96 protein-coding genes are annotated in these 102,487 nt (G+C 66.1%); 45 read left to right on the top strand and 51 right to left on the bottom strand.

The window, feature by feature from the left end; all coding sequences use genetic code 11:
- The 3 genes from mutL to A9975_RS25650 all read left to right on the top strand — a co-directional run.
- Nucleotides 1-1,993 (top strand): DNA mismatch repair endonuclease MutL (mutL, locus tag A9975_RS25640; protein WP_183035221.1); only part of this gene is annotated, 1,993 nt, incomplete at its 5' end.
- A gap of 20 nt (nucleotides 1,994-2,013) precedes the next feature.
- Nucleotides 2,014-3,000 (top strand): tRNA (adenosine(37)-N6)-dimethylallyltransferase MiaA, encoded by a 987-nt coding sequence (gene miaA / locus A9975_RS25645; protein ID WP_183035222.1) that lies wholly within the window; start codon nucleotides 2,014-2,016, stop codon nucleotides 2,998-3,000.
- Nucleotides 3,001-3,079: 79 nt separating this feature from the next.
- A complete protein-coding gene (locus tag A9975_RS25650) occupies nucleotides 3,080-3,583 on the top strand; it encodes a GNAT family N-acetyltransferase (protein WP_183035223.1) in 504 nt (167 codons plus the stop codon).
- Nucleotides 3,584-3,677: 94 nt separating this feature from the next.
- Here the strand turns inward: A9975_RS25650 and purM are convergent, their stop codons facing one another.
- The gene (purM, locus tag A9975_RS25655) at nucleotides 3,678-4,730 is read right to left on the bottom strand and encodes a phosphoribosylformylglycinamidine cyclo-ligase (protein ID WP_183035224.1); all 1,053 of its coding nucleotides are present in this window, start codon (nucleotides 4,728-4,730) and stop codon (nucleotides 3,678-3,680) included.
- Between the two features lie 278 nt (nucleotides 4,731-5,008).
- Between purM and hda the strand changes: the two genes are divergently transcribed.
- From hda to A9975_RS25695, 8 genes are all read left to right on the top strand, one after another.
- On the top strand, nucleotides 5,009-5,716 hold the full coding sequence (gene hda, locus A9975_RS25660) for a DnaA regulatory inactivator Hda (protein WP_043349383.1): 708 nt from the start codon (nucleotides 5,009-5,011) through the stop codon (nucleotides 5,714-5,716).
- A gap of 115 nt (nucleotides 5,717-5,831) precedes the next feature.
- The gene (locus tag A9975_RS25665) at nucleotides 5,832-6,506 is read left to right on the top strand and encodes an HAD family phosphatase (protein WP_183035225.1); all 675 of its coding nucleotides are present in this window, start codon (nucleotides 5,832-5,834) and stop codon (nucleotides 6,504-6,506) included.
- A gap of 1 nt (nucleotide 6,507) precedes the next feature.
- Nucleotides 6,508-8,121, top strand: a complete 1,614-nt coding sequence (gene pcnB, locus A9975_RS25670; RefSeq protein WP_183035226.1) for a polynucleotide adenylyltransferase PcnB — start codon at nucleotides 6,508-6,510, stop codon at nucleotides 8,119-8,121.
- On the top strand, nucleotides 8,121-8,639 hold the full coding sequence (folK, locus tag A9975_RS25675) for a 2-amino-4-hydroxy-6-hydroxymethyldihydropteridine diphosphokinase (RefSeq protein WP_183035227.1): 519 nt from the start codon (nucleotides 8,121-8,123) through the stop codon (nucleotides 8,637-8,639). Before pcnB ends, folK begins: the two co-directional genes overlap by 1 nt.
- Nucleotides 8,640-8,721: 82 nt before the next feature.
- Complete coding sequence (locus A9975_RS25680; RefSeq protein WP_150985982.1) at nucleotides 8,722-9,363, top strand: deoxynucleoside kinase; 642 nt, start codon at nucleotides 8,722-8,724, stop codon at nucleotides 9,361-9,363.
- A 211-nt stretch (nucleotides 9,364-9,574) separates the two neighbouring features.
- Nucleotides 9,575-10,396, top strand: coding sequence for a 3-methyl-2-oxobutanoate hydroxymethyltransferase (gene panB, locus A9975_RS25685; RefSeq protein WP_183035228.1), 822 nt, complete (start codon nucleotides 9,575-9,577; stop codon nucleotides 10,394-10,396).
- A gap of 13 nt (nucleotides 10,397-10,409) precedes the next feature.
- Nucleotides 10,410-11,108 carry an ABC transporter permease gene (locus A9975_RS25690; protein WP_183035229.1) on the top strand — a complete coding sequence of 233 codons (699 nt, stop codon included), beginning with the start codon at nucleotides 10,410-10,412 and terminating at the stop codon, nucleotides 11,106-11,108.
- Nucleotides 11,105-11,836 (top strand): energy-coupling factor ABC transporter ATP-binding protein, encoded by a 732-nt coding sequence (locus A9975_RS25695; RefSeq protein WP_255503450.1) that lies wholly within the window; start codon nucleotides 11,105-11,107, stop codon nucleotides 11,834-11,836. The genes A9975_RS25690 and A9975_RS25695 overlap by 4 nt, the downstream gene beginning before the upstream one ends.
- Before the next feature lie 15 nt (nucleotides 11,837-11,851).
- On the opposite strand, the gene A9975_RS25700 is transcribed toward A9975_RS25695, so the two are convergent.
- From A9975_RS25700 to A9975_RS25715, 4 genes are all read right to left on the bottom strand, one after another.
- Nucleotides 11,852-13,744: a chorismate-binding protein gene (locus tag A9975_RS25700; protein WP_370565496.1), complete on the bottom strand. Its 1,893-nt coding sequence runs from the start codon at nucleotides 13,742-13,744 to the stop codon at nucleotides 11,852-11,854.
- Nucleotides 13,745-14,049: 305 nt separating this feature from the next.
- A complete protein-coding gene (gene dnaJ, locus A9975_RS25705; protein ID WP_150985979.1) occupies nucleotides 14,050-15,198 on the bottom strand; it encodes a molecular chaperone DnaJ in 1,149 nt (382 codons plus the stop codon).
- Nucleotides 15,199-15,373: 175 nt separating this feature from the next.
- Nucleotides 15,374-17,380, bottom strand: coding sequence for a molecular chaperone DnaK (gene dnaK, locus A9975_RS25710; RefSeq protein WP_367651384.1), 2,007 nt, complete (start codon nucleotides 17,378-17,380; stop codon nucleotides 15,374-15,376).
- 185 nt (nucleotides 17,381-17,565) lie between these two features.
- Nucleotides 17,566-18,111 carry a cob(I)yrinic acid a,c-diamide adenosyltransferase gene (locus A9975_RS25715; protein ID WP_150985977.1) on the bottom strand — a complete coding sequence of 182 codons (546 nt, stop codon included), beginning with the start codon at nucleotides 18,109-18,111 and terminating at the stop codon, nucleotides 17,566-17,568.
- A gap of 242 nt (nucleotides 18,112-18,353) precedes the next feature.
- On the opposite strand from A9975_RS25715, the gene A9975_RS25720 reads away from it, so the two are divergent.
- The 12 genes from A9975_RS25720 (at nucleotide 18,354) to A9975_RS25775 (ending at nucleotide 29,601) form a co-directional block, all read left to right on the top strand.
- A complete protein-coding gene (locus tag A9975_RS25720) occupies nucleotides 18,354-19,772 on the top strand; it encodes an FAD-binding oxidoreductase (protein ID WP_183035230.1) in 1,419 nt (472 codons plus the stop codon).
- Nucleotides 19,773-19,785: 13 nt separating this feature from the next.
- Nucleotides 19,786-20,676: a LysR substrate-binding domain-containing protein gene (locus A9975_RS25725; protein ID WP_183035231.1), complete on the top strand. Its 891-nt coding sequence runs from the start codon at nucleotides 19,786-19,788 to the stop codon at nucleotides 20,674-20,676.
- A gap of 46 nt (nucleotides 20,677-20,722) precedes the next feature.
- Nucleotides 20,723-21,517, top strand: a complete 795-nt coding sequence (locus tag A9975_RS25730; RefSeq protein WP_183035232.1) for a hypothetical protein — start codon at nucleotides 20,723-20,725, stop codon at nucleotides 21,515-21,517.
- Nucleotides 21,517-22,050: a GNAT family N-acetyltransferase gene (locus tag A9975_RS25735; RefSeq protein WP_255503451.1), complete on the top strand. Its 534-nt coding sequence runs from the start codon at nucleotides 21,517-21,519 to the stop codon at nucleotides 22,048-22,050. Before A9975_RS25730 ends, A9975_RS25735 begins: the two co-directional genes overlap by 1 nt.
- A 252-nt stretch (nucleotides 22,051-22,302) precedes the next feature.
- Nucleotides 22,303-23,796 carry an FAD-linked oxidase C-terminal domain-containing protein gene (locus A9975_RS25740; protein ID WP_183035233.1) on the top strand — a complete coding sequence of 498 codons (1,494 nt, stop codon included), beginning with the start codon at nucleotides 22,303-22,305 and terminating at the stop codon, nucleotides 23,794-23,796.
- A gap of 2 nt (nucleotides 23,797-23,798) precedes the next feature.
- Nucleotides 23,799-24,758 (top strand): ion transporter, encoded by a 960-nt coding sequence (locus A9975_RS25745; protein WP_183035234.1) that lies wholly within the window; start codon nucleotides 23,799-23,801, stop codon nucleotides 24,756-24,758.
- Nucleotides 24,759-24,788: 30 nt separating this feature from the next.
- Nucleotides 24,789-25,904, top strand: a complete 1,116-nt coding sequence (gene glcE / locus A9975_RS25750; RefSeq protein WP_183035235.1) for a glycolate oxidase subunit GlcE — start codon at nucleotides 24,789-24,791, stop codon at nucleotides 25,902-25,904.
- 65 nt (nucleotides 25,905-25,969) lie between these two features.
- Nucleotides 25,970-27,235 carry a glycolate oxidase subunit GlcF gene (glcF, locus tag A9975_RS25755; RefSeq protein ID WP_183035236.1) on the top strand — a complete coding sequence of 422 codons (1,266 nt, stop codon included), beginning with the start codon at nucleotides 25,970-25,972 and terminating at the stop codon, nucleotides 27,233-27,235.
- 77 nt (nucleotides 27,236-27,312) lie between these two features.
- Nucleotides 27,313-27,699 (top strand): CidA/LrgA family protein, encoded by a 387-nt coding sequence (locus A9975_RS25760; RefSeq protein WP_150985969.1) that lies wholly within the window; start codon nucleotides 27,313-27,315, stop codon nucleotides 27,697-27,699.
- Nucleotides 27,696-28,418: an LrgB family protein gene (locus A9975_RS25765; protein ID WP_150985968.1), complete on the top strand. Its 723-nt coding sequence runs from the start codon at nucleotides 27,696-27,698 to the stop codon at nucleotides 28,416-28,418. The genes A9975_RS25760 and A9975_RS25765 overlap by 4 nt, the downstream gene beginning before the upstream one ends.
- 73 nt (nucleotides 28,419-28,491) lie before the next feature.
- Nucleotides 28,492-28,857: a VOC family protein gene (locus tag A9975_RS25770; protein WP_183035237.1), complete on the top strand. Its 366-nt coding sequence runs from the start codon at nucleotides 28,492-28,494 to the stop codon at nucleotides 28,855-28,857.
- A gap of 54 nt (nucleotides 28,858-28,911) precedes the next feature.
- Nucleotides 28,912-29,601 (top strand): YafY family protein, encoded by a 690-nt coding sequence (locus tag A9975_RS25775; RefSeq protein WP_183035238.1) that lies wholly within the window; start codon nucleotides 28,912-28,914, stop codon nucleotides 29,599-29,601.
- 53 nt (nucleotides 29,602-29,654) lie between these two features.
- Here A9975_RS25775 and A9975_RS25780 read toward each other — a convergent pair whose 3' ends face one another.
- The 3 genes from A9975_RS25780 to A9975_RS25790 form a co-directional block, all read right to left on the bottom strand.
- Nucleotides 29,655-30,146, bottom strand: a complete 492-nt coding sequence (locus A9975_RS25780) for a glutathione peroxidase (RefSeq protein WP_150985965.1) — start codon at nucleotides 30,144-30,146, stop codon at nucleotides 29,655-29,657.
- Between the two features lie 84 nt (nucleotides 30,147-30,230).
- Nucleotides 30,231-31,370: a PilT/PilU family type 4a pilus ATPase gene (locus A9975_RS25785; RefSeq protein WP_043349449.1), complete on the bottom strand. Its 1,140-nt coding sequence runs from the start codon at nucleotides 31,368-31,370 to the stop codon at nucleotides 30,231-30,233.
- Between the two features lie 34 nt (nucleotides 31,371-31,404).
- Nucleotides 31,405-32,448, bottom strand: coding sequence for a type IV pilus twitching motility protein PilT (locus tag A9975_RS25790; RefSeq protein ID WP_150985964.1), 1,044 nt, complete (start codon nucleotides 32,446-32,448; stop codon nucleotides 31,405-31,407).
- A gap of 63 nt (nucleotides 32,449-32,511) precedes the next feature.
- Here A9975_RS25790 and A9975_RS25795 point away from each other — a divergent pair, with 63 nt between their 5' ends.
- Both A9975_RS25795 and proC read left to right on the top strand, forming a co-directional pair.
- Nucleotides 32,512-33,240 (top strand): YggS family pyridoxal phosphate-dependent enzyme, encoded by a 729-nt coding sequence (locus tag A9975_RS25795; RefSeq protein ID WP_183035239.1) that lies wholly within the window; start codon nucleotides 32,512-32,514, stop codon nucleotides 33,238-33,240.
- A 46-nt stretch (nucleotides 33,241-33,286) separates the two neighbouring features.
- Entirely contained in the window at nucleotides 33,287-34,111 is an 825-nt protein-coding gene (gene proC, locus A9975_RS25800) for a pyrroline-5-carboxylate reductase (protein ID WP_183035240.1), read from the top strand.
- 65 nt (nucleotides 34,112-34,176) lie between these two features.
- On the opposite strand, the gene ubiA is transcribed toward proC, so the two are convergent.
- From ubiA to recG, 6 genes are all read right to left on the bottom strand, one after another.
- On the bottom strand, nucleotides 34,177-35,034 hold the full coding sequence (ubiA, locus tag A9975_RS25805; protein WP_183035241.1) for a 4-hydroxybenzoate octaprenyltransferase: 858 nt from the start codon (nucleotides 35,032-35,034) through the stop codon (nucleotides 34,177-34,179).
- Between the two features lie 128 nt (nucleotides 35,035-35,162).
- Nucleotides 35,163-35,648: a Dps family protein gene (locus tag A9975_RS25810; RefSeq protein WP_035867478.1), complete on the bottom strand. Its 486-nt coding sequence runs from the start codon at nucleotides 35,646-35,648 to the stop codon at nucleotides 35,163-35,165.
- Nucleotides 35,649-35,725: 77 nt separating this feature from the next.
- Nucleotides 35,726-35,920, bottom strand: a complete 195-nt coding sequence (locus A9975_RS25815) for a hypothetical protein (RefSeq protein WP_183035242.1) — start codon at nucleotides 35,918-35,920, stop codon at nucleotides 35,726-35,728.
- Nucleotides 35,921-35,997: 77 nt separating this feature from the next.
- Nucleotides 35,998-37,443, bottom strand: a complete 1,446-nt coding sequence (locus A9975_RS25820; RefSeq protein ID WP_183035243.1) for a catalase — start codon at nucleotides 37,441-37,443, stop codon at nucleotides 35,998-36,000.
- A gap of 416 nt (nucleotides 37,444-37,859) precedes the next feature.
- Complete coding sequence (locus A9975_RS25825; protein WP_150985958.1) at nucleotides 37,860-38,813, bottom strand: LysR substrate-binding domain-containing protein; 954 nt, start codon at nucleotides 38,811-38,813, stop codon at nucleotides 37,860-37,862.
- A 122-nt stretch (nucleotides 38,814-38,935) separates the two neighbouring features.
- Nucleotides 38,936-41,137 carry an ATP-dependent DNA helicase RecG gene (gene recG, locus A9975_RS25830; protein ID WP_183035244.1) on the bottom strand — a complete coding sequence of 734 codons (2,202 nt, stop codon included), beginning with the start codon at nucleotides 41,135-41,137 and terminating at the stop codon, nucleotides 38,936-38,938.
- A gap of 184 nt (nucleotides 41,138-41,321) precedes the next feature.
- Here recG and queA point away from each other — a divergent pair, with 184 nt between their 5' ends.
- From queA to secF, 5 genes are all read left to right on the top strand, one after another.
- Nucleotides 41,322-42,368, top strand: coding sequence for a tRNA preQ1(34) S-adenosylmethionine ribosyltransferase-isomerase QueA (queA, locus tag A9975_RS25835; protein ID WP_183035274.1), 1,047 nt, complete (start codon nucleotides 41,322-41,324; stop codon nucleotides 42,366-42,368).
- Between the two features lie 40 nt (nucleotides 42,369-42,408).
- Nucleotides 42,409-43,560, top strand: coding sequence for a tRNA guanosine(34) transglycosylase Tgt (gene tgt / locus A9975_RS25840; RefSeq protein ID WP_183035245.1), 1,152 nt, complete (start codon nucleotides 42,409-42,411; stop codon nucleotides 43,558-43,560).
- Between the two features lie 173 nt (nucleotides 43,561-43,733).
- Entirely contained in the window at nucleotides 43,734-44,063 is a 330-nt protein-coding gene (yajC, locus tag A9975_RS25845; protein ID WP_043349487.1) for a preprotein translocase subunit YajC, read from the top strand.
- A gap of 237 nt (nucleotides 44,064-44,300) precedes the next feature.
- Nucleotides 44,301-46,172, top strand: a complete 1,872-nt coding sequence (gene secD, locus A9975_RS25850; RefSeq protein ID WP_183035246.1) for a protein translocase subunit SecD — start codon at nucleotides 44,301-44,303, stop codon at nucleotides 46,170-46,172.
- A 91-nt stretch (nucleotides 46,173-46,263) separates the two neighbouring features.
- Nucleotides 46,264-47,235: a protein translocase subunit SecF gene (gene secF, locus A9975_RS25855; protein ID WP_183035247.1), complete on the top strand. Its 972-nt coding sequence runs from the start codon at nucleotides 46,264-46,266 to the stop codon at nucleotides 47,233-47,235.
- Nucleotides 47,236-47,322: 87 nt separating this feature from the next.
- On the opposite strand, the gene A9975_RS25860 is transcribed toward secF, so the two are convergent.
- The 8 genes from A9975_RS25860 to purB all read right to left on the bottom strand — a co-directional run bounded on the left by A9975_RS25860 (nucleotide 47,323) and on the right by purB (nucleotide 56,161).
- A complete protein-coding gene (locus A9975_RS25860) occupies nucleotides 47,323-48,330 on the bottom strand; it encodes a response regulator (protein WP_183035248.1) in 1,008 nt (335 codons plus the stop codon).
- Nucleotides 48,327-49,460 (bottom strand): hybrid sensor histidine kinase/response regulator, encoded by a 1,134-nt coding sequence (locus tag A9975_RS25865; protein WP_174422957.1) that lies wholly within the window; start codon nucleotides 49,458-49,460, stop codon nucleotides 48,327-48,329. The genes A9975_RS25860 and A9975_RS25865 overlap by 4 nt, the downstream gene beginning before the upstream one ends.
- A 7-nt stretch (nucleotides 49,461-49,467) precedes the next feature.
- Nucleotides 49,468-50,799, bottom strand: a complete 1,332-nt coding sequence (locus A9975_RS25870; RefSeq protein ID WP_150985951.1) for a sensor histidine kinase — start codon at nucleotides 50,797-50,799, stop codon at nucleotides 49,468-49,470.
- A gap of 22 nt (nucleotides 50,800-50,821) precedes the next feature.
- A complete protein-coding gene (locus A9975_RS25875) occupies nucleotides 50,822-52,213 on the bottom strand; it encodes a class I SAM-dependent methyltransferase (RefSeq protein ID WP_183035249.1) in 1,392 nt (463 codons plus the stop codon).
- Between the two features lie 428 nt (nucleotides 52,214-52,641).
- The gene (locus A9975_RS25880; RefSeq protein WP_183035250.1) at nucleotides 52,642-53,223 is read right to left on the bottom strand and encodes a YceI family protein; all 582 of its coding nucleotides are present in this window, start codon (nucleotides 53,221-53,223) and stop codon (nucleotides 52,642-52,644) included.
- A 67-nt stretch (nucleotides 53,224-53,290) separates the two neighbouring features.
- The gene (locus A9975_RS25885; RefSeq protein ID WP_043349502.1) at nucleotides 53,291-53,863 is read right to left on the bottom strand and encodes a YceI family protein; all 573 of its coding nucleotides are present in this window, start codon (nucleotides 53,861-53,863) and stop codon (nucleotides 53,291-53,293) included.
- 75 nt (nucleotides 53,864-53,938) lie between these two features.
- Nucleotides 53,939-54,529: a cytochrome b gene (locus A9975_RS25890; RefSeq protein WP_183035251.1), complete on the bottom strand. Its 591-nt coding sequence runs from the start codon at nucleotides 54,527-54,529 to the stop codon at nucleotides 53,939-53,941.
- A gap of 255 nt (nucleotides 54,530-54,784) precedes the next feature.
- Nucleotides 54,785-56,161 (bottom strand): adenylosuccinate lyase, encoded by a 1,377-nt coding sequence (gene purB, locus A9975_RS25895; protein ID WP_183035252.1) that lies wholly within the window; start codon nucleotides 56,159-56,161, stop codon nucleotides 54,785-54,787.
- 449 nt (nucleotides 56,162-56,610) lie between these two features.
- On the opposite strand from purB, the gene A9975_RS25900 reads away from it, so the two are divergent.
- The gene (locus tag A9975_RS25900; protein ID WP_174422964.1) at nucleotides 56,611-57,225 is read left to right on the top strand and encodes a glutathione S-transferase family protein; all 615 of its coding nucleotides are present in this window, start codon (nucleotides 56,611-56,613) and stop codon (nucleotides 57,223-57,225) included.
- Nucleotides 57,226-57,308: 83 nt separating this feature from the next.
- Here A9975_RS25900 and mnmA read toward each other — a convergent pair whose 3' ends face one another.
- The 5 genes from mnmA to A9975_RS25925 all read right to left on the bottom strand — a co-directional run bounded on the left by mnmA (nucleotide 57,309) and on the right by A9975_RS25925 (nucleotide 61,250).
- The gene (mnmA, locus tag A9975_RS25905) at nucleotides 57,309-58,409 is read right to left on the bottom strand and encodes a tRNA 2-thiouridine(34) synthase MnmA (protein WP_150985946.1); all 1,101 of its coding nucleotides are present in this window, start codon (nucleotides 58,407-58,409) and stop codon (nucleotides 57,309-57,311) included.
- Nucleotides 58,406-58,909, bottom strand: coding sequence for an NUDIX hydrolase (locus A9975_RS25910; RefSeq protein WP_183035253.1), 504 nt, complete (start codon nucleotides 58,907-58,909; stop codon nucleotides 58,406-58,408). Before A9975_RS25910 ends, mnmA begins: the two co-directional genes overlap by 4 nt.
- A 96-nt stretch (nucleotides 58,910-59,005) precedes the next feature.
- On the bottom strand, nucleotides 59,006-59,935 hold the full coding sequence (gene dapA / locus A9975_RS25915; protein ID WP_183035254.1) for a 4-hydroxy-tetrahydrodipicolinate synthase: 930 nt from the start codon (nucleotides 59,933-59,935) through the stop codon (nucleotides 59,006-59,008).
- A complete protein-coding gene (locus A9975_RS25920; protein WP_183035255.1) occupies nucleotides 59,922-60,320 on the bottom strand; it encodes a hypothetical protein in 399 nt (132 codons plus the stop codon). Before A9975_RS25920 ends, dapA begins: the two co-directional genes overlap by 14 nt.
- Nucleotides 60,321-60,446: 126 nt before the next feature.
- Nucleotides 60,447-61,250, bottom strand: coding sequence for a TorF family putative porin (locus tag A9975_RS25925; protein WP_150985942.1), 804 nt, complete (start codon nucleotides 61,248-61,250; stop codon nucleotides 60,447-60,449).
- A gap of 530 nt (nucleotides 61,251-61,780) precedes the next feature.
- Here A9975_RS25925 and A9975_RS25930 point away from each other — a divergent pair.
- From A9975_RS25930 to A9975_RS25950, 5 genes are all read left to right on the top strand, one after another.
- Nucleotides 61,781-62,902 (top strand): Re/Si-specific NAD(P)(+) transhydrogenase subunit alpha, encoded by a 1,122-nt coding sequence (locus tag A9975_RS25930; protein WP_174422970.1) that lies wholly within the window; start codon nucleotides 61,781-61,783, stop codon nucleotides 62,900-62,902.
- Nucleotides 62,903-63,115: 213 nt separating this feature from the next.
- Nucleotides 63,116-63,478: an aspartate 1-decarboxylase gene (gene panD / locus A9975_RS25935; protein ID WP_006157598.1), complete on the top strand. Its 363-nt coding sequence runs from the start codon at nucleotides 63,116-63,118 to the stop codon at nucleotides 63,476-63,478.
- Between the two features lie 230 nt (nucleotides 63,479-63,708).
- Entirely contained in the window at nucleotides 63,709-64,041 is a 333-nt protein-coding gene (locus A9975_RS25940; RefSeq protein ID WP_045240719.1) for an NAD(P) transhydrogenase subunit alpha, read from the top strand.
- A 2-nt stretch (nucleotides 64,042-64,043) separates the two neighbouring features.
- Entirely contained in the window at nucleotides 64,044-65,498 is a 1,455-nt protein-coding gene (locus A9975_RS25945) for an NAD(P)(+) transhydrogenase (Re/Si-specific) subunit beta (protein ID WP_183035275.1), read from the top strand.
- A 294-nt stretch (nucleotides 65,499-65,792) separates the two neighbouring features.
- Entirely contained in the window at nucleotides 65,793-66,839 is a 1,047-nt protein-coding gene (locus A9975_RS25950; protein WP_043349537.1) for a two-component system response regulator, read from the top strand.
- Between the two features lie 43 nt (nucleotides 66,840-66,882).
- Here the strand turns inward: A9975_RS25950 and A9975_RS25955 are convergent, their stop codons facing one another.
- The 9 genes from A9975_RS25955 to A9975_RS25995 all read right to left on the bottom strand — a co-directional run bounded on the left by A9975_RS25955 (nucleotide 66,883) and on the right by A9975_RS25995 (nucleotide 76,836).
- The gene (locus tag A9975_RS25955; protein WP_174422972.1) at nucleotides 66,883-68,157 is read right to left on the bottom strand and encodes a class I SAM-dependent RNA methyltransferase; all 1,275 of its coding nucleotides are present in this window, start codon (nucleotides 68,155-68,157) and stop codon (nucleotides 66,883-66,885) included.
- A gap of 81 nt (nucleotides 68,158-68,238) precedes the next feature.
- Entirely contained in the window at nucleotides 68,239-68,844 is a 606-nt protein-coding gene (locus tag A9975_RS25960) for a 2-hydroxychromene-2-carboxylate isomerase (RefSeq protein ID WP_043349543.1), read from the bottom strand.
- Between the two features lie 142 nt (nucleotides 68,845-68,986).
- Nucleotides 68,987-69,409, bottom strand: a complete 423-nt coding sequence (locus A9975_RS25965; RefSeq protein WP_183035256.1) for a CopD family protein — start codon at nucleotides 69,407-69,409, stop codon at nucleotides 68,987-68,989.
- A 102-nt stretch (nucleotides 69,410-69,511) separates the two neighbouring features.
- Nucleotides 69,512-70,792, bottom strand: coding sequence for a glutamate-5-semialdehyde dehydrogenase (locus A9975_RS25970; protein WP_183035257.1), 1,281 nt, complete (start codon nucleotides 70,790-70,792; stop codon nucleotides 69,512-69,514).
- Nucleotides 70,793-70,909: 117 nt separating this feature from the next.
- Nucleotides 70,910-71,950, bottom strand: coding sequence for a DNA polymerase III subunit delta (holA, locus tag A9975_RS25975; RefSeq protein ID WP_174422974.1), 1,041 nt, complete (start codon nucleotides 71,948-71,950; stop codon nucleotides 70,910-70,912).
- Nucleotides 71,951-72,015: 65 nt separating this feature from the next.
- On the bottom strand, nucleotides 72,016-72,537 hold the full coding sequence (lptE, locus tag A9975_RS25980) for an LPS assembly lipoprotein LptE (protein ID WP_052494686.1): 522 nt from the start codon (nucleotides 72,535-72,537) through the stop codon (nucleotides 72,016-72,018).
- A gap of 48 nt (nucleotides 72,538-72,585) precedes the next feature.
- On the bottom strand, nucleotides 72,586-75,222 hold the full coding sequence (leuS, locus tag A9975_RS25985) for a leucine--tRNA ligase (RefSeq protein ID WP_183035258.1): 2,637 nt from the start codon (nucleotides 75,220-75,222) through the stop codon (nucleotides 72,586-72,588).
- 147 nt (nucleotides 75,223-75,369) lie between these two features.
- Nucleotides 75,370-76,167, bottom strand: coding sequence for a 4-hydroxy-tetrahydrodipicolinate reductase (gene dapB, locus A9975_RS25990; protein ID WP_183035259.1), 798 nt, complete (start codon nucleotides 76,165-76,167; stop codon nucleotides 75,370-75,372).
- Between the two features lie 63 nt (nucleotides 76,168-76,230).
- On the bottom strand, nucleotides 76,231-76,836 hold the full coding sequence (locus tag A9975_RS25995; RefSeq protein ID WP_183035260.1) for an outer membrane protein assembly factor BamE: 606 nt from the start codon (nucleotides 76,834-76,836) through the stop codon (nucleotides 76,231-76,233).
- A gap of 199 nt (nucleotides 76,837-77,035) precedes the next feature.
- Between A9975_RS25995 and fur the strand changes: the two genes are divergently transcribed.
- Nucleotides 77,036-77,467, top strand: coding sequence for a ferric iron uptake transcriptional regulator (gene fur / locus A9975_RS26000; protein WP_043349559.1), 432 nt, complete (start codon nucleotides 77,036-77,038; stop codon nucleotides 77,465-77,467).
- Between the two features lie 72 nt (nucleotides 77,468-77,539).
- Here the strand turns inward: fur and A9975_RS26005 are convergent, their stop codons facing one another.
- From A9975_RS26005 to tkt, 3 genes are all read right to left on the bottom strand, one after another.
- A complete protein-coding gene (locus tag A9975_RS26005) occupies nucleotides 77,540-78,529 on the bottom strand; it encodes a LysR family transcriptional regulator (RefSeq protein ID WP_150985932.1) in 990 nt (329 codons plus the stop codon).
- Between the two features lie 283 nt (nucleotides 78,530-78,812).
- The gene (gene gap / locus A9975_RS26010; RefSeq protein WP_043349563.1) at nucleotides 78,813-79,811 is read right to left on the bottom strand and encodes a type I glyceraldehyde-3-phosphate dehydrogenase; all 999 of its coding nucleotides are present in this window, start codon (nucleotides 79,809-79,811) and stop codon (nucleotides 78,813-78,815) included.
- A gap of 97 nt (nucleotides 79,812-79,908) precedes the next feature.
- The gene (gene tkt / locus A9975_RS26015) at nucleotides 79,909-81,945 is read right to left on the bottom strand and encodes a transketolase (RefSeq protein ID WP_183035261.1); all 2,037 of its coding nucleotides are present in this window, start codon (nucleotides 81,943-81,945) and stop codon (nucleotides 79,909-79,911) included.
- A gap of 130 nt (nucleotides 81,946-82,075) precedes the next feature.
- On the opposite strand from tkt, the gene A9975_RS26020 reads away from it, so the two are divergent.
- From A9975_RS26020 to A9975_RS26035, 4 genes are all read left to right on the top strand, one after another.
- Complete coding sequence (locus tag A9975_RS26020; protein ID WP_183035262.1) at nucleotides 82,076-82,912, top strand: spermidine synthase; 837 nt, start codon at nucleotides 82,076-82,078, stop codon at nucleotides 82,910-82,912.
- A 72-nt stretch (nucleotides 82,913-82,984) separates the two neighbouring features.
- Nucleotides 82,985-83,425 (top strand): glyoxalase/bleomycin resistance/extradiol dioxygenase family protein, encoded by a 441-nt coding sequence (locus A9975_RS26025; protein WP_174422983.1) that lies wholly within the window; start codon nucleotides 82,985-82,987, stop codon nucleotides 83,423-83,425.
- Nucleotides 83,425-84,183: a 16S rRNA (uracil(1498)-N(3))-methyltransferase gene (locus A9975_RS26030; protein ID WP_183035263.1), complete on the top strand. Its 759-nt coding sequence runs from the start codon at nucleotides 83,425-83,427 to the stop codon at nucleotides 84,181-84,183. The genes A9975_RS26025 and A9975_RS26030 overlap by 1 nt, the downstream gene beginning before the upstream one ends.
- A gap of 52 nt (nucleotides 84,184-84,235) precedes the next feature.
- Nucleotides 84,236-84,829 (top strand): YidB family protein, encoded by a 594-nt coding sequence (locus A9975_RS26035; RefSeq protein ID WP_183035264.1) that lies wholly within the window; start codon nucleotides 84,236-84,238, stop codon nucleotides 84,827-84,829.
- 83 nt (nucleotides 84,830-84,912) lie between these two features.
- On the opposite strand, the gene A9975_RS26040 is transcribed toward A9975_RS26035, so the two are convergent.
- The 3 genes from A9975_RS26040 to A9975_RS26050 form a co-directional block, all read right to left on the bottom strand.
- On the bottom strand, nucleotides 84,913-85,512 hold the full coding sequence (locus A9975_RS26040) for a barstar family protein (RefSeq protein ID WP_150986883.1): 600 nt from the start codon (nucleotides 85,510-85,512) through the stop codon (nucleotides 84,913-84,915).
- Nucleotides 85,509-85,865 carry a ribonuclease gene (locus A9975_RS26045; RefSeq protein ID WP_318230911.1) on the bottom strand — a complete coding sequence of 119 codons (357 nt, stop codon included), beginning with the start codon at nucleotides 85,863-85,865 and terminating at the stop codon, nucleotides 85,509-85,511. Before A9975_RS26045 ends, A9975_RS26040 begins: the two co-directional genes overlap by 4 nt.
- A 407-nt stretch (nucleotides 85,866-86,272) precedes the next feature.
- Nucleotides 86,273-88,597 carry an NADP-dependent malic enzyme gene (locus A9975_RS26050; RefSeq protein WP_150986882.1) on the bottom strand — a complete coding sequence of 775 codons (2,325 nt, stop codon included), beginning with the start codon at nucleotides 88,595-88,597 and terminating at the stop codon, nucleotides 86,273-86,275.
- Between the two features lie 274 nt (nucleotides 88,598-88,871).
- Here A9975_RS26050 and thiL point away from each other — a divergent pair, with 274 nt between their 5' ends.
- From thiL to A9975_RS26065, 3 genes are all read left to right on the top strand, one after another.
- Nucleotides 88,872-89,852: a thiamine-phosphate kinase gene (gene thiL, locus A9975_RS26055; RefSeq protein ID WP_183035265.1), complete on the top strand. Its 981-nt coding sequence runs from the start codon at nucleotides 88,872-88,874 to the stop codon at nucleotides 89,850-89,852.
- A gap of 105 nt (nucleotides 89,853-89,957) precedes the next feature.
- Entirely contained in the window at nucleotides 89,958-90,524 is a 567-nt protein-coding gene (locus A9975_RS26060; RefSeq protein WP_150986880.1) for a phosphatidylglycerophosphatase A, read from the top strand.
- A 39-nt stretch (nucleotides 90,525-90,563) separates the two neighbouring features.
- On the top strand, nucleotides 90,564-91,061 hold the full coding sequence (locus tag A9975_RS26065; protein WP_174422990.1) for a CinA family protein: 498 nt from the start codon (nucleotides 90,564-90,566) through the stop codon (nucleotides 91,059-91,061).
- Nucleotides 91,062-91,108: 47 nt separating this feature from the next.
- On the opposite strand, the gene pyrF is transcribed toward A9975_RS26065, so the two are convergent.
- Nucleotides 91,109-91,927, bottom strand: a complete 819-nt coding sequence (gene pyrF / locus A9975_RS26070) for an orotidine-5'-phosphate decarboxylase (RefSeq protein WP_150986878.1) — start codon at nucleotides 91,925-91,927, stop codon at nucleotides 91,109-91,111.
- Nucleotides 91,928-92,710: 783 nt separating this feature from the next.
- Here pyrF and corA point away from each other — a divergent pair.
- Nucleotides 92,711-93,673, top strand: coding sequence for a magnesium/cobalt transporter CorA (gene corA, locus A9975_RS26075; protein WP_043349592.1), 963 nt, complete (start codon nucleotides 92,711-92,713; stop codon nucleotides 93,671-93,673).
- A 31-nt stretch (nucleotides 93,674-93,704) separates the two neighbouring features.
- Here corA and mtgA read toward each other — a convergent pair whose 3' ends face one another.
- The 8 genes from mtgA to mpl all read right to left on the bottom strand — a co-directional run bounded on the left by mtgA (nucleotide 93,705) and on the right by mpl (nucleotide 102,242).
- A complete protein-coding gene (gene mtgA, locus A9975_RS26080; RefSeq protein ID WP_183035276.1) occupies nucleotides 93,705-94,406 on the bottom strand; it encodes a monofunctional biosynthetic peptidoglycan transglycosylase in 702 nt (233 codons plus the stop codon).
- A 92-nt stretch (nucleotides 94,407-94,498) separates the two neighbouring features.
- Nucleotides 94,499-95,374, bottom strand: coding sequence for a shikimate dehydrogenase (gene aroE, locus A9975_RS26085; protein ID WP_150986877.1), 876 nt, complete (start codon nucleotides 95,372-95,374; stop codon nucleotides 94,499-94,501).
- A gap of 17 nt (nucleotides 95,375-95,391) precedes the next feature.
- Nucleotides 95,392-96,261 (bottom strand): energy transducer TonB, encoded by an 870-nt coding sequence (locus A9975_RS26090; protein ID WP_150986893.1) that lies wholly within the window; start codon nucleotides 96,259-96,261, stop codon nucleotides 95,392-95,394.
- Between the two features lie 162 nt (nucleotides 96,262-96,423).
- On the bottom strand, nucleotides 96,424-98,592 hold the full coding sequence (locus A9975_RS26095) for a ribonuclease catalytic domain-containing protein (protein WP_183035266.1): 2,169 nt from the start codon (nucleotides 98,590-98,592) through the stop codon (nucleotides 96,424-96,426).
- Nucleotides 98,593-98,775: 183 nt separating this feature from the next.
- Nucleotides 98,776-99,516 carry a 3-oxoacyl-ACP reductase FabG gene (gene fabG, locus A9975_RS26100; protein WP_183035267.1) on the bottom strand — a complete coding sequence of 247 codons (741 nt, stop codon included), beginning with the start codon at nucleotides 99,514-99,516 and terminating at the stop codon, nucleotides 98,776-98,778.
- 28 nt (nucleotides 99,517-99,544) lie between these two features.
- Nucleotides 99,545-100,186 carry a chorismate lyase gene (locus A9975_RS26105; protein WP_183035268.1) on the bottom strand — a complete coding sequence of 214 codons (642 nt, stop codon included), beginning with the start codon at nucleotides 100,184-100,186 and terminating at the stop codon, nucleotides 99,545-99,547.
- Nucleotides 100,187-100,193: 7 nt separating this feature from the next.
- The gene (locus A9975_RS26110) at nucleotides 100,194-100,832 is read right to left on the bottom strand and encodes a YqiA/YcfP family alpha/beta fold hydrolase (protein ID WP_183035269.1); all 639 of its coding nucleotides are present in this window, start codon (nucleotides 100,830-100,832) and stop codon (nucleotides 100,194-100,196) included.
- A gap of 12 nt (nucleotides 100,833-100,844) precedes the next feature.
- Nucleotides 100,845-102,242 (bottom strand): UDP-N-acetylmuramate:L-alanyl-gamma-D-glutamyl-meso-diaminopimelate ligase, encoded by a 1,398-nt coding sequence (gene mpl / locus A9975_RS26115; protein ID WP_183035270.1) that lies wholly within the window; start codon nucleotides 102,240-102,242, stop codon nucleotides 100,845-100,847.
- Between the last annotated feature and the right edge of the window lie 245 nt (nucleotides 102,243-102,487).

Here is a 102,487-nt window from a genome sequence, read left to right on the forward strand (position 1 = left end):
CCCCCTGCCCGACCAGCTGATCAGCCAGATCGCGGCCGGCGAGGTGGTGGAGCGCCCCGCCTCCGTGGTCAAGGAACTGCTGGAGAACGCGCTGGACGCCGGCGCCACCCAGCTCAACCTCCGCCTGGAGGAAGGTGGCGTGCGCCGCATCGTGATTGCCGACAACGGCTGTGGCATTCCCGCCGATGAACTGCCGGTCGCGCTCAAGCGCCACGCCACCAGCAAGATCGCCTCGCTGGACGAGCTTGAAGCGGTGCTGACGCTTGGCTTTCGCGGCGAAGCACTGGCCTCGATCGCCTCGGTGTCCGAGCTGACCCTGACCAGCCGCACGGCCAGCGATACCCACGCGATGCAGGTGATCGCCGACACCGGCGTGGTACAGCCCGCATCCGGCGGCGTGGGCACCACCGTCGACGTGCAGCACCTTTACTTCAACACGCCAGCGCGCAGAAAGTTCCTGAAATCCGAACAAACCGAGTTTGGCCACTGCCTGGAGATGGTGCGGCGCGCGGCGCTGGCGCGCCCGGACGTGGCCATCTCGGTCCATCACAATGGCCGTCCGATGGAGCACTGGAACGCCGGCGACGTCGCCACGCGCACCGCCCAGGTGCTGGGCGCCGACTTCGCCAACGCCCGGCTGCCGCTGGATGAAGAGGCCGGCAGCTTGCACCTGTACGGCTTTGCCGGGCTGCCCACCGCCTCGCGCGGGCGCCCGGACCAGCAGTTCTTCTTCGTCAACGGCCGCTACGTGCGTGACAAGCTGCTGACCCACGCCGTGCGCAGTGCTTACCAGGACGTGCTGCACGGCGACCGCTTCCCCTCCTATGTGCTGTGCATGGACCTGCCGCCCGAGATGGTGGACGTGAACGTGCACCCGTCCAAGATCGAAGTGCGTTTCCGCGAATCGCGTTCGGTGCACCAGTTTGTCTACCACGCCGTGCAGCGTTGCCTGGCGCGGCAGGCCGGCGAGCAGGGCGACAGCCTGCATACGCCGGTCGACGCGGCCGATCCGGCGGCGGCTGAGCCGATTGGCGGCGCCGGCGGATTCCCGGGCGCGCGTAGCTTTGGTGGCAGCTCCGGCGGCTCCGGCGGCTCCGGTGGCTTCGGCGGATCGGGCAGAAGCGGCGGCATGGGCGGCGGCGCCAGCCCGCGCCCATGGGTCGACTACACTGCCGCCGCACGGCAGACCGAGCTCGGCGTGGCCCAGCCCCGGCAGGCCTACCTCGGCATGGTGCGCGACGCGATCCAGCCGGGCGGCGGGTTTTCACGCGGCCCCGCCGCCTATGTCCCGCCGGCCGGCCCGGGCGCCACGCCCCCGGCCTGGCTGGCCGATGCGCAAGCCGCCCGCGAGAACGAACCGCCCGGCCTGCTGGACCAGCTGGCCCGCCAGGAACTTCCCGAAGACGAGGCCAGCCCGCTGGGCTATGCCATCGCGCAGTTGCACGGCATCTATGTGCTGGCGCAAAACGCGCGCGGCCTGGTGCTGGTGGATATGCACGCCGCCCACGAGCGCATCCTCTACGAGCAGATCAAGACCGCGCTCGAAGCGCGCGAGCTCGCGGTGCAGTCGCTGCTGATCCCGGTCACGCTTACAGCCAGCCCGGTGGAAATCGGCACGGCCGAGGAGCACCAGGAAACCCTCACCCTGCTCGGCTTCGACATCGCGCAGGTCTCGCCCACCACGCTGGCAATCCGCGCGATTCCCGCCCTGCTCAAGCAGGCCGACACCGAAGCCCTGGCGCGCGACGTGCTGCGCGACCTGCAAGCCTTCGGCGGCTCGCGCGTGCTGGTCGAGCGCCAGAACGAACTGCTGGCCACGCTGGCTTGCCACAGCGCGGTGCGCGCCAACCGCAAGCTCACGCTGGAAGAAATGAACGCGCTGCTGCGCCAGATGGAGCAGACCGAGCGCGCCGACCAGTGCAACCACGGCCGGCCCACCTGGGTGCAGCTGACCGTGGCGGAACTCGATCGCCTGTTCCTGCGCGGGCAGTAAGCCGCGTGCCCAACGACTTGATGACAACAGCCTCACCCAGCGGCACCGCCGCGCCCGCACCAGGCCACGCGCCGGTGGTCTGCCTGCTCGGTCCCACCGCCTCCGGCAAGACCGCCGCGGCACTGGCGCTGGCCGCACAGACGCCGATCGAGATCATCAGCCTGGACTCGGCCCTGGTCTACCGCGAGATGGACATCGGCACCGCCAAGCCCTCGCCCGCCGAGCTGGCCGCGGTGCCGCACCACCTGATCGACATCATCGATCCGGCCGATAGCTACTCGGCCGCCCAGTTCGTCACCGACGCCGAGCGGCTGATCGTGGAGATCCGCGCGCGCGGCCGCGAGCCGCTGATCGTCGGCGGCACCATGCTGTACTACAAGGCGCTGACACAGGGCCTGAACGACCTCCCACAAGCCGATCCTGCCCTGCGTGCCGAGCTGGACGCGCTGGCCGCCGAGCGCGGCTGGCCGGCGCTGCATGCCATGCTGGGCGAGGTCGACCCGGTCACCGCGGCCCGCCTCGCGCCCAACGATGCCCAGCGCATCCAGCGCGCACTGGAGATCCACCGCCTGTCCGGCCAGCCCATGTCGGCGCTGCTGGCGCGCCAAGCCGACGAGCGCACCTTTGCCGGCGCAGCCGACCGACGCTACCGCGTGATCGCGCTGGAGCCGTCGGACCGCGCCGTACTGCACACGCGTATCGCCACCCGCTACGACGCCATGCTGGCGGGCGGCTTTATCGAGGAAGTGCAACGGCTGCGCGCGCGCGGCGACCTGCAGCCCACGCTGCCCTCGATCCGCTGCGTCGGCTACCGGCAGGTGTGGGAATACCTCGATGGCGAGACCGATTTCGACACCATGCGCGAGCGCGGCCTGGCCGCCACCCGCCAGCTCTGCAAGCGCCAGCTGACCTGGCTGCGCAGCACGCCCGAGCGGGAGGTCGTGGACTGCCTGGCGCCGGACTACGTCGCGCAGGTGGCGCGGCTGGCGCGGATCGGGCAAGCGTAGCGTCACTGCCGGGAGGGGACGGTGCGACGGATCAGCGATAATCGTCGTCCATATCTTGCCGATAACGTCAAATCCCAACATGTCTGCCACCGATTTCGTACTGCGCCCCGCCACTCCCGACGATTGCGAAAACTTGCTCGCGCTGATCACTGGACTGGCCGAATACGAGAAACTCACCCACCTGGTCGAAGCCACGCCGGAAAAACTGCGCGAGGCGCTATTTGGCCCGCGCCCGCATGCCGAGGCTGTGCTGGTGGAGGTCCCCGGCACTCAGGGTCCGCAGGCCGTCGGGTTCGCCTTGTTCTTCCACAATTTCTCGACCTTCCTGGCCAAGCCCGGGCTGTATCTGGAAGACCTGTATGTCGACCCCGCCTGGCGCGGCCATGGGCTGGGCAAGGTCCTGCTCAAGCATCTTGCGGCGCTGGCGGTGGAGCGCGGCTGCGGCCGCTTTGAATGGAGCGTGCTGGACTGGAACACGCCTTCCATTGATTTCTACCGGGCAATGGGTGCGGACGTGATGCCGGACTGGCGAATTTGCCGGGTGACTGGGGATGCGCTGGCGAAGCTGGGCGCGACGGAGTGACTCGGCAGGCCGTCGATCGGCGGTCTGCGCCCGGCGGGCAAAAAAAACGGCGCATGCCTGAGCATGCGCCGTTTTTTTATTGGAGCGGGACCGCTCAGACCACGATGGTCTGCGCCTGGCCTTCTTCACGCTCGCGGATCTCGCCGATCTGCCACACGGCTTCGCCAGCGGCTTGCAGATGACGAATGGCGCGGTCAGCGTCTTCCTTGGCGACGATCACCACCATGCCGATGCCGCAGTTGAACACGCGGTGCATTTCGTCATCGGCGACGTTGCCCTGGGCTTGCAGCCACTGGAACAGCGGCGGCAGGGTCCAGGCGTCGCGCTGCAGCACGGCGGTCACGTTCTGCGCCAGTACGCGCGGCACGTTCTCGGTCAAGCCGCCGCCGGTGATGTGGGCCATGCCCTTGACCGGCAGGGTCTCGATCAGCGACAGCAGCGGCTTCACGTAGATGCGGGTGGGCGCCATGATGGCGTCCTGCAGGCGCTGGCCGTGGAAGTCTGCGTTCAGGTCCGGCTTGGCCACTTCGATGATCTTGCGCACCAGCGAGTAGCCGTTGGAGTGCGCGCCCGACGAAGCCAGGCCCAGCACCACGTCGCCCGGCACGATGGTGGTACCGTCGATGATGCGGCTCTTCTCCACGGCGCCAACCGCGAAACCAGCCAGGTCGTACTCGCCATCGGGGTACATGCTGGGCATTTCGGCGGTTTCGCCACCGATCAGCGCGCAGCCGGACAGCTCGCAGCCGTGGGCGATGCCCTTGATCACGGTCGCCGCGGTTTCCACGTCGAGCTTGCCGCAGGCAAAGTAGTCGAGGAAGAACAGCGGCTCGGCGCCCTGCACCAGGATGTCGTTGACGCTCATGGCGACCAGGTCCTGGCCCACGGTGTCGTGGCGGTTCAGCTGGAAGGCCAGCTTGAGCTTGGTGCCCACGCCGTCCGTGCCGGAGACCAGCACCGGCTCCTTGTATTTCTTGGACAGCTCGAACAGCGCGCCGAAGCCCCCGATGCCGGCCATCACGCCTTCGCGCATGGTGCGCTTGGCGAACGGCTTGATGCGGTCGACGAGCGCGTCGCCCGCGTCGATATCGACGCCGGCATCGCGGTAGGAGAGGCCTGCCTGGCCGGAAGTGGGGGATGCGCTCATGGGAACCTGCTTTTCCTGGAGTATGAAGTGAGGAATGCGGCGCTCACGACGGCGATTTGCGGCCGCGAGTCCAGTAGAATTGCAATTTTAACGGATACGGGCTTCCGGCTTCCAGTTTCCGGTGTTCCGTGTCATGAAGTATTGTCCGCAGCCATTCCCGATGAAGATGATTCCGGCAGCGACCGGCCGTTCTGCCCGCGCCCTACAGGCGGTCAGCGCATGCCAGCCGCGACGCGTTTACCTGACAGATGATCCGTACCCAAAGTAACCGATAAGTCATGTTTCAGCGTCCCAAGCAGCTATCGCTTGAACTTGGCAGTCCGCCGCCCTCGACCTTCGAGAATTTTTTCGTTGCGGTCAACCGCGAGCCGGTGCAGCGCCTGCGCGACCTGGCCACGGCGGTGGCGCAGGAGCGGGCCGCCGACCGCCTGATCTACCTGTGGGGCGAAGTGGGCTCGGGCCGCACCCACCTGCTGCATGCGGTCTGCGACAGCGGCTACCAGGCCGGCATCCGTTGCCGCTACCTGAGCCCGCATCACGCCTTGTCGGACTTCATCTTCGACCCGAGCTGCCAGCTCTACACCGTGGACGATGTGGAGCTGCTCGACGAAGCGCGCCAGATCGCCGTGTTCTCGCTGTATAACGAGGTCCGGGCTCACGTGCGCACCGCCATCGTGGTGGCCGGCAGCCAGGCGCCGCTGGCCATGCCGGTGCGCGAGGACCTGCGCACGCGGCTGGGCTGGGGCCTGGTCTATCAGTTGGCACCGCTGTCGGACGAGGACAAGATGGCGGCCCTGGTGCAGGCCGCGCGCGAGCGCGGGCTTCAGCTTTCGCCGGAAATCCCGCACTGGCTGGTCACGCGCAAATACCGCGACATGCCCAGCCTGATGGCGCTGCTGGACGCGCTGGACACCTATTCGCTGGAGCGCAAGCGCGCCGTGACGCTGCCCCTGCTGCGGGAAATGTTTGCCGAGTTGCGCGAGTGAGCCAGGGCCTGCGCGCCAGCGCGCGTGACCCATGGCATGCACCGTGCTTGCCTTTGTTGGCATCCAGAGACGTTAAGAAAGCTCTCACAGTCACGTTAATGTAAAATCGCCGCCCATGAATCTGGCATTGTTCGACCTCGACCACACCTTGCTCCCGACCGACAGCGACCACGAATGGGGCCGCTTCCTGGTACGCCTGGGCGTTGTCGACGAGGAATTCTACCGCCGCAGGAACGACGAGTTCTTCGGCCATTACAAGGCTGGCACCCTGGATATCCAGGCTTTCCTGCGTTTCGCGCTGGCGCCGCTGGCGGCCAATCCGCGCGACCGCCTGGAAGCGTTGCGCAGCCAGTTCATGCGTGAAGTGATCGATCCGGTCATCACGCCGCAGGCGCGCGCACTGGTCTACAAGCACCTCGACGCCGGCGACCTGTGCGCCGTGGTCACCGCTACCAATAGTTTCGTCACCGCCCCGATCACGGCGGCCTTCGGCATCAAGCACCTGATCGCCACCGAGCCGGCCACCGCCAACGGCAAGCCCGACGGCGCCTTCACCGGCGAAGTGGATGGCATTCCCAGCTTCCGCGAGGGCAAGATAACCCGGGTGGAAGCCTGGCTAAAGAGCATGGGCACCCAATGGGATGCCTTCGAAAACACCACCTTCTACAGCGATTCGGCCAACGACCTGCCGCTGCTGGAGAAGGTCAGCGAGCCGATCGCCGCCAACCCGGACGATCGCCTGCGTCACCACGCCGCCGCGTCAGGCTGGCGCATCATGGACCTGTTCTGACGTGATCAAAAAGCTAATCAACCGGCTGCTAGGCAAGCCGGGCACCCAGCAGCGCCCCGTCAAACGCCGCGGTCAGCGCGCCCATACGCCGAATATCGTTACGCATGCCGAGCACCAGATCGACCAGTCGCTGATCTCGCGCAATGCCATCAAGGTCACCTCCACGCTGCAGCAGGCAGGCTACGACGCGTTTATCGTCGGCGGCGCGGTGCGCGACCTGTTGCTAGGCATCAAGCCCAAGGACTTCGACGTCGCCACCAACGCCACGCCTGACCAGGTGCAGGCGCTGTTCCGCCGCTCGCGCATCATCGGCCGGCGCTTCCAGATCGTGCACGTGACGTTCTATGGCGGGCGCGAGCAGGAAATCATTGAAGTCTCCACCTTCCGCGCGCTGGTCGACGCGGTCGCCAGCGAGACCTTGCCCGAAGGGCGCCGCCTCAAGCGCTCCGAGCTCGACAGCAAGACCCACGCGATCGATGCCTCGGGCCGCGTGCTGCGCGACAACGTGTGGGGCTCGCAGGCCGAAGACGCGGAACGCCGCGACTTCACCATCAATGCGATGTACTACGACCCCGCCCAGCAACTGGTGTACGACTACCACCAGGGCATGGAGGACATCCGCGCGCGCACGCTGCGCATGATCGGCGATCCGGTCACGCGCTACCGCGAGGACCCCATCCGCATGCTGCGCGTGGTGCGCTTCGCCGCCAAGACCGGGTTCACGATCGACGAGGACACCCGCCAGCCGATCGCCGACTTGGCCTCGCTGATCCACAATGTGCCCAGCGCGCGCCTGTTCGACGAGATGCTCAAGCTGCTGATGTCAGGCCATGCCTGGGCATCGCTGCAGGAGCTGCGCAAGGCCGGCCTGCACCGCGGCCTGCTGCCGCTGCTGGATGTCGCGCTGGAGCAGCCGATGGGCCAGCGCTTCGTGCAGCTGGCGCTGGACAACACGGACCAGCGCGTGCAGGTTGGCAAGCCGGTCTCGCCGGGCTTCCTGTTCGCCGCGCTGCTATGGCACCACGTGCTGCAGCGTTGGACCACGCTGCGCGAGGAAGGCGAACACGCCATCGCCGCGCTCAATATCGCCATGGACGACGTGCTGGAGCGCCAGACCGGCCAGCTCGCCATCCAGCGCCGCTTTGTCACCGACATGCGGGACATCTGGGGCATGCAGCCGCGCTTCGAGAAGCGCGTGGGCCGCATGCCGTTCCGCCTGATCGAGTCGCCGCGCTTCCGTGCCGGCTTCGATTTCCTTTACCTGCGCTGCGAATCCGGCGAGCAGCCGGCCGAACTGGCGAAATGGTGGCAGGACTTCCAGGATGCCGATAGCCACGGCCGCGAGGACCTGATCGAAGCAGTGCGCCCGGTGCGCGGTGCCGGCAAGCAAGGCGGCGGCGGCAGCGGCGGCGCGGGCGATGCCGATGGCTTTGAGCCCGCCGGAGATGGCGATAGCGGCGACAGCGGCGGCCCGGCACGGAAGAAGCGCCGTCGGCGCAGTCCGCGGAAATCGGATAAAGTTTCTCCGCGGAGTGATATGGACGCGAGCCAGGAATCCGGCTCCACTGCAGACCGGAAAGCCGGCAAGGTACGCGTCCAGCCGGAGGAATCGTAATGACACTTGCCTTTATCGGCATCGGAGCCAACCTGGGTGATGCCCGGCAGGCTCTGAAAGATGCCATCGTGTGCCTGGCCCAACAGGTTGGCATCACGGTGCTGGCGAGATCGTCGCTCTATCGCACGGCCCCGGTCGATGCGACGGGCGACGACTACTACAACGCGGTGGTCAAGGTAGAGACCTCGTTCACCGCCGCCCAGCTATTGCGCATCTGTCACCACATCGAGGATCAGTTTGGCCGCGAGCGGCCTTTCCGCAACGCACCACGCACCCTGGACCTGGACCTGCTGGTCTTTGGCGACGAAATCCACCAGGACGAAAAGCTGGTGGTGCCGCATCCACGCCTGGCCGAACGCGCCTTCACGCTGGTGCCGCTGCTTGAGCTGGATGCCGAACTGGTTATCCCCGGCCTTGGCCCCGCGGCGGATTACCTGGCCGCGGTCAGCGCCCAGCGCGTCGAGAAGGTCTCCTTTTGCAAGTGCACGCGGCAACTGGACGCGCGCAGCGATTCCTGAAGCCATGGCCGGCAGCGGCAAGCCGGCCCCGCTTTATCCGCCCTGTACTGTGTAGTTCCTCCCTAGCCGACCGGACCCGCCCATGCTCGAACACTTGCGCCGCATTGTGGTGGAAGGCCCCATCGGAGCCGGCAAGACCGCGCTCGCACAACGCCTGGCGCAAACCCTGCGCACCGGCGAATTGCTCGATGCGGCACGTGAAAACCCCTTCCTGGAACGCTACTACCGCGAGCCCGCGCGATACGCGCTGCCGCTGCAGCTGTCGCTGCTGAACCAGCGCGCGCAGCAGCTCAAGGCCTGGCAGGCGGCACTGCTGGCGGGCCAGCGCATGGTGGGCGATTTCCTGCACACCAGGGACCGCCTCTACGCCGGGCTGACACTGCCCGAGGACGAACTGGCGCTGTACGACGCCCTCGCCGCGCGCCTGCCGGCCCAAGGCCAGCGCGTGGACCTCGTCATCGTGCTGCAGGCCTCACCCGCCCTGCTGCGCGAGCGCATCGCCCGGCGCAACGCACCTGGCGAGTCCAGCATCGACGATGCCTATCTGGAGCGGTTGTCGGATGCCTACGGCGAGCTGTTCCATCGCTACGACGAGGCACCGGTCATGATCGTCGACACCGCCCACTTCAGCCCGGTAGACAACGACGCCGATTTCCGTACACTACTGTCGCGCATCGAAAACATGCGTGGCCGCAAGGCCTTTCTCAATCTCGCTGCGCCCTGACAGGCTCTCTGGCCTGCCAGCCTTCACCATAACGACAGCAGTCGCTGCCGCGAATCCCGTGGCCCCATCCTGGGGCCGAGCGCCTCGCGCAGTACGAACTGAAAGGGGCAAAGGCCTTGCCGCACGGATGCAGATGCGTTGATGCACCGATCATGAATGCACTGCGGCATCGCGGCCGGCCCGGCTCCCGTCTCTCTACCGGCCCAACGTCATGAGTTACCTCCTCGACCCCTCCCGCAAGACCGTCACCATCCCCAAGCTGCAAGCGATGCGCGCCGCCGGCGAGAAAATCGCCATGCTGACCGCCTACGACTCCAGCTTCGCCGCGCTGCTCGACTACTGCGGGGTCGAGGTGCTGCTGGTCGGCGACTCCCTTGGCAATGTCATGCAAGGCCAGCAGACCACGCTGCCCGTGACGCTGGAACAAGTTGTCTATCACACCGAATGCGTGGCACGCGGCAACCAGAGCGCGCTGCTGGTGGCGGACCTGCCATTCGGCACCTATCCCACCCCGGAGGCCACCTTCACCAGCGCCGTGGCGTTAATGCGGGCCGGCGCGCATATGGTCAAGCTGGAGGGCGGCGACTGGCTCGCGCCCACCGTCAAGTTCCTGGTCGAGCGCAGCATTCCGGTGTGCGCCCACATTGGCCTGACGCCGCAGTCGGTGCACGCGCTGGGCGGCTTCAAGGTGCAGGGCAAGACCGACGAAAGCGCGGCGCAGCTCAAGCGCGACGCGCTCGCGCTGCAAGCGGCGGGCGCCCAGTTGATCGTGATGGAAGCGGTGCCGGCGGCCGTGGCCGGCGTGGTCACCGGCCTGCTGAACATCCCGACCATCGGCATCGGCGCCGGCGCGGATTGCTCCGGCCAGGTCCTGGTGCTGCAGGACATGATCAACGTCTACCCGGGCCGCAAGGCCAAGTTCGTGCGCAACTTCATGGAAGGCGCCGGCTCGATCGAGGCCGCAGTGCGCGCCTACGTGGCGGCCGTGAAGGACGGCAGCTTCCCGGCCGTCGAGCACACCTTCTCGGCCTGAGCGCGCGCCGGCAATGGAGATCGGTGCCGCCACCGCCGCGGCCTTCGCGCTTCTGGCCAGCGGTGACGGCGCCATCTGGTTCATCGTCTGGACCTCGCTGGTGGTAGCCGTGCTCGGGCTGGCGCTTGCCGCCGTGCCGGCCATCGGCGCGGCCTACCTGATCGCCACCCACGATTTTCCCGGGCGGCGCGTGGTGGTCGTGATGGCGCAGGCCTTCCTCTCCTTCCCGACCGTGCTGGTCGGGCTGATCCTCTACCTGCTGTTCACCCGCCACGGGCCGCTGGGCAATTTCTCCTTGCTGTTCACACGCAGCGGCATGGTGCTCGGGCAGGCGGTGATCGGCTTCCCGGTGGTGCTGGCGTTTGCCCTGTCCACCTTGCAGGGGGCGGATGCGCGGCTGCGTGAAACCGCCTGGGTACTGGGTGCCGGGCGCTGGCGGACCTTTTTCACCGTCCTGCGCGAGATGCGCTTCGGCCTGATGGCCGCGCTGGTGGCGGGCTTTGGGCGGGTCATTGCCGAAGTCGGCTCGGCGTTGATGATCGGCGGCAATATCGAAGGCGCCACCCGGACCATCACCACGGCCATCGCGCTGGAAACCAGCAAGGGGGAATTCGCCCAGGGTATCGCGCTGGGCGTTGTGCTGATCGCACTGGCGGTGCTCGTCAATGTGATGCTGGCGTGGCTGCAGGGCGCGGGAGGATTTCGCCGATGAGCACCCTGCCCGCGCGCCGCACGCCTGACGGGCAGGCGTTGCCGCCTTCCCAGCTGCCGCCGCTGCTGACGGTGCGCGGCTTGCTGCGCCAGGTAGGCGCGCGGCGGCTGTTCGATATTGCCGAGCTGGCCTTCCCACGCGCCGCTGTGGTGGTGCTGACCGGTGTCAATGGCGCGGGCAAGAGCACGCTGCTGCGCATGGTGGCGGGGCTGGAGCGCGCACCCGGCGCGACGGTGGCCTGGACCAGCGCGGACGGCACGCCGCGCAATGCCGCACTCGATCCGCTGCCCGCCGCGCTGCGCCAGCGCATTGCCTACCTGCACCAGCATCCCTACCTGTTTCGCACCTCAGTGCGCGAGAACATCGCCTATGGCCTGAAGGCGCGCGGCATGCCCGACGACGAAGTCAGGCGGCGCGTGGGAGCCGCGCTGGGCTGGGCCGGCATCACGCACGTGCAGGACACCGCCCCCGAATGCCTGTCCGGCGGCGAGGTGCAGCGCGTGGCACTGGCCCGCGCCAAGGTGCTGGAGCCCGATTTGCTGCTGCTGGACGAGCCCACCTCCAGCCTGGACGGCCACGCACGCGAACAGGTGATCGGCCTGGTGAAGGAGCTGGCCGCCGAAGGCCGCAGCGTGGTGATGGTCTGCCACGATCGCGAGCTGATCAACCTGCCGGGCGTGGTGCGCTGGAAGCTTGGCGACGGGCGCCTGGATACGCGCCACCCCTGAACGCCTGGCTCAGGCTCAGGCTCTTGCCGGCAACTGCGCCGATAGCACGCCCCGCAGCGAGTTCGCCAGCGCTAGTGCCTCCGCGCTCAGCAGCATGGCCCGCGTGACAACCGCCTCACGCACCGTCCCGCCGAGATAGCATGCACCATCGCCCAGCACCGCGGCGCGCATCACGCCGGGCAGGATATCAGCGGCCAGCGGCGGCGTCAGCCACTCGCCTTGCACCTTGACGAACACGGAGCTGCGGCCGCCTTCGAGCAGCTCGCCGCGGGCGTTGAAGAACAGGCTGTCGAAGGCGCCGGCGCGCTCGGCCGCTTGCCAGCCGGCGTCATAGACGGCACGCGCACTGGTCTTGTGGCGGCGCAACGCGTCCGCGACCGGCAGCGCCTGCGCGGCCAGCACCACACGCACCGGGACCGCGGCGAGCGGCGCCACCGGGCCGTGGGCAACGGTGAAGCTGCCTGCCTTGTCCAGCGCCAGCCGCAGGCGCCAGGTGCCGGCACCGAGATCCGCCACGGCCGCCTGCACTAACGCCAACGCGCGAGCGCGCTCAAACCCAAAGCCGAAGCACGCAGCGGACGCCGCCAGCCGCGCCAGATGCTGATCCAGGCGCTGGCACGTGCCGTCTTCCACCCGCATCGTTTCGAACAAGGTAAAGCCCGGATCGTGCGCGGTCAGGAAGCGCGCCTTCCAGCCGCACTCGGCAAATTCGCCCGCGGCGTCGCTGTCATGCACGATGCCACCGCCCACGCCCATCTCGCCCGCGCGCAGCCCGTCGGCGCCCTGCGCGCCCAATACCAGCGTGCGGATGGCGACCGACAGCGCAAAGGTGCCCGGCCACGCCTGCGCTTGCCCTTCGCCGGGCGCATCGATCCAGCCGAGCGAGCCGGTGTAGAGGCCACGCGGCGCACTCTCCAGCTCGCCGATGATCTCCATGGTGCGCCGCTTGGGCGCGCCGGTGATGGAGCCGCAGGGAAACAGCGCGCGCATCAGATCCGCCAGGCTGGTGCCGGCGCGTGCCTTGGCAGTCACGGTGGAGGTCATCTGCAGCACCTGGCCGAAGGGCTGCACCACGAAGCGATCGGGCACGGCCACCGTACCCGGCACCGCGACGCGGCCCAGGTCGTTGCGCAGCAGGTCGACGATCATCACGTTCTCGGCGCGGTTCTTGGCGTCGGCCGCCAGCGCCAGCGCGGCCTCGGCATCGCGCGCGTCGTCGCCCGTGCGCGGCGCCGTGCCCTTCATCGGGCGGGTGAGCAACTGGCCCTGGCCGTCATGCCGGACGAACAATTCCGGCGACAGCGACAGCACCCAGCCATCGCCCGGCAACCGCGCCAGCGCGCCGTAGGGCACAGGCTGGGCGGCACGCAAGGCCGCATAGAGCGCCAGCGGATCGCCAAACTCGGCAAAGCGCAGGCGCTGCGTGAAGTTGACCTGATAGGTGTCGCCAGCTTCGATCCACTGGTGGATGCGAGCAATGGCGGCATGGAAGGCCGGTTCCGGCGTGTCGGCCAGGACATCCATCAAGCCGGCCTGCTGACCCGGGGACTGCGCCAGCCATTGCTCGACCTGCGCCTTGTCAAGGCGGTGCATTTCGCTGAACCACAGTAGGCGCAGCGCGCCATCGTGGAAGGGCAATGCGCAATCGACGTGGACCGGCACGCCAATCAGCGGGCCGCCGAATTCGTAAGGCGCGAACAACGTGGCGTGCCAGCCCTGGCGCCAGCCATCGGCCAGCAAGGCATCGAGCGTGCCGAGCGCGGAGGCATCCGGCAGCACGTCTTCACGGGCAAAGCCGGTGTACAGGCGCGATGCCGCCTCGCCCGGCGCGGCGGTGGCGTTGTCGAGCAGGACGAAAGGCTCGGCATTGGCCGGAAAGGGGAACGTGAGGATCGGGGAAACTGCCACGGGAAATCACCAGCGTAAATTGAGGTCGCCGGGAGGCGGGCGACATCGCATTATCGCGCGCCCGCCCTCTCCCCCGGCCCCTCTCCCACAAGTGGGAGAGGGGAGCAAACCAGCGACACTGAACGAAGCCGGCAGGATGCGCCAAAACCATTCGGAATGACGACGGCTGTCGCTCCCTCTCCCCTCAGGGGGAGAGGGGTGGCTTAGCTAGGAGCCAATCGAATCGAAGCCAACGGTTTTATCGCCCCAAAACAAAAAAGCCGGCCACGCATTAAAGCGTGGCCGGCCGCATGCCGCAAGCCAGATCAGCTGAAGAAGCTCTTCACCTTATCCAGCCAGGATTGCTCCTGCGGGCTGTGGCGCGAGCCACCTTCATGCACCGAGCGGTCGAACTGGCGCAGAATGTCCTTCTGCGCCTCGGTCAGCTTGACCGGCGTTTCCACGTTCACGTGCACGTAGAGGTCGCCGGGGTAGCCCGAGCGCACACCCTTGATGCCCTTGCCGCGCAGGCGGAAGGTCTTGCCGGGCTGGGTGCCTTCCGGCACCGGGAAGCTGGCCTTGCCGCCCAGCGTGGGCACTTCCAGGTCGCCGCCCAGCGCCGCGGTGGCGAAGGAAATCGGCATCTGGCAGTGCAGGTCGTCGCCGTCGCGCTCGAACACCGCGTGCTGCTTGATGTGGACTTCCACATACAGGTCACCCGGGGGGCCGCCGTTGATGCCCGGCTCGCCATTGCCCGAGGAGCGGATGCGCATGCCCTCGTCGATGCCGGCGGGAATCTTCACTTCCAGCGTCTTCTGCGACTTCAGCTTGCCCTGACCGTGGCACTTGGTGCACGGCTTGGGGATGTGCTTGCCGGTGCCGTGGCACTTGGGGCAAGTCTGCTGCATCGAGAAGAAGCCTTGCGACACGCGCACCTGGCCCGCGCCATGGCAGGTCGGGCAGGTTTCGACATTGGTGCCGGGCTCGGCGCCATTGCCGTGGCAATGCTCGCACTCGTCCCAGTGGGGCACCCGGATCTGCGCGTCGTGGCCGTGGGCGGCCTGCTCCAGCGTGATTTCCATGCTGTAGCGCAGGTCGGCGCCGCGGTATACCTGCGGGCCGCCGCCACGGCGTCCGCCGCCAGCCTGGCCGCCTTGCTGGCCGAAAATATCGCCGAAGATGTCGCCGAAGGCTTCGGCGAAACCGCCGTAGGCCTGGCCGCCGCCACCGAAGCCGCCCGCCATGTTGGGGTCGACGCCGGCGTGGCCGTACTGGTCGTAGGCTGCCTTCTTCTCAGGATCCGAAAGCATTTCGTAGGCCTCTTTGACCTCCTTGAACTTCTCTTCGGAATCCTTGCTGTCCGGATTGCGGTCCGGGTGGTGCTTCATCGCCAGCTTGCGATAGGCCTTCTTGATCTCGTCGTCGCCGGCGTTCTTGCCCACCCCGAGCACTTCGTAAAAGTCACGTTTTGCCATGGTGGCTGCTTACCTGATGGGCCCGGAAGCGTCCAAAGCCCGCCCGGGCGAAATAGCAAAAAAGCCGAGCGAGGCATTCGACGGCGGTAACCCGCTTGGTCCAATGTCCGTCGCCCGGCGTCGGGATGGGGGCTGGCGCAGGTGTTGCGCACCGCGCCCCCGCCCCGCTCTTCCATTACTTCTTGTCGTTGACTTCCTTGAACTCGGCGTCCACGACGTTATCGTCCTGCGGATGGGCTTGCTGATGGCCCGCGCCGGCAGCACCGGCACCGGCTGCGCCCGCGGCGCCCGCCGCACCCGCTTCGCCGGCCTGGGCCTGCATGTCCGCATAGACACGCTCGCCCAGCTTCTGGCTGGCTTCGGACAGCGCGCTGACCTTGGCATCGATCTCGGCCTTGTCGCCGCCGCGTGCGGCGTCTTCCAGTTCCTTGATCGCGGCTTCGATCTTTTCCTTCTCGCCCGCTTCCAGCTTGTCGCCGTATTCGGTGACAGCCTTCTTGGTCGAGTGGATCAGCGCGTCGGCCTGGTTGCGGGCATCCGCCAGCTCACGGGCCTTCTTGTCTTCCTCGGCGTTGGCCTCGGCGTCCTTCACCATGCGCTGGATCTCGTCTTCCGACAGGCCCGAGTTCGCCTTGATGGTGATGCGGTTTTCCTTGCCGGTCGCCTTGTCCTTGGCGCCCACGTGCAGGATGCCGTTGGCGTCGATGTCGAACGAGACTTCGATCTGCGGCGTGCCGCGTGCGGCCGGCGCGATGCCTTCGAGGTTGAACTCGCCCAGCAGCTTGTTGCCGGTGGCCATTTCACGCTCGCCCTGGAACACCTTGATGGTCACGGCCGGCTGGTTGTCGTCAGCGGTCGAGAACACCTGCGCATGCTTGGTCGGGATGGTGGTGTTCTTGGTGATCATCTTGGTCATCACGCCACCCAGGGTTTCGATACCCAGCGACAGCGGCGTCACGTCCAGCAGCAGCAGGTCCTTGCGGTCGCCCGACAGCACGGAGCCCTGGATCGCGGCGCCAACGGCGACGGCTTCGTCCGGGTTCACGTCCTTGCGCGCTTCCTTGCCGAAGAACTCCTTGACCTGTTCCTGCACCTTGGGCATGCGGGTCATGCCGCCGACCAGGATCACGTCGTCGATTTCGCTGACCTTGACGCCGGCGTCCTTGATGGCGATGCGGCACGGCTCGATGGTGCGCAGGATCAGTTCCTCGACCAGCGATTCCAGCTTGGCGCGGGTCATCTTCAGGTTCAAGTGCTTCGGACCGGAGGCATCCGCCGTGATGTACGGCAGGTTGATTTCGGTCTGCTGCGAGCTCGACAGTTCGATCTTGGCCTTTTCAGCGGCTTCCTTCAGGCGTTGCAGCGCGAGTACGTCCTTGGACAGGTCGACGCCCTGGTCCTTCTTGAACTCACCGATGATGTAGTCGATGATGCGCTGGTCGAAGTCTTCGCCGCCCAGGAAGGTGTCGCCATTGGTCGACAGCACTTCGAACTGCTTCTCGCCGTCAACGTCGGCGATCTCGATGATCGAGATGTCGAACGTGCCGCCACCCAGGTCATACACGGCGATCTTGCGGTCGCCCTTTTCGTTCTTGTCCAGGCCAAAGGCCAGCGCGGCCGCGGTCGGCTCGTTGATGATGCGCTTGACGTCCAGGCCCGCGATGCGGCCAGCGTCCTTGGTGGCCTGGCGCTGCGAGTCGTTGAAGTAAGCCGGCACGGTGATCACGGCTTCGGTCACCGGCTCGCCGAGGTAGTCTTCAGCGGTCTTCTTCATCTTGCGCAGCACTTCGGCGGACACCTGCGGCGGTGCCAGCTTCTGGTCGCGCACGGACACCCATGCGTCGCCGTTGTCGGCCTTGACGATGGTGTACGGCATCAGGCCGATGTCCTTCTGCACTTCTTTTTCTTCGAACTTGCGGCCGATCAGGCGCTTCACCGCATACAGGGTGTTGCGCGGATTGGTCACCGCCTGGCGCTTGGCAGGCGCGCCCACCAGGATCTCGCCGTCTTCCATGTAGGCGATGATCGAAGGGGTGGTACGCGTGCCTTCGGCATTTTCGATCACCTTGGGCGTATTGCCTTCCATGATCGCGACGCAGCTATTGGTGGTACCGAGGTCGATACCGATGATCTTACCCATTATTCTCTCCTCTTGAGCCCCGCTATCCGCGGGGACTGCAATTCATCCTGAGGCCGAAATGTGGCCGTCCGGGGCCATTTCAAGGGCTGGAAGTGCAATTCCGACTAAATTTCTCGGCTTCTCCCTCTGATCAACGGCAGACTGGCTGGCCAAGTTGAAGGGTGTTAGGAGACGTTGCGCGCCAAGCGTGGTTTTTGTGCTTCTTGCGTCATTTAAAACAGAGGCGGCTAACGGCCTCGCTGCCACAGGACGTCGCTGCCCCCGCCGGCCCGGTTGAGCACGCGCGACAGCACGAACAGCAGGTCGGACAAGCGGTTCAGGTACTGGCGGGGCGCCTCGTTCAGGGCTTCCTGCGCGCCCAGCGCCACCAGCGCGCGCTCGGCGCGCCGGCACACCGTGCGGCACACATGCGCCACCGCCGCGGCCCGGCTGCCGCCCGGCAGGATGAACTCGGCCAGGCGTGGCAGGTTGGCATTGTAGTGATCCAGCCATGCGTCCAGCTGCAGCACCTGCTCGGGCTTGACCAGCACGTAGCCCGGGATGGAGAGCTCGCCGCCAAGGTCGAACAGGTCGTGCTGGATATGCAGCAAGGCCGAGCGGACGTCATCGGGCAGCGTCTCGGTGAGCAGCACGCCAAGGTTCGAGTTGAGCTCGTCCACATCGCCGATGGCGGCAATGCGCAGGCTGTCCTTGCTGGTGCGGCTGCCGTCGCCAAGCCCGGTGGTACCGGCATCTCCGGTGCGGGTGGCGATCTTGGAGAGGCGATGGCCCATGCGGGTCTCCTGCGTTGGCGAATAATCCAGCATTATGGCGCGCATCCGGCCCTTCGCGTTAGCGCGCTGCCCGGCGCCGGGTGGCGGTTGCGGCGCCCGCCCAGCGAGCCGCCCCGGGCGCGGCGTAGAATAACGGGATTCGCTTGATACGCTACCGGGTGCGATAGCCGGCGCCGTTCAGCGCGGCCTTGCCATGGCCGGCGCTGCGCGTCCCCGGCCCCCACAGACCCGCCGGAGACGCCATGAACCAACCCCTTCCCCACGCCGCGCTGGTGCGCCAACCCCTGCCCGCCACCGTGCGCGACGCCCTGCAGGCCCGCTTCGGCGAACGCTTCTCCACCTCCCCCGGTGTCTGCGACCACCACGGCCGCGACGAATCCCCCTTCCCGCCGGCGGCGCCGGACGGCGTGGTCTTCGCCCACACCACCGAGGAAGTGGCCGAAGTAGCCCGCCTGTGCAACGCGCACCGTGTGCCGCTGATCGCCTACGGCGCCGGCTCCTCGCTCGAAGGCCACCTGCTGGCGGTGGCCGGCGGCATCAGCCTGGACCTGTCGCAGATGAACAAGGTGCTGTCGGTGCAACCCGAAGACCTGAACGTGACGGTGCAACCGGGCGTGACCCGCAAGCAGCTGAACCAGGAAATCAAGGACTCCGGCCTGTTCTTCCCGATCGACCCGGGCGCCGATGCCTCGCTGGGCGGCATGTGCGCCACGCGCGCCTCCGGGACCAACGCGGTGCGCTACGGCACCATGCGCGAGAACGTGCTGGCGCTGACGGTGGTCACCGCCGACGGCCGCATCATCAAGACCGGCACCCACGCCTGCAAGTCCTCCGCCGGCTACGACCTGACCCGCCTGATGATCGGCAGCGAAGGCACGCTGGGCATCATCACCGAGGTGACGGTGCGGCTGTACCCGCAGCCCGAAGCCATCTCGGCGGCCATCTGCAGCTTCCCCAGCATGGGCAGCGCGGTGCGGGCAACCATCGAGACCATCCAGCTGGGCGTGCCTGTCGCGCGCGTGGAGTTCGTCGACGCGCTGGCCATCCGCGCCATCAACCGGCACGACAACCTGTCCATGCCGGAGGCACCGCACCTGTTCTTCGAATTCCATGGCACCGAGGCCGGCGTCAAGGAGCAGGCCGAGACCGTGCAGCAGATCGCCGCCGACAATGGTGGCCAGGGCTTCGAGTGGGCCACACGCCCGGAAGACCGCAGCCGCCTGTGGAACGCGCGCCATACCGCTTACTTCGCCATGCTGCAGCTCAAGCCGGGCTGCAAGGCGGTCACCACCGACGTGTGCGTGCCGATCTCCCGCCTGGCCGATTGCGTGACCGAGACCGAGCGTGACCTCAACGCGTCCAGCCTGCCTTGCCCCATCGTGGGCCACGTGGGCGACGGCAATTTCCACGTCGCGATCCTCACCGACCCTGAAAAGCCCGAGGAGCTCGCCGAGGCCGAGACCATCAACCGGCGCATCGTGGAGCGCGCGCTGGCCATGGGCGGCACCTGCACCGGCGAGCACGGCGTGGGCCTGCACAAGATGGACTTCCTGGTCAGCGAGCACGGCGAAGACGCGCTCGACCTGATGCGCGCCATCAAGAACGCGCTCGATCCCAACCACATCCTCAACCCGGGCAAGATCTTCCGCCCGGTACGTTAAGGGCGCGCGCGGCATGGCATCCATGTTCAACCGCGTCCCGCCGCTGCACCTGCTGATCGCGTTCGAAGCCGCCGCCCGGCTGGGCAGCTTCGCGCGCGCGGCCGAGGAGCTGTCGGTCACGCCCAGCGCGGTGTCGCACCGCATCAAGAACCTGGAGGAGCTGTGGGGCGAGGACCTCTTCGTGCGCGCCAACGCCGCGCTGCGGCTGACGGCCGCTGGCACGCGCTACCTGCGCAATGTGCAGGATGCCCTCAAGGCGCTCAACGAACTGGCCCGGCCCGAATACAACAAGCTGCGCACCCGCCTGCGCGTGGCGATCCCGCCCACCTTCGGCCGCCAGCACCTGGTGCCGCGCCTGCCCGAGTTCACGGCGCTGTACCCGCACATCGACACCGAGCTGCACCTGGCCATCCCCTTCCTGGACGTGAAGGCGGAAGACACCGATGTGGAGATCCGCTACGGCACGGGGCGCTACCCCGACCTGAAGACCACCAAGCTGCTGGTCGAGCCCGTGTTCCCGGCCTGCGGGCGCGAGTACTACGAGCGCATCGACGGCCGCGCCATCACCAAACCCGAGCACCTGCACAACCTGGTGCTGCTGCGCAGCCCGCTGGAACCCTGGAAGCCCTGGTTCGAGACCGCCGGCCTGGACTGGCCCGAGCCCCAGACCGGTCCGCAATTCAACGACATCGGCCTGATGCTCGAAGCCATCGCCTCCAACCAGGGCGTGGCGCTGGTGCGCCAACGCATGGCCCGGCACTGGCTGTCACTGGGCCAGATGGTGCGGCTGCTGGACATCGAATCGGTGTCGCCGCACGGCTACTACATCGTCGAGCGCGAACAGGCGCCGCTCAAGCCCGAGGCGCGGTATTTCGTCGACTGGCTGCTCAGCCTGGACTGGTAGCACCGCCAAACCCAAACCAGAAAATCAACGAAGAGGAATCCTGCCAATGCTCGCCCTGAAGCTGTTACTGGTACCCGGCTTCATCGCATGCATCTCCATGGCAGGCAAACGCTGGGGCCCCAGCGTGGCCGGCCTGCTGGCCGGCATGCCCGTGGTGGTTGGTCCGATCCTGTTCTTGATCGCGCTGGAACGTGGCGCGCCGTTTGCCGCATCGGCGGCTACCAGCGCCCTCTGCGCCGTGTTCGCGTCGGTCGCGTTCAGCTTGGCCTATGCATGGAGTTGCCGCCGGCACGGCTGGCCGCTGGCGCTGACGGCTGCCTTGGGTGCCTGGCTAGCCGCGGCGGCGTTGCTTGGCGGGCTGCCCTTCTCGCCCTTCACCGCTCTGGCCTTGGCGCTGCTCACGCTGGGCATCTGCCCGTCGCTCTTTCCCCTGCCGGGTCCCACCGGGCGGGCGTCTCGCGTATCGCGCGCGGGGCTGCTGATGCGCATGCTAGCCGGTGCGGCCCTGACGCTTGCGGTAACGACTCTGTCGGCGTCGATCGGCTCTACCTGGAGCGGGCTGCTGGCCGTATTCCCCGTGCTTGGCATCGTGCTGTCGGTGTTCTCGCACCGGGCAGCCGGCCCGGACTTCGTAGTCGCCATGCTGACGTCGATGGCGGCAGGCTTGTTTTCCTTTGTCGCGTTCTGTTTCACCTTGGCCGTACTCTTGCCGCAAAGCACCATCGCGATCGCCTTTCCCATGGCAATCCTGACGACCGCCGTTACCCAATGGGCAGTCAAGGCATATCGGGAACGACGCGCCAGACAGCAGCCCGTGATTGCCGATCAGGAGCGCACATAATGCCCATGCAGATCCGCCTGCTCACCGCCGCCGATGCAGGAGCCTTCCAGGCGCTGCGCCTCGAAGGCTTGCTGGAGGCCCCCGCCGCCTTCGGTTCCAGCTTCGAGGAGGAGCGTGACCTGCCGCTGGCCACCATCGCCGGCCGCCTTGGGGCAACGCCCGAAAAGGCCGTGCTCGGCGCCTTCGACGCCACCGGGGACGGCACCGCGCTGGCCGGCGTGGTCGGGGTGATGCGCGAGGACAAGGCCAAGCAGCGCCATAAGGCGTTTATCTGGGGCATGTATGTGGCGCCGGGCTATCGCGATCGGCGCGTCGGGCGGCAACTGATGGAACAGGCGTTGGCGGTGGCCACCGCCATGCCCGGGCTGCGCCAGGTCACGCTCAGCGTCAACGTCATCAATGCGCCAGCGATTGCGCTCTATGAGGTCATGGGCTTCGTGCGCTACGGCGTGGAGCCGCAGGCGCTCTATGTGGCACCGGACTATCACGACAAGCTGGAAATGGTGCACATGCTGGCACCGCGCGCACCATAAAGCGCCCTATTGGCGCCCTGCGCCACGCCGGTGCTAAGCTGGATTGGTACCGGCCAGCCCGCGAGGATCGTCCCTGCCACCGCCCGCATGGCACGTTCCGGGAATATGGCGTCATGAGCGATTTTGATCGGCTTGCCATGCGGAATTCACGTCGCCACGGGCTGCGCAGCCACCTGGCTGCGCTATAGTCCTTGCTCCCCACCCGCGCCCGCCCTGCCATGGCGGGCGCCGGCGGCCATCACAGGAGTTGCCATGAACGCCCCGCACGAAGTCTCACTGGTCGCCGACGAGGCACGCCGCAGCGCGTTGCTCGCCGGCCTGGCGAAAATCCTGCCCGATGCAGCGTTGTTGTGGAAACCCGAAGACACCGTGCCCTACGAGTGCGACGGCCTGGCAGCCTACCGCCAGGTGCCGATGGCCGTCGCGCTGCCCGACCACGAGGACCAGGTCTGCGCCATCCTGCGCCTGTGCCACTCGCTGCAGGTGCCCGTGGTGCCGCGCGGCGCCGGCACCAGCCTGTCCGGCGGGGCCATGCCGATCGCCACCGGCCTGGTGCTGTCGCTGGCCAAGTTCAAGCGCATTGTCAGCGTGGACGTGCGCTCGCGCACCGCGGTGGTCCAGCCCGGCGTGCGCAATCTCGCCATTTCCGAGGCCGCCGCGCAGTACAACCTCTATTACGCCCCCGATCCTTCCTCGCAGATCGCTTGCACCATCGGCGGCAATGTCAGCGAGAACTCGGGCGGCGTGCATTGCCTGAAGTACGGCCTGACGGTGCACAACGTGCTGCGCGTGCGCGCCGTCACCATGGAGGGCGAAGTGGTGGAGTTCGGCTCGGAAGCGCCGGACGCGCCGGGGCTGGACCTGCTCGCCACCGTGATCGGCTCCGAAGGCATGCTGGCGGTGGTCACCGAGGTGACCGTCAAGCTGATCCCCAAGCCGCAACTGGCGCAAGTGATCATGGCCAGCTTCGATGACGTGGCCAAGGGCGGCAACGCGGTGGCCGATGTGATCGGCGCCGGCATCATCCCGGCCGGGCTGGAGATGATGGACAAGCCCGCCACCGCCGCGGTCGAGGAATTCGTGCGCGCCGGCTACGACCTGGACGCCGCCGCCATCCTGCTGTGCGAGTCCGACGGCACGCCGGAAGAAGTGGCCGAGGAAGTGGAGCGCATGAGCGAGGTGCTGCGCGCTTCCGGCGCCAGCCGCATCCAGGTGTCGCAAAGCGAGCCCGAACGGCTGCGCTTCTGGAGCGGGCGCAAGAACGCCTTCCCCGCCGCCGGGCGCATCTCGCCAGACTACTACTGCATGGACGGCACCATCCCGCGCAAGCATATCGGCACGCTGCTCAAGCGCATCGAGGAGATGGAGCGCAAGTACGGCCTGCGCTGCATGAACGTGTTCCATGCGGGCGACGGCAATATGCACCCGCTGATCCTGTTCGATGGTGCGGACCAGGACGAATGGCACCGCGCCGAGTTGTTCGGCTCCGACATCCTGGAGAGCTGCGTGGAGCTGGGCGGCACGGTGACCGGCGAGCACGGCGTGGGCGTGGAGAAGCTCAATTCCATGTGCGTGCAGTTCTCCGCGCAAGAGCGCGAGCTGTTCTTTGGCGTCAAGGCGGCCTTCGACCCGGCGCGCCTGCTCAACCCTGACAAGGCCATCCCCACGCTGGCGCGCTGCGCCGAGTACGGTCGCATGCATGTGAAGCGCGGCCTGCTGCCGCACCCCGAACTGCCGCGCTTCTGAACATGCCAGGTCAAAACGCAACGCAGCGCGCCAACAGCAGCGCGCAGACCCGCCAGCGCCTGGGCAAGCCCGAATCGGGCTGGCGCGAGCGCTGGTACACCATCATCTTCGAGGCCGACACGCGCAACGGCCGGCTGTTTGATATCACCCTGTTGCTGGCCATCGTCGCCAGCGTGCTGATCGTCATATTCGACAGCCTGCCGGCGGTCAACCTGCGACTGGGCCGGATATTCACCGTGCTGGAATGGCTGTTCACGCTGCTGTTTACCGGCGAGTACGTGATGCGCATCCTGGTGGTGCGGCGTCCCTTGCGCTATGTGTTCAGCTTCTTCGGCGTGGTCGACTTCCTGTCGATCATCCCGACCTGGCTCGCCTTCTTCGTGCCGGAGCTGGCCTTCCTGATCGACGTGCGGCTGCTGCGGCTGCTGCGCGTGTTCCGGATCCTCAAGCTGACGGTGTATTTCGAGGAAGCGCAGATCCTGTACCGCGCGCTCGCCAACAGCCGGCGCAAGATCTTCGTTTTCCTTGGCACGGTGTTCATCATCACCGTGATCCTCGGCACCGTGATGTATGTGGTGGAAGGCCCGCAGCACGGCTTTACCAGCATCCCCGTGAGCATGTACTGGGCGGTGGTGACACTCACCACCACCGGCTTCGGCGACATGGTGCCCAAGACGCCGCTGGGCCAGTTCATCACCTCGCTGACCATCCTGCTGGGCTACGGCATCATCGCCTTCCCCACCGGCATCGTGGGCGCCGAGCTCGCCGCCAGCATCATGAAGCGGCCGCTGACCACGCGCACCTGCAACCATTGCCTGACCGAAGGCCACGACCCGGACGCCGGCTACTGCAAGCACTGCGGCAGCGAGCTGCCGCCTTACCAGGGCGAGAGCGAACGCGAGCCGGCAGGCTCCCGAGCAAGCGCCGAGACGCCACCTCACCGTCCCACTTCCTCCGCCTGACTTAGTTCACGCCGACACCCGCCCGCCACCATGCCAGCAGATCCGCAAGCCACCCTCACCGCCTTTCGCGATGCCATCCGGCATGCCACCGACACGCGTGCGCCGCTGCGCCTGCGCGGCGGCGGCAGCAAGGATTTCTACGGCCAGCACGCACAAGGGACCCTGCTCGACACGCGCGCCTACAGCGGCATCGTCGACTACGACCCGCCCGAGCTGGTGATCACCGCGCGCTGCGGCACGCCGCTGGCGCAGATCGAGGCGGCGCTGGCCGAACGGCGCCAGATGCTGGCGTTCGAGCCGCCGCACTTCAGCACCGGCGCCAATGCCAGCGACGTGGCCACGATCGGCGGCGCCGTGGCCGCTGGCCTGTCCGGCCCGCGCCGGCAGGCGGTGGGCGCGTTGCGTGACTTTGTGCTGGGCACACGCGTGATGGATGGCCGTGGCGACATCCTGAGCTTTGGCGGCCAGGTCATGAAGAACGTAGCCGGCTATGACGTCTCGCGGCTGATGTCCGGATCGCTCGGCACGCTGGGGCTGATCCTGGAAGTCTCGCTCAAGGTGCTGCCGGTGCCCTTCGACGACGCCACGCTGCGATTTGCGCTGGACGAGGCCGCGGCGCTCGATCGCCTCAACGACTGGGGCGGCCAGCCCCTGCCGATTGCCGCTTCGGCCTGGCACGACGGCGTGCTGCACCTGCGCCTGGCGGGCGCGGCGGCGGCGCTGCGCGCCGCGCGCGAGCGGCTTGGCGGCGAAGCCGTGGACGCCGCGCAAGCCGATGCATTGTGGCGCGCGCTGCGCGAGCAGAGCCACGCCTTCTTTGCCCCGGTGCAAGCTGGCCGGGCACTGTGGCGCATTGCCGTGCCAACCACCGCCGCACCGCTGGCGCTGCCCGGCGGGCAGCTGATCGAATGGGGCGGCGGCCAGCGCTGGTGGCTGGGCGGCAGCGACAGCGCGGCCGACAGCGCCATCGTGCGCGCCGCGGCCAAGGCGGCCGGCGGCCACGCCACGCTGTTCCGCAACGGCGACAAAGCCGTGGGCGTGTTCACGCCGCTGTCCGCGCCGGTGGCTGCCATCCATCAGCGGCTCAAGGCGACGTTCGACCCCGCCGGCATCTTCAACCCGCAGCGCATGTACGCCGGCTTCTGAGCCACGGGCCGCGCCGCGCCACACCGCATCGATCCCCAGCCAAGGCACCGGAGAGTCCCCGAACCATGCAAACCACACTGGCCGAATTCCTGCGCGACACGCCCGACGGCGAAGAAGCCAAGTCCATCGTCGGCAAATGCGTGCATTGCGGCTTCTGTACCGCGACCTGCCCCACCTACCAGTTGCTCGGCGACGAGCTGGACGGCCCGCGTGGGCGCATCTACCTGATGAAGCAGGTGCTGGAAGGCCAGCCCGTCACGCAAAGCACACGCCTGCACCTGGACCGCTGCCTGACCTGCCGCAACTGCGAATCCACCTGCCCCTCGGGCGTGAAGTACGGCCGTCTGGTCGACATCGGCCGCAAGGTGGTGGACGACCGCCTTGCGGCCGAAGGCGTCCAGCGCCCGGCGCGCGAGCGCCTCGCGCGGTGGGCGCTGCGCGAGAGCATGACGCGCCCGGCGCTGTTCGGCACGGCCATGCGCATGGGGCAGCGCGTGCGAGCGCTGTTGCCGCAGGCGCTGCGCAACAAGGTGCCGCAGGCAGTCGACGCCGGCGCATGGCCGCGCACCACGCATGCGCGCAAGATGTTGTTGCTCGACGGCTGCGTGCAGCCCTCGATGTCGCCCAACATCAATGCCGCCACGGCACGCGTGTTCGACCGCCTTGGCGTGCAGCTGGTGGTGGCGCGCGAGGCCGGTTGTTGCGGCGCCGTGCGCTATCACACCGGCGACCACGACGGCGGCCTCGACAATATGCGGCGCAATATCGACGCCTGGTGGCCAGCGGTGCAAGCCGGCGCGGAGGCCATCGTGATGACGGCGTCGGGCTGCGGCGTGATGGTCAAGGAATACGGGCACCTGCTGCGAAACGATGCCCGCTATGCGGATCGCGCGCGCCAGATCTCGGCGCTGACCAAGGATCTGTCAGAGCTGCTGCCGAACTTCGCCGACGCCCTGCAAGATGCGGCCGCCGAGGCAAGAAGCAGCAATGGCACCGACGGCACCGATGGCCGGCGCGTGGCCTACCATCCGCCCTGCACGCTGCAGCACGGCCAGCAGATCCGTGGCAAGGTGGAAGCCCTGCTGACAGGCCTGGGCGTGGACGTCAAGCTCTGTGCCGACAGCCACCTGTGCTGTGGCTCCGCAGGCACGTATTCGGTGCTGCAGCCCGCTTTGTCCTATCGGCTGCGTGACGACAAGCTCGCCAATCTGCAGGCCTCGAAGCCTGAGGCCATCGTCTCGGCGAATATTGGCTGCATCACGCACCTGCAAAGCGGCACCGGCACGCCGGTGATGCACTGGATCGAGCTGGTGGACCGCATGCTGGGGTAGGCTGGACGCGTGGTGCCGGGTTACCATGCGATGGCATTCACCCTTGCCGCCTTTCGCTCCTTTCGCCCCGCACCCGCATGCTCCAGACCTTCGCCATCCTGCTGGTTTTCCAATCCGTCGGGGAAGCGCTCAGTTATTCCCTGAGCCTGCCCGTGCCCGGGCCGGTGATCGGCATGATCCTGCTGTTCGGCTGGCTCACGTTCGACGACCGGCTGCTGCCGGTGATCCAGGGGACCACCTCCGAGCTGCTCAAGCACTTGTCGCTGCTGTTCGTGCCGGCTGGCGTCGGCATCATGGTGCACGCGCACCGCATCGGCGGGGAGTGGCTGCCGATCGTGGTGGCGCTGGTGGTGTCCACCTGGCTGGCGATCGCCACCACCGCGCTGGTGGCGCGCGCGCTGATGGGCAAGCCCAGGCCGCCCGAGGATGCCGGCGCGCAAGCCGGTTCGGGAGAACAAGCATGACGCCGCGCCTGAACGAGATCTGGGTCTATCTGGCGGCCAGCCCGCTGCTCGGCCTGACCGCTACCTTGCTGGCCTATGTCTTCGCGTTCCGCGTCTATGAGCGCGCGCGCTTCTCGCCGCTAGCCAATCCCGTGATGATCGCGGTCGCCATCCTGGTCACGCTGCTGACGGTAACCGGCACGCCGTACAAGACCTATTTCGATGGCGCGCAGTTCGTCCACTTCCTGCTCGGACCCGCTACCGTCGCGCTGGCAGTGCCGCTCTACATGCAGCTGCCCAAGTTGCGCAAGCACGTGTTCCCGCTGCTGGGCGGGCTGCTGGCGGGATCGCTGGTGGCGGTGGTATCGGCCGTGGGCATCGCCTGGCTGCTGGGCGCTTCGCCCGAGACCATGCGCTCGCTCGCGCCCAAGTCGGTCACCATCCCGATCGCCATGGGCGTGGCCGAGAAGATCGGTGGCCTGCCCTCGCTGACCGCCGTGCTGGTGATGGCCACCGGCATCATCGGCGCGGTCAGCGCCACCAAGCTGCTGAACCTGCTGCGCGTTTCCGACTACACCGTGCGCGGTTTCGCCACCGGCGTGGCAGCACATGGCATCGGCACCGCGCGCGCCTTCCAGGTCAACCAGGAGGCCGGCGCCTTCGCCGCGCTCGGCATGGGCCTGAACGGCGTGCTGACCGCCGTGATGGTGCCGATGCTGGCGGCATGGATACCGCGCTGATCCCTGCTGACAGGACGTTGTCAGGAGCCCTCGCGCATGATCCGTCTCTCCATCACCCCTGAGAGAGACCATCATGAGCGGACTGATCAACTGGCTTGAAATTCCTGTCGAGGACATGGCCCGTGCCATCCGGTTCTACGAGCAGGCCTTCGAGACCACCCTCAAGCGCGAAACCATGGCGCAGATCGACATGGCTGTCTTTGCCAACCATGAGCCTGGCGGCGCACTGGTAGCCGGCGAGGGCTTCCGCCCTTCGGCCGACGGTTGCCTGCCTTACCTGCACACGCCGCAGCTCACGGCGCTGCTGGCGCGTGTCACCGCGGCCGGTGGCAAGACCGTGTTCGGCCCGCTGCAGTTGCCTGGCGATATCGGCCATATCGCGCATATCATCGACAGCGAAGGCAATCGCGTCGGCCTGCACCAGCCGCTGGCAGGATAGCCGGCCGCCGCGATCGTGTTACCCAACCCCGCATAGCACCAAGATGAAACCTCGATGAGCCGCCGCGCCGACCGCCTTTTCCAGATCGTCCAGGTACTGCGCGGACGCCGCCTCACCACGGCGGCGCTGCTGGCGCAGCGGCTCGGGGTGTCCGAGCGCACGGTGTACCGGGATATCCAGGCGCTGTCGCTGTCGGGCGTGCCGGTCGAGGGCGAAGCGGGCATCGGCTACCGGTTGCGGGCTGACTATGACGTCCCTCCGCTGATGTTCACCGCGATCGAAGTCGAAGCGCTGGTGGCCGGGCTGCGGCTGCTCAAGGCCTGGGGCGGCGGGGCGCTGGCCGCCGCGGCCGATCCCGCGCTGGAGAAGCTGGTGGCGGCACTACCGCCCGCGCGGCGTCATGCGGCGCAGCAAAGCCGCGTGTTCGCCCCCGAATTCGTCAACCTGCCGCAGGTGCGCGACGCCTTTGACGTGGTGCATGGCGCCATGAACGCGCAACGCCTGCTGCGCCTGGACTACACCGACGCGCAGCAGCGCGCCACCGACCGCATCGTGCAGCCGCTGGGCCTGTTCTTCTGGGGTAATAGCTGGCTGCTGGCCGCGTGGTGCACCACGCGCACCGACTATCGCAGCTTCCGCCTGGACCGCTGCCGCGGCATCATCATGCTGGACGACCGCTTCCATGAAACCCCTGACCGATCGCTCAACGGCTTCCTGCGTGCGGTGCAGCACACCAGCGGCTAGCCGGCTGATCGGCTGGTCGGCTGGTCGGCTGCTCAGGTGATTGGAGATACGTCCTACGCCGGCTCGGCCAGCAGTGTCTCGATGTCGCGCTTGATATCCTCGGGCTTGGTGGTGGGCGCGTAGCGCTTGAACACCGTCCCGTTGCGGCGCAGCAGGAACTTGGTGAAATTCCACTTGATCGCCTCCAGGCCAAGCACGCCCGGCTTCTCCGAGGTCAGCCAGCGATACAGCGGATGCGCGTTATCGCCCTTGACGTCGATCTTGCCGAACATCGGGAAGGTGACATGGAAGCGCGACTCGCAAAACTGGCCGATCTGCGCGGCGTCGCCCGGCTCCTGCTTGCCGAACTGGTTGCAGGGAAAACCCAGCACTTCAAGGCCGCTGGCCGCGTACTGGTCCTGCAGCGCCTGCAGGCCGGCATATTGCGGCGTAAAGCCGCACTCGCTGGCCGTGTTCACGATCAGCAGCACCTTGCCGCTGAATTGCGACAGCGGCACCGGCTGGCCGGCCAGGGAGCTGGCTTCGAACTGGTAGACATTGCTCATGACGGAATCCTCGGGTGACACGGTGGTGGTCGGCGATGCGCGCCGGCCGCCGGACAGTGTACTTTGCAACGCGGCCGTGGGTGCTCAGATCACATTCAGGTGTTCGGTGCCGGCGCCCAAGTCGGTCTCGCGGTCCATGGTGCCGTGCAGCTTGATCATCAAGCGCAGGTCGTTGAGGGAGTCGGCATTGCGCAGCGCGTCTTCGTAGGTGATCTTGCCGGCCTCGTAGAGATCGAACAGCGCCTGGTCGAACGACACCATGCCCTGCTCGCGCGATTTCTTGATGACTTCCTTGAGCGCATGGATCTCGCCCTTGAAGATCAGGTCGGCCACCAGCGGCGTGCCGAGCATGATCTCCACGGCCGGCACCCGGCCCTTCTGCCCCTTGCGCGGCAACAGGCGCTGCGACACCATCGCCTTCAGGTTGAGCGACAGGTCGATCAGCAACTGCTGGCGCTTTTCCTCGGGGAAGAAGTTGACCACGCGGTCGATGGCCTGGTTGGCATTGTTGGCGTGCAGCGTGGCCAGGCACAGGTGGCCCGTTTCGGCGTACTGCATCGCGTACTCCATGGTTTCCCGATCGCGGATTTCGCCGATCAGGATCACATCGGGCGCCTGGCGCAGCGTGTTCTTCAACGCCACGTGCCAGGAGTCGGTATCGATGCCGACCTCGCGCTGCGTGACGATGCAGTTCTGGTGCGCGTGCACGTATTCGATCGGGTCCTCGATGGTGATGATGTGCCCGTACGAATGCGCGTTGCGGTGATCGAGCATGGCCGCGAGCGAGGTCGACTTGCCCGAGCCGGTGGCGCCGGTGACGATCACCAGTCCGCGCTTTGACATCACGATGTCATGCAGCGCGGGCGGCAGGTCGAGGTCTTCCACCGAAGGAATGCGCGTATTGATGGTACGCACCACCATGCCCGCCTTGCCCTGCTGGATGAACGCGGAGACGCGAAAGCGCCCGGCGTTGGGCACGGAGATGGCGAAGTTGCACTCGCGGCTGCCGTCGAACTCGCCCGCCTGCCGCTCGTTCATGATGGAGCGCACCAGGCCGAGCGCCTGGGTGGGGTTGAGCGGCTGCTGCGAGACTGGCGTGATCTTGCCATCGACCTTGATGGCCGGCGGAAAATCCGCGGTGATGAACAGGTCCGAGCCGCGGTTGCCCACCATCAGCTCGAGCAGGTCGTTGATGTACTTGGCAGCGGATTCTCGATCGAGCATGGCGGTGTCCTGGTTCGGATGCGGCGGACTCGCCTCAGCCCGTGAATGAGTCGGGGTTCTTGGCAATGGCGCGCGCATCGTTGTAGTTGATGATGCCGCGCTTGATCAGGTCCGACAGGCACTGGTCCAGCGTCTGCATGCCAAGGCCGCTGCTGGTCTGCATCATCGAGTACATCTGCGCGATCTTGTTCTCGCGGATCAGGTGGCGGATCGCCGGCGTGGCGATCATGATCTCGTGGGCCGCCGTACGGCCGTTGCCATCGCGCGTCTTGAGCAGCGTTTGCGAAATCACCGCTTCCAGCGATTCCGACAACATGGTGCGCACCATGTCTTTTTCTTCGGGCGGGAACACGTCGACAACCCGGTCGATGGTCTTGGCCGCCGAGCTCGTGTGCAGCGTGGCGAACACCAGGTGGCCGGTTTCGGCCGCGGTCAGCGCCAGGCGGATGGTTTCCAGGTCGCGCAGCTCCCCCACCAGCACCACGTCGGGATCCTCACGCAGCGCGGAGCGCAGCGCGTTGGCGAAGGAATGCGTGTGCGGCCCCAGCTCGCGCTGGTTGATCAGGCTCTTCTTGGACGTGTGCACGAACTCGATCGGGTCCTCCACCGTGAGGATGTGGCCCATGTCGTGATCATTGCGGTGGTCCACCATCGCCGCCAGCGTGGTGGACTTGCCCGAGCCGGTCGGGCCGGTCACCAGCACCAGGCCGCGCGGCTTCATGCACAGGTCAGCGAATACCGCCGGCGCGCGCAGGTCTTCCAGCGTCAGCACCTTGGAAGGAATGGTCCGGAACACGGCGGCGGCACCGCGCTGCGTGTTGTAGGCATTGACCCGGAAACGCGAGAGGCTGGCGATTTCGAAAGAAAAGTCGATTTCCAGCCGTTCCTCATATTGCTTGCGCTGGGTGTCGCTCATGATGTCGTACACCATGGCGTGGACATCCTTGTGGCCCATCGCGGCCACATTGATGCGGCGCATGTCGCCGTGGATACGCACCATCGGCGGCATGTCTGCCGAGAGATGGAGATCGGACGCCTTGTTCTTGACGGCGAAAGCTAATAGCTGCGCGATGTCCATCTATAATGACCCCACCCTTTTTGTCGTACTTATTGTTGTACTTCTTGATATGTTCGCCGGATTATGTCTGTAATCGCCGCCAACTTGCAAGCCGTCAACCGGCGCGTCGCGGCAGCCGCACAACAGGCCGGGCGACCGGCCGGTGAAGTCACACTTCTGGCGGTTTCGAAGACCTTCCCCGCCGCCGCGGTGCGGGCTGCGTTCGACGCCGGCCAGCGCGCCTTTGGCGAGAACTACGTGCAGGAAGGCGTGGACAAGATTGCGCAGCTTGGCGATTTGCGCGACCAGATAAGCTGGCACTTTATCGGCCCCCTGCAAAGCAACAAGACGCGTGCCGTGGCCGAGCAGTTCGACTGGGTCCATGCCATCGACCGCCTGCGCATCGCCGAGCGGCTGTCGGCGCAGCGGCCCGCCAGCATGGCGCCGTTGCAGGTCTGCCTGCAGGTCAATATCAGCGGCGAAGCCAGCAAGAGCGGTGTCGCTCCAGACGAAGTGCCCGCGCTGGCACGCGCCGTGGCGGCGCTGCCCGGGCTGCGGCTGCGTGGCCTGATGGCCATTCCGGAACCGCAGAGCGAGTTGGAGGCCCAGCGCCGGCCGTTTGCCGCGCTGCGCACCCTGGCCGACACCTTGCGCGCCGCCGGGCTGGATGTGGACACGCTCTCGATGGGCATGTCCGCCGACATGGAGGCCGCCATTGCCGAGGGCGCTACCGTGGTGCGCATAGGCACCGCCATATTCGGCGCGCGCGGCCATGCCACGGCACCCGAGGCGACACAGGCCAGGCTGGCCTGAACGCCGACCCCCCTTCTTCCCAGACGATTCCCAGCAAGAGACCGATATGCTCAAGACTCTCACCTTTGGTTTCCTCGGCGGCGGCAATATGGCCACCGCCCTGATCGGCGGCCTGATCGCCCGGGGCGTGCCAGCCACCTCGATCCGCGTGGTCGATCCGTTCGATGAAGCGCAGGCGCGCCTGCGGCGCGACCTTGGGGTCCATGCGGCAGGCGCGCCCGACGCCGCCTTTGGCAAGAGCGATGTGCTTGTGCTGGCGGTCAAGCCGCAGCAGTTCCGCGAAGCGGCGGCATCGCTGCTGCCGCACCTGGGCGACAGCCTGATCGTGAGCGTGGCCGCCGGCATCCGTCTGGCCGACATGCAGCGCTGGTTCGGCGGGCGCACCCGCCTGGTGCGCGCCATGCCCAACACCCCGGCGCTGGCCGGCATGGGCATGACCGGCCTGGCGGCGGTAGCCGGGCTGGCGCAGCAGGACCGCGACATCGCCAGCGCGCTGGCCGAAGCCGTGGGCAAGTGCGAGTGGGTGGAAGGCGACGCGCAGATCGACGCAGTCACCGCCATCTCCGGCAGCGGCCCGGCCTACGTCTTCTACTTCATCGAAGCCATGGAGAAAGCGGCCGTGGAGCTCGGCCTGAACGCCCAGCAAGGGCGCGCGCTGGCAGTGGAGACCTTCCGCGGCGCCGCGGCCCTGGCGGCACAGTCGGAGGAGCCGGTCAGCTTGCTGCGCGAGCGCGTGACCTCAAAGGGCGGCACCACCTACGCCGCGCTCACCGCCATGCAAGCCGCCGGTATCGGCGAAGCCTTCGCCAGGGCCATGCACGCCGCCGCTGAACGCGCGACGGAAATGGGCGCGGAGTTTGGCAAGGACTGAGTTGGGTTAGTCCTTTCCCGCGCGGCGGGAGAGGACGCAAACCGTCAGGACGCTTGAGCGCAGCCTCAGCGCAACGCGTAGGCCGCAGCCACCCCGGCAAACACGCAAGCGCCCAGCCAGTTGTTGTGCCGGAACGCGGCAAAGCACTTCATGCGATCCCGCTCGCGGATCAACGTGTAGTGATACACCACGCATCCCCCCGCCGCCGCCAGCCCGATCCAGTACGGCCAGCCCAGCCCGAACTGCGTACCGGCCCAGGCCATCAGCCCCAGGAACACCGCATAGCAGATCATGATGGCGGCGACATCGAACCGCCCGAACGTGATGGCCGAAGTCTTCATGCCGAGCAGCAAGTCATCGTCGCGGTCCACCATGGCGTAGGCGGTATCGTAGGCCACCGCCCAGAACACATTGGCCAGCAGCATCACCCACGCCACCACCGGCACATGGTCCTGCACCGCGGCGAACGTCATCGGGATGCCAAAGCCGAAAGCAATGCCAAGGTAGGCCTGCGGGATGGCAAAGAACCGCTTGAAGAACGGATAGGTGGCGGCAAGCACGGCGCCGACCACCGCCAGCCACTTGGTAAACCCATTGAGCGGCGTGATCAGCGCGAAGGCCGCCAGCGCCAGCACCACCGCCACCGCCACCGCCTCCCACGCGGCGATCTTGCCCGCGGTCAGCGGCCGCTCCTTGGTGCGCTTGACGTGTTTGTCGAAATCGCGGTCGGCCCAGTCGTTCATGGCGCAGCCGGCAGAGCGCATCAGGAAGGTGCCGATGACGAAGATCCAGAACAGGCTCCACACCGGCTGGCCGCCCGAGGCCATCCACAGAGCCCACAGCGTGGGCCACAACAGGAGCAGCGTGCCGATGGGCTTGTCGATGCGCACCAGGCGCGCGTACAGGGCTAAGCGTTCAAACATGGCGAGGGGCCGCGGCACGGGGTCGGGCAAGGCAATGGCATTCAACGAAAAACGCGCCGCGACCCGGTCAGGGCGCGGCGCGCATGGCCGGCAGCACACCAAGGCCGCCGGTGATGTCGATCAAGGCATCAGGCCAGCATCGAGCGCAGCATCCACGCGGTTTTTTCGTGCGTCTGCATGCGCTGGGTCAGCAGGTCGGCGGAGGGTTCGTCGCCGGCGGCGTCGATGACCGGGAACAGCGAGCGCGCGGTGCGCACCACGGCTTCCTGGCCTTCGACCAGCTTGCGGATCATCTCGGTGGCTTCGGGCACGCCCTCTTCCTCGGGGATCGACGACAAGCGGGCGTATTCCTTGTAGGTGCCCGGCGCCGGGTAGCCCAGCGCGCGGATACGCTCGGCGATCGAGTCCACGGCGAGCGCCAGCTCCGTGTATTGCGTCTCGAACATCAGGTGCAAGGTGTTGAACATCGGACCCGTGACGTTCCAGTGGAAGTTATGGGTCTTGAGATAGAGCGTGTAGGTATCCGCCAGCAACTTGGACAGGCCTTCCGCGATCTTCTTGCGTTCTTTGTCGGAAATGCCGATGTTCACGCTCATCTCATTCTTCTTTGCCATGATAGGTACGCTCCAGTCTGGGGTGGCTCTGACAACTGCCGCGCCACGGGACGCGGCACAACCCGCACATTATGGCATCACCCGGTAAAGGCAGACAAACCCTTGGCCGCGTCCAGGAACGTCGCGACCGCGCCCAGCGCGACCGCCGCCAGCCCGATCTCCGTGCGCCACAGCTTGCGCTGCAGGCGCGCCGCATCTGCGCGGCGAGGGCGGTCGTGGGCAACTTGCTGCAACTGCTGAAACTCGCTGACGAACAGTCTGAACATGGCCATGATGGTTCTCCGTGCCGGGCTTTCAAGGTGGCCCCGGCTCGGGGCCACCCGCAATGCCCTGCTTCATTGCTTGCGCATTACTTCAGGTTGAGCGCGCGCTTGACGCCCTCGCCATAAGCCGGATCGGCCTTGGTGAAGTGCTCCAGCTGCACCCGCACGATGTTTTCCGGCACACCCTGCATGGCCGCCGCAATATTCGAGTAAAGACGCTGGCGCTGGGCCTCGTCGAACAGGCGGAACAGCGCGCCGGGCTGGCTGTAGTAATCGCTGTCGACACGGTGGTCGAAGCGGTCGGCCGCGCCATCCAGGGCCAGGGGCGGCTCGATGGCGCGCTCGCTGGCGGCGTAGGCGCCCTCGCGGTTCGGCTCGTAGTTGAGCTTGCCGCCCTGGTTGCCGTCCACGCGCATCGCGCCATCGCGGTGGAAGGTATTGTGGAACGGGCACTTGGGCGCGTTCACCGGGATCTGGTTGTGGTTCACGCCCAGGCGGTAGCGCTGCGTGTCGCCGTACGAGAACAGCCGGCCCTGCAGCATCTTGTCGGGCGAGAAGCCGATGCCCGGCACGATGTTGGAGGGGTTCATCGCCACCTGCTCCACCTCGGCGAAGTAGTTGTCCGGGTTGCGGTTGAGCTCCAGCACGCCCACGTCGATCAGCGGATAGTCCTTGTGCGGCCACACCTTGGTGAGGTCGAACGGGTTGATGTGGTACTTGGCCGCATCGGCTTCGGGCATGACCTGCACGCGCACGTTCCAGCGAGGGAAGTTGCCGCGCTCGATGTTCTCGAACAGGTCGCGCTGCGCGCTCTCGCGGTCGCCCGCCACCACCTTGGCCGCTTCCTCGTTGGTCCAGTTGGCGATGCCCTGCTGCGACTTGAAGTGGAACTTCACCCAGAAACGCTCGTTGGCCGCATTGATGAACGAGAAGGTATGGGAGCCAAAGCCGTGGATCTGGCGATAGTTCTGCGGCAGGCCACGGTCGCTCATCAGGATGGTGACCTGGTGCAGCGATTCCGGATGGCGCGACCAGAAATCCCACACGGCAATCGGGTCGCGCAGGTTGGTGCGCGGATTGCGTTTTTGCGTGTGGATGAAATCCGGGAATTTCAGCGGGTCGCGCACGAAGAACACCGGCGTGTTGTTGCCCACCACGTCCCAGTTGCCTTCATCGGTATAGAACTTGACCGAGAACCCGCGCACGTCGCGCTCGGCGTCGGCGGCGCCACGCTCGCCCGCCACCGTGGAGAAGCGCATGAACATCGGCGTCTCCTTGCCAACGCTGGCGAAGACCGAGGCCTTGGTGAAACGCGAGATGTCATGGGTCACCGTGAACTTGCCGTGGGCGCCCGAGCCCTTGGCGTGCACGCGCCGCTCGGGGATGACTTCCCGGTCGAAGTGAGCGAGCTTCTCCAGGAACCACACGTCTTGCAGCAGCATCGGGCCGCGCGCGCCGGCGGTCTGCGAATTCTGGTTGTCGGCTACCGGCGCGCCAGCGGCGGTGGTGAGAGTGTCCTTGTTCTTGCTCATCTTGGCCTCATTTTTCTTTGGGGGTGGAACGGGGAGTCTGGCTGGGGCGGGCTGCGGCAAAGCCGCCGGGAGATTTCAGTACACGGTGGCGTAACAGGCCAGGCAGTCGGCCATGCGGCCGGCCAGTGCGCTCAGGAGCTCGCGGGCGGCGGTCAAGCTGGGTTTTTCGCCTTTCATGTGCGACTCCTTGTGGATGACAGCGCGCAATGCGTCGATGCAGGAAGTGTACGGAAAGGCTATTGAATATGAAATTCAATTATTTCTAACTATGAAATAGAGCATGCCTATGCCATGCCTGCGCGCCAGCATCGCATAGGAAAAAGACGCAGCGAAGTTAGAAAAATCGAGGGGGGGGAGAAAAAACAAGGCAGGGGAAAACGTGCCGCCGGCGCGCAGCGCCGGCCGGCAGGGCGCCCTCAGGCGGCTTCAGCCAGTTCCTTGGCGGCTAGCATGCTGACGCCGGGCAAGTCGCAGGCGGCCACCGCGCGGCGCAGCGCCTCCATGGCCGGCAGGCGGGTAAAGCTCTTGCGCCAGGCCAGCACCACGCGCCGGTCGGGCACGGGATCGGTAAAGGGCACGTAGGCCAGCAGGTCGTTCTTGTTGGACTTCAGGTCCGGCACCGAAGTCCGCGGCAGCACCGTGATGCCAACGCCACTTGCCACCATATGGCGGATGGTTTCCAGCGAGGAGCCTTCGAAGGTCTTCTGGATGCCGTCGGCCGCCTGCGAGAAGCGTGACAGCTCCGGGCATACGCCCAGCACCTGGTCGCGGAAGCAATGCCCGCTGCCCAGCAGCAGCATGGTTTGCTGCTTGAGTTCGTCGGGATCCACCTTCCCGGCATGCTCCAGATGGTGGCCACGCGGCACCGCCACGACGAAGGGCTCGTCATACAGCGGCTGCACGGTCAGCCCGGAATCGGCAAAGGGCTCGGCCATGATGGCGCAATCGATCTCGCCCTGCTTGAGCAACTCGATCAGCTTGACCGTGTAGTTCTCCTGCAGCATCAGCGGCATCTGCGGCACGGTGTGGATCATTTCCTTGACCAGCGTGGGCAGCAGGTAGGGCCCGATGGTGTAGATCACGCCAAGCCGCAACGGCCCGGCCAGCGGGTCCTTGCCCTGCTTGGCGATCTCGCGGATGGCCATGGTCTGCTCCAGCACGCGCTGGGCCTGCGCCACGATCTGCTCGCCGATCGGCGTCACCGAGACTTCGGACGTGCCGCGCTCGAAGATCTGCACGTTGAGTTCGTCTTCCAGCTTCTTGATCGCCACCGACAGCGTCGGCTGCGACACGAAGCAGGCTTCGGCCGCCCGGCCGAAATGGCGCTCGCGCGCTACGGCGACGATGTACTTGAGTTCGGTGAGCGTCATGACTTATCAATTTCCGTTAAGCGATAGATTTTACCTTCGATTCGACGTTCTGTCAGAGATGACAGGCAAAGCGATGCAGGCGATACCTGAGCGCCCGCACCAGGTGAGTCCGCAGGGTCACATCAGGCCTTCAGGTAATGCTCCCTGCCACCCAGCCAGCGCAGCAGGTGCGCTTCAACCGCCTCCGGAAAGCGCGCCAGCATCAGCTCGGCAGCCTCCTGGGCATAGTCGACCAGCCAGGCGTCGGTGTTGAGATCGGCGAAACGCAGCATGGCCTCGCCGGACTGGCGCGCGCCGAGGAACTCGCCGGGACCGCGTATCTGCAGGTCGCGCCGGGCGATCTCGAAGCCGTCGGTGGTCTCGCGCATGGTTGCCAGGCGCTCGCGCCCGGTGGGCGACAGCGGTGCCTGGTACAGCAGCAGGCAGACCGATTCGGCGCTGCCTCGCCCTACCCGGCCGCGCAACTGGTGCAACTGCGCCAGGCCGAAGCGCTCGGCATGCTCGATCACCATCAACGAGGCGTTGGGCACGTCCACCCCCACCTCGATCACTGTGGTGGCCACCAACACCTGCAGCCGGTTGGCGGTAAAGTCTTCCATCACCGCGGCTTTTTCTGCCGGTGGCAGGCGCCCGTGCACCAATCCCACCTTGAGCTCGGGCAAGGCGGCGACCAGCGTTTCATAGGTTTCCACCGCCGTCTGCAGTTGCAGCGCCTCGCTCTCTTCGATCAGCGGGCAGACCCAGTAGACCTGGCGGCCATCGGCGGCGGCGTGGTGCACGCGCTCGATCACCTCGTCGCGACGCGCGTCGTTGACCAGCCGGGTCACCACCGGAGTGCGCCCGGGTGGCAATTCGTCGATCACCGAGACGTCGAGGTCGGCGTAGTAGGTCATGGCCAGCGTGCGCGGGATCGGCGTGGCCGACATCATCAACTGGTGCGGCACGGTTTCCGCGACCTTGCCAGCCTTGCCCCGCACGGCGGCGGCATCGGGGTCCGCCTTGCCGCGCAGCGCCAGCCGCTGGGCCACGCCGAAACGATGCTGCTCATCGACCACGGACAAACCCAGGCGGGCAAACTTGACGCTGTCCTGGATCAGCGCGTGGGTGCCGATGGCCAGCTTGGCCTCGCCGGACTCGACCTTGGCCGCGGCCTCGCGCTTGGCGCGCGTCTTCAGGCTGCCGGCCAGCCACACCACCGGCACGCCCAGGGGCTCCAGCCAGGCGGAGAGCTTGCGGTAATGCTGCTCGGCCAGGATTTCGGTGGGGGCCATCAGCGCGGCCTGGTAGCCGGCATCGATAGCCTGGCAGGCGGCCAGCGCCGCCACGATGGTCTTGCCGCTGCCGACGTCGCCCTGCAGCAGGCGGTGCATCGGATGGGGCGCGCCCATGTCCTTGGCAATCTCTTCCACCACGCGCTGCTGCGCGCCAGTCAGCTTGAACGGCAGCGCGGCCAGGAAGGCTGTCAGCAGGCCGCCCGCGCGGCGCGGCATGGGCGGCGCGCTCTTGTCGCGCCGCGCCGCCTGGGAGCGCTTGAGGGAGAGCTGCTGCGCCAGCAGCTCATCGAGCTTGATGCGCTGCCAGGCCGGGTGCGAGCGCTCGACCAGCGCGTGCTCGTCCACATCCTGCGGCGGTGTGTGCAGCAGGCGCAGGCACTCGGGCAAGGCTTGCAGCTTGAGCTGGGCTAGCGGGCCTTGCAGCACGGGCGCGGGCAGGGTCTCGGGCAGCGGCGTGCGTGACAGCGCGCCGCCGATGGCCTTGCGCAGGTAGCTCTGCGGGATGCCGGCGGTGCTCGGGTAGACCGGGGTCAGCCGCTCGGGCAGCGCCTCGCCGGGCGTCACCGCGCGCACCGTGGGATGGACCATTTCCGCGCCGAAGAAGCCGCCGCGCAGCTCGCCGCGCACCCGCAGGCAGGCGCCTTCGGCCATCAGCTGGGTCTGGCTGCCGTAGAAATTAATGAACCGCAGCGTCAGCTCGCCGGTATCGTCGGCGATCTTGACCACCATCTGGCGGCGCGGGCGCAGGCTGACCTCGTTGGAGGTGACCACGCCCTCGACCTGCACCGTCAGCCCCATGCCCGCGCGCCCGATGGCATCGGCGATCGGCAGCAGCGTGGTCTCGTCCTCATAGCGCATCGGCAAGTGCAGCACCAGGTCGACATCGCGCTTGAGGCCGAGCTTATGCAGCCGGGCCATGGCCGAGGACGGCTTGCCGGCGGCCGCGCCCTTGGCCGCTGCCTTGCCCGCACGGCCCGGCTTGTCCCCGGCGCGCGCCGCGGGCGGGCTGTCGTTGGTTTCCGGGGTTCGGTCGGGAGCGGTTCCTGGCATCTGGGGCGTGGCTGGCGATTCGGGTCGGGGCGCGCGCCTGGTGGCACGCGCTGGTTGGCGCAAATAGGCGATATCACGCGCGCCCGGGCGGAGCAGCCGCCCCAAGCCTTACAATATCGGATTCGCCGATTGTACCTATGCCGGCCGCGCCACCGCGCGGTCTGCGGCCGTTTTTGCCCCCATGATGCTGACGCTGTCCGATTTTGACTTTGCCCTCCCGCCCGAACTGATCGCCCAGACCGCCTTGCCGGAGCGCGGCGCGAGCCGGCTGCTGGTGGTGGATACGGACGCCCGGGAAGGCACCACCCGCCTCACAGACCGCGCGTTTACCGACATCGTCGACTACCTGCGCCCCAACGATTTGCTGGTGTTCAATGACACCCGCGTCATCAAGGCGCGCTTCTTCGGGCAAAAGGGCAGCGGCGGCAAGGTCGAGGTGCTGGTCGAGCGGGTACTGGACAGCCATACCGTGCTGGCCCAGGTGCGCGCCTCCAAGACGCCGCCCGAGGGCAGCCTGCTGCGCCTGGCGGATGCCTTCGACGTCACTGTGGGCCCGCGCGTGGACCAGTTCTTCACGCTCACCTTCCCCGAGCCGGCGCTGGACCTGATCGAGCGCCACGGCCGCCTGCCGCTGCCGCCATACATCACCCACGATCCCGACGCCTACGACGAATCCCGCTACCAGACGGTCTACGCCCGCGCCCCCGGCGCGGTGGCCGCGCCGACTGCCGGCCTGCATTTCGACGAGGCCCTGTTCGCCCGGCTCGACGCGCTGGGCGTGCGCCGCGGCTTCCTGACCCTGCACGTGGGCGCCGGCACCTTCCAGCCGGTGCGCACCGAGAACCTGGCCGAGCACAAGATGCACGCCGAGTGGTACGAGGTGTCGGATGCGCTGGCCCAGGCCGTGCGCGACACGCGCGCCGCCGCAGGCCGCGTGATCGCGGTCGGCACCACCTCGCTGCGCGCGCTGGAGTCTGCCGGCGTTGCCGATGGCATGCTGGCCGCCGGCCGTGGCGACACCGAGATCTTCATCACGCCCGGCTACCGTTTCCGCGTGGTCGATGCGCTGATCACCAATTTCCACCTGCCCAAGTCGACCTTGCTGATGCTGGTGTCGGCGCTGGCCGGGGTGGAGCCCATCCGCTGCGCCTACCGCCATGCGGTGGCCGAGCGCTACCGTTTCTTCAGCTACGGCGACGCCATGCTGCTGACGCGCCAGCCCCAGCCCTGAGCGCGCCGCGCCAGCCCGACCCTGAATCCCGAATCCCGTCATGCTCAACTTCGAACTGCTCACCACCGACGGCAACGCCCGCCGCGGCCGCGTCACCCTCAACCACGGCGTGGTCGAGACCCCGATCTTCATGCCGGTCGGCACCTATGGCTCGGTCAAGGCGATGTCGCCACTCGAGCTCGGTGAGATCAACGCCCAGATCATCCTGGGCAATACCTTCCACCTGTGGCTGCGTCCCGGGCTGGAAGTGGTGGAAAAGCACGGTGGCCTGCACCGCTTCATGGGCTGGGACAAGCCGATCCTGACCGATTCGGGCGGTTTCCAGGTGTTTTCGCTGGGCGCGCTGCGCAAGATCACCGAGGATGGCGTGACCTTTGCCTCGCCGGTCAATGGCGACAAGCTGTTCCTGTCGCCCGAGATCTCGATGCAGATCCAGCGCACGCTGAATTCGGACATCGTGATGCAGTTCGACGAATGCACGCCGTACGAAATCGACGGCCGCCCCGCCACCCACGCGGAAGCAGCCGCCTCCATGCGCATGAGCCTGCGCTGGGCCAAGCGCTCGATCGACGAGTTCAACAGCCTGGGCAACCCCAACGCGCTGTTCGGCATTGTCCAGGGCGGCATGTTCGAGGACCTGCGCGATGAGTCGCTGGCCGGCCTGTCGGAGCTGGACTTCCACGGCTACGCCATCGGCGGCCTGTCGGTCGGCGAGCCCAAGGAAGACATGATGCGCGTGCTGGAGCACGTGGGCCCGCGCCTGCCCGCGCACAAGCCGCACTACCTGATGGGCGTGGGCACGCCCGAAGACCTGGTGGCCGGCGTGGCGTCGGGCGTGGACATGTTCGACTGCGTGATGCCGACCCGCAATGCCCGCAACGGCTGGCTGTTCACGCGCTTTGGCGACGTCAAGATCAAGAATGCCGTCCACCGCAACGACACCCGCCCGCTGGACGAGTCCTGCGGCTGCTATACCTGCCGCAACTTCTCGCGCTCCTACCTGCACCACCTGCACCGGGTCGGCGAAATTCTGGGCGCGCGCCTGAACACCATCCATAACCTGCATTACTACCTGGAACTGATGAGCGAGATGCGCGAAGCCATCGAGGAACACCGCTTCGAGGCCTTCCGCCTGCGGTTTGCCGCCGATCGCGCGCGCGGGGCGCAGCCGGCCACGCCCGCCCCGGCGTGAACTTTCCGCACGGCTTCGGTCGAATAGCGGTGCCTGCAGCTGCCAAGCGGCTCGCAAGGCGCCCCGAACAAACCCGTACTACACCGTAAATGCCCGGATCGGGCATGGAATGCGGCTGCAAGCGGGTGGTAGAATGACCGACTAACTGATTGACTTTGTGACGGAGAAGCAACGTGCTGATTTCTAACGCATTTGCCCAGACTGCCGGCGTGACCGGTGGCGCGGCGGGTGGCCTGATGAGTTTCCTGCCTATCATCCTGATGTTCGCTGTGCTGTGGTTCATCATGATCCGCCCGCAGATGAAGCGCCAGAAAGAATCGAAGGCAATGCTGGAAGCGCTGGCCAAGAACGACGAAGTCGTCACTGCCGGCGGCATCCTGGGCCGTGTCACCAAGGTCAACGAACAATACGTGACCATCGAAATCGCCACGGGCACCGAAATCACGGTGCAAAAGAGCGCGGTTACCACGGTGCTGCCCAAGGGCTCGCTGAAGTCGCTCTGAGCACCGCGGACGCGGGCGGGGCGTCGCTTGACTCAGGCGCCGCCCAGCTTCTCCCGCACCGCCTGCCTGCTTTTTCGCCCTTCCCGGCACGCCTTTAGCGCGCGTGCCCCTGCAGCCGCCTGATCCAGCACGGGTTATCCGTGGATGCCAGGCGGCTGTTTGCCAACCGGTGCGGTGGTGCCAACTGCCCGCTGACGGTCTCGTCGGCACCACCAACCGAAGAACGACTGGCCAAAGATGAATCGTTATCCGCTTTGGAAATACCTCGTGATCCTGGTGGCCCTGGCCATCGGCATCACCTACACGCTGCCGAACTTCTTCGGCGAGGCGCCTGCCGTGCAGGTCTCCTCCGCCAAGGCCACGGTCAAGGTCGACCTGGCCATGCAAAAGCAGATCGAGCAGGTGCTGGCGCAGAACAACCTGCAGCCCGACGGCATGTTCTTCGACCTGAACGGGCAGTCCGGCTCGGTCAAGGCGCGCTTCAAGACGCCCGACGAGCAGCTCAAGGCCAAGGACGTGCTGACCCGCGCGCTCAACCCCGACCCCAATGACGCCACCTACGTGGTCGCGCTGAACCTGCTGTCGGGCTCGCCGCGCTGGCTCACCGCCATGCACGCGCTGCCGATGTACCTGGGGCTGGACTTGCGCGGTGGCGTGCACTTCCTGCTGCAAGTGGACATGAAGGGCGCGGTCGACAAGAAGCTCGACAGCCTGGCCGGCGACGCCCGCACCCTGCTGCGCGACAAGGGCATCCGCCATGGCGGCATCGACCGCGACGGCGACCGCCTGACGGTGCGCTTCAACAATGCCGACGACGCCACCAAGGCGCGCGGCATCCTGGCCGACAACCTGCGCGAACTGGCGTTCACCCCGGATGGCAACAACATCTCCGGCGTGTTCACCGATGCGGCCCGCAAGGCGGTGCAGGATGCGGCGGTCAAGCAGAACATCACCACCCTGCACAACCGGGTCAACGAGCTCGGCGTGGCCGAGCCGGTGATCCAGCAGCAAGGCGCCGACCGCATCGTGGTGCAGTTGCCTGGCGTGCAGGACACCGCAAAGGCCAAGGACATCATCGGCCGCACCGCCACGCTGGAAGCCCGCCTGGCCGACCCCGACGCGCCGCGCAACCCGCGCCCGGGCGACCCGATCCCCTTCGGCAGCGAGCTGTTCACGCAAGGCAACGGCGCCCCGGTGGTGCTCAAGAAGCAAGTGATCTTCACCGGCGACCGCATTGAAAGCGCTTCGGCCGGCTTCGACCAGAACCAGCGCGCCTCGGTCAACATCAAGCTCGACGCCCAGGGTGGCCGCGTGCTGCGCGACGTCTCGCGCGAGAACATCGGCAAGCCGATGGGCATCGTGCTGTTCGAGAAGGGCAAGGGCGAAGTACTGACGGTGGCAACGATCCAGTCCGAACTGGGTTCCAGCTTCCAGATCACCGGCTCGTACTCCACCGAAGCCGCCAACGACCTGGCCCTGCTGCTGCGCGCCGGCTCGCTGGCCGCGCCGATGGAAATCATCGAAGAACGCACCATCGGCCCGTCGCTGGGCGCGGACAACATCAAGAAGGGCTTTGACTCGGTGGCCTACGGCTTTGGCGCCATCGCCGTCTTCATGATGCTGTACTACATGCTGTTCGGCGTGTTCTCGGTGGCCGCGCTGGCCATCAACCTGCTGCTGCTGGTGGCGGTACTGTCGATGCTGCAGGCTACGCTGACGCTGCCCGGCATCGCCGCTATCGCGCTGGTGCTCGGCATGGCCATTGACGCCAACGTGCTGATCAACGAGCGGATCCGCGAGGAACTGCGCGCGGGCGCATCGCCGCAGATGGCGATCGCCGTCGGTTTCGACCGCGCCTGGGCCACCATCCTGGACTCCAACGTGACCACCCTGATCGCGGGCCTGGCGCTGCTAGCCTTCGGCTCCGGCCCGGTGCGCGGCTTTGCCGTGGTGCACTGCCTGGGCATCATGACCTCGATGTTCTCGGCGGTGTTTTTCAACCGCGGCCTGGTGAACCTCTGGTACGGCCGCAAGAAGAAGCTGCAAAGCGTGGCGATCGGCCAGATCTGGAAGCCGGGCTCGGACAACCAGGGCACCGTCGCCAAGTAAGCATCATGGATGTCCGCGCGCACAGAACGCGCACGGACATCCAACCAGCATAGAACGGCAGCAGGCGCTGCCGTACAAAACAGGATTCAACATGGAATTCTTCCGCATCCGGCGCGATATTCCGTTCATGAAGCACGCGTTGATCTTCAACGTGATTTCCTTCCTGACGTTTGCCGCCGCCGTATTCTTCCTGGCACACAAGGGCCTGCACCTGTCGATCGAGTTCACCGGCGGCACGGTGATGGAGGTCAACTACCAGCAGACGGCCGACCTGGAGCGCATCCGCGGCCAGGTCAGCAAGCTCGGCTACACCGACGTGCAGGTGCAGAACTTTGGCACCTCGCGCGACGTGATGATCCGCCTGCCGCTGCAAAAGGGCCCGGACGGCAAGCCCGTCACCTCGGCCCAGCAGAGCGAGCAGGTCATGACCGCCCTGCAGACGGCCGCGCCTGACGTAAAGCTCCAGCGTGTCGAGTTCGTCGGCCCGCAGGTGGGCAAGGAACTGGCCACCGACGGGCTGCTGGCGCTGCTGTGCGTGGTGGCCGGCATCGTGATCTACCTGTCGTTCCGCTTCGAGTGGAAGTTCGCAGTGGCCGGCATCATCGCCAACCTGCACGACGTGGTGATCATCCTGGGCTTCTTCGCCTTCTTCCAGTGGGAATTCTCGCTGTCGGTGCTGGCGGCAATCCTGGCGGTGCTGGGTTACTCGGTGAACGAATCGGTGGTTATTTTCGACCGGATTCGCGAGAACTTCCGCAAATACCGCAAGATGACCACGCACGAGATCATCGATAACGCGATCACCAGCACCATCTCGCGGACCATCATCACCCACGGCTCGACCCAAATGATGGTGCTGTCGATGTTCTTCTTCGGCGGCCCCACCCTGCACTACTTCGCGCTGGCGCTGACCGTCGGCATCTTGTTCGGCATCTACTCCTCGGTGTTCGTCGCCGCGGCGCTGGCCATGTGGCTGGGCGTCAAGCGCGAGGACCTGGTCAAGGGCGAGAAGAAGCCGGGCGACGTCGACCGCGAAGACCCGAACTTCGGCGCGCAAGCCTGACGGGCCTGCCGCGGATAGTTTCAAGGCAACAAAAAAGGGCACCTTCGGGTGCCCTTTTTTGTTATGCCGTTGCTACTCGGAACGCGCTCAGAACTGCTCGATCCACACCGCCAGGCGATCCGCGGCGAACTCTGCGGTGCGATCGGTGGGGCGGTAGACGATGGAATCGCCCTCCCGCACGGCCTTGAGCGCGCCGCCGGCTTCATCCAGCCACAGCAGCCCGGCCAGCCAGGTGGCGTGCTGCGCGGACACTTCCTTATCCACCGGCTCGCCCAGGTACTCGGCCAGCGCGGCCCCCTGGATCCACACCAGGGCATCGCCATCGCGGCGCACGTTGGCTGCGCCTTGCGTCGCGGCCAGCGTCTCGGCCAGTGCCGCCACCGCATCGCCCGCTCCACGGCCGGCGAGCTGCGTGCGCAGCGCGGCGAGCTTGGCCGCCACCGCGTGGCCAAAGGTGCCGCTGCGGCGGCTTTCCGCCGCCACCAGGTCGGCGTAGTCCATCAACAGCCAGTCCGGCTCGGGATTCTGCACGCCGACCAGCGCGGCCGAGGCCAGGTAGGTGTCCACCGGCTGGAAGCGCTCCGGGCCGATCAGGCTGGCCGACAGCGTGCGGATCAGGCCGATGCGCGCGGCAATGGTCTGCCGCTGCAGCACACTCAGCTTCTCGCGCAGCAACTGGTCGCGCTCCTTGCGCAGGCCGGCCATCTCAAGCGCCTGCTTGAGCTCCATGCGCAGCGAGGTGATGTCCCACGGCTTCTTGATATAGCGATGGATCTGCCCCTCGTTGACGGCCGCGACCGTATGCTCGATCTCCGAGTAAGCGGTGGTCAGGATCCGCACGATGTGCGGATAGCGCTCGCGCGCGTAGCGCAGCAGCTCGTTGCCGTACTCGCCCGGCATGCGCTGGTCGGAGACCAGGACCGCAAGGCTGTCCGCGTGCGCATCCAGCAGCGCCTTGCCCTCTTCGACCGAGCCACCGGTCACGACCGGCGCCAGTGCTCCGATGGCACGCTGGAAATACTTGACGGCCGTCGCCTCGTCATCGACGAACAGAATCGCCGGTGATGGTGCCTGCGTGGCATTCGGTTCGTTCATCGATCACTCCTATGCATTCGACTCTTGGTATTGGGGAAATCCAGCGTCACTGTGGTACCCGCACCGGACGTAGACTCGATCCGGATGCCGCCACCGAAAGACTGCATGACACGGTTGCAAAAAATCATGCCCAGTCCGTTTCCGCCGGTACTCGCATGGGTGGTGACCGGATCCACCAGAAGGCGCCCCATCACCTCAGGTGGTATGCCCGGGCCGTTGTCGCAGATGCGGATCGCGGCATCGGGCTCGGCCGCCACCACAAAGCGCAGCGAAGGCGAGTCGACGCCGTCGAGCGCCCGCAGCGCATTGGACAACAGCGACGACAGCACCAGCGCCACGCAATTGGGCAGCGTGCGCACGGCAAAGTCGTCATGCATTTCGATCTTTACCCACTCGCGCTGCGGCCCGGCAAAGGGGTAGGTGTCGAGCAGCGCGGCGATCAGGCCGCCGGCGGTCACTTCCCGGCTGGCGCCCGCTTGCGTGCTCGGCCGGCTGCCGCTGCTGCGCACCGACTGCAGGAACGACGAAATCACGGCCAGGCAATACTGCGCGTTGTCGTGCATCGACGTGGCCGCCTGGCCAATCTCGCTCTGGCGCAGCGGATTGTATTCCGCCGCGATACGGCTTTCGATACCCCGCGCAAAATTTGCAATCGCCGCCAGCGGCGTGTTCAGTTCATGCGCCAGGAAGGCCAGCGTCTCGTCGATCGCCATCAGGCGTTGATGGCGGATCGAGCGTTCGCGATAGCGCTCGGCAGCCAGCCGCAGCGCTTCGCGCACTTGGCCCAGCTCGATCGGCTTTTCCAGGATGCGAAAGACTTCGCCAGTGTTGACCGTCTGCAGCAGCATGTCCTTGTCCGCGTAGGCGGTCACCAGGATGCGCACGATCTGCGGGTACTCGAGCGCAACCTGGCGCAGCAGGTCGCCGCCATCGCGCCCCGGCATGCGGAAATCCGTCACCAGCACGGCGATGCGCGCGCTCTCCCGGCGCAGGATGCGTACCGCTTCGTCGGCACCGCTGGCGACCAGCACCTCGTACTCCGTGCCGACCGCGCGGGCGAAGTACTTGCATGCCATTTCCTCATCATCGACGTAGAGCACGGTAAGCCGTGGTTGACGGGCGTCGCTCATGGCATTCTCAGTCGGCTCGGGGCAGGTCGAAGCTGAACGAGGCCCACTTGCCCAGTTCACTCTCGGCAAACAGCACGCCGCCGTGACGCTCGATCACCGCGTAGCTGATCGACAGGCCAAGGCCCAGGCCCTGGCCGACTTCGCGCGTGGTGAAGAACGGCTCGAACACGCGCGCCAGGTGCTCTTGCGCAATGCCCGGCCCGTTGTCCTTCACGGTCACATGCAGCCGGCGCTCAACCCACTTCACGGTGGTATGGATGGCCGGGGCCTGCGTGCCGGCCTTGCGCATGGCCAGCGCGGCATTGGAGAACAGGTTGATCAGCACGCCGATCACCGCGGCTTCGTCGCCCAGCACCAGCGTGTCGGTCGGCAGTTCGCGCGTGACCGCCACTCCGCGCAGCTCATGGGCGGTCAGCCGGATCGAGGAATCGAGCGCCTTCTCGAACAGGAACGGCGTGCCCTCCGCTTCAGCACCGGGCTTGCGATACGCGAAGGTCTTCAGGTCCGACACGATATGCTGGATGCGTTGCATTCCCTGCTTGGCGTCGACCAGGCACTCCTGCAGCATCGGTTCGTTCTTGGCCACCGGCTCTTCCAGCGCGACTTCGATCGCCATCAGGCAGAAGTTGACCGGGTTGTTGACCTCGTGCAGCAGGCCCGCGGCCAGCGTACCGATGGCGGCCATCTTTTCCTGCTGCAGCATCTGGCCCTTGATGTCGACCAGCTTGCGGTTGATCACTTCGAGCTCGCCGTTCTTCTCCGCCACTTCGGCCTTCAGGCGGAACAGCATGAAGCGCGCCCGCTCATTGAAGAAGGTATAGACCGCGCTGGCCGCGGCGGCAAACAGCAGGAACAGCGAATTGACGATAAAGGTGCCGGCCGGCTCGATGCCGCCGGGATGCAGCACGCAGGCAAGCAGGTAGAACAGGTAGGACAGGATCCCGAAGACCAGGTTCTGCCACAAGCCGAACGGCAGCGCGATGCCCGACGCGAAGATGGCGAGATTCAGCCCGACGTAATACGGCGACTCCACGCCATCGGTATGCCAGATCATCCACGAGATCATGATCTGCGGCAGCAGCAGCCACGACAACGTCAGCCACGGCGCAAAACGGCGCCCGGCCGTGCTGTACAACAGCATCACGATGCCGGCGATCAGCAGCGACACCAGCACGCGCGCCACGGCGAAGGGCGCCTGCAACTGCGGATACTGGCCGTAGTCCAGCCCCACGCCGAGCAGCACCAGCACGATGGCGGTATAGGCGCCGCCGCGGCTGAAGGCCAGGCGGAAATCCGCCAGCTCGGTCTGGTAACCCGCGTAAAGTTGATTGGTGCTCATGGCTGGGCCGGCTACTGGCGTTTCAGAGGATGATCGCTTCCGCGAACACATTAACCCCAGTCTGGTCGACATAGAGCTTGTGATCGCGGGATTGTTCGGGCAGCAGCATACTCATCCTGGCCTCGTCGCGATAGATCAGGTACCACTCCAGCAGGTGTTCCATCCCGAATTTCTCCGGATTGTCCGAATGGACGTTGGTTACCAGCAACTGGCCGCCCGGCCGCGTACGCGCGGCAAAATAGCTCAGCAGGCGGGAACACACCTTATCGGACAGGTAGTCGAACAACCCGGCGCAGTACACCGCATCGAACTCGCGCAGCCCGGCGTCGTCCGGCGCGATCTTGCGCTTGAGCAGTTCATGTACCGATTGATGCACCATCTCCACCGACACCTTGTGCCCCGCCGAGGCGGCCGAGTCCTCGATGGAAGACTTGGTGTAAGCCAGGGTCTCCTCGCTGAAGTCGACCAGCTGGAACGACAGTAGCTCGGGCTGCGGATACTCGCGCACGAAGCGCTGGATCTCGAAGGCCGGGCCGCAGCCGACATTCAGGATGCGAAACGGCCTGCCGGCCGCGCGGGCGGCATCGGCCTGGCGCGACAGGAAATCGACAAGCAGGTCGATCCGGTTGCGGTGGGCGGTCGCCACGGCCGCCTTGAGGAAGGCCGTATTGACGATCTGGAAGTAGGTGGTCGGGCCCTGCTGCGGATCGTTCAGGATCTGGTTGACCATCTCATAGTCGCCCGCATAGCCCAGCGGCTTGGTGAAGGTGCGGTAGACAAAGGGGGCGCGCAGCAGCAGCGGATGCAGGGCCGATTGCGCGTATGTGCGGTGCACCGGCGCGATCTCCGCGTCCACCTGCTCGGCCTCGCCTTCGAGCCGGTCAAGGTAAGTCTTGACCTTGAGCATGATTGGCGTGGCGAGCTCGTAGAACACGTCCTCGCGCAGCCGTCCGTCGGTCTTGGGCAGGTTCTCGGTCAGGTCGACCTGCTCGACCCAGCGCGAGACTTCCGAGAGAAACGCGCGCATTTCGTTGACCACGATCTGGTAATCGCGCCGGATATTGAAGCGCGCATCCCAGTCGTTGATGAACAGTTCGGCCTCGCGCCCAACCGATTTGGGCTCATTGGGCAGGTCGCTCAGCTCGCGCCATTCATCGATCAGCGTCAGCGATACCACCGCGGTGAGGCCGGTGTTCACCAGGCTCATCACCACCGCCTTGCCCAGGTAGGCGTTCTTGCTGCCCATGCGCACACTCAGCTCGCTCAGCACCTCGCTGACCTGGACGATCGAGTATGGATTGTAGATTTCCATCACCAGAGCTTTTCTCTGGAGATTGATAATTGTGCCCCGCACCTGCTCGCCCTGCGAGTTGCGGAAACTAACCACCGGATCGATTTGCGTTTGGGAGTACACGGTATTGCGCCAGAGAAATCCGAAAAACGCTGCCGGCCGCCCAGTTCAACAATGCATCATTGACTGGCCGGGTACAGCTCGTAGGGCGATGGATCGCTACGCTAGGCCAGTATCAGGGGGTACTGCTGGGATACATGTCGGTAATCGGTTGCGGGCATGGGCGTCCTGATGATGGCACGCGCGCGACTACACCCTGGTAACTGTGACTGAGACTGTGAAACTGAGTGAGACTGATCGAGACTGTACTGAGTAGGACTGTAACTGAATCTTAGCGGATCATTGTACTGTGGGCGTCAAGTGCAGACAACACAACCTGCGCAAGCCCGCCCGCCGAGCCGGGAACGACTGGAAACCACCGAAAATAATGCAAAAGGCCGGGAATGCTCCCGGCCTTTTTAGTCGACGCTTGGTTGGCACTTGGCCGGGCTTTAGTCCGCCTTTACGCCTTCGACCTGGATCGCCAGCTTGACCTCGGGCTTGAAGCCCATCTTCACGCCGTAGTCGATACCGAAATCGGCACGGTTGAAGGTGCCCACCGCGTCAGCACCGCAGGCTTCGCGCTTGAGCATCGGATGCTGGATGCACTTGAACTCGCGGATCTCCAGCTTGACCGGCTTGGACACGCCGTGCAGGGTCAGCACGCCATCGACTTCGGTCGGCACATCGCCGTTGAACTTGGAGAACTTGCCCTTGTAGGTGGCTTCGGGGAAGGCTTCGACGTTGAACATGTCAGGGCCCTTCACGTGCTGGTTCAGCTTGCTGTTGCCGAAGTCGACCGAGGCGGGATCGATCTTGATATCCACCGAACCGGTCTTCGTAGTACGGTCCAGCGTCACCACGCCGCTCGACTTTTCGAACTTGCCGCGCCAGGTCGACAGGCCGCCCAGGTGGTCGGCTTCGAAGCTCGGGTACGTGTGAGTGGGATCGAGGTTGTAGGTCACCGTGTTGGCGGATGCGACGCCGACGGCGGACAGGGCCGCGACAGCGGCGAGGATGGTGCGCAATTTCATAAGAGCTCCCGGCAAAAAGTTGGGGATGAACAGCAAAGGAATGGCAGGGAAGATGGGCGCGGCGCGCTTACTTCTTAGCCAAGGTCACGATACGGAATTTGATCTGGACATCGTCGGCCACTACGGAAGTGTCCTTCCATTCGCCGTCGCCGATGTTGTACACGGTGCGCTTGATGGGCAGCACGCCTTCAAACACCTGGCCACCGGCATCCTGGCGATAGCTCGCCGGAATCACGACGTCCTGGGTCTTGCCCTTGATGGTGAGCTTGCCCGCCACCTCATACTTGCCGGCTGCGCCGGCCTTGATGCTGGTCGACTGGAACACCGCCTTGGGGTACTTGGCCGCGTCGAACCAGTCGCGCCCCTTGACCTCCTTGGTGGTCTCGGCGTCGCCGATCTCGAAGCTGGACACGTCGATCTCGACCTTGGCCGAGGATGTTGCCAGCTTGGCGGGATCGAACGCGACTGTGGCGTCGAATTTCTTGAACTTGCCCTCCATCGGCACGCCGATCTGGCGGGCCGTCGCGGTGACCGAGCTCTTGGCCGCGTCGACCTGGGCCCAGGCGTAGTTGGCTGCGATGCCGGCAGTGGCCAGCGTGGCTGCCATCAGAAGCGCGCTCGGGCGGGGAATGCGTTTCATTAAAAACTCCTGTCGCTAAGAGGGCCTTGCGGCCCTCGGTCATTTGCCGGTTTGCCGGCATGTCGGTATATCGGCTTACTTGAGGAACGGCAGCATGCGCGCCAGCGTGCCATCGCGCTCGATGAACTGATGCTTGATGGCCGCCGCCGCATGCACTACGACGATCACGGCCATCAGGTAGTTCAGCCAGATGTGAACCAGCTTGAGGATTTCCTTGAGCGCATCGCTCTTCTCGATCAGCGCGGGCAGCTGCCAGATGCCGAGGTAGACCACGGGAACCCCTGAAGCCGAGCTGTACAGGTAGCCCGTGATGGGCACCACCACGATCAGCGCGTAGAGCAGCAGGTGCGCCGCGTGCGCGGCCTTGGCCTGCCAGGCCGGAGTGCCCGCGGCCGGTTCCGGCGCGCGGTGGGTGGCGCGCCACAGCACGCGCAGCACGGCAATGGCAAAGACGGTCACGCCGATCCACTTGTGCCAGGAAAACAGCTTGAGCTTGAGCATCGACAAGCCCGGGATGCTGGTCATGTACAGGCCCAGCCCGAAGGCGGCGAAGATCAGCAGCGCGATGATCCAGTGCAAGCCGATCGCCGTGGCTCCATAGGCGGACGTCGGCTGCGGCGCTGCGGCAGCGCCGGCGTGGGCGCCGGCTTTGGCTTGGGAATGCATGGATAAGGACCCCTGCCCTTGCGGGCGTTTCACAATCTTTTACTGAACGGCAATTACTGCTGCTCTTTGAATTCTCGCATTATTGTGCGGCAGGCAGGTTGCGGAACGGTCTGAAATTCATGGAATCATTCAAACCATTTGAAGTGACATTACGCCGCAGCCGGCAAGCCGTGCCCGCGCTGGCCGCCCATCAACAAAAAAAGCCATCCCCAGGGATGGCTTTTTTTCTACGCGCCGGCCGGCAGGCCGGGAGAATCACACGCGCTCGGCGAGGCTGACGGCACGGCCGATATAGGTGGCCGGGGTCATTTCCAGCAGCAGCTTCTTGGCATCGTCTGGGATCGCCAGGCCGCTGATGAAGGTCTGCAGCGCCTCGCGCGAGATGCCCTTGCCGCGCGTCAGTTCCTTGAGCTGCTCGTAGGGATTGGGCACGCCAAAACGGCGCATGACGGTCTGCACCGGCTCGGCCAGCACTTCCCAGCAGTTGTCGAGGTCTTCGTCCAGGCGCTCGGGGTTGGTTTCCAGCTTGCCCAGGCCGCGCAGGCAGGCCTCATAGGCCAGCAGGCTGTAGCCGAAGGCCACGCCCATGTTGCGCAGCACGGTGGAATCCGTCAGGTCACGCTGCCAGCGCGACAGCGGCAGCTTTTCCGACAAGTGGCGCAGCACCGCGTTGGCCAGGCCCAGGTTGCCTTCCGAGTTCTCGAAGTCGATCGGGTTGACCTTGTGCGGCATGGTCGACGAGCCGATTTCGCCGGCCTTGGTGCGCTGCTTGAAGTAGCCCAGCGAGATATAGCCCCAGATGTCGCGGTTCAGGTCGAGCAGGATGGTGTTGGCGCGGGCGATGGCGTCGAACAGCTCGGCCATGTAATCGTGCGGCTCGATCTGGATGGTGTAGGGGTTGAAGGTCAGGCCCAGGCGCGTTTCGATCACCTGCTTGGAGAAGGCTTCCCAGTCGAAGCTGGGGTACGCCGACAGGTGGGCGTTGTAGTTGCCGACCGCGCCGTTCATCTTGCCCAGCAGCTCCACGCGCTGGATGCGCTCGATGGCGCGCGCCAGGCGTGCCGCCACGTTGGCCATTTCCTTGCCCAGCGTGGTCGGGCTGGCCGGCTGGCCGTGGGTGCGCGACAGCATCGGCTGGCGGGCATTGGCATGGGCCAGCTCCACCAGGCGCGCGTGCACGCGTTGCAGCGTGGGCAGGATCACGCCTTCGCGGGCGCCCTTGAGCATCATGCCGTGCGAAGTGTTGTTGATGTCTTCCGAGGTGCAGGCGAAATGGATGAACTCGCTCGCGGCTTCCAGCTCGGCGTTGCCCTTGACCTGTTCCTTGAGCCAGTACTCCACGGCCTTCACGTCATGGTTGGTGACTGCCTCGATCTCCTTGATGCGCGATGCGTGGGCTTCGGTGAAGTTGTCCACCAGCGCCAGCAGGGCCGCTTCCGAGGCCGGCGAGAACTTCGGCATGTCGGGCAGGCCGGCTTGCGACAGCGCGATCAGCCAGTGCACTTCCACCTTGACGCGGTTGCGCATGAAGGCTGCTTCCGAGAGCCACTCGCGCAGCGCATCGGCCTTGGAGGCGTAGCGGCCATCGATGGGAGACAGGGCGGTGAGCGGGGAGAGCGAGGAAGAAGACATGCTGGGAGACCGGAGGGATAGAGGGAGTGGTTACGCAAGCGTGGCCGGGCGGGCAGATTGCGCGGGCAAAATGGCCGGGCGAGGCCCTCGCGGGCCGAAGTGGCCGGCGACAAGGCCGAACCGGTCTAAAGAGGGGAAAAGACACAAAAACAGGTCCAATTCACCTCAAGAAGAGAACAATTCGGCGCAAAAACCGACTGACGGCACGACGGAAAGCGGGCATTTTACCATCGCGGCCTGCCTTCTGTGGACGCGTTCGCGGGGCCGGGCAGCTCGCGCGTCTCGGCATGACGACACGGCAGGCAGGCGCCACGCACGCCCGGCACATCCCGGACGGGGCACGGGTATACTCGCGCTCGCCGATCCGCTAGCCTGTTATGAAGTGCATCGGGCATGCCGGGCGCGCGAGGCGCGGCCGATGCACTTCATAACAAGCTCGAGGGGAGTCCATGAAGCTGTATGCATCGCAAACCAGCCCTTACGCGCGCAAAGTGCGCGTCGTGATGGCGGAAAAGAAGATCGATTACCAGATGGTCGAGGTTGACGTGTGGTCGCCGGACACCACCATCTCCCAGTTCAACCCGCTGGGCAAGGTACCGTGCCTGGTCATGGAAGACGGCGGCGCGATTTTCGACTCGCGCGTGATCGTCGAATACGTCGACACCCTGACGCCCGTCAGCCGCATGATCCCGCAAGGCGCCCGCGAACGCGTCGAGGTACGTTGCTGGGAAGCGCTGGCCGACGGCCTGCTCGATGCCGCCCTGCTGGCGCGCCTGGAACACACGCAGCGCGAGCCCGGGCAGCGCAGCGAGCGCTGGGTCCAGCGCCAGCTCGGCAAGATCGACGCCGCGGTGGCCGCCATCGCCGACGGCCTGGCCGACCGGCCCTGGTGCTCGGGCAACCATTACTCGCTGGCCGACGTGGCCGTGGGCTGCGCGTTGTCGTACCTCGACTTCCGCTTCCCGGACATCGCCTGGCGTGAGCGCCACCCGCGCCTCGCCGTGTACCAGGACAAGCTTGCCAAGCGCCAGTCGTTCATCGACACGGAACCGCCACGCGCCTGAGCCTTGCCTGCGCCTCCTGCCGCGCGAAGATGAAAAAACCGGCCATCGAGCCGGTTTTTTCATGCGATCGCACTCGGCACGCGTCACCGGATGATGCCGCCGCCCAGGCAGACATCGCCGTCGTACAGCACCGCGGACTGGCCGGGCGTGACCGCCCACTGCGCCTGCGCGAACGTCAGTTGCAGGGCATCGTCGCCGGCCCCCGTCACCGTGCAGGGCGCATCGCTCTGCCGATACCGCGTCTTGGCCGACAGCGTGGTGCCCACCGCCGGGCCGGTGCCCGCCACCCACGACAGGTCGGCAGCGTCGAGCGTGGGCGTCAGCAGCCACGGATGCTCATGGCCCTGCACCACATACAGCGTGTTGCTGGCCATGTCCTTGCGCGCCACGTACCAGGCGTCGCCATTGCCCGCGCGGCTGCCGCCCAGGCCGATGCCCTTGCGTTGCCCCAGCGTGTAGAACGCCAGACCGATGTGCTGGCCGACTTCCTTGCCGTCCGGCGTCTTCATCGGTCCCGGCTTGGTCGGCAGGTAGCGGTTGAGAAAATCGCGGAACGGCCGCTCGCCGATAAAACAGATGCCGGTGGAATCCTTCTTCTTGGCATTGGGCAGGCCGATCTCGGCAGCGATCTCGCGCACGCGCGTCTTGGGCATCTCGCCCAGCGGAAACAGCGTGCGCGACAGCTGCGCCTGGTTCAGCCGGTGCAGAAAGTAGCTCTGGTCCTTGGTGTGGTCAAAGGCCTTGAGCAGCTCGAAGCGGCCCGTGCCGGCCCCCACATCCGCCCCCGCTTCGCGCACGCGCGCGTAGTGGCCGGTGGCGATGGTGTCCGCGCCCAGCGACATGGCGTGGTCCAGGAAGGCCTTGAACTTGATCTCGGCATTGCACAACACGTCGGGGTTGGGCGTGCGGCCGGCCGAGTATTCGCGCAGGAAGTCCGCAAAGACGCGGTCCTTGTACTCGGCGGCGAAATTGACCGCTTCCACGTCGACGCCGATGAGGTCGGCCACCGAGACCACGTCCAGCCAGTCCTGCCGGGTCGAGCAGTACTCGCTGTCGTCGTCGTCTTCCCAGTTCTTCATGAACAGGCCGATCACCTCGTAGCCTTGCTGCTTGAGCAGCCACGCTGTCACCGACGAATCCACGCCACCCGACATGCCCACCACCACGCGCTTGCCCTGGCTCATGACTGCACTCCGCCGCCCACCACGGAAGGATGGGTGTAGAGCGCGTCGAGCGCGAAGCGCTTGCCCGCCAGATAGTCCTCGATGCAGGCCAGCAGCAGCGGCGTGCGATGGCGCTCGGGGCAGGCGCGGATTTCGTCGGCGCTCATCCACACGGTGCGCACGATGCCCACATCGAGCTGGCGCCCGGCATCGAGCGCGCCCAGCTCGCCGGTAAAGGCGAAGCGCACATAGGTGATGTCGCCACCCGGGCGCGCCGCCGTGCCGGCCGATTGCGGGCGGGCCATATAGCAGCCCAGCAGCGCGCGCGGCTCGAACGTGTGCGCGGTTTCTTCCAGCGTTTCGCGGATGACGGCGTGAATCAGGCTCTCGCCCGGGTCAAGATGGCCGGCAGGCTGGTTCAGCCGCAGGCCGTCGGGGGTTTCTTCTTCCACCAGCAGGAAGCGGCCGCCGCGCTCAATTACCGCGGCAACCGTGACGCTGGCCTTCCAGTCGTGTGACATGATGCACAAATTTTAGGCAATCCGGCATTCTACCGGTTGCCGCCCTTTCACGCATCCTGCGCATCCGACGCATCCGGCGCCGCGCCCGCGCCAACGCTAAGCCGGCAACAAAGTGCGCTCCACGTCCTCCACCGCCGGCAGCGAAGCGATCACCTGGTCCAGCCGTTCGCGCAGCGCGCGGCTCGCCGGCACCAGTGGCCGCCTGACCTCGGAACCTGCCAGCCCGCACAATGCCAGCGCGGTCTTGACCGGGGCCGGATTGGGCTCGGAGAATAGCAGCGAGATCAATGGCGAAAGGCTCGCGAACAGCGCACGCGCTTCGGCAACACGGCCCTGCGCCACCAGTTGCAACAGCCGCACGAACAGATCCGGGCGGATGTGCGCGCAAGCCGGAACCACGCCGTCGCCACCCGCTAGCAGGTGGTCCAGCATGGCCGCGTCCTCGCCGCAGAAGACCGCGAGCCGGTCGTTGCCGGCCAGGGCACGAAGCCCGGCAGCGTCGCACTCCTTGACCGCGACGACGCGCGGATGCGCGGCCAGCCGCTGCACCAATGCCGGTGACATGTTGCAGCCAGTACGCTTGGGCACGTTGTAGAGCATCAGCGGGCGCCAGGTGGCATCCGCCACGCGCTCGACATGCCAGGCAATGCCCTCATCGCCGGGCCGCAGGTAGTACGGCGGCGGCACCAGGTAGCCCGCCAGATCGAAGCGGTCGAGCTGGCGCACCTGTTCGCAAACCACGCGGGTATCCACGCCGCCAACGCCAGCCAGCACCGGCAGCGCACCGTCCACCGCCTCCAGCACCGCGGCGGTAAACATCAGCCGCTCATCCCGCGTGAGCAAGCCGCCCTCCCCGGTCGTGCCCAGGATGACCAGCCCATCCACGCCGCTGGCCACATAGTGCGCGGCCAGCCGCTGCGCGCAGGCCAGGTCCAGCTCGCCGCCCTGCATCGGTGTCACCAGTGGCAGCCACAACGTCGCGCGGCTGTCTTCGCGCAAGCCCGCCATCATCTCAGTGCGCGGCATGGTCTTGTCCTAGCACCGTGGTGACGCCGAACTCGGCGGCCGGCAGGGCCATCATGATGGCGTGCATGGCAGCGTCGCGGCCGCCGCGCTCGACTTCCACATGCAGCGTGGTCTCGCCATGGCGGTGGTCCACCTCGACCACGTAAATGCGCGCCAGTTGCCCGATCGCGCGGTGCAGCGACTGGCGCAGTGCGAAGACCTGGCTCGACGCCACCGCCAGGCGCAGGCGGATCCAGCTGTGCGCGGTGTCCACGCCAAGCGCGGGCGCGGCGGCCTGCGCGGCTTCGATGCCAGATGCGTCAAGGCGCGCGGTGCGGGATTCGGTGCGGGTAAGACGGCGTCGTGGCACGCAAGCAAAGGCCACGGCAAGGCTCGACTGTCGCATTTGAGCGGGACCCGCGCTGGGCGGGTCGTCTGTTGAAGATGCAACCATGCTATGCATGGCCGCCTCAAGTTGATGCAGTAATCGCCGCCGCCGCCATCAAAATGTCATCAAGATGGCGCGGCATGCTCAGAACGTCTTGGTGAGCGACGCGAAGGCGGCTGCCTTGCCGATATAACGGCCAGGCACATTGGTGTAGACCGACTTGTTGGCATTGGTGTCGATATAAGCGATCGCCAGCGCAAAGCCTTTGCCCAGGTCCTTGGTCAACCCCAGCTTCCAGTCCGTGTACGAGGCGTCCGTGACATTCCTCACCTTCTGGTAGCCGACGTGCGCATTGAGCGTCAGGTCCCAGACGTTCAGCGGCACATTGGCCGACAGGTCTACGTAGTAGCTGTTCTTGCTGTCGTTGAAGCCGAACAGGTTGGTCACTGCGTGCGAGTATTTCAGGAACACCGGGCCGTAGCCGATGCCGCCGTACAGCTCCGTCGTGTACGGGCGTGTGTAGCCGGCCGGATAGTCGCCGGGATAGTAGTATTCCAGCACGCCCACGTCGTAGTTCCATTCGAGCCCGCCCAGCGTGACGGTGTTCTTGAAGCCGCCATAGAAATCCATCTCGATCGGCGCCGACACCTTGGCGTTGCTGTCGCCAAGCCAGCTGATGCTGGAGTTCCAGTTGCCCACGTAGAAGCCGCTCGAATGCGTGTAGTCGAAGCCGCCCTGGATCGCCGGGCGACGGTTGGACTGCATCAGGCCCCGGTAGCGATATTCGCTGGCCAGCGTGACGTTGGCCGTGAAGGTGTGCGGCGACGCGTCGGCCGCCGCGGCTGCATCGGGCGCGCCCTGCGCGAAGGCGGCCGGCGTGGCGAGAAGCGTGGCGCAAGACAGGGTAGCGAGACAGGCGTGCGAAACGTTGAAGCGAAGAGCAGTCATGGATAACTTGGCAATTGGAAGAACTTCGATCGGTGGACAGCCACGCATCAGGCGATGGCTGAAGCCACGGCGAGCGTCAGGATGACAGTGGCCGCGGCGCGACCGGAACAGTACGGGCACGCGCCTAAAATCGGTGTCAAGAAAATACCGGCCCGCCAAGGGATGGCGTAAAAATCGTAAAGGGAACGTCCCGGCATGCCCTGGGATGAACCGGCAGGTCCCGCGAGGGGGTGATACGGTTGCGCAAAAGCCGACCAGCCGGTCACCACATATCGTCAGATTCCTGTAAGCTGCGAAAAAATTGTGCGCTGCGTTCGGCCTGGCCGGGCGCATGGCAGACACAAAGGGCAGACACAAAAGGGCCAAAGACGTCCGCCCGCCTAGCAGATCAGTGGCATTGTCAGAATGAGCCGAATCGGTTCTGGCCAGGCGCGTTGCCATGTCGTGGCAGTCGTACGACAAGCTCGCGTGCCAGCGCCAGAATCATTTTGACAGCGCCTCAAAGACGCCAGCAAAAGGAGAAATTGACGATGCACATCGGCATCCCGCAGGAGACGCGGGCAGGTGAGACTCGTGTCGCCGCCACCCCGGAGACGGTCAAGAAGTACGTGACCCAGGGCCATCAGGTCATCGTCCAGTCGGGAGCCGGCGTACGCGCCAGCGTGCCGGACTCGGCGTATGAGGCCGTCGGCGCCACCATTGGCACCGCGGCGCAAGCCTTCGGCGCGCAGTTGGTGCTCAAGGTCCGCGCCCCCGTCGATGCCGAGCTCGCGCTGATGAAGCCGGGCGCCGTGCTGGTCGGCATGCTCAATCCCTTCGACGCAGAGAACAACGCGCGCATGGCGAGCGCCACGCTGACCGCCTTCGCGCTGGAAGCCGCGCCGCGCACCACGCGCGCGCAGAGCATGGACGTGCTCTCTTCCCAGGCCAATATCGCCGGCTACAAGGCCGTGCTGGTCGCCGCGCATCATTACCAGCGTTTCATGCCCATGCTGATGACCGCCGCCGGCACCGTCAAGGCGGCCCGCGTGCTGATTCTCGGCGCCGGCGTGGCGGGCCTGCAGGCCATCGCCACCGCCAAGCGGCTGGGCGCGGTCATCGAAGCCTCCGACGTGCGTCCCGCCGTCAAGGAACAGATCGAATCGCTGGGCGCCAAATTCCTCGATGTGCCCTTCGTCACCGACGAAGAGCGCGAGATCGCGCAGGGCGTGGGCGGCTATGCCCGCCCCATGCCACCCGACTGGATGCGGCGCCAGGCCGAACTGGTGCACGAGCGCGCCAAGGCCGCCGACATCGTCATCACTACCGCGCTGATCCCGGGCCGCCAGGCGCCGGTGCTGCTCAAGGAAGAAACGGTGCAGGCGATGAAGCCGGGCTCGGTGGTGGTCGACCTCGCCGCGGCGCAGGGCGGCAACTGCCCGCTGACGGTGGCTGACGAAGTGGTGGAACGCCACGGCGTCACGCTGATCGGGCACACCAACCTGGCCAGCATGGTGGCGGCCGACGCGTCGGCGCTATATGCGCGCAACGTGCTCGACTTCCTCAAGCTCGTCATCGACAAGGAAGGCCAGTTCACGCTGAACCTGGAAGACGATATCGTCGCCGCCTGCCTGATGTGCAAGGACGGTCAGGTGGTCCGCGGCGCTTCCTGAAGCGGCAGCGGGCCCGCCGCGGCCCGGTCGCTTTAGAATGGGGCCAGGCGGTTCCGGCCAGGTGCACGGTAGCGCGCCTGCCGCTATCGGGCTGTACAACCGGTACGGCTGGCCGATACCCAGGCCCCGGAACCATTCCAAGTGGCCCGTCAGGACTCAACCCCAGGGGCTTCCCTACAAGCTCATCCAGCATCAAACAAGGACGTATCACCCATGCAACGCATCATGCTCCGCGCCAAGCTCCATCGTGTCACCGTGACACAGGCGGACCTCAACTATGAGGGATCATGCGGCATCGACGAGAATCTGCTCGAAGCGGCCGACATGAAGGAGTTCGAGAAAATCGAGCTATACAACGTCAACAATGGCGAGCGCTTCTCCACCTACATCATCAAGGGCGTGCGCGGCAGCGGCGAGATCTCGCTCAACGGTGCGGCCGCACGGCGCGCGCACCTGGGCGACCATCTCATCATCTGCACCTACGCGCCGATGAGCGATGAAGAGATCGCCACCTACAAGCCGAAGATCATCCTGGTGGACGACAACAACGCCATCAAGGAAATCAAGAAGGTGTAAGCGGATGAGGACATCGCGCCGGGAGCCAACGCCGGTGCGATGCCCGCATCCGGCGTGCCATTTTCGGATTCAGCCGTACCGTCACCCCCGGGGTGAGGGTACCTACGCGACAGACGACAACGCGGCACCAGGCGGGGCATCGATGCAGTAGGCGCTCACAGGCGCCTGGCCAGGCAAAAGAACACGGGACAACCGCGCAGCAAGGCATTCAAGCAACGGAGGAGAAGTCGATGGAAATGGTGAACCACACGGTGATCAACCTGATCATCTTCGTGCTAGCGATCTACGTGGGCTACCACGTGGTCTGGACGGTGACGCCCGCCCTGCACACCCCGCTGATGGCCGTGACCAATGCGATCTCGGCCATCATCATCGTCGGCGCCATGCTGGCTGCCGGCCTGACCGAGGGCCCCGTGGGCCGCACCATGGGCACGCTGGCGGTCGCGCTCGCCGCGGTCAACGTGTTCGGCGGCTTCCTGGTGACACAGCGCATGCTGGAGATGTTCAAGAAGAAGGAACCCAAGGCCAAGGCCGGCAAGGGTCATGAGGAGGGCGCCAAGTGAGCATGAACCTCGTCACCCTGCTCTACCTGCTCGCCTCGGTCTGCTTCATCCAGGCGCTCAAGGGCCTGTCCCATCCCAGCTCCGCGCGGCGCGGCAATGCCTTCGGCATGATCGGCATGGCCATCGCCGCGGTGACCACGCTGGTGCTGATCGCCAAGCTCAAAAGCGAGTTCCTGGCCATCGGCGCGGGCCAGTCGTCGGTCGGCGAAGGCATGGCGCTGATCTTCGGCGCGCTGGTGGTTGGCGGCGGCATCGGCGCCTACGTGGCAAGAAAGGTCGAGATGACCAAGATGCCCGAACTGGTGGCCGCCATGCACTCGCTGATCGGTATGGCCGCGGTCTGCATCGCGGTGGCCGTGGTGGCCGAGCCGTCGGCATTCAGCATCACGCCGCCGGGCTCGCACGATATCCCGTTTGGCAACCGCATCGAGCTGTTCATCGGCTGCTTTGTCGGCGCCATCACCTTCTCCGGTTCGGTGATCGCCTTCGGCAAGCTGTCGGGCAAGTACAAGTTCCGCCTGTTCCAGGGCGCGCCGGTGTCCTTCGCCGGGCAGCATCTGCTGAACCTGCTGCTGGCGGTGGCCATGATCGGCTTCGGCATCATCTTCTGCCTGTCGCAGGACTGGCTGCCCTTCCTGCTGATGCTGGCGATCGCCTTCGTGCTGGGCGTGCTGATCATCATCCCGATCGGCGGCGCCGACATGCCGGTGGTGGTGTCGATGCTGAACTCGTACTCCGGCTGGGCCGCGGCGGGCATCGGCTTCTCGCTGAACAACCCGATGCTGATCATTGCCGGCTCGCTGGTGGGCTCCTCCGGCGCCATCCTCTCGTACATCATGTGCCGCGCGATGAACCGTTCGTTCTTCAACGTGCTGCTCGGCGGCTTTGGCGGCGCGCCCGCGGCGGCCGCTGCCGGTGGCCAGGCGCAGCGCAACGTGAAGTCCGGCTCGGCCGACGACGCGGCCTTCCTGATGGGCAATGCCGAGACCGTGATCATCGTCCCGGGCTACGGCCTGGCGGTGGCGCGCGCGCAGCATGCGCTCAAGGAACTGACCGAGAAGCTGGTCGAGAAAGGCGTGACGGTGAAGTACGCCATCCACCCGGTGGCGGGCCGCATGCCGGGCCACATGAACGTGCTGCTGGCCGAGGCCGAGGTGCCTTACGACCAGGTCTTCGAAATGGAGGACATCAACAGCGAGTTCGGCCAGGCGGACGTGGTGCTGGTGCTGGGCGCCAACGACGTGGTGAACCCGGCCGCCAAGACCGATCCCGCCTCGCCGATTGCCGGCATGCCGATCCTGGAAGCCTACAAGGCCAAGACCATCATCGTGAACAAGCGCTCGATGGCCGCTGGCTACGCGGGCCTGGACAACGAGCTGTTCTACATGGACAAGACCATGATGGTGTTCGGCGACGCCAAGAAGGTGGTCGAAGACATGGGCAAGGCGATCGAGTAAGCACGCCGGAAGCACCAGATACCGGCATCCGCCCGTATCCGCCGCCACGAAGAGCGCGACACTGTCGCGCTTTTTTCCATCTCGCCGGGGTCCGGTTGCGCGCAAGCGCGAGCGCGCTATACTGGTTTCCGGTCACCGGCCATGGCACGCGCCGGTCATCCAAAACGGGCCAGGTGTAGTCCAGCGCGGTGGGCCGCTCCGAACCGATCCGTCCGCTGGCATTGCCGCGCCGGATCTCCAGCCGCGCCAAACCACCCGCCCGAAGTGTCTGCCGACACCGGAGCCGAACGCAACATGACATTCAACCCCCAGGACAGGAATCTGTCGGTCTTCCATCACCCGATCCTCACGGTGCTCGTCGACGACAGTAAATCGTTCATCGACAGCCTGGCGTTCCAGATGGATCCGTCGCGCCCGGTGGTGACATTCACCGACCCCCGGGAAGCCCTGCAATGGATCCGCGAGACCTACACCACACGCTCGACCGGCTTCCTGCCCGTGCGGGTCACGCACGACGACCTGACCTTCCTGACCGAGCGGCGCACCGTGCAGCTCGATATCGACCGCATCTACCGGCAAATCCACGACTACAACCGCTTTGTGCAGCCGGGCGTGATCGTGGTCGATTATTCGATGCCGCAGATGAACGGGCTGGAGTTCTGCCAGGCCCTGCAGGACCTGCCGTGCAAGACCATCCTGCTGACCGGCACCGCCGACGAAGGCATTGCCGTGCAGGGCTTCAACCATGGGCTGATCGACCGCTACGTGAAGAAGCACGACAGCAACATGGTCGAGCGGCTGGACCAGGAGATCGACGCACTCCAGCAGCAGTATTTCGCCACCCTGTCGCGCACGCTGCGCGACCTGCTGACGCGCCACTCGTTTTCCTTCCTGTCGGACCCGGCGATCTGCGAGCGGGTGCGCCAGGTCACCGCGCGTTACGGCTTTGTCGAGTACTACCTCTACCCCAACCCGGCTGGCATCCTGATGCTGACGGCGCAGGGCCAGGCCACGCTGATGGTGATCGAGACACGCGCCGGCCTGATCAACCAGGTGGAATCCGCGGAAGCTTACGATGCGCCGGCGGCCCTGATCGAGGGACTGCGCGAGGGCCGCATCGTGCCTTTCTTCTGGCCAGGCAACGGCATGTACACGCCGGCCTGCATCGACTGGGAGCAATATTGCCTGCCGGCCGAGCGCTGCGAAGGGCGTGAGGATTATTTCTACGCGCTGTTCGACCTGCCGCGCCATTTGCTGCAGGAGCCGGTGGTCAGCTTCCAGGGCTTCCTGGACGATTTTGCCCGCCACCCCGAGCGGGTCACCGGGCGCGCGGCGCGCTAAGCCACAACGCGCAGGAGAGCGAGCCTCTCCTGCGCGCACCGCATCAGGCTGAAGGCTGCGCGGGGGCGTTGCGGTTGCCGCCTCGCACCATGTCGAAACGGAACAGCCGGCACTCGATATTGCCGTTGTACAGCGGCGTGCGGCGCGACTCCTTGAGCCGCAAGCGGCGCGGCAGCGTCAGGTCGCCAGTGAATACCCATGCCTGCCAGCCCGCGAAATGCTGCTTGAGCGTGGTGGCAAAGGCGCTGGCGAACTGATTGGCGGCCTCGTCATCGATCTCGTCGACCGGTGCTTCGTCCATCGGCCGCCGGCGTTCTCCCCGCACGGCAATCCGCTCGCCATACGGCGGGTTCATCAACATCAGGCCGGGTGCCGCGAACGGCGGCTGCGCGAAGCGCGCATCCACCTGCTTCAACCGCACTTCGCCGGGCAAGCCCGCGCGTTCCCAGTTGGCTTGCGACATCGACAGCAGGTCGGTGGAAATATCGCTGCCGGCGAGTTCCAGGGGCTCGGATGCGACGCGCTTGCGCGCGGCCTCCTCGTCATCCCGCGCAGCCGCCTTCAGCGCATTCCACGTCTTGATGTCGGCGCCCTTCAGGCGCTCGAAGCCGAAGCTGCGGTTCGCGCCGGGAGCCAAGCCAAGGGCCACCTGGGCCGCCTCCACCAGGAAGGTGCCGCTGCCGCACATCGGATCGTAGAACGGGCGTTCGGTCTGGCCTGGCACCCATCCGGCCAGGCGCAGGATGCCAGCGGCCAGGTTTTCCTTCAGCGGCGCCTCACCCTTCTCCAGGCGCCAGCCCCGCTTGAACAGCGGATCGCCCGAGGTGTCGAGGTAGAGCGTGCAATCGTGCTCGGTCAGGTGGGCATAAATGCGCACATCCGGATTCACGGTGTCGACGCTGGGCCGCTCGCCCGAGCGCTCGCGCATGGCGTCGCAAACGCCGTCCTTGATACGCAGGGCGATAAAGTTCAGGCTCTGCAGCGGCGAGCGATGCGACGTGACATCCACCCGCAGCGTCTCATCCGGCGTGAACCAATGATCCCAGCGCTGGGCGCGCACCAGGTCATAGATATCGTCTTCGCGACGGTAGCCGCGGTTGGCGACCCGCATCAGCACCCGGCTGGCAATGCGCGAGTGCAGGTTGACTGCGTAGGCCGCGGCCATCTCGCCCGAGAAAGTGACGCCACCGGGCATTTCGCGATGGACCTGGATGGGGGCGAGCCTGGCCAGGCCGGGCCGGGCTGCGATCTCGTGCAACTCTTCGGCAAGTGCGCTCTCGAGGCCGCGCGGGCAGGAGGCAAAAAAGGCTTGGGACATGGCTTGGGAATTCCTGCAAACAAAAACGTCCGCCGTAGCGGACGGGGTCGGATAGCGCGCAGTGTACCGCGCTCCGGGGCTTCAGCCCGCCGCGAGGGCGCGATCGAGGAAGTCCAGGCGGTCCTGGCCCCAGAAAGGCTGGCCGTCATAGACGTACCACGGCGCGCCGAACGCGCCGACGGAAACCGCGTCCTGGGTGTGCTGCGTATAGGCGGCCTGGACAGCCTGCGCGTCGCTCGCCTTGAGCAGCGCCGCGCCTTCCAGGCCGATGCTGTCGGCCAGCTGCGCCAGCGTGGCGGCGTCAGCGATATTGCGTTGCTCGGCCCACAGGGCGCGGCCAATGGCGCCGATCAGCTCCATCGCGCGGGCGGTGCCATGGGCCAGCTGCACGGCGATGACCAGCTTGCTGGCGGCGTCGCCGGAGACCGGGAAAAAGGTCGGCTGCGGGTTCAGCGGCAGGCCAAGAAACTCGCTCCAGCGGGCCAGCTCGACCAGGCGGTAAGCCTGGCGCTGCGGCGGACGCTGCGCCAGCGGCAAGCCACCCGAAACAGAGAACACGCGGCCCAGGTCGCAGGGCTTGAGATTGACTTGCACGCCATGCTTTGCCGCAATCGCGGTGAAGCGTTCGTGGCCAAGGTAGACGAAAGGCGATTGCGGGGTGAGATAGTAGTCGACCTGCTTGCTCATCATGTCCTCTGGACGGAGTGGGGCGAGACAACCGCGCGGTGAATGCGGCGATGCTGCGTGAAACGAATGAAATACGATACGAGAAAAAACCCAAACCCGGCGGCCCACGCAGGCAATGCGCGCGGCCGCCGGCCAACGCGCGTCAGAACGGCTTGACCACCACCAGGATCACCACCGCCAGCAGCACCAGCACCGGCAACTCGTTGAACCAGCGATAGAAGGTGTGCGATCGCGTATTGCGCCCGCCCTCGAACTTCTTGAGCAGCACGCCGCAGCCATGGTGATAGCCGATCAGCACCAGCACCAGCGCCAGCTTGGCATGCATCCAGCCCTGCCCCGGACCGCGCCCGATCCCGTAGCCGATATACAGCCACAGCCCGAACACCAGCGCCGGCACCGCCAGCATGGTCATGAAGCGGTAGAGCTTGCGCGCCATCAGCAGCAGGCGCTGCATGCTCGCCGGCTCGCGCTCCATGGCGAGGTTGACGAAGATGCGAGGCAGGTAGAACAGGCCAGCGAACCAGGAAACAACGAAAACGATGTGCAGCGCTTTAACCCAGAGCATCTGGCCTTCTTTCTGGTTGGGTTCCCATGGGGACGCATGGGAACGGTGAAACGGTGGGGATGCGCAACGGGAAGCGGCACGCTATGCGTGCCGCCAGCCCACTCAGGTACGGATCTCGCCGTGGCCGAACACCACGTACTTCAGCGAGGTCAGGCCTTCCAGGCCGACCGGGCCGCGCGCGTGCAGCTTGTCGTTGGAGATGCCGATCTCGGCGCCCAGGCCGTACTCGAAGCCATCGGCAAAGCGCGTCGACGCATTGATCATCACGCTGGCCGAGTCCACCTCGCGCAGGAAGCGCATGCCGGTGGTGTAGTTCTCGGTGATGATGGAATCGGTATGCGCCGAGCCGTAGGTATTGATGTGCTCGATGGCCTCGTCCAGCCCGGCCACGGTGCGGATCGCCAGCACCGGCGCCAGGTACTCGAGCCGCCAGTCTTCTTCGGTGGCGTCGACCAGGCCGGTGAAACCGGCGGCTTCCAGCGTGGCGCGGGTGGCGGCGCACACGCGCAGCTCAACGCCCTTTTCCTGGTAGATGCGGCACAGCGGCGGCAGCGCCGCGGCGGCGACATCGCGCGCGACCAGCAGCGTTTCCATGGTGTTGCAGGGCGCGTAGCGCTGGGTCTTGGCGTTGTCGGCAACGCGCACTGCCTTGTCCAGGTCCGCGTCGACATCGATATAGACGTGGCAGATGCCATCCAGGTGCTTGATCATGGGCACCCGCGCTTCCGCCATCAGGCGCGCGATCAGGCTCTTGCCGCCGCGCGGCACGATCACGTCAACGTATTCGGTCATGGTGATGAGTCGGCCAACCGCGGCGCGGTCGGTGGTCGAGATCACCTGCACCGCTTCGGGCGGCAGGCCGGCGGCGGCCAGGCCCTCGGCCACCAGGGCGGCCAGCGCGGTATTGGAATCGATCGCCTCGGAGCCGCCGCGCAGGATGGTGGCGTTGCCCGATTTCAGGCATAGCGCGGCTGCGTCGATGGTCACGTTGGGACGCGACTCGTAGATGATGCCGATGACACCCAGCGGCACCCGCATCTGGCCCACCTGGATGCCGGTGGGACGGAATTTCATGTTGCTGATCTCGCCGATCGGGTCCGCCAGCGCGGCGATCTGTTCCAGGCCGGCGGCCATGGTGTCGATGGCCTTGTCCGAGAGCGTCAGGCGGTCGATGAAAGCGGCGTCCTGGCCGTTGGCGCGGGCACGCTCCACGTCGCCGGCGTTCACGGCCTTGAGGTGCGCGGCGTCGCGGCGGATGGCGGCGGCGATGGTCAGCAGCGCGCGGTTCTTGTCCGCGGTGGAGGCGCGCGCCATGGCGCGGGAGGCGGCGCGGGCCTGCTGGCCGACGCGGTCCATGTACTGCTTGAGATCGAGCTCGTTCATATTCCTGGCCAGGCGACCCGGCCCTCAATGCTTGGTTTAGCTTGTCTTTTTTGTCGGCGACGGCTGGCTCTGCGGGTCACTGGCAGTGATCTCCAATGACCGCGCCAGGCCTGCGGGCTACCGGGCGATGGTCAGCGCCAGCTGCAGCAGGCCATCCCAGGGCTCGGCCGGCATGCCTTCGGCGCGCAGGCCCTTGACCTGCCGGTCCAGCTTGGCGGCCATGCCCAGCGCGGCTTCCAGCTGCGCCAGCGAGAGGCGCTGCGCGGCCTGCGGCACCAGCTTTTCGCGCGGGCCCCAGATACGCAGTTCACGTGTCAGGACACCAATCTGCTTGCCTGCCGCCAGCCCTTGCCGGACCTTGGATAATACGCGAATTTCCTCGGTCAGCGCCCACAGCACCAGCACCGTGGCCTCGCCCTCCCCGCGCAGCCCTTCGAGCATGCGCACCAGGCGCGGCACGTCGCCGCCGAGCATGGCTTCGGAGAGCTTGAAGACGTCGTAGCGGGCCACGTTGAGCACCGCATCGTGCACCTGTTCGAAGGTCAGCGGACCAGCGGGATACAGCAGCCCGAGCTTCTGGATTTCCTGGTGAGCGGCCAGCAGGTTGCCTTCGACCTTGTCGGCGATGAACTGCAGCGCGCGCCGCCCCGGTTCACCGGGCTCGACCCGCTGCTGCTGCAGCGCCAGCCGCTCGCCGACCCAGGCCGGCAGCCGGGTGCGGTCGACGGAATCAACCTTGATCGACACGCCGGCGGCGTCCAGCGCCTGGAACCAGGCCGACTTGGCCGTGGCGAAGTCCAGCCGCGGCAGCGTGATGAACATGACCACGTCCGGCGAAGGCTGGGCAGCCACCGCGCGCAGCGCCTCGCCGCCGTCCTTGCCGGGCTTGCCGGAGGGAATCCGCAGCTCGACGATCTTGCGGTCGCCGAACAGCGACATCGATTGCTGCGCCTGGACCACGTGGCCCCAGTTGAAGCCGCGCTCGGAGGACAGCACCTCGCGCTCCGTGAAGCCGGCCTCGCGCGCAGCCTGGCGCAGGCGGTCGACCGCCTCGAGCACCAGCAGGTGCTCATCGCCATGCACCACGTAGAGCGGAGCCAGGCCGCGTCCCTTGGCCTGGCGCAGGTGCGCTTCGAGTCCATCGAGCTTGAGCTGCATGCCGTGCGCTTCTTTCCTCTGTCCTTGCCGTATTGGGCGTATCTGGCCGGCGCTTCCCGCGCCGCTCAGATGGCCTTGACCGCGCTCAGCCGGCGAATCAGCTGCTGCACGATGTCGCGCTGCATGTCGCGATAGAGCTGCTGCTCTTCGTAATCCTTGGCCAGCGTGTTGGCTTCGTTGTAGGTCAGGTCGCGTGTTAGCACCAGTTGCGACGGCGCGATCAGCTCCTGGCCGCCGGCGTCACGCAGGCGGAAGGTGAAGCGCTGCGTCAGGCGGTATTCGCGCACCACGCCGGTGGTGGTGATCGACAGCACTGTCTTGGTACGCGTGTCCTGCAGCACATCGAGCAGGGCATCCGCCTCTTTCGGGTCGGTCACGATCTGCGTGTCCGACCCGTTGCGGATGGCGCGGCGCAAATCGGAGCCCATCAGCGTATTGGGCGGAATGCTCACGTACAGCCGCTTGAATGCGAAGTCCGCGTTGCCGCGCATGTGAAACCCGCAGCCGCCCAGCAGGCCGGCCAGCAGCAGCGTGGCCAGGACCTTGCGGCGGCCCTGCAGCGGTCGATCCAGCTTCTGTCCATCCATGTGGGCAGCTCCCTTGTTGGCTTCTCTGGCGCTGGTTACAGCGCCACGTTAAAGAACCACATTGACGAGGCGGCCCGGGACCACCACGATCTTCTTCGGCGCGGCGCCGTCAGCGAACTTGGCAACGATCTCGCTGGCGGCAGCCATGGCCTCGATGGCGGCGCGGTCGGCGTCGGCCGGCACCTTCAGGCTGCCGCGCACCTTGCCGTTGATCTGCAGCACGAGGTCCAGCTCGCTTTGCACCAGCGCGGATTCGTCCACCTGCGGCCAGGCTGCGTCGAGCAAATCGCCGTACTGCGTGGCGTAGCCGAGCTCTTGCCACAGCCCGTGGGTGACGTGCGGCACCACCGGATACAGCACGCGCAGCAGGATGCCCAGGCCCTCGCGGCGCGCGGCGGGCGTGGCCTGCTTGGCGTCTTCCAGCGCGTTGAGCATCTTCATGGTGGCGGACACCACGGTGTTGTACTGGATGCGCTGATAGTCGTAGTTGGCCTGCTTGAGCACGCTGTGGATCTCACGGCGCAGCGCTGCGTCGGCGTCGCCGGACGGCACGGCATTGCCCGCCGCCGCAATCGCCTCGGCGTTGGCATAGCCGTAGTTCCACACCCGGCGCAGGAAGCGGGACGCGCCCTCCACGCCCGAGCCGCTCCACTCGAGCTGCTGCTCGGGCGGCGCGGCGAACATCACGAACAGGCGCGCGGTGTCGGCGCCGTACTGGTCAATCAGGGCCTGCGGGTCAATGCCGTTGTTCTTGGACTTCGACATCTTCTCCACGCCGCCGATCACCACCGGCTGACCATCCGCCTTGAGCACGGCGCCCAGCGGGCGGCCGCGCTCATCGGTGCTGACTTCGACTTCGGCCGGGTTGAACCAGGTCTTCTTGCCCGCCGCGTCCTCGCGGTAGTAGGTATCGTTGAGCACCATGCCCTGCGTGAGCAGGTTGGAGAACGGCTCGTTGAACGTGACCAGGCCCATGTCGCGCATGACCTTGGTCCAGAAGCGGGCGTACAGCAGGTGAAGGATCGCGTGCTCGATGCCGCCGATGTACTGGTCCATCGGCATCCAGTAGTCGTTGCGCGCATCGACCATGGTGGCCGCATCCGGGCAGGTATAGCGCATGTAATACCAGCACGAATCGATGAAGGTATCCATGGTGTCGGTCTCGCGGCGCGCCGGCTTGCCGCACGACGGGCAGGTGCACGCGAGGAAACGCGGATCCTTGGCCAGCGGGTTGCCGGTGCCATCCGGCACCAGGTCTTCCGGCAGCACCACCGGCAAGTCCTGCTCCGGCACCGGCACCACGCCGCAGTCATCGCAATGGATCAGCGGGATCGGCGTGCCCCAGTAGCGCTGGCGCGAGATGCCCCAGTCGCGCAGGCGCCAGGTGATCTTCTTCTCGCCCAGGCCCTTGGCACCGAGATCGGCTGCGATGGCTTGCACCGCGGCCTTGTAGTCCAGGCCGTCGTATTTGCCGCTATGGATGCAGGTGCCGTGCTCCTTGTCGCCATACCACTCCTGCCAGGCTTCGGTGGAGAACGGCTGGCCCTTTTTGGCGTCAACCACGTCGACCACTTGCTTGATCGGCAGGCCGTACTTGTTGGCAAAGGCAAAGTCGCGCTCGTCGTGCGCGGGCACGCCCATCACAGCGCCGTCGCCGTAGCTCATCAGCACGTAGTTGCCAACCCACACCTCGACCTGCTCGCCGGTAAGGGGGTGCGCCACCTTCAGGCCGGTGGGCATGCCCTTCTTTTCCATGGTCGCCATATCGGCTTCCATCACCGAGCCGTGCTTGCACTCGTTGATGAAGGCGGCCAGTTCAGGATTGGTCGCGGCGGCATGGGTGGCCAGCGGGTGCTCGGCGGCGACCGCGCAGAAGGTCACGCCCATGATGGTGTCGGCGCGCGTGGTGAACACATAGAGCTTGCCGTCGCCGATCAGCTTGCCGTCATCACCGGCGATGGCATGCGGGAACGCGAAGCGCACGCCCACGCTCTTGCCGATCCAGTTCTGCTGCATGATCTTGACGCGCTCGGGCCAGCCCAGGCCGTCCAGGTCGCCGAGCAGCTCCTCGGCGTAGTCGGTGATGCGCAGGTAGTACATCGGGATCTCGCGCTTTTCAACCAGCGCGCCCGAGCGCCAGCCGCGCCCGTCGATGACCTGCTCGTTGGCCAGCACGGTCTGGTCGACCGGATCCCAGTTCACCGTGCCGGTCTTGCGGTAGGCGATGCCCTTTTCCAGCATCTTGAGGAACAGCCACTGGTTCCAGCGGTAGTAGTCCGGGCTGCAGGTGGCGACTTCGCGCGACCAGTCGATGGCCAGGCCCATCGACTGCATCTGCCGCTTCATTTCAGCGATGTTGTTGTAGGTCCAGGCCGCCGGCGCCACGCCATTGTTGAGCGCGGCGTTTTCCGCCGGCATGCCGAACGCGTCCCAGCCCATCGGCATCAGCACGTTGTGCCCGTTCATGCGCAGATGGCGCGCCATCATGTCGTTGATGGTGTAGTTGCGCACGTGGCCCATATGCAGCTTGCCCGACGGGTAAGGCAGCATCGAGCAGGCATAGAACTTCGGCTTCTCGCTGCCGTCGGCCAGCTTCGCCTCTTCCGATACGCGATAGGCATCGATGGCTTGCCAGTGTTGCTGGGCGGCTTGTTCAACGGCTGAGGGAAGGTATTTGTCTTGCATGTTCAGGACAACGGCGCGGTGCGTCGGCGTGCGAAAAGCGTGGAAAAGATAAGCGGCGGGCAAGCCTTGCGGCGCCCGCCTGCGCTGGAACGGCGAAAGTGCCGATTATAACCGTCGGCACTTGCGGCGCAGGGCGTGCCGCAGGCCTTACTTCAGGCCAAGCACGTCCTGCATGTCGAACAGCCCGGTGGGCTTGTCGGCGAGGAAGCGCGCCGCGCGTAGCGCACCCTCGGCATACGACTGGCGGCTGGACGACTTGTGCGTGATCTCGATGCGCTCGCCGGTGCCGGCGAACATCACGGTGTGGTCGCCCACGATATCGCCGCCGCGCACGGTGGCAAAGCCAATGGAATTGGGGTCGCGCGGGCCGGTGTGGCCTTCGCGGGCAAACACGCCGCAGGTCTTCAGATCGCGGCCCAATGCCTTGGCCACCACCTCGCCCATCGCCAGCGCGGTGCCCGACGGGGCATCCACCTTATGGCGGTGGTGCGCTTCGATGACTTCGATGTCGTAGCCGGAAGACAGCAGCTTGGCGGCGACTTCCAGCAGCTTGAACGTGGCATTGACGCCCACGCTCATATTGGCGGAGAACACCACGCCAATGTGCTTGGCAGCTTCGGCGATGGCGCCGCGGCCGGCGTCGTCAAACCCGGTGGTGCCGGTGACGACCTTGACGCCCAGGCGCCTTGCCGCTGCCAGGTGCACGAGCGTGCCCTCGGGCCGGGTAAAGTCGATCAGGCAGTCAGCGCCAGCGAGGGCAGCGTCGATATCCGAGGTGATCGCCACGCCCGTGGCGCGGCCCAGCAGCAGCCCGGCATCCTGGCCCAGCGCCGGAGCACCCGGCACATCCAGTGCGCCCGACAGGGTGACGCCTTCGGTGGCGAGTACGTGTTCAATCAACATACGGCCCATGCGGCCGGAGGCACCTGCGATGGCGATATTCATGGCGTGTCAGCAGTCAAAATACAAGCCGGCCGCGTAACGCGGCCGGCATTCGGGCCTGAAGGCTCAGTTGGTCGGGCTGGCCGGGCCACCGGCCGCAGCGGACGAGGCGGCGGCAGCCGGAGCTGCCACCGCGGGCGCCGCGGCGGGAGCTGCGTCCGGGGCTGCGGCCGGGGCTGCAGCCGCTTCCGAAGCCGCGGCAACGGTTTCCGCCGGTGCCTTGGGCGTCGGTACCTTGCCCGCCTGCATGGCCTTCATGCCGTCGATTTCGGCAATGAGCTCGTATTCGGACGGCAGCTCGTCGCCACCGAACTTGACCAGCTTGTCGCCATCGAAGAACACGGTATAGCGGCGCTGCTGCACCACCGGCGTATTGCCGCGGCGGAACGAGAACACGTAGTCCCAGCGATTGCCGTGGAACACATCGGCCAGCAGCGGCGTGCCAAGCAGGAACTTGACCTGCTCGCGCGTCATGCCTTCACGCAATTGGGCGGCGGCTTCACGCGAGACAAAGTTGCCTTGCACGATGTTGATACGGTACGGCGTGATCGCGTTGGCGACCTTGCGCGACGTATTGTCATAGGTGGAGCACGCAGCCGTCAGCAGGGTAGCTGCGGCCAGCACAGTAGTAACCAGCGTCGGACGCATGGCGGACGAACGAAATGAACGCATGTATCTCGCTTCTAGAAGGGAGAGAAAAGTGCCGATTCAGGCCCTCACAGCACTTACCGTGAGGCGGCAGCGGCGATGGATCATCGCGAGCGCAGCCTAGGGCAGGTGACCGAGCCCCGGGCAACCGCCGGGGCGACTTTTGCCGCCAAAACCCTTATGATTCAACTATCCAGACATTGTACTCTAGGGAGTCACGCCCATGCCGAGTCCGGCGGACCTCAAAAATATCGGTCTCAAAGCGACCGTACCGCGTCTGAAGATCCTCGAGATCTTCCAGACCAGCGAGCAGCGCCACCTCAGCGCGGAAGATGTTTACCGCATCCTGCTCAACGAACAGATGGATATCGGCCTTGCAACCGTCTATCGCGTGCTGACCCAGTTCGAGCAGGCGGGACTGCTGTCGCGCAACAACTTCGAATCCGGCAAAGCCATTTTCGAGCTGAATGAAGGCAAGCATCACGACCACCTGGTCTGCATCGATTGCGGCCGTGTGGAGGAATTCTACGACTCCGAGATCGAGCGTCGCCAGCAAAGCATCGCAACCGAGCGCGGCTTCGCGCTGCAAGAACACGCATTGTCGCTCTATGGCAGCTGCACCAAGCACGAGTGCCCCCACCGGCCCAAGCGCTAGACCTGCAGCGGGCCTGCCGCGCGAACATAAAAAAACCGGCGCCAGCGCCGGTTTTTTTATTTCAAGCCTGCTTCACGATTCCGTATGATCCTGCTCGGCAACGATGTGCAGGCCGCGCGCAACCGCCGGCACGCCGACGAATTCGCCCACGACCTGGCGGAACAGCCCGCGTGCCCACACCAGCATCGGGTGCGTGTTGCGGCTGCGGTGCCAGAACATATTCAGGCCCAGCGTGGTGTTGAGTTCTGCCGGCAAGGGGAAGGCCTTGAGGCCGTAGGTCTCGCAAGCCATGTCCTTGGTCAGCGCATTGACCGTGAAAATCATGTCCGTCTGCGCGGCCAGCTCCGACTGCGCGCGCCAGGAATGCACCGTCAGCGTGGCATTGCGCTTTAGCCCGCGCTGCTGCAACGCGTAGTCCAGCGGGATCAGCGACGGTGCCGGACGGCCATTGCCGCCGGAATGCGCCATGAAGATGTGGCCGCAGTCGAGATACTGCTCGAGCGTGCAGGTGCCCTTGAGCACCGGATGGTTTTTACGCGCGCAAACCCAGAGGTTGAGCGAAGTCACCATCTCTTCCACGATTTCGGGATGCCGGGTCGGGAATGGCGAGAACGCCAGGTCCAGCTCGTTGCCACGCATGGCGGCCACATCCGACTCCCAGGAATGGGATTCGACCAGCTTGATATGCAACTCCGGCGCCAGTTGCTTGATGCGCAGGATAAAGCGGTTGAAGACCGTATCGCCCAGCTCGGCGGCAAAGCCGATGTTGAGGGTGCCGGTGGCGGTAGCGGGGTCGAAATTATCGGCGTCGCCCTCGTTGATCGAGGACCACAGGTCCAGCATGTCGCGAATCTTCGGCCCGAGTTCCAAGGCTCGCGGCGTCGGCGTCAGGCCGTGCGGCACGCGGATGAAGAGGGGATCGTCGAAAATCTCGCGAAGACGGCCCAGCGAATGCGAAACCGCAGGTGCGGTCATATGCATTTTTTCCGCGACGTAGGTCGCGTTTCGCTTGCTGAGCAGCTCGGTAAAAATCACGAGCAGCTTGGTATCCACATTCACCATGATCTCACCCAGGTTGGATTGGGAATTGGGAATGACCGTATCGTCACTTGCATTGGCTGCACATCGGTGTTTCCAGCACTTTCACAGTGTAAGAGCAAAGTGGGGAACGGAACAGGAATTCCGCGCCAGCCCTTGCACCGTGCCGGCCTTCGTCCTTTTGCCAGGATCCTGGCAAAAGGACCCGCCTGGGTTTTCCGATAGCTGGAGTTGCAAGCAGACGACAAGGCGGCATCCCAAGGAATGCCGCCTTGTTCCGTGCGCAAACCAACCTATCCCGGCAAACTTACTTGGCGACCACGCGCGCCATTTCCAGCACCTTGTTGGAATAGCCCCACTCGTTGTCGTACCAGCTCACGATCTTGACGAAGGTCGAGTCCAGTGCGATGCCGGCTTCCGCATCGAAGATCGAGGTGCGTGCATCGCCGCGGAAATCCGTGGCAACCACCTTGTCTTCGGTGTAGCCCAGCACGCCCTTGAGCGCGCCCTGGCTCTGTGCCTTCATTTCGGCGCAGATCTCGGCGTAGGTGGCACCCTTTTCCAGCTCGACGGTCAGGTCGACCACCGACACGTCGGAGGTCGGCACGCGGAACGACATGCCGGTCAGCTTCTTGTTCAGCTCGGGAATCACCACGCCCACAGCCTTGGCAGCGCCAGTGCTCGACGGGATGATGTTTTCCAGGATACCGCGGCCACCGCGCCAGTCCTTGTTGGACGGGCCATCGACGGTCTTTTGCGTGGCGGTGGTGGCGTGCACGGTGGTCATCAGGCCGCGCTTGATGCCCCACTTGTCGTTCAGCACCTTGGCGACCGGCGCCAGGCAGTTGGTGGTGCAGCTGGCGTTGGAGATGATCGCCTCGCCCTTGTACGTGCCATGGTTCACGCCGTACACGAACATCGGGGTGTCATCCTTGGACGGTGCCGACATGATCACCTTCTTGGCGCCCGCGTCGATGTGCTTCTGCGCGCCTTCCTTGGTCAGGAAGATGCCGGTGGATTCGATCACCACGTCGGCGCCGATCTCGCCCCACTTCAGCTCGGACGGATCCTTGACAGCGGTCAGGCGGATTTTCTTGCCATTGACGATCAGGGTGTTGCCGTCGACGGACACTTCGCCGTCAAAGCGGCCGTGCACCGAGTCGTACTTCAGCATGTAAGCCAGGTAGTCGGGTTCGAGCAGGTCGTTGATGCCGACGACTTCGATTTCCTTGAAGTTGGCTGCGGCCGCGCGGAACACCATGCGCCCGATGCGGCCGAAGCCGTTGATGCCGATCTTGATGGTCATGTTTATCTCCTGAGTAGGCTAACGATCGATGGATGCGGGAAAGCGTCTGCCGGCCCGCGCGGCCGAGTCGACCGCTGCGCGGGCCCGCGAATACCTGTTACTGACCGAGCGTGTCGCGCACGGTGCGCACGACGTTCTCGACCGTGAAGCCGAAGTGCTTGAACAATACGCCAGCGGGAGCCGATTCGCCGAAGGTGTCAATGCCCACCACGGCCTGGACCTGGTACTTCCACCAGAAGTCCGTCACGCCTGCCTCGACCGCCACGCGCGGCACGCCGGCCGGCAGCACCGATGCCTTGTAGGCGGCGTCCTGCTTGTCGAACACCGTGGTTGCCGGCACCGAGACCACGCGCACGTGCACGCCATCGGTGGCCAGTTGGTCGGCGGCGCCCACGGCCAGGCCGACTTCCGAGCCGGTGGCGATGATCACGGCATCCGGACGGCCGGTCTTGGGATTGTTGCCATCGCGCAGCACATAGCCGCCCCGCGCGATATTGGCGCGGGTGGTGTCGTCACGCTTCTGGAACGGCAGGTTCTGGCGGCTGAAAATCAGGCAGCTCGGGCCGTTCTCGCGGCGCACAGCCTGGGCCCAGGCCACCGCGGTTTCGGTCGTGTCGGCGGTACGCCACACGTCCATGTTGGGGATCAGGCGCAGGCTGGCGACGTGTTCGATCGACTGGTGGGTCGGGCCGTCTTCGCCCAGGCCGATGGAGTCGTGGGTGAACACGAACAGCGTGCGGATCTTCATCAGCGCAGCCATGCGCAGGGCATTGCGGCTGTAGTCGGAGAAGGTCAGGAAGGTGCCGCCGTAGGGGATGTAGCCACCATGCAGCGTGATGCCGTTCATGATGGCGCTCATGCCGAACTCGCGCACGCCGTAGTTGATGTGGTTGCCCCAGGCGTCGCCGCGCACGGCCTTGCTGCCGGACCAGTTGGTCAGGTTGGAGCCGGTCAGGTCGGCCGAGCCACCCAGGAATTCCGGCAGCACCGGCGCGAGCGCCTCGATGGTGTTCTGGCTGGCCTTGCGGGTAGCGATGGTTTCCGCCTTTTCCTCGCACTTGGCCAGGAAAGCGTCCACGGCAGCGTCAAACGCGCCGGGCAGCTCGCCACGCATGCGGCGCTGGAATTCGCCGGCTTCGTACGGGAAGCGCTCTGCATAAGCCTCGAACAGCGCGTTCCAGGCCTTCTCCAGCGAACCGCCGCGGGCCTTGGCATCCCATGCCGTATAGACTTCGGCCGGGAGCTCGAACGGGGCATGTGCCCAGCCCAGCGCCTCGCGCGTGGCCAGGATTTCGGCGCCGCCAAGCGGCGCACCATGCACATCGTGGCCGCCTTCCTTGTTGGGCGCGCCCTTGCCGATCAGGGTACGGCAGCAGATCAGGGTCGGACGGTCGCTGTGCTTGGCTTCAGCGATGGCGGCATCGACGGCGGCGGCGTCATGGCCGTCCACCGCACGGATCACATTCCAGCCGTAGGCTTCGAAACGCTTCGGGGTGTCGTCGGCGAACCAGTGCACCACGTCGCCGTCGATCGAGATGCCGTTGTCGTCCCAGAGCGCGACCAGCTTGTTCAGCTTGAGCGTGCCGGCCAGCGAGCAGGCCTCGTGGCTGATGCCTTCCATCAGGCAGCCGTCGCCCAGGAACACATAGGTGTGGTGGTTGACGATGTCGAAGCCCGGGCGGTTGAATTCCTCGCCCAGCAGGCGTTCAGCCAGCGCCATGCCGACAGCGTTGGTCAGGCCTTGGCCCAGCGGGCCGGTGGTGGTTTCCACGCCCGGGGTGATGCCATATTCCGGGTGGCCTGCCGTCTTGCTGTGCATCTGGCGGAAGTTCTTCAGTTCGGCCAAGGGCAGGTCGTAGCCGGTCAGGTGCAGCAGTGCGTAAAGCAGCATCGAGCCGTGGCCGTTGGACAGCACGAAGCGGTCGCGGTCAGCCCACTTGGGGTTGCTCGGGTTATGCTTCAGATGACGGCCCCACAGCGCAACCGCGATATCCGCCATGCCCATCGGCATGCCGGGGTGGCCTGAATTGGCCTGCTGGACGGCGTCCATGGCCAGGACGCGGATGGCGTTGGCCATGAGTTGGACGGGCTGCGAAGCGTGCGGACTGGCGGCGGGATGAGCGAGGTGAGACATGCGGCGGGAACCTGGCGGCGGGAAAAGCGCAATTTTACCAGATCAAAGGGGGGCGTTAGGCCACCCGGCGGCCCCGCTTGGCGGCCATCTGCAATGGACCGAATGGCTTTCCCCAGGCGTTGGCACCACCTTGGGCCAGATTCGGCTGCTCGCGGCAATGCGCTCGCCGTACCAGCAAATCGAGATTGGCGAGCATCCCCGCTTTGGCCGGATCTTCCGCCTCGATGGCCGCATCATGAGCGCGGAAGCGGATGCCTTCATCCAGCATGAGCTGATGGTGCATCCCATGGCCGTGGCCCATGGCGCGGCACGCTCCGCGCTGGTGGTGGGTGGCGGCGACGGCGGCTCGGCGCATGAATTGCTGCGCCTGCCCTTCATGCGCGAGGTGGTGGTGGCCGAACTCGACCCCGATGTCGTGACGCTGGCCCGGGCCTGGCTGGACGGCATCCACCAGGGCGCCTTCGAGGATCCACGCGTGCACCTCGCCATTGGCGACGCGCTGGGCTTGATGGAAGCCTTTGGCCGCGCGGGGCGGCAGTTCGACCTGATCGTCTTCGATTTGACCGAGGCCGACGACGGCAGCCCGGCGGCGGCGCTCTTCTCCAACCACGGCCTGCAAACTGCCCGGCGCTGCCTGGCGCCCGGCGGCGCGCTGTCCCTGCACCTTGGCCCGCCGGAACACCGCCCCGATTCGGTCCGCGTGCTCGCCGCGCGCTTGCGGCAGTGCTTTGCGCAAGTCCACCCCATCACCACCTTCATCCCCGTCTACGGCGCGCAATGGGCCATCGCGCTGGCCAGCGACACCCTCGACGTGCGCGGCGCCGATGCCGCGCAGCTCGACGAGCGGCTGCGCGCCTGGAAGCTCGAGCGCAAGCTGCGCTGCTACCACGGCGCGCTCCATCCGGCCTTGTTCGCCCTTCCCCTGCACCTGCAGGCGCTTTTCGACAGCGCCTGCGCACCCGCGTAAGATGCTCGTTCGCACCGCGAGTCTTGCCGTCCAGGCAAGCCCCGCGCGGCTTCCCGTAACCAGGAGACGATCATGACAAGACCGGCCAACACCCCCTGGCTCACCCCCTACCTGACGGTGGGCAACGGGCGCAGCGCGCTCGACTTCTACCACCGCGCCTTCGGTTTCAGCGCGGGGAACGTGGTCGACGAAAACGGTGTGCCGACCCACGCCGAGATGCACTACCAGGGCGAGCTCGTCGTGATGTTCGCGCCCGAAGGCGCCTGGGGCAGCACCGCGCGCGCGCCCCGCTCGCTCGGCGTCGAATGCCCGCAGACGTTCTACGTCTACTGCGACGATGTCGATGCCATGCACGCGCGCGCCGTCGCCGCCGGCGCGGTCAGCCTGATGGCGCCCGCCGACCAGTTCTGGGGCGACCGCTACTGCATGGTCGAGGATCCCGATGGCTACCGCTGGGGCTTCGGCAAGCCGGTGGACAAAGCCGCCGGCAAGAACGAGGACGGATCCGCCTGATGCCACCTCGCTTTTTCATTGATGCCGCGTTGGCCGCCGAGACCGACATGCCGTTGCCTGAAGCCGTGGTGCGCCATGTCCAGGTGCTGCGGCTCAACCCCGGCGACGACATCACCCTGTTCGACGGGCGCGGCGGCAGCCATGCGGCTACCCTGGTCGAAATCGGCAAGCGCCATGCGCTGGCGCGGATCGGCAGCCATGATCCGTTCGAGGCCGAGCCGCCATTCCGCGTCACGCTGGCGCAGGGGCTGGCTGGTGGCGACAAGATGGACTGGCTGATCGAGAAATCCGTCGAGCTTGGCGTTGCCGCCATCCAGCCGCTGCAGGCGGCCCGCTCGGTGGTCCGGCTCTCGGGAGAACGGGCGCAGAAACGCCAGGCGCACTGGCAGGCGCTGGTCGAGGCCGCATGCGAGCAATGTGGGCGCAATCGCTTGCCGGAGGTCGCGCCGGTCGCTAACGTGGAATCCTGGCTGGGCCTGCAGGCAAAGCCCGCAGCGACCCAGGATGGGGCACGGCTGCTGGTATCGCCGCGGGCCTCGCAGTCGCTGGTATCGTTTGCCATCGAGCAGCGCAATGTGTTGCTGGACCGCGGCGTGACGCTGCTGATCGGGCCCGAGGGCGGGCTGGCGCCGGACGAGGAAGCGGCGGCGCTGCGCGCCGGTTTCACGGGCGTGTCACTCGGGCCGCGCATCTTGCGTACAGAAACAGCCGGGCTTGCTTGCCTGGCCACGCTCAACGCGGTACTGGGCGGATTTTGACGGCACCCGGGCCATCCCGGCCCGGCGCCACACTCACCGGAAGGAGTCGACCATGGGACTACTCGATAGCGTGCTGGGCGGAGTGCTCGGGCAGCGCGGCAGCGGCGAAGCGGGCGCTGGCGGCGGCCTGAACCCCAAGATGATGATGGCGCTGGGGCTGCTGGCCATGCTGGCCATGCGCCATAAGGGCGGGGACAGCAGCGGCGGCGCCGCGCAGGATCCGGCCTCGGCAGGTGCGGGGGGCCTCGGCGGCCTTGGCGGACTGCTCGGCGGGCTGATGGGCGGCGGCGCGGCCGGTGGCGCACCAGGCGGCCTCGATCTGGGCGGATTGCTCGGCGGGCTGCTGGGCGGCCAGGCCGGCGACGCGCCCGCGCTGGGCGCGGCGGCCGGCGGCATCGGCGCCTTGCAGCAGGTCCTGGCCCAGGCGGGCCTGGGCGAACAGGTCAACTCGTGGATCGGCACCGGCGCCAACCAGGCGGTCTCGCCGTCCGCGCTGGCCAGCGCACTGGGTGGCACCGGCGCGCTGGAGAGCCTGGCCGAAAAGACGGGCCTGTCCCAGGACGATGTCGCAGCCCATCTCAGCGAAGGACTGCCGGAGCTGATCGACAAGCTGACGCCGCAAGGCCAGGTACCGCCGGCGGCGTAACCCCGCGCCCTGCCGGCAAAGCAAAAGGCCCGCTGCTAGCGGGCCTTTTTTATCTTGCTGTCTTCGCTACAGGCGGCTGGCGCTCAGGCGAAGGAGTAGAACACGCGGAACTGCACCTTGCGCTCGGCCCAGAACTCGGCCGCATCACGGAACACATCGAGCAAAACCTCGCGCCCTTCCTTGTCGAACTTCTGCGCAATCGGCAGGCCTTCGAGCACGATCACAAAACCGGGCTGCGGGCCAGCCTTGTAAATCAGGTCGGTCAGGCAATCGGCCAACGCATCGAAATTCTTGCCGAAATGCTTGGGAAAGAGGAAGTTGGTGGCGATGGTTTCCAGCACTTCCGCCTTGCTCTGGCAGTGTGCGCAGTTCGCATACAGGAAATGCTGGCCCAGCTCCGCCGCGGCCTGAGCGAGTTCGGGCACGCGAAACGCGCGGATCGACTGGACGATGTTTGGACGCACCGTCTTGAACAGGGTCATGGCTCCCTCTTGGCTGCCGTCAGTGCCGGCTGCGGGAACGGGTGCGAGCGGCGGTTGTTGCGAGAGCTCGTTGCGGGGCATCGTCAACACGTTGTCGTAAAGATTCTGGGCCTGGGTCTGGGCCCGCTGCCAGCCATCTCCGGCGCCGCGCTCTTCGCGGGCGGCAAGGGCGTCGCCCAGTCCGAAAATGTCAGTCATCATTTGGCTATCCGTTTGAAACTGTTGTAGTGGTCGTCCGTGTAGTAACAGTCGTTGGTGGCGCGTTGATCACCGCCACATACGATCCGTCGTGCTCCTCGATTTCGGCTGTTTGTCTTCACCGTGTATTCGCGGTAGTAATTGCGCGACCTTTGCGGCAGGGCGCGCTCGTAGTTGCCGAACCTCGAGCCATCCTTGGCGTAGGGAAACGGGCCGCCCGCTTCGATCCTCTCCAACGTGGACTGTGCCTCGTTGGGCAACTGTTGTACTGCGATGGTTCCCGTGCCGTCATCGGCCGCCTGGCGTGCCAGCACCGGCTGCGCCAGCGCGCACGACAACGCCACGCCTGCCAGCACCCGGCTTGCCACTCGCGCCAGACCGGCGACTGAAATCCATTGTGATGCGCGCTGCGTCAAAGGAATCTGGGAACCCACGTTGCTTGTCTTGATTTGAGGACACCAACCAAACGATCCCGGCGCCGCTGCGCGGTTGCCGCGCCACCTAAACTGCCCATTTTGCCTGCGCCCCGGACGGCCTGTGCGTAAATCGACAGCTTCGTCGCGCGCGTAACGAGCGCGTACTTCAAAGGCATAAGGTTACGCCCATGCTAATAAATAATCAATCCCCGCCCCTGGGCAGAGTGGAAAACCTCAATTGTTTCAACATGTTAAGAAAATGTGTGCACACACTGACGGGGTGCTGGCGGCAGTAAAAAGACAATAAAAAAGCCGGGCAAGCCCGGCTTTTCAAGACTGACGGCGGTTTAGCGCTTGGCTGCCGCGTCCACCACCACCAGCGACGTCATATTGACGATACGCCGCACCGTGGCCGAAGGCGTCAGGATGTGGACAGGCGCCTTGACGCCGAGCAGGATCGGCCCGATCGCCACATTGTTGCCCGCTGCGACCTTGAGCAGGTTGTAAGCGATGTTGGCGGCGTCGATGTTCGGGCACACCAGCAGGTTGGCCTCGCCCTTGAGGGTGCCGTCCGGCACCAGCGTGTCGCGCAGCTTCGGATCCAGCGCGCAATCGCCATGCATCTCGCCATCCACCTCGAGATCCGGGGCGCGCTCGCGCAGGATCGCCAGGGTTTCGCGCATCTTCTGCGCCGAAGGCGCTTCGGATGTGCCGAAGTTGGAGTGCGACACCAGCGCCACCTTGGGGACGATGCCGAAGCGCTTGAGCTCTTCGGCGGCCATCAGGGTGATCTCTGCCAGCTGGCCAGCGGTCGGGTCAACGTTGACGTGGGTGTCGACCAGGAAGATCTGCCGGCCCGGCAGGACCAGCCCGTTCATCGCCGCATACACCTCGTTGGTGCCACCCAGGATCTGGTCGATATAGCGCAGGTGCGCGGCAGTCGTGCTGACCGTGCCGCAGATCATGCCATCGGCCTCGCCCTGCTTGACCAGCATCGCGCCGATCAGCGTGGTGCGGCGACGCATTTCCAGCTTGGCGTACTGCTGGGTGATGCCCTGGCGAGCCATCATCTTGAAGTACGCCTCGGAGTAGTCACGGAAGCGTGCGTCGTGTTCCGGGTTGACCACGGTGAAGTCGATGCCGCCGCGCAGGCGCAGGCCAAAGCGCTCGATGCGGTGGGCGATGACGGCCGGGCGGCCGACCAGGATCGGGTTAGCCAGCTTTTCATCGACGATCACCTGCACCGCGCGCAGCACACGCTCTTCCTCGCCCTCGGCGAAGACGATGCGCTTCTTCTCCATGTCGACCTGGCGGGCAGCCGCGTAGATCGGCTTCATCAGGGTGCCGGAGTGGTACACGAACTGCTGCAGCTGCAGGCGGTACGCGTCCATGTCCTTGATGGGGCGCGCGGCCACGCCGGACTTCATGGCGGCCTCGGCCACCGCCGGCGCGATCTTGACGATCAGGCGCGGATCGAACGGCTTGGGAATCAGGTACTCGGGGCCAAAGGACAGGTCCTGGATGCCATAGGCGGTGGCGACGATGTCGCTCTGCTCCTGGCGGGCCAGTTCCGCAATCGCATGCGCCGCGGCGACTTCCATCTCACGCGTGATGGTGGTGGCGCCGCAGTCCAGCGCGCCGCGGAAGATGAAGGGGAAGCACAGGACGTTGTTGACCTGGTTCGGGTAGTCGGTACGGCCGGTGGCGATCACCGCGTCCGGACGGACTTCCTTGACCAGCTCCGGCAGAATTTCCGGGTTAGGGTTGGCCAGGGCCAGCACCAGCGGCTTGTCGGCCATGCGCTGGACCATGTCCTGCTTGAGCACGCCGGCAGCGGACAGGCCCAGGAAAATATCGGCGCCATCGATCACTTCTGCCAGCTTGCGCTTATCGGTCTTTTGCGCAAAGCGGGCCTTTTCCGGGTCCATCAGCTCGGCACGGCCTTCATAGACCACGCCAGCCAGGTCGGTCACCCAGATGTTCTCGATCTTCATGCCGAGGTCGAGCAGCAGGTCCAGGCAAGCCAGCGCCGCAGCGCCCGCGCCGGAGGCCACCAGCTTGACCTTGCTGATATCTTTGCCGACCACGGTCAGGCCATTGACCACGGCCGCGCCGACCACGATGGCGGTGCCATGCTGGTCATCGTGGAAGACGGGAATCTTCATGCGCTCGCGCAGCTTGCGCTCAACGTAGAAGCACTCGGGTGCCTTGATGTCTTCCAGGTTGATACCGCCGAAGGTGGGCTCGAGCGCGGCGATGATCTGCACCAGCTTCTCGGGGTCCTTCTCATCGAGTTCGATGTCGAACACGTCGATGCCGGCGAATTTCTTGAACAAGCCTGCCTTGCCTTCCATCACCGGCTTGGAAGCCGCCGGGCCGATATCACCCAGGCCCAGCACCGCGGTGCCGTTGGTAATCACGCCGACCAGGTTGCCGCGCGCGGTGTAGCGGAATGCATTGAGCGGATCGGCGACGATTTCCTCGCAGGCGTAGGCCACGCCCGGCGAGTACGCAAGGGCCAGGTCACGCTGGTTGGATAGCGGCTTGGTCGGCGTAACGGAGATCTTGCCCGGGGTCGGAAACTCGTGATATTCCAGGGCAGCTTTGCGCAGCGCCTCACGCTGCTGCTGCTTCAGGTCGTCTTGGGGCGTGGGCTGCTGGGGACTGGTCATCGGCGCATCTTCCGGTCGGTGGAGCCGTTAATCACGTATGGGACACGAAATGGCGGGTCGGCTCCACGTACCCGCAGTCTCTTCCTTTGGAACCTGACATTTTATATTGTGAAATATTATTTCACAATAAGCGTTTTGCGCGAGGCACCTTTGCGTTTCGGTACAATATGCCGCATGCCGCCAGCGCTGAACAGCAGGGCGAAACCCGCAGCGGCCGCGACCCGGCGAGGTTTCCCTGACCCATCGCAGAATCTCCGCCGCCCCGATCCCCTTCATGCCCGATTCCTCCAGCGCCCAGCTCTCCGAGTTCGACCTGATCCGCCGTTTCTTTACCCGGCCTGCACAAAAGGCGGTACTGGGCGTGGGCGACGATTGCGCACTGATTGAAGGGCGCCCCGGCCACCACCTTGCCATCAGCACCGACATGCTGGTCAGCGGACGGCACTTCTTTCCGGACGTGGCGCCGCGCTCACTTGGCCACAAGGCGCTGGCGGTCAACCTGTCCGACCTGGCTGCCATGGGCGCTGAGCCGCGCGCCTTCACACTAGCGCTGGCGCTGCCCGATGCGCAAGCCGCATGGCTGTCCGAACTGGCCGCCGGCATGCTGGAACTGGCAGACGCCCACGGCTGCGAGCTGATCGGCGGGGACACCACGCGCGGCCCTCTGACGCTGAGCCTGACGGTGTTCGGCGACGTACCTGTGCATAAGGCGCTGCGACGCGATGCCGCACGCCCTGGCGACGATATCTGGGTCTCCGGCACGCTTGGCGATGCCCGCCTGGCGCTGGGCGACTTCCGTGGCGAATGGCTGCTGCCCGAACCGGACTTCAGCCAGGTGCGCCCGCGCATGGACACGCCAACGCCACGCATCGCGCTGGGCATGGCGCTTCGCGGCGTGGCCCATGCGGCACTCGATATTTCCGACGGCCTGGTCGGCGACCTCGGCCATATCCTGGAGCGCTCCCAGGTCGGCGCCCTGCTCGATGTCGACGCCCTGCCCCGCTCGACGGTGCTGGCCAGCCAGCCGGAGGTGCGCCAGCTGGAATGCACCCTGGCCGGCGGCGACGACTACGAACTCTGCTTTACCGCTCCCGTGGGCGAGCGCGACCACATTGCCGCCATCGGCACGCGGCTCGGGCTGGCGCTGACGCGTGTCGGCACGATCACGCCCGAGGCTGGCCTGCGCCTGGTTGACCGCGACGGCAATCCGAGCGCTTACAAAGGCACCAGCTTCGACCACTTCGCTTCCCCCTGACAAGCCTGCGGCCGCCGTGTCATCATGCAGCCATGCGGGGCGCCAGACCCTGCCCGGACACACCGTCCGGCACAAATCCACCCGAAACAGACGAGCCAATCCCTGATGTCCGCCTACCCGCCCGGGCCTACCGCGCACGATCCCGCCCTGACCCTGGAAGCCGGCCAGGCCGCCAAGGTCACGCGCCCTACGGCGCGTTTCATGCTCTCGCACCCTGCTCACCTGATTGCGCTGGGCTTCGGCTCGGGGCTATCGCCAGTCGGGCCGGGCACGGTCGGCACGCTGTACGCGTGGCTGTCCTACCTGGTGATCTCGATGTGGGTGCGGCCGGAAACCTGGCTGTGGCTGATCGTCGGCGGCTTCGTGCTGGGGCTCTGGGCCTGCGCCCGCACCGCGCGCGACATGGGCGTGTTTGACCACGGCAGCATGGTCTGGGACGAGATCGTGGCGTTCTGGCTGGTCATGGCCTTCGTCATGCCGACCGGCTTCTGGGGCCAGCTTGCTGCGTTCCTGTGGTTCCGCCTGTTCGATATCGTCAAGCCGGCGCCCATCGGGCATCTCGACCGGACGCTCAAGGGGCCCGGCCTGCGCGGCGGCTTCGGCGTGATGTTCGACGACATCATGGCCGCCTTCTACACGCTGCTGGTGTTCGCCCTGTGGCGTTCGCTGTGATCGACCAGTCCCTCCAACCTATCTACTGAATCCGCCATCATGCCCGTCAGCCGCTTGCTCGACCAACTCGCCGTCCAGGTCGGAATCTCCCTGAACGAGAAGTCGCTGTTGCTCGCCACCGCGGAATCCTGCACGGGCGGCCTGGTGGCCGCTGCCATTACCGATGTATCGGGTTCGTCAGGGTGGTTCGAGCGGGGCTTCGTCACGTACTCGAACGAGGCCAAGTCGACCATGCTGGGCGTGCCGGCCAAGCTGATTCGCGATCATGGCGCGGTCAGCGAGGAAGTGGCGCGCGCCATGGCCGAAGGCGCCCTGCTCAACAGCCGCGCCCAGGTGGCGTTGTCGATCACCGGCGTGGCCGGGCCGACCGGCGGCACGCCGGAAAAGCCCGTGGGCATGGTGTGCTTCGGCTGGAGCAACCGCATCACCACCAATGTGGAAACGCAGCGCTTTCGCGGCGACCGGCAGCAGATCCGCCGCCAGGCTGCGGAATACGCGATTCGCGGCCTGCTCGAGCTGGTCCGCAACGAAGCCTGAGGGCTCAGGCACGCGCGTCGCCGGCAAGGCGCCGGCGACGCGGCGGTTCAGCCCTGGCGGAAGCGGTTGATGGTTTCGCGCGTCTGCAGCGCAACGTTGCGCGCGGCGGCAGCGAAATCCTTCTCGCGGCTGGCATAGAGGATGGCGCGCGACGAATTGATCATCATGCCGGTGCCAGCACCGGTGCGCCCGGCCCGGACGGTGGCCTCGATGTCGCCGCCCTGGGCGCCGATGCCGGGGATCAGCAGCGGCATGTCGCCCACGATCTCGCGCACCTTGGCAATCTCCGCGGGGAAGGTCGCCCCCACCACCAGCGCCATCTGTCCATTGGTATTCCAGCGCGTGGCGGCCGCCTCGGCCACCACCTGGTACACCGGCTTGCCATCCACCGGCAGGAACTGCACGTCGGAGCCGCCCGGGTTGGATGTGCGGCACAGCACGATCACGCCGCGATCCGGATAGGCCAGGTACGGCTCCAGCGAGTCCAGGCCCATGTAGGGATTGACCGTGACTGCGTCCGCCCGGTAACGCTCGAAGGCTTCGATGGCGTACTGCTGCGCGGTCGAACCGATGTCGCCGCGCTTGGCGTCCAGGATCACGGGAATCCCGGGGTGGGCGTCATGGATATAGGCGATCAGCTGCTCGAGCTGGTCTTCGGCGCGCTGCGCCGCAAAATAGGCGATCTGCGGCTTGAAAGCGCAGACCAGGTCGGCGGTGGCGTCGACGATCTCGCGGCAAAAGGAGAAGATCGCGCCGCCCGTGCCCGTCATGGACAGGGGCAGCTTGCCCGGGTCGGGGTCTAGCCCGACGCAGAGGAGGGAATCGTTGCGCTGCCAGGCTGCAGCCAGCTGCTCGGTGAAGGTCATGGGATGCTCGCTAATCTGGGTCGGCCGCGTCGGCTGCGCGCCGGGCTTGTCAAGCCGGGTCGGCGCTCCCCCGCGGCAACAGTCGTTCCCGCGATTTTACCCGCTGCGTGCTCTTTTCTGCCGTTCTTCCTCGATACAAGGAGCGGCGCCGTACACAGCGGCCGGCCGGGGGCTGGGCACGCAGATGATGAAATGCGGCCAGATGGATGTTCGCCGCCATGGCCTCGGTGCTGCCCGCGCCGCTATTGCGGCGCGGGCGCCAAAGCGCGCGGGCGGCATAACAACGCACTGCGCGCCGGCGCCTCGCCTTCACCCACATTTCACTTAACAAGCCCCCCTTCGTTGGGCTACACTCGCGGCCATCATAATCCCGGAGAAACTACGTGGGCAGTAGCATCGGGTGTTCGTGTTGCCGCAGCCAGATTGCGATCGCACCGAATGCCATGTCACTGCGGGCTGCGTAACGACGACCGCCGGAGCCGGCTTTATTCCGCTCCACCGCCTCGTCGGACTCGCCCGCAGCACATACTGCGGGTGAGTGTTCTTCCGTGTCCCTGACGGCCGCCGCCGCGCGCGCCGCTTAGTCCCGGACTAATCCCTCCCCCGGCTTGCCAGCCATGAACGGCAAACGCCATCGCCTTGCGCGCCCTTCAAGCGCACAGCGCGATCACGCTTGCCAGCGGCCCCGAGCTTCGCCGTTTTCGCGCGAAGCATGGGCTCGCCCCATGGCCGGCGAGCCAAGCCTGCGCGTTTCTTCGCCAAACGCAACAAGGAAGCCCTGGGATGATCAACCTGTTCGTCCTGCAGAAAGGCCGGCTCGCACAGGAGCAGGTCGACGATCGCAATGAACTTCTGCAGCACAAGCCGATCTGGATCGATGTCATCAGCCCCGATGACGAGGAACTCGCCTGGATCAAGGAAGCCTACGGCGTAGCCTTGCCGGAGCTGGAAGACCTGGGCGACCTGGAAGCCTCGGCCCGCTACTTCGAAGGCGAGGACGAGAACATCCATATCCGCACCGACTTCCTGCTCGATGAGGAAGACATCTCGCGCAACGTGCGCGTGGCGTTCGTGCTCACGCGCGACGTGCTGTTCTCCATTCACGACGAAGACCTGCCGGTGTTCCGGCTGGTGCGGTTGCGCGCCCGCATGCGCCCGGGCTCGGTGCGCAACGCCAAGGACGTGCTGATGGACCTGTACGCCACCGATGCGGAATATTCGGCGGACTCCATCGAGGAAGTCTACGAGCGGCTGGAGGAAGCCAGCAAGCGCGTGCTGGCGGAAAACGTGACCGATGCCGCGGCGGCCGACGTGCTGGAAACCATCGCCCGCGAAGAAGACTTGAACGGCCGCATCCGCCGCAACGTGATGGACACGCGCCGCGCGGTCTCCTTCCTGATGCGCAGCCAGCTGCTGTCGGCCGAGCAGCAGGACGAAGCCCGCCAGATCCTGCGCGACATCGACTCCATCGAGAACCACACCGCGTTCCTGTTCGACAAGATCAACTTCCTGATGGACGCCACGGTCGGTTTCATCAACATCAACCAGAACAAGATCATCAAGCTGTTCTCGGTGGTCTCGGTGGCGCTGATGCCACCCACGCTGATCGCCAGCATCTACGGCATGAACTTCAAGTTCATGCCGGAGCTGGACTGGGCCGCGGGTTATCCTTGGGCCATCGGGCTGATGGCCGTATCGGCCGCGATCCCGCTGGTGTACTTCAAGCGCAAGGGCTGGCTAAGCTGAATAGCGTCTGCTGAACGACGCTGCCCCGGACTCAGTCGGGCAGCGTGGCCGCGCCCATGCGGCGCGCAATGATGTTGGCCTTGACCTTGAAGTTCACGCGCACATTGGCGCAGTACTCCTTCTTGTCGAAGCACTTCGGCGCCGGCAGCGCCGCGGCCAGGCGTGCTGCCTGGCCCACACTCAGCTTGGCGGCGCTGGTCTTGAAGTAATGCTGGGCCGCGGCCTCCACGCCGAACACGCCCTCGCCCCACTCCACCGAATTCAAATAGATCTCGTAGATGCGCTGCTTGTCGAGCCAGAACTCGAGCATCCAGGTAATGGCCAGCTCCTGGCCTTTGCGCAGGTAGTGCTGCTCGGACGAAAGGAAGAGGTTCTTGGCCAGTTGCTGCGTGATGGTGGAGCCGCCACGCACGATATGCCCGCGCTTCTTGTTGCGCTCCCAGGCATCGAGCATGGAATCGAGCTCGTAGCCGGGATGGTTGACGAAATCGGCGTCCTCGCTGGCGATCACCGCGCGCTTGAGGTTGCGGGAGATATCGTCATAGCCGACCCAGCGGCGGTCCACCTGGCAGCTCCAGAATTTGAAGCCGCACAGACGCCACTGCTCGGCGCGCATGAACGCCGTGGATGACGGGTTCACGGTTTGCCAGGCAGCGATCTGCAGGAAGAAATACACCTGCATGGCCAGCACGCCGGCGATCAGCGTGCCAAGCAGGTAGGCGAGCCAGCGCAGCGGGTTGAGGCCGCCGCCCCTGCGGCCTTGAGCCGCCCCGGGACGGGCGGTGTGCTTGCGCTCAGCCATGTTCGAGCCAGCCGGCCGGCGCTTTAGCGCGCGGCTTCGGCCTGCAGCGCCGCGCGCAGCGTTGCCAGCACGGGCGCGGTGGCGGGCCGCACCCCTCGCCAGTTGTAGAAGGCCTCGGCGGCCTGCTCGACCAGCATGCCCAGCCCGTCGCTGGTGCGCGCGCCGCATTGGGCGGCGAACTTCAGGAATACGGTGGGCTCCGCGCCGTACATCATGTCGTAGGCGAGCACGTCCTTGCCCAGCAGTTCCGCCGGCACCGGCGGCAACTCGCCCTGCAGGCTGCTGCTGGTGGCGTTGATGACCACGTCGCAGGCGTCTTCATCGGTCAAACCCGCCAGTGCGTCAAAACCACCGCCCCACAGCTCCACGCCGTACTCGTCCGCTTGCTGGGCCACGTTTTCCAGGATATCGCTGGCGCGCTGGGGCGTGCGGTTAGCCACCACGATGCGGTCCGGCCGGCAGGCGATCAGCGGCAGCATGGCGCCCATGGCGGCGCCGCCCGCGCCCAGCAGCAGGATGCGCTTGCCTTCGAGCAAGGTATCGAGGTTGACCTCGATGTCGCGCGTGAGGCCGACACCGTCGGTGTTGTCGCCGTGGATCACGCCGTCCTCGATCCACATGGTATTGACCGCGCCCGCGCTCTCGGCGCGCGGCGTCAGGCGCTCGGCGAGGTCGTAGGCTTCGAGCTTGAACGGCACGGTCACGTTCAGGCCGTGGCCGCCGCCGTCGAAGAAGGCGCGCACGGTGGCAACGAACCCATCGAGCGGCGCCAGCAGGCGTTCGTACTCGACGGCCTCGCCGGTCTGCTGCGCAAATGCGGCATGGATGGCGGGCGAACGGCTGTGTGCGATGGGGTTGCCGATCACGACGTAACGGTCGGCGGGAGTCTGGGATTGCATAGTGTCAGGTGATGGCGTCATCGGGACTGCAGGCGAGTTTCCAGCCCACTGCGCGAAAACTTGAATGTAGAGATCACTTCGAGAATATCCTGGCGCGCCTGCATCTGCGCCGTGAACCCGCCGAACGGCGCCGCCGCCCGCACGATGGCAACCGCCTGGCGGTCCAGCACGGGATCGCCCGAGCTCTTGACCACGTCGATGGCATCGATGTTGTAGCCATCGCGGTTATAGCCAAGCCGGCCCTGCCGGTTGACGTTGATCACCAGGATCAGTTGCCCGTAGATCGGCTTGCCATTGCGCTGGGGGAAATCGGTGGTGCCGCGCGCTTCGATCTTCTGGCGCAGGCGATCGTAGTACTGCGCGTACTCCACTTCCTGCGCGCTGGTGGCAGTGAGCTGGTAGCGCTTTGGCCGCTTGGCGTATTGCTCGAGGTTGCGGCCGATCTCGGCTTCGAGCTTGGCCATCTCGTCGAGCGAGGTGCGTTCGTCCTGACCGCGCAGCGGGTTTTCCACGCGCTGCTGGCCTGGCTTGAGCGGCTGGCTGTGCACGGACGGCGCGGCTTCGCGCGACTGCGTCATCAGGCGCTGCTGCTCCTGCTCCATCTGCTCCACGCGGCGCTGCATCTGGCGCACCAGATCGCCGTCCTTGGTGACGGTCTGTGCCGGCAGCGGCGTGGTGGCGCGCTGCTGGTCGTGCTCGCCACCGCCGTCGAGGTTGGCCTGGGCCAGCACGGTGGGATTCTGCGGGCGCTGCGCCGATTTGGAATTGACCAGCACCACATCGAGCGCGGCATCGGTGCGCTTGATCTCGAACGCCTCCGGCGCCACTACGCGCACGGTCAGCAGCAAGGCATGGGCCAGCAACGAGACGACCAGCGCCTTGGCCATCGTGCTGCTGGCGTTCCACCACTGGCGGGGAGAAAAAGCGGCTTTCACGATGGGCGGGACGTTGGCTGGGAAGCGTCGATCGGGCGAGACTGGGGCCGGGGTCCGTGGGACCCCGGGGTCAGACTGCGATTGTAAGGGAGCGCCTCGTTTTTTCCGAGGAACTCAGCCTGCGCCGCCGGTGCCGGTGTCGCGTGTGTCCGACGCAGCGCCTTCGCTTGTGGCAGCTGCAGCACTCGCTGCTTCGTCGTCGCCGGCTTCCCCAGCCGCAGCGTCAGCCTCACCTTCGGTTGCCCCTTCAGTTGCCCCTTCAACCGCACCCTCGGCAGCGGCTTCGGCAGCCTCCTCGGCCGCGGCTTCAGCGGCGGCTTGCGCCGATACTTCGCCAGCTTCGTCGTCCCGCTCCATCTCCTCCTGTGGCAGCTCGCCTTCGCCGGCAAACACCTCCAGGACGCGGCATGACACTTCCAGCGAGATCTCGTCGATCGCGCCGATCTCCAGCAGCACCTGTGTGCCGCGCGATGCCTGCATCAACTCCGGCACACGCGTGACCAGCGGGATCTCGGCAAAGCGCACCGCGCCTTCCTTGAGCACCGAGCCCATCAGGCGCTCGCGCTTTTCCTGCTGCAGCCAGCGCAGGCACCAGTAGCGCTCCATGGTCGACTGGTGGTCGGCATACGCGGCGTAGGTACCTTCGAAATCCGCGACCGCGGCCAGCAGGTCCGAATCCTTGGGCTTGAACGGCGCCACCAGCTTGGCCGTGATGCCATGCTGGGCGACTGCCAGGATCTGCCATTGGTTGACCAGGTCGACATAGCGGCGCAGCGGCGAGGTGCTCCACGCATATTGCGCCACGCCCAGCCCCTCGTGGGGCGCCGGGTAGGTCTGCATGCGGGTGCGGTTCATGCCCCAGGCCTTCTGCGTGCGGTAGATACCCGGCACACCGTTGTCGGCAAGCAGCTTGCCCCACGTGCTGTTGGCCAGGATCATGAGCTCGGCCACGATCTTGTCGAGCGGGGAGCCGCGGCGACGCTGCTCGATGCGCACGCGTTCGCCGCCGTCTTCCAGCAGGTCGATGTAGAAGCTGTAGTCGGCGCGGTTGTGCGACTCGGGACGCAGCCCGCTGGCCAGACGCGCCTTCTGGCGTTCGTCGTGCAGCCAGCCGGAGAAATGGAACAGCTGGGTCAGCGCATCGCGGAACGGGTAGTCGCCGGTGCCAGCGGCCAGCGCGGCCTCGGTCACCACATCCTCAAGCAGGTTGTGGCGCAGGTTGGCCGCGATCTTGACCAGCTCGGCGCGGGTCTCGCTGCTGACAATCATCTGCAGGGCCGGGTCGTAGACCACGTACAGCGACAGGGCCGGGCACTCGCGCCCTTCCTGCAGCGTGTAGCGCTCCACCACCGAATCCGGCAGCATGGTGATCTTGTCGCCGGGGAAATAGACTGTCGACAGGCGATGGCGCGCTACAGCATCGAGCGGCTCGCCACGGCGGATGCCCAGGCCGGGCGCCGCGATATGGATGCCCACGCGGATCTTGCCGCCGTCCAGCGGCGTGACCGATAGCGCATCGTCGATCTCGGTGGTGGTGACGTCATCGATGGAGAACGCCTCCACATCCGCGCGCGGCAGGTCGCCGACGGGTTCGGGCACGGCCACGTCGGGAAAGCCGGTGCCCTTGGGGAAGCATTCGGAGAGGAACTTGGCCTCATGCAGCGCGCGCGGGCTGGCAATGCCGCCCACCGCCACCATCAGCCGCATCGGCGACATGCCTAGCGCGGTGCAAGCGGCGTCCATCGCCTTGTATTCGAGGCTGTTCTTGTCGGGCTTGAACAGCAGTTGCAGTGCCTTGCCGCGAAACGCATCGGGCAGCGTCAGGGCCTTGAGCTGGTTTTCGTACTCGGCCTGCACCAGGGCTTGCTGCTTCTTGCGCTCGAGCGCGGCGAGCGCAGCCTTCAACTGGTCTTCCGGCGCGCGCTGGTAGCGCCCGCGGCCCTTGCGGCGGAAATAGACCGGATTGCCGTGCAGCGTCTGCGCCAGCGCAGCTTGCTGCACCACGCTCGCACCCGCGCCGTAGTACTCGGCCGCCAGGTCGACAAAGCCGAACTCGTCCTCCGACGCGCATTCCCACAGGAATTCCAGGTCAACCTCGCCGACCAGGTCGGCGGTCTGGCGCAACAGCTCGATCGCCGACGGCTGCGCGAACTGCAGCAATACGTCGCGCGACTTGACCTTGGTGCGCTTGCCCGCGGGCAGCTCCACCTGGTACGACTCGCCCTGCTGGGTCAGCACGGTGCCGGCGCGAATCTCGCCGCCTTCTTCGAACAGCAACTGCATGGATCGGTACTTTCAGAAATGCCGGGAACCGCACTTGGCAAACCAAGCACCCTGGCGCTTTGTGACGCCTGCGGGAACGGCCCGGTGAGAGAAATGGTGCAAGGCCGCCTTCAGGCAAGACGGCAACCGGACCTGAGATGATACCGCACCGCGCCGGCTGCAAGCCCGGCGCAGGGCGGGCTATTACAGCGACATGCCGCCGCTGGCCTCGATCGCCACGCCATTCACGTAGCTGGCATCGTCGCTGGCGAGGAAGGTGTAGATGCTGGCGATTTCGGCCGGCTCGGCCAGACGACGCAGCCAGCAGGACGATTTCATGCCGTCCAGCACCTTCTCCGGCACGGTCTGCAGGATCTCGGTGGCGACGAAACCCGGGCACACCGCGTTGACGCGCACGCCCTTGGGGCCCAGTTCGCGCGCCCACGTCTTGGTGAAGCCGATCACGCCGAACTTGCTCGCCGCATAGTTGGTCTGGCCGAAGTTGCCGTACAGGCCAACCACGCTGGACGCATTGAGAATCACGCCTTTGCCCTGCTCGGTCATGATGTCGGCCACGGCCTGGGCGCAGTTGAAGACACCCTTGAGATTGACATCGATCACCGCGTCGAACTGGGCTTCGGTCATCTTGGTCAGGCGCGCATCCTTGGTGATGCCTGCGTTATTGACGAGGATGTCGACGCGGCCGTGCTTGGCCAGCGTAGCCGCCACCATGGCATCGACCTCGTCGCGGCGCGTCACATCGACCTTGTAGGCGCTCACGGTGGCGCCTGAAGCGGCGAGCGTCTCGGCGGCGGCGTGCACGCGCTCCTCCTGCACGTCGCAAAGCACCACCAGCGCACCTTCCGCGGCAAAGCGCTGCGCGGTGGCAAAACCGATCCCGGCGGCAGCGCCGGTGATGATGGCAACACGTCCCTGCAATTTCATGATGGTCGTCTCTTCTTCTTGGTCGCGATTATCGATTGGGGGAAAACTCTTGCTCTGGATGGCTACCTGGCGGCTTCTGGCTGGAACCGCTCAGTTCCGGCGCCGGCCGCGCCAGCAGGTCGGGCAGGAATACCTCGGTCACCAGCATGACGCCGTCGCCACGCCGGAAGGCCGAGCGCCGCGCGGGCAACACCGATGACGCAGCGAGCTCCCGCATGGCCGGCACGGCTAGTTCCAGCCGGCGCCGCAGCGGGTGATGCGCAAGCAGGCGCGCGAAGGCAAACGGCTCGCGCCGCACGCGGGGATCGACGAACAGCGCGCCGCCCAGCGGGCGCTCGCCCAGGCCGCGCAGGAACGGCCAGTCGCGCCGGGCATGGTCGGGCTTCACCACGGTATGGGCAAAGATGGCCGGCGCCCCGTCACAGATCAGCAGCACCTCGCGCGCCAGCGCGCGGCGGCGGGCAGGCAGCCCCAGCGCCTGCCATTCATCGGCAAGGGCGAGTTCCATGCGCTGCGCCAGGCGGCGCACCCGGAAAGCGTCCGACGCTGCCACCAGCCGGGCGGTGAGCGAGCCATCACCGGTCACCCAGCGGCGCAGGTTGGCGCTGATGGCGGGATCTTCGGGTAGATGGGCGTGCCAACCACTGCGGCGCAGATGCGCCCCGTTCATGCCGCGCTCATGCCCGTGGCTCCAGGTCGATGGGGGCGATGGCGTCGCCCTGGCTGATCTGGCCATCGGGTCCATAGCCGCAGAAAGCGAGGACTTCGTCGACGTAGTCAGCAAATTCGCTGATACCGTGGTCGCTGCCCTCGATGACGCGCGTGTACGCGCCGGGGAAGGCCGCCAGCATCTCGCGGTAGTCCAGCACCTCGTCGCCGGTCGCCGCCATCAGGAAATAGCGCTCCGGCCGGGTGATGGGATCGACCCGCAGCGCCAGCAGCTCATCCAGATGGTGGCGCTCCACCCGCACCGAGCCGCCACCGTGCCAGAGCGGCTGGTCGCCCAGGTGACGCTCCAGGTCGGTCCAGGGATGCACCGCAGGGTTGAGCAGCACCGCGCGGCAGCCGTGGCGCTCGGCCAGCCAGCGCGCATAGAAGCCACCCAGCGACGAGCCGATGATGGTGAGCGGCTGCGCGCCACCGGCTTGCGAGGCCGCGATGGCCGCTTCGGCCTGGGCGATGGCCTGGGCCGGCGACACATTCAGCACCGGGCAAGCGTAGTAGCGTCCCACGCCCCATTCACGCATGCGCTCCTGGACCAGGCGCGCCTTGAAGGACTGTGGAGACGAGCGGAAACCGTGCAGGTATAGCAGCATGCCAGGCCCCGCTCAGGCGCAAGCGCCTGCGGCAAAGGCGTCCAGCAGCTTCTGGTGGACGCCGCCGAAGCCGCCGTTGCTCATGACCAGCACATGGTCGCCCGGGCGCGCGGCGGCTCGCACCGCGCGGACCAGTTCGGGAAGGTCGCTGAAGGCAGCCGCGCGCTCGCCCAGCGGCGCCAGCGATTCGGCCAGGTCCCAGCCCAGGGCGTCCTTGCCGCTGGCCGCGCCATACCCGAACACCAGGTCGGCCGTCTCGAGGCTGGCCGGGAGCTGCGCCTTCATCACGCCCAGCTTCATGGTGTTGGAGCGCGGCTCCAGGACCGCCAGGATGCGCGCCGCGCCAACCCGCTTGCGCAGGCCGTCGAGCGTGGTCTGGATCGCCGTGGGATGGTGGGCAAAGTCGTCATAGACCGTGATGCCATCAACCACGCCACGCACTTCCATGCGGCGCTTCACATTCGCGAAGCGCGACAAGGAATCGATGGCCTGCGCCGCTGGCACGCCCACATGGCGGGCAGCCGCAATCGCAGCCAGCGCATTCATCCGGTTGTGCATGCCTTGCAAGGCCCAGCTGAGCCGGCCTTGCAGCACGTCGCCGAACCAGACGTCGAAACTGTCCTGGGTCGTGCTGTCGCCGGTGGCATCGCCTTCAGCGGGCTCGCCCGCACGCCAGTCGCCGATGCCAAATTGCTCGGTCTCGCTCCAGCAGCCCCGCTCCAGCACGCGCGCCAGGCTTTCCTCAAAGCCGTTGACGATCAGCCGGCCCTGCTCCGGCACGGTGCGCACCAGATGATGGAACTGGGTCTCGATGGCGGCAAGATCGGGGAAGATGTCGGCGTGATCGTATTCCAGGTTGTTCAGGATGGCGGTGCGCGGACGGTAGTGGACAAACTTGCTGCGCTTGTCGAAGAACGCCGTATCGTACTCATCGGCCTCGATCACGAAGAAGTCGGACTCGGTCACCCGCGCCGACACGCCAAAGTTCTGCGGCACGCCGCCCACCAGGAAGCCCGGCTGGTAGCCGGCATCTTCCAGAATCCAGGCCAGCATGGAGGTGGTGGTGGTCTTGCCATGGGTGCCCGCCACCGCCAGCGTCCATTTGCCGCGCAGCACATGCTCCCCGAGCCACTGCGGGCCGGAGACATAAGGCAGGTTGCGGTTGAGAATGGCCTCCATCAGCGGATTGCCGCGCGACACCACATTGCCGATGACGAACAGGTCCGGCTCCAGCGCCAGCTGGCCGGGATCGAAGCCCTCGATCAGTTCAATGCCCTGCGCCTCGAGCTGCGTGCTCATCGGCGGGTAGACATTGGCATCGCATCCGGTGACGCGGTGGCCAGCCTGCTTGGCAAGCACGGCTAGGCCGCCCATGAATGTGCCGCAGATACCGAGGATGTGAATATGCATGGGATTTAGGATTGGGCAGGCCAGGGCGGCCGGGCCGGGTTGCTTCTGGATGGAGAGAATTGTACCTGAGGGGGTGACGGCGAAGCCGTGCGGGAAAGGCCCGCGGCCGGGCACGGCAGAATTCCAGGCCGGCGCGTTCGCCCAAGGAATCTCCCCGCAACCGGCCACTCTAAAAAGCAAAACCTGACCCTAGCGCGCAGGCCTCTATCCCTCCGGTATCATCCCCCCATGCCCCGCCGCCCCAC

It is taken from the genome of Cupriavidus sp. UME77, assembly GCF_014170355.1.
Classification (GTDB): Bacteria; Pseudomonadota; Gammaproteobacteria; order Burkholderiales; family Burkholderiaceae; genus Cupriavidus; species Cupriavidus basilensis.

Bases quoted from the DNA above. Each gene is read 5' to 3' on its own strand.
- miaA (WP_183035222.1), top strand. From the start codon at position 2,014: ATGACAACAGCCTCACCCAGCGGCACCGCCGCGCCCGCACCAGGCCAC.
- A9975_RS25650 (WP_183035223.1), top strand. From the start codon at position 3,080: ATGTCTGCCACCGATTTCGTACTGCGCCCCGCCACTCCCGACGATTGC.
- purM (WP_183035224.1), bottom strand. From the start codon at position 4,730: ATGAGCGCATCCCCCACTTCCGGCCAGGCAGGCCTCTCCTACCGCGAT.
- hda (WP_043349383.1), top strand. From the start codon at position 5,009: ATGTTTCAGCGTCCCAAGCAGCTATCGCTTGAACTTGGCAGTCCGCCG.
- A9975_RS25665 (WP_183035225.1), top strand. From the start codon at position 5,832: ATGAATCTGGCATTGTTCGACCTCGACCACACCTTGCTCCCGACCGAC.
- folK (WP_183035227.1), top strand. From the start codon at position 8,121: ATGACACTTGCCTTTATCGGCATCGGAGCCAACCTGGGTGATGCCCGG.
- A9975_RS25680 (WP_150985982.1), top strand. From the start codon at position 8,722: ATGCTCGAACACTTGCGCCGCATTGTGGTGGAAGGCCCCATCGGAGCC.
- panB (WP_183035228.1), top strand. From the start codon at position 9,575: ATGAGTTACCTCCTCGACCCCTCCCGCAAGACCGTCACCATCCCCAAG.
- A9975_RS25690 (WP_183035229.1), top strand. From the start codon at position 10,410: ATGGAGATCGGTGCCGCCACCGCCGCGGCCTTCGCGCTTCTGGCCAGC.
- A9975_RS25695 (WP_255503450.1), top strand. From the start codon at position 11,105: ATGAGCACCCTGCCCGCGCGCCGCACGCCTGACGGGCAGGCGTTGCCG.
- dnaJ (WP_150985979.1), bottom strand. From the start codon at position 15,198: ATGGCAAAACGTGACTTTTACGAAGTGCTCGGGGTGGGCAAGAACGCC.
- A9975_RS25715 (WP_150985977.1), bottom strand. From the start codon at position 18,111: ATGGGCCATCGCCTCTCCAAGATCGCCACCCGCACCGGAGATGCCGGT.
- A9975_RS25720 (WP_183035230.1), top strand. From the start codon at position 18,354: ATGAACCAACCCCTTCCCCACGCCGCGCTGGTGCGCCAACCCCTGCCC.
- A9975_RS25725 (WP_183035231.1), top strand. From the start codon at position 19,786: ATGGCATCCATGTTCAACCGCGTCCCGCCGCTGCACCTGCTGATCGCG.
- A9975_RS25730 (WP_183035232.1), top strand. From the start codon at position 20,723: ATGCTCGCCCTGAAGCTGTTACTGGTACCCGGCTTCATCGCATGCATC.
- A9975_RS25735 (WP_255503451.1), top strand. From the start codon at position 21,517: ATGCCCATGCAGATCCGCCTGCTCACCGCCGCCGATGCAGGAGCCTTC.
- A9975_RS25740 (WP_183035233.1), top strand. From the start codon at position 22,303: ATGAACGCCCCGCACGAAGTCTCACTGGTCGCCGACGAGGCACGCCGC.
- A9975_RS25745 (WP_183035234.1), top strand. From the start codon at position 23,799: ATGCCAGGTCAAAACGCAACGCAGCGCGCCAACAGCAGCGCGCAGACC.
- glcE (WP_183035235.1), top strand. From the start codon at position 24,789: ATGCCAGCAGATCCGCAAGCCACCCTCACCGCCTTTCGCGATGCCATC.
- glcF (WP_183035236.1), top strand. From the start codon at position 25,970: ATGCAAACCACACTGGCCGAATTCCTGCGCGACACGCCCGACGGCGAA.
- A9975_RS25760 (WP_150985969.1), top strand. From the start codon at position 27,313: ATGCTCCAGACCTTCGCCATCCTGCTGGTTTTCCAATCCGTCGGGGAA.
- A9975_RS25765 (WP_150985968.1), top strand. From the start codon at position 27,696: ATGACGCCGCGCCTGAACGAGATCTGGGTCTATCTGGCGGCCAGCCCG.
- A9975_RS25770 (WP_183035237.1), top strand. From the start codon at position 28,492: ATGAGCGGACTGATCAACTGGCTTGAAATTCCTGTCGAGGACATGGCC.
- A9975_RS25775 (WP_183035238.1), top strand. From the start codon at position 28,912: ATGAGCCGCCGCGCCGACCGCCTTTTCCAGATCGTCCAGGTACTGCGC.
- A9975_RS25780 (WP_150985965.1), bottom strand. From the start codon at position 30,146: ATGAGCAATGTCTACCAGTTCGAAGCCAGCTCCCTGGCCGGCCAGCCG.
- A9975_RS25785 (WP_043349449.1), bottom strand. From the start codon at position 31,370: ATGCTCGATCGAGAATCCGCTGCCAAGTACATCAACGACCTGCTCGAG.
- A9975_RS25790 (WP_150985964.1), bottom strand. From the start codon at position 32,448: ATGGACATCGCGCAGCTATTAGCTTTCGCCGTCAAGAACAAGGCGTCC.
- A9975_RS25795 (WP_183035239.1), top strand. From the start codon at position 32,512: ATGTCTGTAATCGCCGCCAACTTGCAAGCCGTCAACCGGCGCGTCGCG.
- proC (WP_183035240.1), top strand. From the start codon at position 33,287: ATGCTCAAGACTCTCACCTTTGGTTTCCTCGGCGGCGGCAATATGGCC.
- ubiA (WP_183035241.1), bottom strand. From the start codon at position 35,034: ATGTTTGAACGCTTAGCCCTGTACGCGCGCCTGGTGCGCATCGACAAG.
- A9975_RS25810 (WP_035867478.1), bottom strand. From the start codon at position 35,648: ATGGCAAAGAAGAATGAGATGAGCGTGAACATCGGCATTTCCGACAAA.
- A9975_RS25815 (WP_183035242.1), bottom strand. From the start codon at position 35,920: ATGGCCATGTTCAGACTGTTCGTCAGCGAGTTTCAGCAGTTGCAGCAA.
- A9975_RS25820 (WP_183035243.1), bottom strand. From the start codon at position 37,443: ATGAGCAAGAACAAGGACACTCTCACCACCGCCGCTGGCGCGCCGGTA.
- A9975_RS25825 (WP_150985958.1), bottom strand. From the start codon at position 38,813: ATGACGCTCACCGAACTCAAGTACATCGTCGCCGTAGCGCGCGAGCGC.
- recG (WP_183035244.1), bottom strand. From the start codon at position 41,137: ATGCCAGGAACCGCTCCCGACCGAACCCCGGAAACCAACGACAGCCCG.
- queA (WP_183035274.1), top strand. From the start codon at position 41,322: ATGCTGACGCTGTCCGATTTTGACTTTGCCCTCCCGCCCGAACTGATC.
- tgt (WP_183035245.1), top strand. From the start codon at position 42,409: ATGCTCAACTTCGAACTGCTCACCACCGACGGCAACGCCCGCCGCGGC.
- secD (WP_183035246.1), top strand. From the start codon at position 44,301: ATGAATCGTTATCCGCTTTGGAAATACCTCGTGATCCTGGTGGCCCTG.
- secF (WP_183035247.1), top strand. From the start codon at position 46,264: ATGGAATTCTTCCGCATCCGGCGCGATATTCCGTTCATGAAGCACGCG.
- A9975_RS25860 (WP_183035248.1), bottom strand. From the start codon at position 48,330: ATGAACGAACCGAATGCCACGCAGGCACCATCACCGGCGATTCTGTTC.
- A9975_RS25865 (WP_174422957.1), bottom strand. From the start codon at position 49,460: ATGAGCGACGCCCGTCAACCACGGCTTACCGTGCTCTACGTCGATGAT.
- A9975_RS25870 (WP_150985951.1), bottom strand. From the start codon at position 50,799: ATGAGCACCAATCAACTTTACGCGGGTTACCAGACCGAGCTGGCGGAT.
- A9975_RS25880 (WP_183035250.1), bottom strand. From the start codon at position 53,223: ATGAAATTGCGCACCATCCTCGCCGCTGTCGCGGCCCTGTCCGCCGTC.
- A9975_RS25885 (WP_043349502.1), bottom strand. From the start codon at position 53,863: ATGAAACGCATTCCCCGCCCGAGCGCGCTTCTGATGGCAGCCACGCTG.
- A9975_RS25890 (WP_183035251.1), bottom strand. From the start codon at position 54,529: ATGCATTCCCAAGCCAAAGCCGGCGCCCACGCCGGCGCTGCCGCAGCG.
- purB (WP_183035252.1), bottom strand. From the start codon at position 56,161: ATGTCTTCTTCCTCGCTCTCCCCGCTCACCGCCCTGTCTCCCATCGAT.
- A9975_RS25900 (WP_174422964.1), top strand. From the start codon at position 56,611: ATGAAGCTGTATGCATCGCAAACCAGCCCTTACGCGCGCAAAGTGCGC.
- mnmA (WP_150985946.1), bottom strand. From the start codon at position 58,409: ATGAGCCAGGGCAAGCGCGTGGTGGTGGGCATGTCGGGTGGCGTGGAT.
- A9975_RS25910 (WP_183035253.1), bottom strand. From the start codon at position 58,909: ATGTCACACGACTGGAAGGCCAGCGTCACGGTTGCCGCGGTAATTGAG.
- dapA (WP_183035254.1), bottom strand. From the start codon at position 59,935: ATGCCGCGCACTGAGATGATGGCGGGCTTGCGCGAAGACAGCCGCGCG.
- A9975_RS25920 (WP_183035255.1), bottom strand. From the start codon at position 60,320: ATGCGACAGTCGAGCCTTGCCGTGGCCTTTGCTTGCGTGCCACGACGC.
- A9975_RS25925 (WP_150985942.1), bottom strand. From the start codon at position 61,250: ATGACTGCTCTTCGCTTCAACGTTTCGCACGCCTGTCTCGCTACCCTG.
- A9975_RS25930 (WP_174422970.1), top strand. From the start codon at position 61,781: ATGCACATCGGCATCCCGCAGGAGACGCGGGCAGGTGAGACTCGTGTC.
- panD (WP_006157598.1), top strand. From the start codon at position 63,116: ATGCAACGCATCATGCTCCGCGCCAAGCTCCATCGTGTCACCGTGACA.
- A9975_RS25940 (WP_045240719.1), top strand. From the start codon at position 63,709: ATGGAAATGGTGAACCACACGGTGATCAACCTGATCATCTTCGTGCTA.
- A9975_RS25945 (WP_183035275.1), top strand. From the start codon at position 64,044: ATGAACCTCGTCACCCTGCTCTACCTGCTCGCCTCGGTCTGCTTCATC.
- A9975_RS25950 (WP_043349537.1), top strand. From the start codon at position 65,793: ATGACATTCAACCCCCAGGACAGGAATCTGTCGGTCTTCCATCACCCG.
- A9975_RS25955 (WP_174422972.1), bottom strand. From the start codon at position 68,157: ATGTCCCAAGCCTTTTTTGCCTCCTGCCCGCGCGGCCTCGAGAGCGCA.
- A9975_RS25960 (WP_043349543.1), bottom strand. From the start codon at position 68,844: ATGAGCAAGCAGGTCGACTACTATCTCACCCCGCAATCGCCTTTCGTC.
- A9975_RS25965 (WP_183035256.1), bottom strand. From the start codon at position 69,409: ATGCTCTGGGTTAAAGCGCTGCACATCGTTTTCGTTGTTTCCTGGTTC.
- A9975_RS25970 (WP_183035257.1), bottom strand. From the start codon at position 70,792: ATGAACGAGCTCGATCTCAAGCAGTACATGGACCGCGTCGGCCAGCAG.
- holA (WP_174422974.1), bottom strand. From the start codon at position 71,950: ATGCAGCTCAAGCTCGATGGACTCGAAGCGCACCTGCGCCAGGCCAAG.
- lptE (WP_052494686.1), bottom strand. From the start codon at position 72,537: ATGGATGGACAGAAGCTGGATCGACCGCTGCAGGGCCGCCGCAAGGTC.
- leuS (WP_183035258.1), bottom strand. From the start codon at position 75,222: ATGCAAGACAAATACCTTCCCTCAGCCGTTGAACAAGCCGCCCAGCAA.
- dapB (WP_183035259.1), bottom strand. From the start codon at position 76,167: ATGAATATCGCCATCGCAGGTGCCTCCGGCCGCATGGGCCGTATGTTG.
- A9975_RS25995 (WP_183035260.1), bottom strand. From the start codon at position 76,836: ATGCGTTCATTTCGTTCGTCCGCCATGCGTCCGACGCTGGTTACTACT.
- fur (WP_043349559.1), top strand. From the start codon at position 77,036: ATGCCGAGTCCGGCGGACCTCAAAAATATCGGTCTCAAAGCGACCGTA.
- A9975_RS26005 (WP_150985932.1), bottom strand. From the start codon at position 78,529: ATGGTGAATGTGGATACCAAGCTGCTCGTGATTTTTACCGAGCTGCTC.
- gap (WP_043349563.1), bottom strand. From the start codon at position 79,811: ATGACCATCAAGATCGGCATCAACGGCTTCGGCCGCATCGGGCGCATG.
- tkt (WP_183035261.1), bottom strand. From the start codon at position 81,945: ATGTCTCACCTCGCTCATCCCGCCGCCAGTCCGCACGCTTCGCAGCCC.
- A9975_RS26025 (WP_174422983.1), top strand. From the start codon at position 82,985: ATGACAAGACCGGCCAACACCCCCTGGCTCACCCCCTACCTGACGGTG.
- A9975_RS26030 (WP_183035263.1), top strand. From the start codon at position 83,425: ATGCCACCTCGCTTTTTCATTGATGCCGCGTTGGCCGCCGAGACCGAC.
- A9975_RS26035 (WP_183035264.1), top strand. From the start codon at position 84,236: ATGGGACTACTCGATAGCGTGCTGGGCGGAGTGCTCGGGCAGCGCGGC.
- A9975_RS26040 (WP_150986883.1), bottom strand. From the start codon at position 85,512: ATGATGACTGACATTTTCGGACTGGGCGACGCCCTTGCCGCCCGCGAA.
- A9975_RS26050 (WP_150986882.1), bottom strand. From the start codon at position 88,597: ATGACCAGTCCCCAGCAGCCCACGCCCCAAGACGACCTGAAGCAGCAG.
- thiL (WP_183035265.1), top strand. From the start codon at position 88,872: ATGCCCGATTCCTCCAGCGCCCAGCTCTCCGAGTTCGACCTGATCCGC.
- A9975_RS26060 (WP_150986880.1), top strand. From the start codon at position 89,958: ATGTCCGCCTACCCGCCCGGGCCTACCGCGCACGATCCCGCCCTGACC.
- A9975_RS26065 (WP_174422990.1), top strand. From the start codon at position 90,564: ATGCCCGTCAGCCGCTTGCTCGACCAACTCGCCGTCCAGGTCGGAATC.
- pyrF (WP_150986878.1), bottom strand. From the start codon at position 91,927: ATGACCTTCACCGAGCAGCTGGCTGCAGCCTGGCAGCGCAACGATTCC.
- corA (WP_043349592.1), top strand. From the start codon at position 92,711: ATGATCAACCTGTTCGTCCTGCAGAAAGGCCGGCTCGCACAGGAGCAG.
- aroE (WP_150986877.1), bottom strand. From the start codon at position 95,374: ATGCAATCCCAGACTCCCGCCGACCGTTACGTCGTGATCGGCAACCCC.
- A9975_RS26090 (WP_150986893.1), bottom strand. From the start codon at position 96,261: ATGGCCAAGGCGCTGGTCGTCTCGTTGCTGGCCCATGCCTTGCTGCTG.
- A9975_RS26095 (WP_183035266.1), bottom strand. From the start codon at position 98,592: ATGCAGTTGCTGTTCGAAGAAGGCGGCGAGATTCGCGCCGGCACCGTG.
- fabG (WP_183035267.1), bottom strand. From the start codon at position 99,516: ATGAAATTGCAGGGACGTGTTGCCATCATCACCGGCGCTGCCGCCGGG.
- A9975_RS26105 (WP_183035268.1), bottom strand. From the start codon at position 100,186: ATGAACGGGGCGCATCTGCGCCGCAGTGGTTGGCACGCCCATCTACCC.
- A9975_RS26110 (WP_183035269.1), bottom strand. From the start codon at position 100,832: ATGCTGCTATACCTGCACGGTTTCCGCTCGTCTCCACAGTCCTTCAAG.
- mpl (WP_183035270.1), bottom strand. From the start codon at position 102,242: ATGCATATTCACATCCTCGGTATCTGCGGCACATTCATGGGCGGCCTA.